This window comes from Butyrivibrio sp. XB500-5 (genome assembly GCF_003625505.1).
GTDB lineage: Bacteria > Bacillota > Clostridia > Lachnospirales > Lachnospiraceae > Butyrivibrio.
Genome location: NZ_RAIS01000006.1, coordinates 173,015 through 266,759, shown reverse-complemented (window position 1 = coordinate 266,759; position 93,745 = coordinate 173,015). Strand labels below are relative to the sequence as shown.

The 93,745-nt window shown below is 42.2% G+C and carries 85 protein-coding genes and 1 pseudogene (1 of these 86 only partly in view); 74 read left to right on the top strand and 12 right to left on the bottom strand.

What is annotated here, in order from left to right; translation table 11 throughout:
- Positions 1–350 precede the first annotated feature (350 nt).
- From D6856_RS12185 to D6856_RS12150, 8 genes are all read left to right on the top strand, one after another.
- Entirely contained in the window at positions 351–1,256 is a 906-nt protein-coding gene (locus D6856_RS12185; RefSeq protein WP_092248847.1) for a chemotaxis protein, read from the top strand.
- Positions 1,257–1,365: 109 nt separating this feature from the next.
- Positions 1,366–2,178, top strand: coding sequence for a hypothetical protein (locus D6856_RS12180; RefSeq protein ID WP_120687103.1), 813 nt, complete (start codon positions 1,366–1,368; stop codon positions 2,176–2,178).
- Positions 2,175–4,334, top strand: coding sequence for a hypothetical protein (locus D6856_RS12175; protein ID WP_147367840.1), 2,160 nt, complete (start codon positions 2,175–2,177; stop codon positions 4,332–4,334). Before D6856_RS12180 ends, D6856_RS12175 begins: the two co-directional genes overlap by 4 nt.
- Positions 4,335–4,387: 53 nt before the next feature.
- Positions 4,388–5,005 (top strand): imidazole glycerol phosphate synthase subunit HisH, encoded by a 618-nt coding sequence (gene hisH, locus D6856_RS12170; RefSeq protein ID WP_120687101.1) that lies wholly within the window; start codon positions 4,388–4,390, stop codon positions 5,003–5,005.
- Positions 5,006–5,023: 18 nt separating this feature from the next.
- On the top strand, positions 5,024–5,788 hold the full coding sequence (gene hisF, locus D6856_RS12165; protein WP_092248835.1) for an imidazole glycerol phosphate synthase subunit HisF: 765 nt from the start codon (positions 5,024–5,026) through the stop codon (positions 5,786–5,788).
- A 19-nt stretch (positions 5,789–5,807) separates the two neighbouring features.
- The gene (locus tag D6856_RS12160; RefSeq protein WP_092248832.1) at positions 5,808–6,485 is read left to right on the top strand and encodes a uracil-DNA glycosylase; all 678 of its coding nucleotides are present in this window, start codon (positions 5,808–5,810) and stop codon (positions 6,483–6,485) included.
- Between the two features lie 12 nt (positions 6,486–6,497).
- On the top strand, positions 6,498–7,784 hold the full coding sequence (locus D6856_RS12155) for a diaminopimelate decarboxylase (protein WP_120687100.1): 1,287 nt from the start codon (positions 6,498–6,500) through the stop codon (positions 7,782–7,784).
- A 5-nt stretch (positions 7,785–7,789) separates the two neighbouring features.
- Positions 7,790–8,686 carry a tyrosine-type recombinase/integrase gene (locus D6856_RS12150; protein WP_120687099.1) on the top strand — a complete coding sequence of 299 codons (897 nt, stop codon included), beginning with the start codon at positions 7,790–7,792 and terminating at the stop codon, positions 8,684–8,686.
- Positions 8,687–8,722: 36 nt separating this feature from the next.
- On the opposite strand, the gene D6856_RS12145 is transcribed toward D6856_RS12150, so the two are convergent.
- Both D6856_RS12145 and D6856_RS12140 read right to left on the bottom strand, forming a co-directional pair.
- A complete protein-coding gene (locus D6856_RS12145) occupies positions 8,723–9,751 on the bottom strand; it encodes a 3-deoxy-7-phosphoheptulonate synthase (protein ID WP_120687098.1) in 1,029 nt (342 codons plus the stop codon).
- A gap of 83 nt (positions 9,752–9,834) precedes the next feature.
- A complete protein-coding gene (locus D6856_RS12140; protein ID WP_120687097.1) occupies positions 9,835–11,910 on the bottom strand; it encodes a TaqI-like C-terminal specificity domain-containing protein in 2,076 nt (691 codons plus the stop codon).
- A 107-nt stretch (positions 11,911–12,017) separates the two neighbouring features.
- On the opposite strand from D6856_RS12140, the gene D6856_RS12135 reads away from it, so the two are divergent.
- Together D6856_RS12135 and D6856_RS12130 are read left to right on the top strand one after the other, a co-directional pair.
- A complete protein-coding gene (locus D6856_RS12135) occupies positions 12,018–13,046 on the top strand; it encodes a hypothetical protein (RefSeq protein ID WP_120687096.1) in 1,029 nt (342 codons plus the stop codon).
- Between the two features lie 15 nt (positions 13,047–13,061).
- Entirely contained in the window at positions 13,062–14,168 is a 1,107-nt protein-coding gene (locus D6856_RS12130) for a cation diffusion facilitator family transporter (RefSeq protein ID WP_120687095.1), read from the top strand.
- Between the two features lie 85 nt (positions 14,169–14,253).
- Here the strand turns inward: D6856_RS12130 and D6856_RS12125 are convergent, their stop codons facing one another.
- Entirely contained in the window at positions 14,254–15,591 is a 1,338-nt protein-coding gene (locus tag D6856_RS12125; protein ID WP_158588931.1) for a putative bifunctional diguanylate cyclase/phosphodiesterase, read from the bottom strand.
- Positions 15,592–15,767: 176 nt separating this feature from the next.
- On the opposite strand from D6856_RS12125, the gene D6856_RS12120 reads away from it, so the two are divergent.
- The 14 genes from D6856_RS12120 to D6856_RS12055 all read left to right on the top strand — a co-directional run bounded on the left by D6856_RS12120 (position 15,768) and on the right by D6856_RS12055 (position 33,014).
- A complete protein-coding gene (locus D6856_RS12120; protein WP_120687093.1) occupies positions 15,768–16,400 on the top strand; it encodes a C39 family peptidase in 633 nt (210 codons plus the stop codon).
- Positions 16,401–16,429: 29 nt separating this feature from the next.
- Positions 16,430–18,328, top strand: a complete 1,899-nt coding sequence (locus D6856_RS12115; protein ID WP_120687092.1) for a C1 family peptidase — start codon at positions 16,430–16,432, stop codon at positions 18,326–18,328.
- A gap of 37 nt (positions 18,329–18,365) precedes the next feature.
- On the top strand, positions 18,366–18,644 hold the full coding sequence (locus tag D6856_RS12110) for a hypothetical protein (protein WP_120687091.1): 279 nt from the start codon (positions 18,366–18,368) through the stop codon (positions 18,642–18,644).
- 300 nt (positions 18,645–18,944) lie between these two features.
- Positions 18,945–20,150, top strand: a complete 1,206-nt coding sequence (gene cbiD / locus D6856_RS12105; RefSeq protein ID WP_120687090.1) for a cobalt-precorrin-5B (C(1))-methyltransferase CbiD — start codon at positions 18,945–18,947, stop codon at positions 20,148–20,150.
- A gap of 51 nt (positions 20,151–20,201) precedes the next feature.
- A complete protein-coding gene (trpS, locus tag D6856_RS12100) occupies positions 20,202–21,296 on the top strand; it encodes a tryptophan--tRNA ligase (protein WP_092248797.1) in 1,095 nt (364 codons plus the stop codon).
- Positions 21,296–22,741 carry a glycogen synthase GlgA gene (gene glgA / locus D6856_RS12095; protein WP_120656969.1) on the top strand — a complete coding sequence of 482 codons (1,446 nt, stop codon included), beginning with the start codon at positions 21,296–21,298 and terminating at the stop codon, positions 22,739–22,741. The genes trpS and glgA overlap by 1 nt, the downstream gene beginning before the upstream one ends.
- Positions 22,742–22,862: 121 nt before the next feature.
- The gene (locus D6856_RS12090; protein ID WP_120687089.1) at positions 22,863–24,590 is read left to right on the top strand and encodes a sensor histidine kinase; all 1,728 of its coding nucleotides are present in this window, start codon (positions 22,863–22,865) and stop codon (positions 24,588–24,590) included.
- A gap of 9 nt (positions 24,591–24,599) precedes the next feature.
- On the top strand, positions 24,600–26,195 hold the full coding sequence (locus tag D6856_RS12085; protein WP_120687088.1) for a response regulator: 1,596 nt from the start codon (positions 24,600–24,602) through the stop codon (positions 26,193–26,195).
- A gap of 109 nt (positions 26,196–26,304) precedes the next feature.
- Positions 26,305–27,843, top strand: coding sequence for an ABC transporter substrate-binding protein (locus tag D6856_RS12080; protein WP_120687087.1), 1,539 nt, complete (start codon positions 26,305–26,307; stop codon positions 27,841–27,843).
- A 35-nt stretch (positions 27,844–27,878) separates the two neighbouring features.
- Complete coding sequence (locus D6856_RS12075; protein WP_092248853.1) at positions 27,879–28,793, top strand: ABC transporter permease; 915 nt, start codon at positions 27,879–27,881, stop codon at positions 28,791–28,793.
- Between the two features lie 10 nt (positions 28,794–28,803).
- A complete protein-coding gene (locus D6856_RS12070; RefSeq protein WP_243114086.1) occupies positions 28,804–29,688 on the top strand; it encodes a carbohydrate ABC transporter permease in 885 nt (294 codons plus the stop codon).
- Between the two features lie 118 nt (positions 29,689–29,806).
- On the top strand, positions 29,807–31,186 hold the full coding sequence (locus tag D6856_RS12065) for an ABC transporter substrate-binding protein (RefSeq protein WP_120687086.1): 1,380 nt from the start codon (positions 29,807–29,809) through the stop codon (positions 31,184–31,186).
- 113 nt (positions 31,187–31,299) lie between these two features.
- Positions 31,300–32,187: a carbohydrate ABC transporter permease gene (locus D6856_RS12060; protein WP_120687115.1), complete on the top strand. Its 888-nt coding sequence runs from the start codon at positions 31,300–31,302 to the stop codon at positions 32,185–32,187.
- On the top strand, positions 32,184–33,014 hold the full coding sequence (locus tag D6856_RS12055; RefSeq protein WP_120687085.1) for a carbohydrate ABC transporter permease: 831 nt from the start codon (positions 32,184–32,186) through the stop codon (positions 33,012–33,014). The genes D6856_RS12060 and D6856_RS12055 overlap by 4 nt, the downstream gene beginning before the upstream one ends.
- 31 nt (positions 33,015–33,045) lie before the next feature.
- Here the strand turns inward: D6856_RS12055 and D6856_RS12050 are convergent, their stop codons facing one another.
- Entirely contained in the window at positions 33,046–33,879 is an 834-nt protein-coding gene (locus D6856_RS12050; protein WP_158588930.1) for a helix-turn-helix domain-containing protein, read from the bottom strand.
- A 104-nt stretch (positions 33,880–33,983) separates the two neighbouring features.
- Between D6856_RS12050 and D6856_RS12045 the strand changes: the two genes are divergently transcribed.
- The 9 genes from D6856_RS12045 (at position 33,984) to D6856_RS12005 (ending at position 43,087) form a co-directional block, all read left to right on the top strand.
- Positions 33,984–34,817, top strand: coding sequence for a Nif3-like dinuclear metal center hexameric protein (locus D6856_RS12045; protein ID WP_120687083.1), 834 nt, complete (start codon positions 33,984–33,986; stop codon positions 34,815–34,817).
- A gap of 23 nt (positions 34,818–34,840) precedes the next feature.
- Positions 34,841–35,242 (top strand): DUF3237 family protein, encoded by a 402-nt coding sequence (locus D6856_RS12040; RefSeq protein WP_120687082.1) that lies wholly within the window; start codon positions 34,841–34,843, stop codon positions 35,240–35,242.
- A gap of 16 nt (positions 35,243–35,258) precedes the next feature.
- Complete coding sequence (locus tag D6856_RS12035; protein ID WP_120687081.1) at positions 35,259–36,059, top strand: alpha/beta hydrolase; 801 nt, start codon at positions 35,259–35,261, stop codon at positions 36,057–36,059.
- Positions 36,060–36,863: an adenylyl-sulfate kinase gene (locus D6856_RS12030; RefSeq protein ID WP_120687080.1), complete on the top strand. Its 804-nt coding sequence runs from the start codon at positions 36,060–36,062 to the stop codon at positions 36,861–36,863. It begins immediately after the preceding gene.
- A 2-nt stretch (positions 36,864–36,865) separates the two neighbouring features.
- Positions 36,866–38,395: a sucrose phosphorylase gene (gtfA, locus tag D6856_RS12025; RefSeq protein WP_120687079.1), complete on the top strand. Its 1,530-nt coding sequence runs from the start codon at positions 36,866–36,868 to the stop codon at positions 38,393–38,395.
- Positions 38,392–39,498, top strand: coding sequence for an alpha/beta hydrolase-fold protein (locus D6856_RS12020; protein WP_120687078.1), 1,107 nt, complete (start codon positions 38,392–38,394; stop codon positions 39,496–39,498). The genes gtfA and D6856_RS12020 overlap by 4 nt, the downstream gene beginning before the upstream one ends.
- A gap of 150 nt (positions 39,499–39,648) precedes the next feature.
- Entirely contained in the window at positions 39,649–40,569 is a 921-nt protein-coding gene (locus D6856_RS12015; protein WP_147367839.1) for a hypothetical protein, read from the top strand.
- 118 nt (positions 40,570–40,687) lie between these two features.
- Entirely contained in the window at positions 40,688–42,376 is a 1,689-nt protein-coding gene (locus tag D6856_RS12010; RefSeq protein WP_120687076.1) for a putative polysaccharide biosynthesis protein, read from the top strand.
- A gap of 36 nt (positions 42,377–42,412) precedes the next feature.
- Positions 42,413–43,087 (top strand): hypothetical protein, encoded by a 675-nt coding sequence (locus tag D6856_RS12005; protein WP_120687075.1) that lies wholly within the window; start codon positions 42,413–42,415, stop codon positions 43,085–43,087.
- Positions 43,088–43,130: 43 nt separating this feature from the next.
- On the opposite strand, the gene D6856_RS12000 is transcribed toward D6856_RS12005, so the two are convergent.
- On the bottom strand, positions 43,131–44,909 hold the full coding sequence (locus D6856_RS12000; protein ID WP_120687074.1) for an Rqc2 family fibronectin-binding protein: 1,779 nt from the start codon (positions 44,907–44,909) through the stop codon (positions 43,131–43,133).
- Positions 44,910–45,086: 177 nt separating this feature from the next.
- Here D6856_RS12000 and D6856_RS11995 point away from each other — a divergent pair, with 177 nt between their 5' ends.
- Positions 45,087–45,716 (top strand): flavodoxin family protein, encoded by a 630-nt coding sequence (locus D6856_RS11995; RefSeq protein WP_120687073.1) that lies wholly within the window; start codon positions 45,087–45,089, stop codon positions 45,714–45,716.
- Positions 45,717–45,727: 11 nt separating this feature from the next.
- Here the strand turns inward: D6856_RS11995 and D6856_RS11990 are convergent, their stop codons facing one another.
- Positions 45,728–46,324 carry a TetR/AcrR family transcriptional regulator gene (locus D6856_RS11990; RefSeq protein WP_158588929.1) on the bottom strand — a complete coding sequence of 199 codons (597 nt, stop codon included), beginning with the start codon at positions 46,322–46,324 and terminating at the stop codon, positions 45,728–45,730.
- A 2-nt stretch (positions 46,325–46,326) separates the two neighbouring features.
- Complete coding sequence (locus tag D6856_RS15100) at positions 46,327–47,406, bottom strand: hypothetical protein (protein ID WP_147367838.1); 1,080 nt, start codon at positions 47,404–47,406, stop codon at positions 46,327–46,329.
- Positions 47,407–47,587: 181 nt separating this feature from the next.
- Between D6856_RS15100 and D6856_RS11985 the strand changes: the two genes are divergently transcribed.
- The 19 genes from D6856_RS11985 (at position 47,588) to D6856_RS11895 (ending at position 64,064) form a co-directional block, all read left to right on the top strand.
- Positions 47,588–47,761 (top strand): chorismate--pyruvate lyase, encoded by a 174-nt coding sequence (locus tag D6856_RS11985; protein WP_092243232.1) that lies wholly within the window; start codon positions 47,588–47,590, stop codon positions 47,759–47,761.
- Positions 47,762–47,832: 71 nt separating this feature from the next.
- On the top strand, positions 47,833–48,699 hold the full coding sequence (locus tag D6856_RS11980; RefSeq protein ID WP_120687071.1) for an AraC family transcriptional regulator: 867 nt from the start codon (positions 47,833–47,835) through the stop codon (positions 48,697–48,699).
- A 42-nt stretch (positions 48,700–48,741) separates the two neighbouring features.
- Entirely contained in the window at positions 48,742–49,419 is a 678-nt protein-coding gene (locus D6856_RS11975) for a YczE/YyaS/YitT family protein (RefSeq protein ID WP_120687114.1), read from the top strand.
- A 32-nt stretch (positions 49,420–49,451) separates the two neighbouring features.
- Positions 49,452–51,209: a 1-deoxy-D-xylulose-5-phosphate synthase gene (locus tag D6856_RS11970; RefSeq protein ID WP_120687070.1), complete on the top strand. Its 1,758-nt coding sequence runs from the start codon at positions 49,452–49,454 to the stop codon at positions 51,207–51,209.
- Between the two features lie 95 nt (positions 51,210–51,304).
- The gene (locus D6856_RS11965) at positions 51,305–51,994 is read left to right on the top strand and encodes an aspartate/glutamate racemase family protein (protein WP_120687069.1); all 690 of its coding nucleotides are present in this window, start codon (positions 51,305–51,307) and stop codon (positions 51,992–51,994) included.
- Between the two features lie 110 nt (positions 51,995–52,104).
- The gene (locus D6856_RS11960; RefSeq protein WP_120687068.1) at positions 52,105–52,686 is read left to right on the top strand and encodes a DJ-1/PfpI family protein; all 582 of its coding nucleotides are present in this window, start codon (positions 52,105–52,107) and stop codon (positions 52,684–52,686) included.
- Between the two features lie 22 nt (positions 52,687–52,708).
- On the top strand, positions 52,709–53,113 hold the full coding sequence (locus D6856_RS11955) for a GNAT family N-acetyltransferase (protein ID WP_120687067.1): 405 nt from the start codon (positions 52,709–52,711) through the stop codon (positions 53,111–53,113).
- Positions 53,114–53,153: 40 nt separating this feature from the next.
- On the top strand, positions 53,154–53,888 hold the full coding sequence (locus tag D6856_RS11950; protein WP_120687066.1) for an AlkZ-related protein: 735 nt from the start codon (positions 53,154–53,156) through the stop codon (positions 53,886–53,888).
- 17 nt (positions 53,889–53,905) lie between these two features.
- Positions 53,906–55,804 carry a zinc ribbon domain-containing protein gene (locus tag D6856_RS11945; protein ID WP_120687065.1) on the top strand — a complete coding sequence of 633 codons (1,899 nt, stop codon included), beginning with the start codon at positions 53,906–53,908 and terminating at the stop codon, positions 55,802–55,804.
- A 69-nt stretch (positions 55,805–55,873) separates the two neighbouring features.
- Complete coding sequence (locus D6856_RS11940) at positions 55,874–56,356, top strand: PH domain-containing protein (RefSeq protein ID WP_120687064.1); 483 nt, start codon at positions 55,874–55,876, stop codon at positions 56,354–56,356.
- Positions 56,357–56,451: 95 nt separating this feature from the next.
- Positions 56,452–57,120 (top strand): flavodoxin family protein, encoded by a 669-nt coding sequence (locus D6856_RS11935; protein ID WP_120687063.1) that lies wholly within the window; start codon positions 56,452–56,454, stop codon positions 57,118–57,120.
- An 18-nt stretch (positions 57,121–57,138) separates the two neighbouring features.
- Positions 57,139–57,963, top strand: coding sequence for an ornithine carbamoyltransferase (locus D6856_RS11930; protein ID WP_120687062.1), 825 nt, complete (start codon positions 57,139–57,141; stop codon positions 57,961–57,963).
- Positions 57,964–58,043: 80 nt separating this feature from the next.
- A complete protein-coding gene (locus D6856_RS11925) occupies positions 58,044–59,225 on the top strand; it encodes a MerR family transcriptional regulator (protein WP_120687061.1) in 1,182 nt (393 codons plus the stop codon).
- A 55-nt stretch (positions 59,226–59,280) separates the two neighbouring features.
- A complete protein-coding gene (locus tag D6856_RS11920) occupies positions 59,281–59,514 on the top strand; it encodes a purine biosynthesis protein PurH (protein ID WP_120687060.1) in 234 nt (77 codons plus the stop codon).
- A gap of 51 nt (positions 59,515–59,565) precedes the next feature.
- A complete protein-coding gene (locus D6856_RS11915; protein WP_120687059.1) occupies positions 59,566–59,748 on the top strand; it encodes a hypothetical protein in 183 nt (60 codons plus the stop codon).
- A gap of 92 nt (positions 59,749–59,840) precedes the next feature.
- Complete coding sequence (locus D6856_RS11910; RefSeq protein WP_120687058.1) at positions 59,841–60,482, top strand: helix-turn-helix domain-containing protein; 642 nt, start codon at positions 59,841–59,843, stop codon at positions 60,480–60,482.
- A 264-nt stretch (positions 60,483–60,746) separates the two neighbouring features.
- Positions 60,747–62,312 carry a hypothetical protein gene (locus D6856_RS11905; protein WP_120687057.1) on the top strand — a complete coding sequence of 522 codons (1,566 nt, stop codon included), beginning with the start codon at positions 60,747–60,749 and terminating at the stop codon, positions 62,310–62,312.
- Between the two features lie 325 nt (positions 62,313–62,637).
- Positions 62,638–62,991, top strand: coding sequence for a hypothetical protein (locus tag D6856_RS11900; RefSeq protein WP_120687056.1), 354 nt, complete (start codon positions 62,638–62,640; stop codon positions 62,989–62,991).
- Positions 62,992–63,041: 50 nt separating this feature from the next.
- The gene (locus D6856_RS11895; protein ID WP_120687055.1) at positions 63,042–64,064 is read left to right on the top strand and encodes a lysozyme inhibitor LprI family protein; all 1,023 of its coding nucleotides are present in this window, start codon (positions 63,042–63,044) and stop codon (positions 64,062–64,064) included.
- A 72-nt stretch (positions 64,065–64,136) separates the two neighbouring features.
- On the opposite strand, the gene D6856_RS11890 is transcribed toward D6856_RS11895, so the two are convergent.
- Positions 64,137–64,553, bottom strand: a complete 417-nt coding sequence (locus tag D6856_RS11890; protein WP_120687054.1) for a hypothetical protein — start codon at positions 64,551–64,553, stop codon at positions 64,137–64,139.
- A gap of 164 nt (positions 64,554–64,717) precedes the next feature.
- Between D6856_RS11890 and cdiI the strand changes: the two genes are divergently transcribed.
- From cdiI to carB, 5 genes and pseudogenes are all read left to right on the top strand, one after another.
- Positions 64,718–65,089, top strand: coding sequence for a ribonuclease toxin immunity protein CdiI (cdiI, locus tag D6856_RS11885; RefSeq protein ID WP_120687053.1), 372 nt, complete (start codon positions 64,718–64,720; stop codon positions 65,087–65,089).
- Positions 65,090–65,436: 347 nt separating this feature from the next.
- Positions 65,437–67,338: a zinc-ribbon domain-containing protein gene (locus D6856_RS11880; RefSeq protein ID WP_158588928.1), complete on the top strand. Its 1,902-nt coding sequence runs from the start codon at positions 65,437–65,439 to the stop codon at positions 67,336–67,338.
- Between the two features lie 403 nt (positions 67,339–67,741).
- Positions 67,742–67,849: pseudogene (locus tag D6856_RS15510) on the top strand (site-specific integrase); the annotation flags it as partial.
- 159 nt (positions 67,850–68,008) lie between these two features.
- Entirely contained in the window at positions 68,009–68,500 is a 492-nt protein-coding gene (locus D6856_RS11865; RefSeq protein ID WP_120687050.1) for a low molecular weight protein-tyrosine-phosphatase, read from the top strand.
- An 83-nt stretch (positions 68,501–68,583) separates the two neighbouring features.
- Positions 68,584–71,832, top strand: coding sequence for a carbamoyl-phosphate synthase large subunit (gene carB, locus D6856_RS11860; protein ID WP_120687049.1), 3,249 nt, complete (start codon positions 68,584–68,586; stop codon positions 71,830–71,832).
- Between the two features lie 11 nt (positions 71,833–71,843).
- Here the strand turns inward: carB and D6856_RS11855 are convergent, their stop codons facing one another.
- On the bottom strand, positions 71,844–72,179 hold the full coding sequence (locus tag D6856_RS11855; RefSeq protein WP_243114085.1) for a YolD-like family protein: 336 nt from the start codon (positions 72,177–72,179) through the stop codon (positions 71,844–71,846).
- An 11-nt stretch (positions 72,180–72,190) separates the two neighbouring features.
- Positions 72,191–73,459, bottom strand: a complete 1,269-nt coding sequence (locus D6856_RS11850) for a Y-family DNA polymerase (protein WP_120687112.1) — start codon at positions 73,457–73,459, stop codon at positions 72,191–72,193.
- A 192-nt stretch (positions 73,460–73,651) separates the two neighbouring features.
- Here D6856_RS11850 and D6856_RS11845 point away from each other — a divergent pair, with 192 nt between their 5' ends.
- The 14 genes from D6856_RS11845 to D6856_RS11780 all read left to right on the top strand — a co-directional run bounded on the left by D6856_RS11845 (position 73,652) and on the right by D6856_RS11780 (position 91,325).
- Complete coding sequence (locus D6856_RS11845; RefSeq protein WP_120687048.1) at positions 73,652–75,229, top strand: helicase HerA-like domain-containing protein; 1,578 nt, start codon at positions 73,652–73,654, stop codon at positions 75,227–75,229.
- Between the two features lie 260 nt (positions 75,230–75,489).
- The gene (locus D6856_RS11840; RefSeq protein WP_120687047.1) at positions 75,490–76,515 is read left to right on the top strand and encodes a hypothetical protein; all 1,026 of its coding nucleotides are present in this window, start codon (positions 75,490–75,492) and stop codon (positions 76,513–76,515) included.
- A gap of 425 nt (positions 76,516–76,940) precedes the next feature.
- Positions 76,941–77,711 (top strand): flagellin, encoded by a 771-nt coding sequence (locus D6856_RS11835; protein ID WP_120687046.1) that lies wholly within the window; start codon positions 76,941–76,943, stop codon positions 77,709–77,711.
- A 338-nt stretch (positions 77,712–78,049) separates the two neighbouring features.
- Positions 78,050–78,979 (top strand): ABC transporter permease, encoded by a 930-nt coding sequence (locus tag D6856_RS11830; RefSeq protein ID WP_092243146.1) that lies wholly within the window; start codon positions 78,050–78,052, stop codon positions 78,977–78,979.
- Between the two features lie 17 nt (positions 78,980–78,996).
- A complete protein-coding gene (locus D6856_RS11825) occupies positions 78,997–80,055 on the top strand; it encodes an ABC transporter permease (RefSeq protein ID WP_092243140.1) in 1,059 nt (352 codons plus the stop codon).
- A 39-nt stretch (positions 80,056–80,094) separates the two neighbouring features.
- Positions 80,095–81,084: an ABC transporter ATP-binding protein gene (locus D6856_RS11820; protein ID WP_092243137.1), complete on the top strand. Its 990-nt coding sequence runs from the start codon at positions 80,095–80,097 to the stop codon at positions 81,082–81,084.
- The gene (locus D6856_RS11815) at positions 81,081–82,070 is read left to right on the top strand and encodes an ABC transporter ATP-binding protein (protein ID WP_120687045.1); all 990 of its coding nucleotides are present in this window, start codon (positions 81,081–81,083) and stop codon (positions 82,068–82,070) included. Before D6856_RS11820 ends, D6856_RS11815 begins: the two co-directional genes overlap by 4 nt.
- A 42-nt stretch (positions 82,071–82,112) precedes the next feature.
- Positions 82,113–83,903: a peptide ABC transporter substrate-binding protein gene (locus tag D6856_RS11810; protein ID WP_120687044.1), complete on the top strand. Its 1,791-nt coding sequence runs from the start codon at positions 82,113–82,115 to the stop codon at positions 83,901–83,903.
- A gap of 89 nt (positions 83,904–83,992) precedes the next feature.
- Complete coding sequence (locus tag D6856_RS11805; protein WP_120687043.1) at positions 83,993–85,639, top strand: SulP family inorganic anion transporter; 1,647 nt, start codon at positions 83,993–83,995, stop codon at positions 85,637–85,639.
- 150 nt (positions 85,640–85,789) lie between these two features.
- Complete coding sequence (locus D6856_RS11800; RefSeq protein ID WP_120687042.1) at positions 85,790–87,181, top strand: PhoH family protein; 1,392 nt, start codon at positions 85,790–85,792, stop codon at positions 87,179–87,181.
- Positions 87,182–87,434: 253 nt separating this feature from the next.
- Positions 87,435–87,644: a FeoA family protein gene (locus D6856_RS11795; RefSeq protein WP_120656907.1), complete on the top strand. Its 210-nt coding sequence runs from the start codon at positions 87,435–87,437 to the stop codon at positions 87,642–87,644.
- Positions 87,645–87,672: 28 nt separating this feature from the next.
- Positions 87,673–87,894, top strand: coding sequence for a FeoA family protein (locus D6856_RS11790; protein ID WP_092243121.1), 222 nt, complete (start codon positions 87,673–87,675; stop codon positions 87,892–87,894).
- 13 nt (positions 87,895–87,907) lie between these two features.
- A complete protein-coding gene (gene feoB / locus D6856_RS11785; protein ID WP_120687041.1) occupies positions 87,908–90,196 on the top strand; it encodes a ferrous iron transport protein B in 2,289 nt (762 codons plus the stop codon).
- A 211-nt stretch (positions 90,197–90,407) separates the two neighbouring features.
- Positions 90,408–91,325, top strand: a complete 918-nt coding sequence (locus D6856_RS11780) for an RluA family pseudouridine synthase (protein ID WP_158588927.1) — start codon at positions 90,408–90,410, stop codon at positions 91,323–91,325.
- Here the strand turns inward: D6856_RS11780 and D6856_RS11775 are convergent.
- A complete protein-coding gene (locus tag D6856_RS11775) occupies positions 91,318–92,592 on the bottom strand; it encodes a DNA polymerase Y family protein (RefSeq protein ID WP_120687039.1) in 1,275 nt (424 codons plus the stop codon). The genes D6856_RS11780 and D6856_RS11775 overlap by 8 nt on opposite strands.
- 200 nt (positions 92,593–92,792) lie before the next feature.
- On the opposite strand from D6856_RS11775, the gene D6856_RS11770 reads away from it, so the two are divergent.
- Together D6856_RS11770 and D6856_RS15210 are read left to right on the top strand one after the other, a co-directional pair.
- Positions 92,793–93,350, top strand: coding sequence for a CAP domain-containing protein (locus D6856_RS11770; protein ID WP_243114084.1), 558 nt, complete (start codon positions 92,793–92,795; stop codon positions 93,348–93,350).
- A gap of 102 nt (positions 93,351–93,452) precedes the next feature.
- The gene (locus D6856_RS15210; RefSeq protein ID WP_158588926.1) at positions 93,453–93,623 is read left to right on the top strand and encodes a hypothetical protein; all 171 of its coding nucleotides are present in this window, start codon (positions 93,453–93,455) and stop codon (positions 93,621–93,623) included.
- A gap of 77 nt (positions 93,624–93,700) precedes the next feature.
- Here D6856_RS15210 and D6856_RS11765 read toward each other — a convergent pair whose 3' ends face one another.
- Positions 93,701–93,745: the 3' end of an aspartate carbamoyltransferase regulatory subunit gene (locus D6856_RS11765; protein ID WP_092243112.1), read on the bottom strand. 399 nt of this gene lie beyond the right edge of the window; the window shows 45 of its 444 coding nt (coding positions 400–444); its start codon lies beyond the right edge, outside the window; the stop codon is at positions 93,701–93,703.

Below are 93,745 nucleotides of genomic sequence, written 5' to 3'. Positions count from 1 at the left end.
GTTAGATAGGCACAAGGTGTAAGCATGGTAACATGTTCAGCTGATGTGTACTAATAGGTCGAGGGCTTATCCATAAAAGTGTATAGAGATCTGGAAATATTCAGTGTTCGGTTTTGAAAGTACAAGTTTTTTCTTTGCTTTTTGAACAAATAAAGAAAAATATAAAAAACTTATAAATGAATTCTTAAAAGACGGTCAAATGCCCGTCTTTTTCGTTTTTTTATATTTATTTTCAGAAAATTATGCTATACTAAACTAAGATATTCAATATAATATAAGTCGTAATAAAGTATTTTTCTTAATGAATTAATAATCACAATTCAATACAATATTACACGTGAGGTGAGAGAATGGAATCAAAAATCCTGCTTGAAAACGGAACCAACGAGTTAGAAGTCCTTGAGTTTAAGATTGATGACCATTGTTATGGTATCAATGTAGCTAAGATCAAGGAAATAATTGTATACCAGGAGGTGACGCCAGTTCCTAACGCTCATCCTAGTATTGAAGGCATATTTATGCCGCGTGATACTATGATCACTGCAATTGATCTTAGAAACTGCCTTCAGAGGGGCGCATCAAAGCCCGGCGGACTTTTCATTGTTACCAACTTCAACAAACTTGATATTGCTTTCCATGTTGATTCGGTTGTAGGTATTCACAGAGTATCATGGGCCGACATCATCAAGCCCAATGCTACAATTTCAAAGGCTGAGGAGAGTATTTCAACAGGTATTATCAAGTTCGAGAATCAGCTTATCATTATTCTCGACTTTGAGAAAATTGTTTCCGACATTAATCCCAATACGGGTCTTAATATGGATGCTCTTTCAGACATCGGATCACGTCCCAGAAACGAAGTGCCTATTGTTCTTGCAGAGGATTCACAGCTTCTTAATAAGCTTATTGTTGATTCGCTCAATAAAGCAGGTTACAACAACGTAAGACATTTCGAGAACGGTAAGCTTGCATATGATTACATTAAACAGTGTAAGGACAGAGGTGAGCTTGATCAGATCAAATGTATCATCACCGATATTGAGATGCCCATCATGGATGGCCACAGACTCACCAAGCTTGTAAAGGACGATGACGCAACCAAGAAGATTCCTCTTATTATTTTCTCATCACTTGTTAATGAGGAAATGAGAAGAAAAGGAGAATCACTTGGAGCCGACAGACAGCTTTCCAAGCCCGAGATCGGCAACCTTGTATCTGTAATCGACGAACTTGTTAATGCATCTGAAGCTGGTTAATAATATCTGACTTTATCTCCCTTTGGCTCAGTTATGAAAACACGTTTTCAGGACTGCCCCAAAGGGAGTTCTTTATGTATAAATAAAATAAATCCTTGGAGTTTTAATAATGACCGGAAATTTAAAAGAGCTCATTGCAGATGCTGACAGACTGATAATAGGCATAGGCAGCGAGTGGAACTGGGTTAAGAATGCGATAAAAAAAGACGATAGATATAATGAAATATTGGATTATTGCAGTATAGAAGAAAACAGCTGGCTAAAGCCCATCGTTGAATACGAATATGCATATTACAACAACGATGAAAAGATAGAAGAGGCTTACAAGGGACTGCTAAAGCTTATAGGTGATAAAAAGTTCTTTTTGGTAAGTGATATTTGTCTTTGGGATGCTCCGATGTTCGGCTTTGATGTTAAAAACTGCGTTTACCCTTGCGGAAATTACATGTATCTTCAAACAGACAGCGCTGACGGAGAACTTTTTGCAGCCGATAAAAATCCAGATTTTATGGAGACCGTAAACGCGATACATAAGATAATTACTGAAGATAACGGTTCTTTTGATAAGAATATTTCTTTTAAAAAAGCTTTTTTTGAAGGAAATGAGTTATATATTAACCAAAAACGTCCTGAATATAGTAAAATTAATTATAACGAAATAGCGTATAAAGATAGATGGAGTGATTATCTTACATTTCTTTCGCGTACACTTAATTTCAAATTGGTAATGCTAGAACTTGGTGTAGGACTTGAATACCCGACCGTAGTAAGGCTCCCGTTTGAAAATGTAGTATCGCTTAATAAGAAGGCTCATCTTATCAGAGTACATGAGAAGCTCTACCAGGCAACACCTGAAATAAAAGATAAAACGGATTCCGTGAAAATGAATTCCGTTGATTATATTTTGCAGGAGAGTAGATGACTATGAAGTCTAATGATGAGGAATATCTCGACAGCTTACTGAACTCAGCACAATCAAATAATAATAATCCTCAATCAGCCCTTAGCAGAATGGCTTCCAAAACCAAACAGAGTACCTCTGATCCTACGTCGAATGACGGATCAGGGGATATTGGTGCGCTTATAGATAATGCAAACGGCAATGCTGATATAAAGGAAATCGGTAATCTTCTCAATAAACTGGATGCGGACGAAATTATCGATGATAATATGGCGAACCTTTTGGATGATATTGCCAAGCCTTCGGATGATTCTCTTCCTTCATTTAAGGTTGGAGACGATCCTTCGGATGAGGATGTGCGAGATCCCGAGGAGATTGCGCTGGATGAAGCAATAGCCGATGCAGAGCGCATGGATGAGAGCATAAAAAACGGGACCTACGAAAATTTTGACATAGATTTTACTCAGGAAAAAGAAACTCCGCAGGAAGCGGCCCCAACTCCGATTATAGATGAGTCTGAGGAAACCGATTCTTTGCTTGAGATGGCTCCGGAGATCACTCTTCCGGATGACAGTGGAGTTGCTGTTGAAAAAGAATCCGATGCCGATCAGACACCTGAAGAAATCCTTACCGATCTTCTTGATGATATGCCGGGAAACAGCCTTACAGAGGCTACAGAAGCCGGAGCAGAGAGTCTTAGTGATATTCTCGATAAAGAGCAGGAACAGGAATTTGGAGAAGCTTCAGGCGCAAGCGATCCTATAGATAATACAGATGAGATTTCAGACCTTGGAGCGCTTATGGAGGCATTTACCGAGGAGCCTGCTCCCGAAGAGGGAGGGAATCAGGAAGGCGGTGTCACACCGGGTATTGCGATCACTGAGGACGCCGAAGTCGTAACGCTTGATAATTCTCTTTTATCAGGTCTTGAAGCGATATCTGAGGATGATATCAATCTTGAAGATCTTGAAGCAAGTCTTGATGAACTGATCGAAACAGATACGGGAAGCGGATCTTCTTTAGATGGAGAGATTGCTGAGCTTGTAAGCGGAGATGCTCCGGAACCTACACAGAGTGTTGCACCTGAGTCCCCTTCAAGTGAATCAGGGTCTGAGGACAATATATCCATTCCGGATCTTGATGCGCTTATGAACAGCCTCGCCAACGATGAGGTTGAAGATATAGAAAATACCGCTCATCTTGATGAGGAACTGGGAGTAGCGGAAGACCCCGATACTGCCAAGAATGATATTTTGGGTGCTCTTACGGACGAAGGTTTTGACGATCTCGGAGCAGATCCCGGTCTTTCCGCATTGGCTGGCCTTTCCGAAGACGTAGGAGGTGCGACAGCCGATATAGGAATTGATACCCCTCACAGATTAAGCCGAGAAAAGAAGGAGGGCCTTCTTACCAAGCTATTAAAGACTCTTACGGAAGAAGATGAGGAAGTTTCCGCAGGAGGAGAGCTTGCGAGCCTTACCGATGAGAATCAGCAGGTTCTTAATGAACTTGGCGAGGAAGAGGGTAATCCCAAGAAAAAGAAAAAAGAAAAAAAGCCTAAGAAGGAAAAGCCTAAAAAGGAGAAAAAGCCTAAGAAGGAAAAACCTCCGAAGCCCAAGAAGGAGAAAAAGCCCAAGCCTCCTAAGGAACCAGGCGTTCCCGAAAAGGCTATGGCTCCCAAGAAAATTATTTTATCCGCGATATTTGCCGCAAGCCTCGGAATACTTGTATGTCTTCCTGCATTCTTACTTCCGGAGAGAATATCCTCACAGAGAGCACAGGGAGCGTATACGCACGGAGACTATGCCACAACATATAAACTTTGGTATGGAAAGAAGCAGACTGCCGAGCAGAGTACAATGTATGAACAGGCCAGAGTTATTGCGTGGGCTGAGAGATACCTCGACGGATATGAGAACTACATCGCTATGGACAAGAAAACCGAAGCTCTGGACATGCTTCTTATGGCGAAACGCAGTAAGGACGAATTATTGACGGAAGCACAGAAGTTTAATGTTGAAATTCAAGTTCAGAGCGTGTACGATAGTATAGAATCGTTGCTTTCAGAGAACTATGGTCTTTCCGAAGATGAGATTGCGGAGATCAATTCTATCAAAAAGGATAGAGATTATACTATCAAGCTTATGGAAATAGTCGGCTTTGACACGGAGTCATAAGCCACATGTGATTGCAGAAGGCATCGAAAGAATAATAAGGAGTTTGATGCCGAATGGTTGCAATAATAGACTATGATGCAGGTAATATAAAGAGCGTAGAGAAGGCTTTTCAGTATCTTGGTGCAGAGACTGTTGTTACAAGAGACCCCAAGGAAATATACAGAGCCGATCGCGTGGTACTTCCCGGCGTCGGTGCTTTTGCCGATGCCATGAAGAGAATAGATCAATACGGGATCAGAGAATCAATCCGTGAAGTGGTCGATAAAGAGATCCCGTTCTTAGGAATATGCCTGGGACTTCAGCTTTTGTTCGATTCCAGTGAGGAACTCGGAGGAGCTGACGGCCTGGGCATTTTGCGTGGAAAAATACAGCTTATTCCCGGAACCGACAAAGAGGGTAATGCCTACAAGGTTCCTCAGATTGGCTGGAACAGTCTTAAGTTTCCGAGAGAAGGCAAGCTTTTTAAGAACCTTCCGGAAGATCCTTATGTTTATTTTGTTCATTCCTATTATCTTAATGCGGCAGACAAGGGCATCGTTACGGCCACAACGGATTATTCCGTTACGATAGATGCTTCCGTTGAGAGCGGCAATGTATTTGCGTGTCAGTTCCATCCCGAGAAGAGTGCGGATGTCGGAATGCAGATACTTAAGAATTTTCTTGCTGTATAAATCTATTAAGGAGAAGATATGCTTACTAAGAGAATTATACCCTGCCTTGATGTTAATAACGGCAGAGTTGTAAAAGGAATAAATTTCGTTAATCTCAAGGACGCAGGTGATCCCGTATCAGTCGGAGAGGCGTATTCCAAAGCGGGCGCCGATGAGCTTGTTTTTCTTGATATCACGGCTTCCAATGAAAGACGTGCGACAGTTGCCGACATGGTAAGAGAAGTTGCCAAAAAAGTCTTCATTCCTTTCACGGTAGGAGGCGGTATCAGGACTGTCGACGATGTAAGAGCAATCTTAAGAGAAGGTGCCGATAAGGTTTCAATGAACTCGGCAGCTATCGACAGACCCGAGCTTATCGCTGAGGCAGCCGATAAATTCGGAAGTCAGTGCGTGGTTGTTGCTATTGATGCCAAGAAAAGAGCTGACGGAAGCGGATGGAATATCTATAAGCACGGCGGCAGGATTGATGTGGGAATCGACGCTATAGAGTGGGCCAAGAAAGCGGTCGACCTTGGCGCGGGAGAGATTCTTTTAACCAGTATGGACTGTGACGGAACCAAGGCAGGTTATGATATAGAGCTTACAAGAAGAATAGCGGAGACAGTTGACGTACCCGTTATCGCTTCGGGCGGAGCGGGCACTTTGGAACATTTCTACGATGCGCTTACGGAAGGTAAGGCAGATGCGGCGCTGGCAGCTTCTTTGTTCCATTACAAGGAGCTTGAGATTTCAGAAGTTAAAAACTATCTTAAAGGAAAGGGAGTTCCTGTCAGACCTTGCTGACGGGAAGTAGACAAAACGAATGTCGATGATCACTGGAATGTGGCTTGATGCTCTTTCCGATGAGTTTAAGAAGCCATATTACAAGCAGCTTTATAGCTTTATAAAAGACGAATACAGTAAGAGCGTGATATATCCGCCTTCAGAGGATATTTTTAATGCGCTTCATCTTACTCCGCTTGATAAGGTCAAGGTTCTTGTTTTGGGACAGGACCCTTATCACGAGCCCGGTCAGGCTCACGGATTATCTTTTTCCGTACTGCCCGGTAAGGCTGACACACCGCCGTCACTTGTAAATATCTACAAGGAGCTTTCCGATGACCTTGGATGCTATGTTCCCAATAACGGATATCTCAAGAAATGGGCGGATCAGGGAGTACTTCTTTTGAATACGGTTCTTACCGTCAGAGCGCATCAGGCCAATTCTCATAAGGGAAGAGGTTGGGAGCAGTTCACCGACGCCATTATAAAGGCCGTAAACGAGCAGGACAGACCTATAGTTTATATGCTGTGGGGTAAGCCCGCTCAGATGAAAAAATCGATGCTAAACAATCCCAAACACCTTATTTTGGAGGCGCCTCATCCCAGCCCGTTATCGGCTTACAGAGGGTTCTTTGGATGCAAGCATTTCAGTAAGTGCAATGAATTTTTGGCAAATAACGGTTTATCGCCGATTGATTGGCAAATAGAGAATATTTAATACAGGGAGGATATTATGAAAAAACCATTTGTAACAAAGGAAAAAGTAGAAGAGATCGCAAAGAAGATCCCTACACCCTTTCATCTTTATGATGAGAAAGGCATTGTAGAGAATGCCAAGGCGGTTTATGAAGCTTTTTCATGGAATAAAGGATTTAAGGAGTATTTTGCGGTTAAGGCTAATCCCAACCCCGTATTACTTGATCTTTTAAGACAGGAAGGATGTGGCTTTGACTGCTCATCCAAGACTGAGCTTTTGCTTAGCGGCGCAGTAGGAGCGCAGGGGCATGAGATCATGTTCTCATCAAACGATACACCCGCAGAGGAATTTGTTCTTGCAGATAAGCTTGGCGCCATCATCAATCTTGATGATTTCACACACATTGATTTCCTTGAGAAGTCAATCGGTAAGATTCCCGAGACTATCTCATGCAGATATAATCCCGGCGGAGTTTTCCAGATGAGTAACGGTATCATGGATAACCCGGGAGATGCTAAGTACGGACTTACAACAGAGCAGATCTATGAGGCATTTAAGATCCTCAAGGAGAAAGGTGCCAAGAGATTCGGTATTCACGCTTTCCTTGCAAGTAACACTGTAACCAACGAGTATTATCCCAAGCTTGCGGGACAGCTCTTTGAGCTCGCTGTAGATCTTCAGAAGAAGACAGGAGCCAAGATTGCATTCATCAACCTTTCAGGTGGCGTAGGAATCCCTTATCAGCCTGATCAGGAAGGCAATGATATCTATGCAATCGGACAGGGTGTAAAAGAGCAGTATGATAAGATTCTTGTTCCCGCAGGAATGGACGATGTTGCGATCTATACAGAAATGGGAAGATTCATGATGGGACCTTACGGTGCACTTGTGACCAAGGCTATTCATGAGAAGCACACATACAAGGAGTATATCGGTGTTGACGCATGTGCGGTTAACCTTATGAGACCTGCCATGTACGGCGCTTACCATCATATCACGGTTCTCGGAAAAGAGAATGAGCCCTGCGATCAGGTTTATGATGTAACAGGTTCACTTTGTGAGAACAATGATAAGTTCGCTATAGACAGAAAGCTTCCCAAGATTGAAAAAGGAGATTATCTCTTTATTCACGATACCGGAGCTCACGGTTATTCAATGGGCTATAATTATAACGGTAAGCTTAAGAGTGCAGAAGTTCTTCTTCAGAAGGACGGAAGCTTCAAGCTTATTAGAAGAGCAGAGAAACCTATGGACTATTTTGCAACTTTCGATTGCCTCAATGTTTATCCTAAGATCTGCAAGATTGTTGAAGAGAACTGAAATATATGAATGAACAGATTGAAGAATTTGTAGATTACCTTACAGGTGTAAAAAAGACTTCAACCAATACGATTATTTCATATAGGCGTGATCTGGAGAGGATGGCCGGATATATGAAGAAACGCGGGATTACCTCCGTTTCCGATATCACCGGCGATCGTCTCATGGATTATGCTGCAAGCCTTCGGGAAGAGAATTTTGCGCCGTCATCGATCATAAGGCACAACACTTCTATGAAGGCTTTTTTTAGGTACATGGTAGAGAACGGCAATATTTCCGATGACCCTGCCATAGTCTTAAAAAGCCCCAAAGCCGTGGCATCCAAGCCAAGGATTCTTTCAGAGACCGAGGTTCAGGCTCTTTTGTCTCAGAAATTCCCGGAAAATGCCAAGGGCGTAAGAGATAAGGCAATCCTTGAGCTTTTATATGCAACAGGGCTTAAGGCCGGAGAACTGGTTTCACTTGAGCTTTCAAACATCGATCTGAGCATAGGATGTCTTAGACTTAATAAGGGAAAAGAGAATAAGTCCGAGAGGATCATTCCCTTCGGAAAGATGGCAAAAGATGCGATGATGCATTATCTTCTGGATGCAAGAACGCAGCTTTGTGAAGGCGAAGATATAGAAAAGGAAAAGACGGTATTTCTTAACTGCGACGGTAATCCAATGAGCCGTCAAGGGCTCTGGAAGCTTATCAAAACTTACGTCAAAAAAGCCGGCGTAAGCTCTGATATAACTCCGTACACCTTACGTCATTCTTTCGCCGCTCATCTGGTCGATAACGGCGCAGATATTTCATCTATTCAGGATATGCTGGGATTTAATGACAGTAATACGCTAAGCAGATATATAGAAAAAGAGGATAGAAGTAAAGATCCTTATGAATGGGCAAGATTAAGATAAAAAAGGGCGGTGAATAATTCACCGCCTTTACTTATATCATACAGTCTCTGCCATCTCGAGAAGAAGTTTTTCTGTGTCGGCCCAGCCAAGGCAAGGATCCGTAATGGACTTACCGTATACGCCTTCGCCGATCTTCTGGCAACCTTCCTCAATGTAGCTCTCGATCATAACACCCTTAACAAGCTTCTTGATCTCTGGATTGTGATTTCTTGAGTGAAGAACCTCTTTCACAATACGGATCTGCTCCTTGAACTGCTTGTTGGAGTTGTTGTGGTTTGCATCAATGATGGCTGCGGGATTTACAATGTTGCGCTCCTCATAAAGAGAAAGAAGCAAACTGAGATCCTCGTAGTGATAGTTCGGAATTGACTGACCATGCTTGTTGCTGGATCCTCTAAGTACGCAGTGCGCAAGAGGATTACCGTTGGTCCTAACCTCATAGCCTCTGTATACGAAAGAGTGAGACTGCTGAGCAGCGTATACTGAGTTAAGCATAACGCTGAAGGTTCCGCTAGTAGGATTCTTCATTCCTGCGGGAACGTCAAAACCACTGGCTGTCATACGATGTTCCTGATCCTCAACTGAACGTGCACCTATAGCAACGTAGGAGAGAATATCAGCCATGTAGCCCCAGTTCTCGGGATAGAGCATCTCATCCGCAGCGGTAAGACCTGATTCTTCGATAGCTCTTATCTGCATGTGTCTCATGGCAATGAGACCTGCGCGGAAATCTGTCTTTCCTTCGGGATCCGGCTGAGAAGTGATTCCCTTGTAGCCGTCACCTGTTGTACGAGGCTTGTTGGTATATATTCTGGGAATAAGGATAAGTCTGTCCTTAACCTTGTCGTTTATTTTGCCGAGTCTTGAAACATAATCGCAAACGGCATCCTCATTGTCTGCAGAGCAAGGGCCTACAACAACAAGAAATTTATCGCTTTTTCCCGTAAACACGTCTGAGATCATTGCATCTCTTTCTTTTTTAAGAACTGCAAGCTGATCGGGTAAAGGAATCTCATCCCTTATCTCATCGGGTGTGGGAAGCTTTTGTATATATTCAAAAGACATTAATAAATTACCTCCGTATAAAACATTCGATTTACACTATAACACTTTAAACTGTAAAAGTAAACTAATTTTTATAAACTTTGTTATTCCTCGCATTTTTCACAGATATAGTGATATTCTTTATCGTTTAGTCCGTATAAATATGCAATCTTATGATCTATGTTGTCAGCAATAGAAGTGCTTACGGAGGACTTATTGCTATCCGATCGTGCATCTTTTATTGAACTTATAAGCTCTTTGGCAAGCTCTGTGATCTCTTCAATAGTTTTTGCATCGCATACGGGGATCGGAAGAGCCTCGATAGCAGAGCGAAGTACTTTCATATTCTTAAAAGAGTTTTTGTAATAATAGCTTATTACGGGCGAATTAAGTACGCAGAGTATGTATAGCGCAGTGTATTTTGGCACCTTCGGTATCATGATATTTGCACTGTTTAAAGAAAGTAATCCGGTGTCGTCGTAAGCAAATACGGGTCTGCTGCTGATGAAACGGTACAGAAGTTTTTCTTTTGCCCTGTAATAACACTCGTCCGCGCATTGCTGGAATTCATCCGGGTTATATACAATGTACGATGCCGGGGCGGAAACCACGTAAGAGCTTATATTACTTCCTTTTGCTATTGGTTCGAACCCCTTTGAGCAAACATCCGACAACAGCTTTTTATTGTTTCCCGTTACGATCCCGAGTGCAAAATCTGCCTTATCTTTTAACGTAAAGTGTTTTGAACTCTCTATTTTCTTTATCAGCTCGTAGTCTTTACTTCCGCATAAAATATGAAAAGAGCTTTCTGATAATCTGTCTGATGTAGCTTTGAAATCATCGATCTTGGATAGTCCTGCTTTTCTTTTGTAAAAAGAAATATTTATATCTTCATGATTAGCGACTGCGGAGGCTTTACCGGCGGCACCTTTTTTGACAGTCAAAATAATGCACGGACACTGAACCTTGTCGAAAATATCTCCAAGGTAAGAAATGCCTGTGACACAGCCTTTTGACAGGATCTCTTTTCTTATAGAAAGATACATATCAGATCCGAGAAGTGTCTCGGGAAGAAGATATGTAAGCGTACCGTTATCTTTTAATACAGACAGGCCCTTTTCTATAAAAAGAGAAAATGATTCGGGCCTTGCGTTTGCCGAAAGAAAAGGAAAAAATCTTTTTAATCTCTTTATGTCGGACGAGCTAAAAGAGTAGCCCCACGGCGGATTACCGAGGATTACGTCAAAACCGCTTTTGGGAGAAAACGGCTTGTCGCCGGCTCTTTTGCCTGCAGTTTCAGATGTAAGGAAGTCCATTTCCTTAATGTTATTCATAAGAATATTCGCGCTTTCCTTGGACTTAAGGCCGTATTTGAGCGCGAGATTTATCCTTGCTATGCATACGGAAATCTTATCGATGTCGCAGCCATAGATATTTTCTATAGGTATGTTTTTGGGAAGCCTTATAAGAAAATTTCCGCTTCCGCAGGCGGGATCAAGAATCTTGGCGTTATTGGGAGATATCTCTTTTAACTTTGAAAGACAGGTGTCGACCGCGTAAAAAGGAGTATAATATGCCCCTTTTGATTTTTTGTCACGGAGTCTTCGAAGCGAGATGTAGAGCATTCCCAGAGTATCTTCGCCTTCAATATATGTAAGCGGATAGTCGTTCAACACAAAACCAAGGTTCATGATCTTTTTTAGGTGATCAGTTACAGCACTTTCAAAGTCCGTGTCTGTAGCGTGGTCATCTCTTTTGATTGGGAGAAGATCATAGATCAGCTGTTTGTAATAATCCGACCTTACGCCGTTACGATTAAGCATAGTAAGGGCATAGAAGGTAATAAGGTCGGCTATGTCTATGCCTCGTTCGCTATGCATAATATAAGAGATAAGCTTCTTGATATGTTTGTAATTATGGGATTTCTTGTCTATATAGGACTTTGGGATAAAGTTCTTTTCGGATAAGCTCTTGTTTCTCCTACTTTGTAAAAGAGAAGATGATTCAAGGGCTTTCTTGGCTTTTTGGACATCAGACAAAGAGAGAATATATCTTTCTCCCTCTTTTTTACCGGACAGTTTTCCTAGTTTGATCCAATTGGCAATCGTTGCCCTGGATATTCCCAGCATTTCTGCGGCTTCTTTTGAAGTTATGTTTATGTCTTCGCCTTTTTTGCCCATAGAATAATTATCATGGTTTTGAATTCTTTTTTCAAGAAGAAAGGTTTATTATGGTATAATGCCATTGTTTATTGATAATATGATTATAAAAGGAAAAGGTTAGAGATATGATGAAAAAGAATTTATTAAATAAAGTAAGTGCCACTGTTTTGGCCGGCCTGATGTTGTGCTCGATTGCAGGATGCGGGGAAGAGGTCGATGCGGGAACCGCAGAGACGAGCCAAGAGGAATTAACTTTGCAGGATGTTACTGAGGATGCCACAGGCGCAGCAACATCGGATGATGCCGGTACTATGGCAACGTCAGCAGATCAGGAGAGCTTAGAAGATCTTTATATCAGTAAGGTTTTGTCTGCGGCCGGAAATGTACCTATGGATGTGCAGGAGACGCTTGTTGATGACTTTGATGGAGACGGAGATAAAGAGGCTTTTGTTTTTCTTGGCGGAGAAGTTGAAGATGTTCTCGGAAGTAACGGAAGTTTATGGTTTGTAAGCGATGATTCATGCGAGGAGATTTTAGCACAAAAGAATATAGCCGTGAATAAAAAAGGGTCTGTATTTGAGCCATTAACGGTTGAAAATGTGAAAATTGTTATGCTGACGGAAGCTTATGTATCGGAAGCATATTCGCAAATATTTTTCGTAAAAGACGGAAAATGCGAAGAATCACGTATATCCGGAACCGGTTACGTATATACCGACGAAAAGATTGATGGTTTTTCGGTTTCTCACCCTGCCTATGATATGTGTGTTGAATATGAGATCGGGGCAGATGAGAGTGAGAAGATGGTTACGGGACATACATGGAAGAATTACTACGCTTACTTTGATAAAGATAAGCAGGATTTTTGCTACTATGATGCCCATACCATTACCGAGGAAGAGCTTGCTTCAATATGCGGCATGGATCTTGCCACAGAGATACGAAATGAAGGTTTCCAAGTAGACGAAATCTACAGAGTTGATAACGGAGTAGTGATCGTAAACTACAGTAAAAAAACACAAGACGGTAATACTGTTTCAATAGAATATCATAATGCCTCATTTTATGAGAAGAACAAACAGTTTCTTGACTTTGGCACAGATGGTGACAAGCCGTGGCAGAAGTCGGATCAGGGAGGAATCTATTCTTTTTAATATAAGGAGCTAGGTATGGACAGAACGAAAACGATAGTAAGAACCGGAATAATAGGAATTGTAGCAAATCTCATATTATCGGCATTTAAGGCATTTGTGGGAATTTTTTCCAATTCCGTTGCGATCACGATGGATGCGGTAAATAACTTAAGCGATGCGATGTCATCGATCATTACGATAATAGGAGCGAAGCTCTCGGCAAAAGAGCCCGATAAGAAGCATCCTTTCGGATACGGCAGAATAGAGTACATGTCAGCTGTTGTTATCGGTGTTATCATTCTCTACGCCGGAATTACATCGCTTATCGAGTCCGTTAAAAAGATAATTCATCCCGAAGTACCCGATTACGGCGTGCCCGCTCTTATCATCGTTGCCGCTGCGATAGTGGTTAAGATCGCACTCGGCTTATTTACCAAGAAGACCGGTGAGAAAGTTGATTCGGATTCACTCGTTGCATCGGGTAAGGATGCACTTAATGATTCGATCATATCAACCGCAACACTTGCCGCAGCCATTATCTTTATCACGACAAGGCTAAGCATTGAGGCATACATTGGTGTGATCATTGCTTTCATCATTATTAAGACAGGCTACGAGACACTTAAGGATACGATCAGTGAACTGCTTGGTGAGAGAATAACTCATGAGATGTCAAAAGAGATCAAGCATGTGATCAGAAGTGTTGACGGTGTAAAAGGAGTGTATGATCTTGTTGTACATAACTACGGTTCCGAAAGCCTTATGGGCTCGGCGCATATCGAAGTTGATGATACCATGAACGCGGTTCAGATCGACCGTATAGAGCGCGAGATCGCTAAGAAAGTCTTCATTGAAAAAGGTATCAGCATGACGGGAATATCTATTTATTCATCAAATACCAATGATGAAGCGGCAAAGGAAGCTCACTTAAAGATACGTGAGCTGATCAAGGATTATCCCGATGTGCTTTCTACACACGGTTTTTATATGAACTCTGAGACAAAAGAAATCCGTTTTGATCTTGTACTTAACATCGAAGCCAAAAATAAATTTGAAACATATGCAGCTTTTCTTAAGAGAGCAAGAGAGCTGTATCCTGACTATGATGTTGATATCCAGATTGATTACAATTTCTCGGATTGATCATATATACACTCATATCTACACAAATAAAAAAACATGGCTTGGAATTATTCTAAGCCATGCTTATTATTTTAATCAAATAATCTTATGCTTCCGAAACCAGAAGATTTCTAAATTCTGTCGATGCAAGGGGCTTTGAGAAATAGAAGCCCTGGATCTCATCGCATCCAGCGTTCTTAAGAAGGAAATACTGCTTGGAGTTCTCGACACCTTCGGCGATTACCGTGAGGTTGAGAAGCTTGGCAATCTCAAGAATGCACCCGAGTAAGTTCTTACCCTTGTTGTTCTCTGTGATATCTTTGATAAATCCAATATCGAGTTTAAGTGCATCGAGCGGAAGATTGGTTAGCATGTTGATTGATGAATAGCCCTTACCGAAGTCATCCATCTCAACCATAAAGCCTTCTCTCTGAAGCTCTTTTACAACAGAAACAATCTGTTCAACATTATCTGTATAAGCGGTCTCAGTGATCTCAAGATGAAGATCGCCGGTCTCAATATCGTAATCCTTAATGAGCTGCTTGAGGTAATCTATAATGTCGGGATCGAAGATATCAACTCGTGAAACGTTGACGGATACAGGAATTGAATATCCAAGTTCGTCCTTCCATCTGCGGATCTGTGCCGCAGCCTCGCGCCATACATATCTGTCGAGCTGTCTGATAAGACCGTTCTCTTCAAATAAAGGAATGAAGAAATCAGGCTTAACAAGACCGAATTCCGGATGCTTCCAACGGATCAAAACCTCAGCGCTCGTAAGCTTGGGAAGATTACCGTGCACGTTGTACTTAGGCTGAAAAGCAAGAGAGAACTGATTCTCAGCAAAAGCAGAGCCAATGCTGTCCAGCAGCCTTGCCTCAAACATCTCTTTTTCATGCATCTTGGAATCGTAGATCTCGTAACAGGTAGCGTGCCCCTTAGTGATGGAATTGCAAGCCTGCATTGCTCTGTCAAAGCGCTGCTCAATGGTTGCATCCTTGAAGAGATCGGGGTATATACCGATCCTGACGCGAATGTCAGGGGTCTTCATCATATGTGCAAGTTTATCAGATACCTGATGTATCAAAAATTCGTAGCTCTTCTGATGCTTGATGTACATGTAGAATTTATCAGCATCATATCTGCAGGCGATGCCCCCGTGTTCCTTGGCAGTCTCGGATACGCAATCCGCTATTGCACAAAGGACTTTATCTCCAAACTTTCTTCCGTATAACTCATTGATAAGGTGGAATTTATTGTAATTAAGAACTATAGCATCAACGCCCTCGAGAGGGTGCTTCCTATCAAAGTCTTTAGCTAGTAAGAAAAATTGTTCCTTGGAACATAAACCGGTCAAAGGGTCTACAGCCGGAGCTTTAATGATATCGTGATAAGTATTCAAACCGAGGCTAACTGAATCTGAGGATCGTGGCGATACGTTCATAGAGTTATTCTCCTCGCTTCCTTCCCTATTATGTAATGCATTTAAGCTAGCTTCATTATACATTTAAATATCCCAAAAAACATAAAGTTCGCAAAAAAATCACAAAATAATCATATTTAGCCACAGAATGAGCTATAATCATTAGTAACAACTAATATTTTTACAGGAAAATAGGCATGAAAAAGAAACCATACGGTGGAATTCTCAGTATTCAGCACTATCTTATGGAGCAGTACGGTAAGATGGGTACCATGATAAAAAGAGGTCGTCCTCTTTCCATCAACACGGATTCCATGGAAACAATAAGCGGAAGACGCACCAGAAACTGCTCTGTAGTGGCGGTTACGAGAGTGATTGATTATTACAGACAAAAAAATGAGATTCAGAGTATTCCGAGTGAAATAAATATTATTTACAAAAAGGTAGAAGAGATAGCGGAAAGCTATGGCTACAGCGACAAACACGGAACAGTACCTTTTTTTATCTCGGGAATATCAAGAGAAGCTTTTAAAGAATACGGAATCAAGGCTAAGTGCAAAGGTCACTACATCTTCAGCTTTGACAGACACATCAAAAAAGAGATAGACAGCGGAAGACCGGTTATCATGAATATAGCAAGGGGCTTTTACAAGGATCACACGATCGTAGTCGCAGGCTACAGCATCTGGAAGGTTAACGGAAAAGAGTACCCCATGCTTCAAGTGGTAGACGGCTGGAAGAGCGGCTTTCACTATCTCGATTATGAAGCATTTGCAAAAGATATAACGCAGTCAATATTCGGTTCATTTAATACAACTTATTTAAAATAAGCAAAAATAGCAGCGTGAGGGATAAGGACTTGAAGAAAAAGACGGTTTTAGCGTTAGGAATATCTGCAATTCTCATCGCGGCACTCGCTTTGGGAATTTCTACACATATGCATAGAGAGCAAAAACCCGCCAATCCCGCGAGACGAGACGGAGAGGTAACGGTTGTCGATGTTCCGGAAGACGACCAGCTGGCACTTGTTTCGGGCGAAAAGGACCCAGGGCCCGGCGGTTCATTTTCGGAAGGAGAGCAGGGGAATGCGGGTAAAGGTTCAAGCTCTGAAAATCAGTCGGCAAAAGAGATCGTGGACCAATTGAATGCTGATGATATATGTGTCATAAACGAGGCTGTTACGGTTTCAGATGCCGGAAAAGAAGCCTTTTTTGCAAATGATGAATTTAAGGACGTAACTCCGATCGATTCGGAATATCTTTTATCTACACCTCTTCCAAGTAAATACGATGCGCGAAACGATGGCGGTAAGTGCTATGTGACTGAGCCGGAAGACCAGGGCTATTCATATTTGTGCTGGGCGTATGCGGCGATAGGAGCTATCGAGAGTGATATTTTAAAGAACCACGAAGATATCTCATATAAGAATCTCAATCTTTCGGAAAAGCATCTTGCGTATTACAACGTGCATAAAACAACGGGTTCTGTTGGCGGGTACCTAGATGACGATTACAGAGTGCTTGTAAATCCCGATAACGAAGAAAACGCCTGGATATTTGATTATGACACAGGTTACGTCGCTGTCGGTGGGGTTACCGATTATTGCATAAGTCTTCTTACCGCGTGGAAAGGCCCTGTTTACGAGAAAGGCAACAACGCATTTAAGAGTATTTACGGCAGCGAATATTTGTTTAAGGACAACAAGGATAAGCCTTCCGGAGCATATGACGCCGATTTTCACGTACAGGACGTAAGTCAGGTGAGAGGCTATATTTCAAACAACGAGCTTATAAAAAGAATGATCCTTAAGCACGGAGCTGTTACTGCGGGCGTCAACTCAGCTGAGAAGTTTTGGAAAAACAGTCACAGATCGCTCTATTCATTTTTTGAAGGTGAGAAGATTCCGACCGCCGATCACGAGATTTCGATAATCGGATGGGATGATGATTACAGTGCCGCCAATTTCAGCTCAAGACCTTTCGGAAACGGAGCTTGGCTTTGCAAGAACAGCTGGGGAGATACAGCGGGAGACAAGGGCTTCTTTTATCTTTCGTATTATGACGACACGTTGTCTATAGACAGTATTTCCGCATATTCCGTTGCGGCAAAGAGTGACAGTGATTTTTATGACAACAATTATCAGGTGGCGGGCTTTCTTACCAACTTGGAGAGCACTCTTGATGATTCACTAAATACCGTTTTTGCATATAAAAATACCGCTAAGCCATACGCAGTAATGTATGAAGCGCAGGCTGATGAAACCCTGAAGGCTTTCGGATTTATGAGTCTTGATTGCTACGGGCAGTATGAGGCAGAAATCTATAAGAATGCTGAAGCAACGGACGGTAAGATCGATCTTAATAAGTTAAAAGAGCTTGTGTATTCGCAGAAGATTTCGGCTGTAAGTGCAGGTTTTCATACATTTCCGATTGATGCGGGACAGGACACGGAAGACGATAAGAACTCCGGTATCAGCGGCATAGAGCTTAAAAAGGGAGATACCTTCCTTGTAGTCATAAAGCCCGTGCGTGAACAGCAGCTTGTCTTTGAAGCTGCGGCCGACAATATAAGTCCCAAGAATTATGATGAGTGGAAGAACCTAACGGGAAGCTTTGAAAACAATTATTCTGCGAGCGGAAACAGCTACTATCTGTCTGATGACGAGGCATTTCTGGAAAGTCAGAGTGACAAGGACTTTTTTATAAAAGCATATACGAATTTTGGAGAACAAACGTTTGAAAACGCCGATGAAATGTGATATATTGTGTGTAGAAAAATAGAAAGGCACAATATATATGGCAAAGAACGATAACGAATTAGATCAGATAAGTACAACAGATAAATTAAAGGCATTCAAGGCACTTAAGGATGCAGGGCTTCGCGTAGAGATGAGCGGAAGCGGCGTTCCCACGGTTATTTGCGAAAGCGCCGAGCAGATCGCAAAAGATACCAAGAACGTACGTAAGATCCTCAAAGAGATCAGATATAACGGAAGTTTTGGAGTAAGAGCCCCCAGAAAGACGGATTCCATCGTAACGGAAGAAACCGTTGAGAGCGTACAGATGACAGCTTAATCTTCGAAAATACCTCAGCAAGTGCTCTACAAAAGAAAACGCACCTATCGGTTAGGTGCGGAATTTTGGGAGGAGGGGTCGACCGGTGGGGAGCCAATCGACCCGGTATGAAAAAAGTTTTGTTGGGGGAGTCAGAAGTTTTCACTTCTGATAGTATTATATTAAGTAATAGATTTGTACAAAGTATGGACAAATTATAAATTAAGCATAAAGTAAATCGAAATAATAAATAACTTACAAACGAAATATAGTATAATTTTATCACAATAACAAACTAAAAAATGTTTGCGAGGATTAGGTATGGACAGTAATGTGGCTAGAAACGCGGGGTTGATTCTTAGCCCACTTACAACTGGAGATTGTGCTGCAGCTGCTGCAAGAGCGGCTGCGGCTTGTTTGCTTTTCAGAATTGACTACGAGTTTGTAACGATCAAACATCAGGGCGGTAATTCACGAACCATTTCCGTTTACAAGGTAGAAGATGACTGTGATGAGAAGCACGCTCATTTCTATGCCATCATGGAGGGCGGAGCAGCTCCGGATATAAGAGAGCGCGCCGAGATTCATGTTGATGTTGCCAAGATAACGGATTTTCGTAAAGTCGATGACAGTGTACATGTTGATACAAGATACGGCAATCTTTTCATTAAGGGCGGAGAAGGCATAGGTGTTGCTTTTGACGGGGTTCCGGGAATTAAAAGAGGCGAAGCGCTTATTGAAAAAGAAGCAAGGAATATGATCTTTGAGTCGGTTGCCAATGTATGTGAAACTGCGGACGGAGCTCAGCTTCTTCTTATCACCGTAAGTTGTCCCGAGGGAATGATGATAGCTGCCAAGCAGACAGTCGGACAGAGCGCTTTTGCGGGCGGAATTACCATTATGGGTGAATGTGGAACGGTATCGCAGGTTCATCAAAGAGATATCGTGGGCTCCATTGAGAATCAGATAGAGAAACAGATGGCGATGGGAGTTAACAACCTGATCATTTCTCCCGGTAATTATTGCGCCGACGACGTTTACAGAAACCTTCATGTGTCTCTTAATACATCCATATATTGCTTTAATTTCCCCGGCTTTGCGATTGACGCTGCCGTTAATGCGGGAATAGAGAGCATTCTTCTTGTAGGAAACGCGGGTAAGCTTGTTAAGCTTGCTGCGGGAATTATGAATACCAATTCCTATGCATCCGACGGAAGAAGGGAGATATTTGCGGCTCATACAGCAATCGTCGGTGGTACATCAAGTCAGGTCAGAACCGTTATGGCGTGCGTTACCGTTGATGAGATCTTATCTCTTCTTGATACATGGGGACTTCGAGAAAGAGTTATGGCAAGTATCATGAACGAGATTGACAGAGCTGTCGAAAATAGGTGCCATGGCAAGCTGAAGTTCGGTGTAGCGCTGTTTTCTGAGGCGTTTGGGCTTCTCGGTACGACCAAGAATACCAGAAATGTGATAATCAAAGTTTCTCAAGATCAATACGCATTGTCACTCAAGTTAAAATAAGGTATTCTATATATACATTTTTAAACTAGATTATTTAGGAGATTCATCAAGATGAGTAAGATTATTTTGACCGGAGATCGCCCTACAGGTAAGCTCCATGTAGGACATTACGTAGGCTCTTTAAGGAGAAGAGTGGAGCTTCAGAATTCCGGCGAGTTCGATAAGATTTTTATTATGATCGCCGATGCACAGGCTCTTACAGATAATGCAGACAACCCGGAGAAGGTTCGTCAGAATATCATTGAGGTAGCGCTGGATTATCTTGCGGCAGGCCTTGATCCCGCCAAGTCTACACTCTTTATTCAATCACAGATTCCTGAACTGACAGAGCTGTCATTCTACTACATGAATCTCGTTACTGTATCAAGACTTCAGAGAAATCCTACAGTTAAGACCGAACTTCAGATGAGAAACTTCGGAACAAGTATCCCTGTCGGATTCTTTACATATCCTATCAGCCAGGCTGCAGATATCACTGCTTTTAAGGCTACGACCGTTCCTGTCGGAGAAGACCAGGAGCCCATGCTTGAGCAGTGCAAAGAGATCGTAAGAAAATTTAATTCTGTATACGGTGAAGCACTTGTAGAACCACAGATCCTGCTTCCCGATAATGCTGCATGCTTAAGACTTCCCGGAATAGACGGCAAGGCCAAGATGAGTAAGTCACTCGGCAACTGCATCTATTTGTCGGAGGAGCCCGATTCCATCAAGAAGAAGGTTATGAGCATGTTCACAGATCCCAATCATTTGAGAGTAGAGGATCCCGGTGAAGTGGAGGGCAATCCTGTATTCATCTATCTTGACGCGTTTGCAAGGGATGAGCATTTTGCTGAATTTGCTCCCGAATATACATGTCTTCAGGAGATGAAGGATCATTACAAGAGAGGCGGACTCGGAGACGTTAAGGTCAAGAAGTTCCTCAACAGCGTACTCCAGGCTGAGCTTGAACCCATCAGAACCAGAAGAAAGGAATTCCAGAAGGATATTCCTTATGTATACGAAGTCCTCAGAAAGGGCAGCGAAGTAGCCAAGGAAGTTGCTGCGCAGACTCTTTCCGATGTTAAGAATGCAATGAAGATCAATTATTTCGACGATAAAGAACTTATAGCTATGCAATCCGCAAAGTATGAGGAGATGTCAGAATAATGAAAAAAATCCTGTTTGTGGCTTCAGAAGGAGTGCCTTTTATCAAAACGGGAGGACTTGCCGATGTTGTGGGCTCTCTTCCCAAAGAGATCGATAAAAGATACTTTGACGTTCGTGTCATTTTACCTTTGTACAAATGCATCAGCCAGCAAATGAAAGATAAGATGGAATATATATCCAACTTCTACATGGATTTCCATTGGAAGAATGAGTATGTAGGTATCTTCAAGGCTGAAGTTGACGGCATTAAGTACTATTTTATTGACAATGAGTTTTATTTTAACGGAATGAAGCCCTACGGGGATGACACAGTTTTTGAGATTGAGAAATTTGCCTTCTTTTCCAAGGCAGCACTTTCAATTCTTCCCGTCATCGATTTCAGACCCGATATCATTCACTGCCATGACTGGCAGACCGGACTTGTTCCCGTATATCTCAAAGAGAGATTTCAGGGAAATGAGTTCTTTAGAGGCATCAAGGCCATTATGACCATCCACAATCTTAAGTTCCAGGGAAAATGGGATATTAAGACTGTAAGAGATATCACGGGACTTCCCGATTTCTACTTTACATCGGATAAGCTTGGACTCTTTAAGGACGCCGATCTTTTAAAGGGCGGTATTGTTTATTCCGACGCTGTCACAACCGTTAGTGTTGCGTACGCCGAGGAGATTAAGACCGAGTTTTACGGAGAAGACCTCGACGGACTCTTAAGAGCCAGAGCGGGCGATCTTCGAGGTATCGTCAACGGTATTGATTACGATGAGTTCAATCCCGAGACCGATGAGTATATCCCGTACAAATACAACGCAATCAATTTCCGCAAGGAAAAGATCAAGAATAAGAGAGCTCTTCAGAAGGAGCTTGGACTTAAAGAAGACGATAAGTGCATGATGATCGGTATCGTTTCAAGACTTACCGACCAGAAGGGCTTTGATCTTATCAATTGTATCCTCGATGAGCTTTGTCAGGATGCAATCCAGCTTGTTGTTCTCGGTACAGGCGAAGAGCAGTATGAGAACTCCTTCAGACATTTCGACTGGAAGTACAATGACAAGGTTTCCGCCAATATCTATTATTCGGAACCTATGTCACACAAGATATATGCCGCATCCGATGTGTTCCTGATGCCTTCACTGTTTGAACCCTGCGGACTTTCACAGCTCATGGCACTCAGATACGGAACAATCCCGATTGTAAGGCAGACAGGCGGACTTATCGACACCGTTGAGCCTTATAACAAGTACGAAGGAACCGGAACCGGCTTTGGATTCCTTAATTACAACGCTCACGAGATGCTTGATACCATTCGCCAGGCCGAGCACGTATTCTATGACAAGAAGCGCGAATGGAACAAGATGATCGACAGAGCCATGGCCGTTGATTTCTCCTGGAGGGTTTCAGCCGAGAAATATCAGGAAATGTACGACTGGCTTGTCGGATAACTTTATTTGTGTTAATAATTGAATATAGACGTTTATAATTAAGACACTTTTCCGGGGGCAAGGGGAAAGTGTCTTTTGTGGCTATTATAAGATTATAAGCAGATTATGAGGGCGTTCCCATATGCGCATTAAGAGCGAATCTTCGGTCATTCGTAAGACCATAATATTCATAGTTATCCAAAGCATTCTTATTGCTGCCGTTTTTGGAGTGTACGTCAACAATTCGTACAGAAACATCAGGAGTTCGCAGGTTTCTTCGGCTGAGAATCTTGTTGAGGTGTATGGGCGCGAGCTGGACAATAAGATACAGTACGCCGACATGCTCCTTGAGCAGATGATCTACAAAAACGACAATTACAGCATGCTTAAGAGTGGCAAGGAATCCGACAGATACTACGCCTCCGTCAGGTTAAAAGAGATGATGGAAGAGGCGGTATCAGCCAATCAAAACAAAGTTACTTTTGTTATCGCGGAGAGTACCTACAATACTTGTCTTGATTTTTCCAACACTACAATAAGCTATAAAGACAGGGATTATCTGAGATCTTTTACCATGGAAAAAGCGTCTTTGGGACGCGCGAAAGCCGACTGGAAGATTGAAAAGATAGGAGATGCATCATACCTTTATAAGATTTACGTATGGCAGAATGAAGCGGCGGCCGTATATATTTCCATGAATAGTTTTTTGGGGACAGGTAATACAGGTGACCTCTCAGAGATGGCGATTGTGCTTTACGAGCCCGAAAGCAAGGTGATCTGGGGGATATTTGGTGAAAAGCCGGGTGACGTCAAGGAGGGAGATAAGCTTGTTGATATCACGGAATTTGCCCCCAGGGGAAAAGAATATGTGCTCGGCGCCGAGAACTACCGCATAAGAGCGTACGCCAAGGAGACTTTCAGCTTTAAATTCCTTCAGCTTGATGTATGGGCGATGCTGACGATTATCCTGATCCTCTTTGCTTATACAATGTTCATGATAAGACACCTTAGAAAGAGCATCATAAAGCCGGTCGGAAAGCTTCAAAGAAACATGGAAAAGATACAGCTCGGCGACTATGAGCTTAGAATATCCGATGAATTCCGAAGCAAGGAGTTCAATCTTTTAAAGAACACGTTCAATAAGCTTATGGATGAGATCATGGGACTTAAGATCAAGTCTTATGAGAAGCAGATAACGCTTCAGGAGACCGAGCTTAAAGCGGTTAAATTACAGATAAGACCTCACTTTTTCCTGAATGCGATGACAACTATATCAAGTCTTTCTCAGCAGGGCAAAAATGAGGAAATAAGGCGCTACATAGACTCTTTATCCAAGAACATAAGATATATGTTCAGATCGGGACTTCATACGGTTACGCTTGATGAAGAGATAAGGCACGTCGAGAACTATTTTGAAATGCAGGAGCTTAAATATCCGGGCTGTGTCTTTTTCTACATTGATGCAGCGGACGATGTAAGAGACTGGAATATCCCGCAGATGCTCATTCATACGGTGATCGAGAACGAGTACAAATACGCCGTCGACATTAACTCGATGCTGACGATCCTGATCAAGGCAGAACCGGTAAAAAGAGATAACGAGGAAATGCTTAGGATCGTGATTGAGGACGACGGAAGCGGATACCCCGAGAATATCCTTGATGAATTTAACAACAGCTTATCGACTACACCTAAGGACGGAAGCAGAGTGGGGCTCTTTAGCATCAAGAGAATTCTTGAGATCATGTATGAACGAAACGATCTTTTTGAGATCAGTAATATCGAGCCGCACGGCTGTAAGAATACGATGTATATTCCGAGAACGCCCAAACACGAAGTGGATGAGCATGCAAGGATAAACATAGATTAAAGGAGCATTATGAGAGTACTTATTGTTGATGATGACATTGCAACCGTTGATGTCATCAGGGATACCGTGGATTGGTCATCACTTGATGTGGACGATGTTTTCATCGCGTACAATATCAAAGAAGCCAAGAAAATCCTTTCGGATGAGCCTATCGATATTGTCATCAGTGACATTGAGATGCCTAAGGGAAGCGGTATTGAGCTTTTAAAATGGTATAGGGAACAGGAACTTGACGGAGAGTTCCTCTTTTTGACGTGCCATGAAAGCTTTGATTATGCTACAAGTGCAATGAAACTCCACGTTTTTGAGTATCTCCTTAAGCCCTTTGATGTTCATGTTATGGAGGCGACGCTCCGCAAGATGATCGGTGATCTTTTGGACAAAAGAAATATCAAAGAAACCAGCGAGCTTGGCAAGTGGGCAAAAAAGAACACAGCAAGGCTCTATAACAATTTCTGGATGGATATTCTTACTTCGAAGATCTCGCCGAGTGCTTCGGATATAGAAAAAGAAATAGCTTCAAGGCGACTTGATGTTGACCCGAAGGGCCTTTACAGACTCGTTGTATCAAGGCTTTCAGGTATTGAAAAAGACAGAGAAATGATAAGTATAAGCCTCATTCTCTTCATTCTGGAAAATATCCACATGGAAGTCCTTTTGGGCGATCCGCAGGCTAATTTTATAACCGGTTTTGAAGTCGGCGGAGAAGTGTTTATCGTTTCAATCGTGCCCGTGGAAGAAGGAAAAGAAGAGCTGTCCAAAAGAGATATCTTAGAAAAATCCAAGGTCCTTCTTACGCAGCAAAAGAAGATATTATTCTCTGAGATGACTACATGCATCGGAAGATGTGTCCAAATGCATGAGTTTTACGATGCATATCAGACAATAAAAGGCCTTATCCAAAAGAACGTATCCTATTTCGGAACAACGTTTTGCGAGGAGGATGTGGCTCAAAATCGCAGCTCATTGGGGATAAACCTTGATTCTGCGAAGCTTGAAGCGCTTCTTTCATCAAATAATAAGATGGAATTTATGAGCATTATCAAAACCAGCTTAAACGAGACTTCCAAGGGCAATGCACTTACCGATGATGCCCTGAACAGGCTTGTTAAAGAAATTCAGCAGATCGTCTATACATATCTTGGCAAAAAACAGATCGGAGCTATCGGGCTTATTGAGGATGAAAACCTTGGTAAGCTTGAAAAGAATGCGACAAAATCTGTTATCGACATGATAAAGTGGGCAAACTATCTTCTTGATGCCACATTTGAGTATGAGAAAAAAATTCTGAAGAGCTTCACTGTTTGTGATAAAATAAATGCGTATATTCGTCAACATTATAAGGAGCACATCGGTCGAAATGAGATAGCGGAGGAGTTTTTCCTTGCTCCCGAGTACCTTTCCAAGGTCTACAAGAAAGAAACCGGTATCTCGATCAATGAAGCTATAGCCGCTTGCAGGGTTGAACAAGCCAAGCTCCTGCTTGACAGGGGAGAGAGAGTCAGCGACGTCGCAGAAAAGGTGGGGTTTGACAACTTTACCTATTTTTCCACTACATTCAAAAAGCTTGAAGGAGTATCACCGACAAAATATAGGAAAAAATAACCGGAAATATGGTAAGGCGTTTTTTTGAAAATTAATATCGCTTTTTTTAAAGAATCACTTTTTTTCGAATGATAATCTTAAACCATCAAAAAAGGGAGGTTCTATTATAATGAAAAACGTAAAACGTATTCTGGCATTAGTTCTTACAGCAGCAATGGCATTCACGGCTGTTGCATGTTCAGATCCTACGGCACAGCCCGACGCGGGTTCTACAGATGCCGCAGTTTCTAAGGAAGACGGGTCTTATGACCAGGTCACCTATGCTTATTGTACTTTCAATAATATTCCCACAGAAGAAGATCTTGATGAGGTTGAAGAAGCCATCAACAAGATAACAAGAGAGAAGATCGGAGCAGAGATAACTCTTATGCCCATTCAGATCTTCGAATATTCCAGCAAGATCAATCTTGCACTCCAGGGCGGAGAGAAGATTGATATCTTTGAATCACTCGGTGATTTCGGTTCATATGTTTCAACTGACATGTGCTACGACATCACTGACATGATCGATACCTATGCTCCCGGTGCAAAAGAGATAGTCGGTGACAGCTGGCTTGAAGCTTGCAAGTCAAACGGAGTTCTCTACGGTATCCCCACTATGAAACCTATCGCGCTTACACCCATGCTCATCTATCGTCAGGACATTGCAGACGAGCTTAATATTGACATGAGCAAGGTTAATTCAATCGAGGATGTAACTTCTGTTCTTGAAACAGTTAAAGCAGGACATCCCGATATGATCCCTCTTGCGGCCGTTCAGACAGGAGAAATCGGACTTTCAACAAACTACGGCGAAGTTGATTTCCTTAACGATGACAGATATAAACCCATCGGCGTACTTATGGGTGATGATCTTACAGTTACAGATCTTTACGGAACAGACAGATTTAAGGATCTTTGCAAGCTTGTAAGAGGCTGGTACAACAACGGTCTTGTTATGCAGGATGCCGCTACAACCAACTCAGCCGCTGCAGAGACAATGAGTTCAGGTAACTACTTCGGATATCTTGCCGCATACAGCTATCCCGAAGAGGATACGGCAGTTTCACTTGAAGCTCAGGTTGCAGGTTATGACCTTGGAGCAAAGATCATCGGTGATGCTTACCTTTCAACAAGTGATATCAATGCGATCACATTCATGATCGCATCAACTACAGATGTTCCCGAAGCTGCTCTTAAGTTCCTTGACCTTACATACACAGATCCCGAGGTTATCAACCTTCTTATCTACGGTATCGAAGGAAGAGACTATGTAAAGAACGCTGACGGCTCCGTATCTTATCCCGAGGGACAGGATGCTGCTACAGTTCCTTACACAGCACAGCTTTCATGCGGAACACTCGGAAACTTCTTTAACATGTACCAGATGGGCGTAGCTAACCCTGATTCACTTCAGTGGGAGCTTGATCAGAACAAGAACGCCAAGACTTCACCCGCTATGGGATTTACCTTTGATTCAAGCAATGTAAAGACTCAGTACACAGCGGTACTTAACGTAATATCACAGTATCTTCCCGGACTTATCTGCGGAAGCCTTGATCCCGACACAGAGATAGATAAGTTTATCCAGGCTCTTAACGATGCGGGATATCAGGATATTCTTAACGAGAAGCAGGCACAGCTTGATGCCTGGAAGGCTTCCAAGTAATGACTTTGGATGGTAAAGGAGTGAAAGAGACACCTATGAAAAGCAAAAAGAAGAGGTTTAAAAATCTGCCCCTTTCTTTGATAGCACTTCCCGGAGTGATATATCTTCTTATAAACAACTACATACCGATGTTCGGAGTATTTCTGGCATTTAAGAAATACAGCTTAAAGAAGGGAATCTTCGGAAGCGATTTTTGCGGATTTGATAATTTTAAATTCCTCTTTAAGACTAAAGACGCATTCATCATGACAAGAAATACGGTGCTTTATAACATCGCATTTATCATCATAGGAACAATACTTGCGATAGCCGTTGCCATCATGATGTGTGAGCTCGGAGACAGAAAAAGAGTAAAAGGCTTTCAGGCTCTTTTGCTATTACCCAATCTTTTATCCTGGGTTGTTATAGGATTTATAGTTTACGCATTTTTAAATGCGGATTCAGGCTTTTTAAACAATACCGTACTTAGGACACTGGGGATAAACCCCGTGTCCTGGTACGCTACAACGGGTCCCTGGCCGGCAATTCTTATCATAGTTTTCCTATGGAAAAATATGGGTTACCAGTCAATCGTTTACATGGCCAGCATATCCGGAATAGATAAATCTATCTATGAAGCAGCCGCTATAGACGGAGCGGATAAGATGACACAGATCTTTAAGATCACGCTTCCATTACTTAAGCCTACGATAATCACACTTGTGCTTATGTCTATAGGAAGAATTTTCTATTCCGATTTCGGACTTTTTTATCAGGTTCCTCAAAACTCAGGTGCACTCTTTAACGTAACACAGACTATCGATACCTATGTTTACAGAGGACTTATGGAACTAAATGACGTCGGAATGTCTGCTGCGGCGGGCCTTTATCAGTCATTTGTCGGCTTTATCTTAGTTCTTTTGGCTAATTTTACTGTCCGTAAGATCGACCCGGACAATGCACTTTTCTAAGGAGATGGAGATGACAGAGAGTAAAACATTTAACAGAGTTTCCACGATCATACTGACTATTCTCGTAGTATTCGCCATGCTCCCGATAGTTTTGATAGTAATGGCTTCGTTTACGGCAGAGACCGCACTTGTAAGAGACGGATACAGATTTATCCCCAAAGAGCTCAGTCTCAATGCCTATTACTACATGATCAAGCAAGGAAGACTGATACTTAGATCATACGGAATATCATTCCTTGTTACCTTTGCCGGAACCGCGATCAGTGTGCTTCTTACAACAATGCTCGCATATCCGATGTCGAGGAAATCATACAAATACAGAAACGCACTGGCGTTTTTTGTATTCTTCACAATGCTTTTTAACGGCGGAATCGTACCTTCATACATCATGTGGACAAGATTTTTCCATATCAAGGATACGATCTGGGCTCTTATGATCCCTAACTACCTTGTTACCGCTTTTAACGTAATACTTGTAAAAAACTATTTCCAGAACAGCGTTCCCGATTCTCTTATAGAAGCGGCGCAGCTTGACGGTGCAAGTGAATTTAAGATCTTTTTCAAGGTCATGCTTCCACTTGCGATACCTGCTGTCGCTACGATAAGTCTTTTTACGGGAATAGCTTATTGGAACGACTGGACCAACGGTCTTTACTATGTAAATAACGAGAAGTTCTACAGTATTCAGCAGCTTCTCATGAAGATAATGAGTAATATCCAGGCGCTTCGTTCAAACTCGAACGCATCACTCCTCGGAACAGGCGCTGTAGAGCTTCCGAGTACTTCGGTAAGAATGGCTATGGCGGTTATCGGAATACTCCCGATTGTCATTATTTATCCTTTTGTACAAAAATATCTTGTAAAAGGCGTAATAGTCGGCGCCGTTAAGGGATAACAAAAAGATAATTTTTGACAATCCAAAGGTTAAATAAGGGAAAGAACGAAAAAGGTTTTGTTAATACAATCAAATTAATAAAAAAACCGGGGTATTTCAAAAAGGAGGATACTTATACATGAAAAAGAAATTATTATCTATGGTTATGGGAATCTCCATGATCATGACAGCCCTTGCAGGATGCGGAGTTAAGAGTGCAGACTCATTTGCTCCTTCAGAGGATGCAACTCCTGCACAGGATGCTCAGGCAGCACCTTCCGAAGCTGCAGCTCCTTCAGAGTCTTTGGAGAATGTAGAGATCTCTTTCTACACAACAGAGACAGGTAAGGATCAGATGTTCCAGGACATCATCGCTGAATTCGAGAGAATCAATCCCAATATCAAAGTTGAGTACATCGCTGCAGGTGATGATCAGCTTCAGCAGTGGATGGCTCTTTATGCTAGTAACGAAGGCCCTACAGTTTCACTTATGGATCCCATAAACATCTGGGAGAACCAGGAGAGAATGCTCGAGCTTACAAATGAGCCCGTTATTGCAAATATCGAAGAGAACGCTCTCAGCACAATGACATTTGACGGCAAGATCTACGCTGTTCCTCAGACAGCTGCAGGCGTTGGAATCCTTTACAACAAGGAAGTTTGCGACAAGGCAGTAGGCGGAGATTTCGATCCTTCAACAATCAAGACAAGATCAGACCTTGAGGATCTCTTCAAGAAGATCGAGGCAACAGGCGTTGACGCTACATGCTTTACAGGTGTTAACTGGTCACTTGGTTCACACTGGCTTTGCCAGGCATACGGCGGTGCTATCGGATCAACACAGGACAGAGTTGATTATGTAAACAGCATCATCGAAGGAAAGACAAAAGAAATCGACAACGAAGTATTCAACGGTTATATGGATACATTCGATATGATGGCTAAGTACAACCACAATGCTGCAGATCCCCTTGTAGGAGATGTTAACATTGACGCTCAGGCACTTGCAGCAGGTGAGTGCGGAACATGGTTCATGGGTGACTGGGCTTGGACTTTCCTTGGACCTATCGTTTCAGAAGGTCAGGAGTTCGGACTTCTTCCCGTTCCTCACAGTGATGACCCCGGCGACGTTCTCAACCAGAGCATTGCAACATCTTATGCTAAGGGTTACTGCATCGACAAGAGCCAGAATACAGAGGCTCAGCAGGCTGCAGGCCTTAAGTTCATCGAGTTCATCACATCAGATACATATGCACTTGAGCAGATGGTTAAGGTAACAGGACAGGCTCTTCCTTACAAGAACTGCCAGGCAGAGATCGAGAGCCCTCTTGGTCTTGCAACAGCGAACTACATCGCTCAGGGTCTTACATATGACTTCTATGGAACACCCAACCTTGCTCCTTCAGACATCTGGTATGAGTGCGGAGCATATATGTGTGAGTATCTTGCAGGTCAGTCAGACAGAGCTACACTTGCAGCAAAACTTGACGAGTACTGGTCACACCAGGAGAAGAGATAATCTGTTAAACCCACCGGTTCCCGCGGACGGAAGTAAGTTCCTTCGCGGGGCTTCGCCGGAAAAACAATAAAGCGGGGAGTCGAGTGCTTCCCGCTTCTTTAAAAGGAAAAACTATGACTAAGAATTACAGAAGAAGATTAAATGATATCTTTTGCTTTTCGGGCTTTGGACTTCCGGCTCTGATCATCTGGGCGAGTGTTGTCCTTGTTCCTTTTATCTATGGAATATGGATCACATTCACCGATTGGAACGGACTTGCCATGCAGATCAATTATGTCGGGATAAAGAATTATCTTGATGTATTTTCCGATGCGACCTTTATCACGTCTTTTGTTAAGACGGTTATCTACGCATTGTTTACGGTTATTGCAAGTAACCTTATAGGGTTTCTTCTCGCACTTGCCGTTACAAGCGGAATAAAGGGACAGAACTTTTTCAGAACAGGATTTTTCACTCCCAACATCATCGGTGGAATCATCCTCGGATATATCTGGAATTTCATCTTTTCTTATGCACTCACGGCTTTCGGTAAGAGTATAGGAGTGGAGTGGATGAAGACTTCATGGCTCACCAATCCCACAAGAGCTCTTATAGCACTTATCATCGTAAGCGCTTGGCAGCTTTCCGGATATCTTATGGTTATCTACATCGCGGGCCTTACAAGTGTTCCCAAAGAACTGATTGAGGCTGCCTATGTTGACGGAGCAACTGCTTTTGAGGTTGTTAAGAACGTTAAGCTTCCTCTTATCAAGAACTCTACAGCGATCTGTATCTTCCTCTCCATATCAAGAACATTCATGTCCTTTGATATGAACCTCTCACTTACAGCCGGAGGACCTTACAAATCAACAGAGCTCATCGCATACAAGATTTATCAGACGGCGTTTACCAGCATGGAGTTCGGTAAGGGCCAGGCACAGGCGATCGTACTTTTCGTGATCGTTGCCGTTATTTCACTTTTACAGGTTTATTTCACAAGGAAGGGGGTAGATGAACAATGATGAAAAGAAAAGATAAAAAGACTCTTTTATTTGTCGTTACTGCAGTTATTCTCATCCTTTTCATGGTTCCGTTCTTTGTGCTTATAAACAACACATTTAAACCTACACCTGAATTTATAAAGGCACCTTTTGCACTTCCCAAGAACTTTACACTTGAGAACTACAGCATTGCCATTGTGAGAATGGACTTTTGGAAGGCACTTTCCAATACAGCTACGATCACTGTTCTCACAGTTATCTTTAACATGTTCATCGGAAGTATGACGGGATATCTTTTTGCAAGAAAAAAATGGAAATTGAATAAGATCGTATTTGGAATGTTCCTTGCTTCAATGGTCGCGCCTTTCCAGGTTTACATGATCCCTCTTGTAAAGATCTATGCGGGAGTTTTCGGACTTTCCAACAACCTTCTTATGGTTGTATATATCGCGGTAGGACTTAACCTTCCGTTTGCCGTATTTCTTTATAAGGGATTCACTGAAGGAATTCCGGAAGAGCTTGACGAAGCTGCAAGGATTGATGGCTGCGGATTTGCACTTACATTCTTCAGGATAATAATGCCTCTCTTAAAACCTATTATTATCACTGTAACGGTGTTCGTTGCAATGGGTGTTTGGAACGACTATCTTATGTCGAGTCTTTTCCTTACAAAGTCTCATTCCAAGACACTTGCGATCGCCATAAAAACATTCCTTACCAATCATTCGGCTGAGTATTCACCTATGATGGCAGGACTTTTACTTGGAATTCTTCCTGTACTTGCCTTTTATCTGATAGGACAGAAGTACATCATTGAAGGCGTAGTAGCCGGAAGCGTAAAGGGATGATATAGGAAGCACATAAGGCGCTCCCTAATTGTTATGATTCAGATTTATGCTTACTTTGCATAAAAGCGCCGGGCGTGCATCCGTAGAGCTTTTTAAAGGTTGTGATAAATGATTTTACATTGGGAAAACCATTCTCGAAAGCGCAGTCCGTAAGATTGGTCTTTCCCGATGACAACTGCTCTGCGGCGTGACTTGCTCGTACAAAATTAAGGTATGAATGGAAATTCACACCAAGAGACTCCTTAAAGAGTCTTGAGAAATAAGTCGGATTGTATTTGAAATGATCGGCCATTGTTTCGTAGGAAATATCCTCGCGATAATGATTTTCGATATATTCGGTAAAGCGGACGGTCACATCGGAACTGTTCATACCGGCTTTTGAAGATTCTCCTTCGGATTTGCAGAACTTATAGAGAATACCCAAGAGTGCATAAGTATTGCTCATAAGAAGAAAAGGATAATCTTCATCATTCGGATCTAAGTTGTAGACAACCTGAGCAATCTTCTTGATCTCTTTTGTCACCTGCTTATTTCCGGGATTAAAAAAGAAAAGATTCTTTCCAAGCCATTTCTCAATGAATGGATTGGAGATGATAAAGCTGATACCTGTGAAGTGGTCGTTTAAAGACAGATAACTGCAGGAATGAAGCTCGCAGCTGTTAACTAAGATCCAATCGGATTCTTTCATGTCAAAGTGACTGCTGCCCGTATTAAAACGAATATTGCCGGTCAGTGTGACAGTAAGCTCAATGCTTCTGTGCCAGTGAAGCGGTGAATAGATAAGATTGCCGTCCAGATCGTGACGATAGACCTGCACGGGAAGCAAACTGAAAATATCGTTATTGGATTCATAAAAATCTGTCATGACAACCTCCGAATTACAACATAAATATGATAGCACAATTCTTCTTCGGGGTGTCATAAAGATAATCAGATAAGATTAGATAAGAGAATAGGATGGTATAGCACATGACCGTAAAAGAACTTATCGAAGAGATCATCGTTAAGAGCGGGAGCAAGAGATTTTCTTATGAAGAGACCTGCGACCACCTTATTATCGGTGATGAAAACATGGAAATAACCGGTATAGTCACAACTTTTATGGCTACCGTAGATGTTATAAATGAAGCTGTCAAAATTGGTGCCAACATGATCATAACTCATGAGCCCACATGGTTTACGGGAATCGACAAAGAGGACTGGCTAAGAGACGATCCCGTTTATCTTGAGAAAAAGAAGCTTCTTGAAGATAACAAGATCGCCGTATGGAGATTCCACGATCATATGCATGCGGGAACCGAGGACGGCATATACAGAGGTTTTGATGAGGAATTTGGATGGGCTGAGTACAGAGAAATACCGGATCCCGACAGTAAGATGAGCTGGTTTGGAGCAACTTATGTAATACCACAGACCACACTATCGGACCTCGCAGGATTTTTTAAGGATAAGCTTGATATGAATGTTGTTCAGCTTGTCGGAAATCCCGATATGAAGGTAAAAAGAGTCGGCGTACTGGTAGGCGGAGGAAGCCTGGGACTTGGAACCGAAAACCTTCCCATGATCTATATGAAGGAAAGAAACATCGACGTATGCGTATGCGGAGATATCACGGAGTGGACGCTCTCGGCATATGTAAGAGATGCTTCTCAGCTTGGAATGAATAAGGCGATGATCGTTATCGGACATGAGAGAAGCGAAGAGTGCGGAATGAAACATCTTCCCGCTTGGCTTAAGAGTATCACGGGCGACATCCCCGTTACTTTTATAGACGCAAAAGAGCCTTTTACATACCTTGTATAAACAAAAAGGAGATAGGTTTTGATATGGAAGAGATCCTTACTATATACATTGACTTAACTGAGATTTACGAAGTAAAAGGCAAAAGCGCCGAGGCGGTTATTATAAATTTTACCGGTAACTGTAAGGGTAAGTACTTTAACGGTAACGTACTTCCCGGAGGTGTGGATACGCAGAAAGAGTTCTATCCACAGAACAGGACTTTGTCCGCCAGATATATGCTTGACGGAATAGATGACGCCGGAAAGAATTGCCGCATCTTTATAGAGAACGAAGCGGTCCTTGACGGTGAAAAACAGCTTGATCACACAACACCAAAGATCATAACCGATTCAAAGAGCTTGTCTTGGATGGAGGAAGCTTATCTAAAAGGCACAATAGAGCCCAAAGAAGAGGGCTGTATCATACATATTTTTAAGATGGATTGAGAGGAGATTATATACAATGGCTTTTGTACAAATGAGTTATTTTTCAACTTCCATTTGGAGACAAACTATTTTTCATGTTTGCCTTCCGAATGATGTTCCCCCTGAGATGAAAGAGGGTAATAAAAACTATGACAGACCAATGAAGACTTTGATGCTCCTTCAGGGATATTCCGGAAATACATTTGATTGGCCTCTCGGTAGTCTTATTTCCGATATATCACTTAGATACAATCTTGCGGTTATTATGCCTTCGGGAGACAACAGTTTTTATACAAACGCAGCCGGTTGCTGCTACAAATATGCCGATTTTGTGGGCTTTGAGCTTCTTGATTATGTAAGGGAGACATTCGGCCTTTCCAAGGATGCAAAGGATACCTTTATCGCAGGTCTTTCAATGGGCGGCTTCGGAGCCATTCACGCAGGACTTGAGCATCCCGAAAAGTACAGTAAGATCATCGGACTTTCATCGGCACTTATCGTAAATCAGCTTGGCGACATTAAGCCGGGTGCCAAGGATGATATAGCTGATTATGATTACTACTGCCATGTTTTCGGAGATCTTAAGAAGGTAAAAGAAACTACTAACGATCCTGAGTTTATCATAAAAGAAAGACTTGCTAAGGGAGATAAGATCCAGCCTGTATTTATGGCATGCGGATCAGAGGATTTCCTTATCAAGAATAACAGAGACTTCAGAGACTTCTTATTGGAGAAAAAGGTTGACCTCACCTATAAAGAGAGCCCCGGAATCCACGATTGGAATTTCTGGAATCAATATTTGGAGCCTGCGATCAAATGGGCACTGGAGGAAGAATAAATGCTTATTGATAAGATTAAAAAACTCGATACTTGGACAGCTCCCGAGCTTCCTAAGAATATCCCACACGGAGATATGCCCGGAGACAAGGTGGAAATAAACGAAGGACATATTAAGAAAGCAAACATCATTTTCCCTAAGCTTTTACAGCTTCTTGAAGAGGAAGCAAATAAGGGAAAGGAAAAGGTTGTAATAACCGTATGCGGGGGTTCGGGTGTAGGTAAATCCGAGATTGCTTCAATCCTTTCATATTACCTTACCAAGGGAGGGATAAAGAGCTATACATTATCCGGAGATAATTACCCCAGACGTATACCCATGCACAACGATGCCGAGAGACTTCGTGTATATGAGGAGCTTGGAAGAGAAGGCCTTGAAGACTATCTTGGTTCCGACAAAGAAATCGATTTTGCCGAGATAGAAAAGATAGCTCTTGATTTTAAGGCAGGAGAAAAGAATATCAGCCTTAAGAGAATGGGAAGAAAAGAAGACGAGCTCTGGCATGAGGTTGTAGATTTTTCCGATACAGATGTGCTTATCATTGAGTGGACACACGGAAACAGCGACAACTATAAGGGCGTTGACATACCGATATTATTAAACAGCACTCCCAAGGAGACGCTTGAACACAGAAGAGCAAGAAACAGAGACGGTGCTACAGACAGCCCGTTCACCACTATGGTACTTGAGATCGAACAGGGCAAGATCAAGAGTCAGGCTCACAAGGCCAAGATCATAGTTTCAAAGCAGGGCGAGATCCTCAGCTTTGACGAATACACCAAACTTATGGAGTCAGAGAGCTAATTATGAGTAATGTAATAAGTGCCAATAACAAACCCATGCTAAATGCATATCCGGACAGTCTTGGAGGAACTCTTAAGGATATAGTTGATTTTCTTTCAAAGGATGAGCTTACAAGCACTTTTTCATCTTTTTATATTCTTCCGAGTCTTTATCATACAGACTTAGACCGTGGCTTTTCGGTTATAGATTATGGTCTTGAAAAGAACCTTGCCACCAAGGAAGATCTGGATGCGCTCAGAAAGATGGGAATCGATCTTAAGCTTGATTTTATATTAAATCATGCATCCGTTCAGTCACCTCAGTTTCAAGATCTTTTAAACAAAGGCGATGATTCCGAATATAAAGACTTTTTCATTAACTGGAACAAGTTCTGGGAAGGCAAAGGGGAGCTTACACAGGAAGGTTATATTCAGCCTGATGAAGAGTATATCAAGGATATGTTCTTCAGAAAGCCGGGACTTCCGATACTTATGGTTACCATGCCCGACGGTAAGAAAGTTCCGTACTGGAATACTTTTTATCAGGAGGTAAAAAACACTCCTCAGGGAATAAAGTATCTGGGACAGATGGATCTTAACATCAAATCGGATCTTGTATGGGAATTCTATGATGACACATTACATAAGATTTCTGACTACGGCGCAAGCATTGTAAGACTCGATGCTTTTGCTTATGCTCCCAAGGAACCCGGAGAAAAGAACTTCCTTAACGAGCCGGGAACATGGGATCTTTTATCCAAGGTAAGAGAACTTGCAGATAAGTATAAGCTGACTCTTTTACCCGAGATACATGCATCGTATTCTGAAAAGATATATGAGACTATAGCAGATAAGGGCTACATGACCTATGATTTCTTCCTTCCGGGTCTTATTATCGATGCTTTTGAAAATAAGTACGGAGATACTATAGTTAAGTGGGCCAACGAGCTAATAGATAAAAAGATAAGAACGGTCAATATGCTTGGCTGTCACGACGGAATCCCGCTTCTTGATCTCAAGGGACTTATAAGCGAAGAGCAGATACAGAGCCTTATAGATACGGTGGTGGCACGAGGCGGATACGTCAAGGATCTTCACGGTGCCAAGAATATGTACTATCAGGTAAATGCGACGTATTATTCGGCACTTGGCGAGGACGATAAGAAGATGCTTGCAGCAAGAGCTCTTCAGCTCTTTATGCCGGGTAAGCCTCAGGTTTGGTATCTGGATCTTCTTGCGGGTAAGAATGACCATGAGGCCGTTAAGGCTGCGGGAGCAGGCGGTCATAAAGAGATCAACAGGACCAATTACTCCAAAGAGATGATAGAGAATGCTTTGGAAAAAGATGTTGTAAAGAGACAGCTGGAGCTTTTGAAATTCAGAAACAGCTATAGAGCATTTTCTTTTGACAGTGATATTACAGCCTCCTGTGAAGGCAAGATCATAAATATCAAATGGAAAAATGGTGAATACGAAGCATTGCTGAAGCTTGATCTTGAAAGTTTCGATTTTGTGGTAGTGGCAAAGACCGGAGAGGACGAAATAACTGTATGAAATACAACACATCATTTCAGGCGCTTGCATTTGACAGAGTCCTTCCATACGAGGGACAGGTTGAGTGTCTTGTCAGTGAGGGAGGGAAATATTTCCTTCAGATAATGGCACCGAAGGCGGCAGAGGTTAATTTCAGATATAACGAGATAGATCATTATTGCTCAAAAGATGAGAACGGAATATGGAAGACAGAGTATACGGCAGAGGGGGCGATAAATTACGTTCAGCTCATCGTAGACGGAGTCGAGCTTATTACGCCCATGCTTCCTATTTCCTATGGCTATTCAAGACCTTACAACTATGTTGAGGTTGAGACCAATGAGGACTTTTACGGAGTTAAAGATGTTCTTCACGGCAGCGTAAGAAAAGAGTATTTCCCTTCGTCTGTTACGGGCGAGTGGGAGAGCTGCGTTGTGTATACACCTCCGGGATATGATGAGTCGGATGATGTTTATCCGGTACTTTATCTTCAGCACGGTCACGGCGAGAATGAGATGGGCTGGACGGCAGCAGGCAAGGTTAACTTTATAATGGATAACCTTATTGCATCCAAAAATGCAGTCCCATTTGTGATCGTAATGAACAACGGAATGGTTCAGACTCATGATAAAGACGGAAACAGAGTTGTAGATTTCAAGCTTTTTGAGGATTATCTGTTAAAAGATATTATTCCTTTTATCGAAGGTAAATTCAGAGTCGGAGGTTCGAAGGAAAAGCGCGGAATGGCCGGACTTTCCATGGGTTCGCTCCAGACATCGATAATCGGTTTTTCTCATCCGGAGCTCTTTAGCTGCCTTGGAATATTCAGCGGTTTTGTAACCGATATTATTCAGGGTTCGGAACTTGATATGCCAGACAGAGGACCGAGCGACAATGAGCATCTTAAGGTGCTTGATGATGCCGAAAAGTTCAATTCTCTTTTTGATGTATTCTTTAGATCAATGGGAGATAAGGATCTTTTCTGGGGGGACTTTGCTCATGATGATAAGATGCTTGAAGAAAAGGGTATCAAGCAGATAAGAAATGTATACGAAGGCATACATGATTGGAATGTGTGGCGTAAGAGTATAAGAGATTTTGCCACACTGATTTTTAAAAGTTAAAACATTGTTTCTTTTGACAGTAGAGCTGCAGTCGAGTGATTGACTGCAGCTTTTTTATTTTATACGGTTGCATTTTTTAAAAATACATGTTAGAATGTTAATGAATTGTTAATGCTTATAAAAGGGAAGAGTAAAAGAGAGGAGAAAGAAGTGAAATTAAAAGTTTTGGGAGCAACGGCATTTTCTTTAATGCTGAGTTTGTTTCTTATCAGTTGTGGGGCAACTGAAGACGACAGTATTGAACCTGATACGGTAAATGCACAGGCGCTTATCAGCACTGAATATGTTTCAGAGGTAAGCGATGTTGACAGTTCTGTATCAAATGCATCGGAAGCAAAGTCTTTTGAGGATGATCCATGGAATAAGGTTTATCAGTTGGATATGCCTTCTTTATACAGTCAGATCACTGAGGTGAATGACGCTGAAAATTTTGAAGGATCCTGGGAAGCAACAAATTGTCTTTCTGCAGTTTCCGGTTCATTGAATATCACAAACCAGACAAGTAAAGGCTTTCATGTTGAGGGTGATTTCCTTTATGGTTATCGTACAGGAACATTAAGCGGTGAAGCGTATTTTGTATCACCCAACATGGCAATATGCAGCCAGAATGACATTGAAGATTCAATAAGTGACGGCTATATGGTCCTTTATCTGGAAAATGATTCCTTGTATGTTAACTCCGATCCGGGAGTTGGAAGTATGGGAATGAGCGTCTCTCCTAACAATGAATATACAAAGGGAGAACCAGTATATAAGAACGGTGATAATCTAAATAAAACATTTACTCAGGAAGAACTAGATAATATTCTTAAGCTTGTAGGTGATGAAGTATATAAATATCCTTTCCTTGAGTGCACCAACAATTTTATTGTTGATTCTTCGGAAAAGGCTCTTGATAGCGGTGTTTCCTGTAAGTACGTACAGTGCTATTTTTCCGATATGCCGGAAAATTATACGGCAATACTTGCATCCGACGGCAGGATTTATATCGAGCTTCACAGCTATTCGGAGGATTATTTCTTCACCAATGACTCAGATTGGACAAGCAATAAAATGCCGGAAGTGAAGTAAAAAAGAGATATTTTGGAGCGTGCCTATATAGGCACGCTCCTTGCATTCAACCCTTGCATATATTAGAATTAAATACTGAAAAAGCTGAAAACTATAAAGGATAAGGCATTATTTCAATATGAGTTCTGAGTCTAAAAAAGGTTTATATAAGCAGGTCGGTTTCCTTGCAATTGCAGGAGTTATATCGAGGATTATCGGACTTTTGTACAGAAGTCCGCTTACAGCCATTATCAAAGATTTAGGTAATGGATATTACAGTGCTGCTTACGATGTATATTCCATCGTTTTGCTGATTTCTGCTTATAGCATACCGTCTGCAATGTCCAAGATTATTTCCGGAAAGCTTGCCGTAAGAGAATATAGAAATGCACATAGAATTTTTAAGTGTGCGCTTGTCTATGTTGCCATCGTTGGCGGCGTGGGAAGTTTACTGGCTTTTTTTGGAGCTAGCGTTCTACCAATTCCCAGACAGGCAGGGGTTGTTTTAAAATTCTTTGCACCGACTATTTTTTTCTTTGGATTTTTAGGAGTTTTACGAGGATATGTTCAGGCGCACAGAAATATGATCCCGACATCTGTTTCGCAGATTCTGGAACAGGTATTTAATGCCGTTGTCAGTGTCGGCGGAGCTTATGCGCTTGTCAATCTTGTCAGTGAAGAAGAGCAGTCCAGAAGAGCGATGTACGGTGCTATCGGAAGTGCACTCGGTACAGGCTCGGGCGTTGTTATAGCTCTTTTGTTTATGCTTTTTGTTTACCGTGTTAATCGAAAAGGTATACATAGAAGGATAGACAGAGATATTCATGAAGATATGGGGAACAAGGAAGCATTTAAGCTTATATTGCTTATTGTTACTCCTTTTATTCTGAGTACTGCAATTTATAATATATCTAATTTCCTTAATACCAATATTTTTAACTACATTCTTTTACATATAAAGGGAATGGATGAAGACTTGATCACTTCATTATTTGGTGTTTATAAGGGAAGGGCGATGATCATATCGAATCTTCCGATCGCACTTGCCAGTGCAGCGGCAATGGCTATGATACCTGAGGTTTCAACCGCTTTTGCCAAAGGAAATAAAGAAGAGGCGGGGAATACGGTTTCAAGAGTCATGAGAGTTATTCTTATGATCTCCATACCTGCTGCAGTCGGATTATTTGTACTTGCAAGACCGGTGACAATGGTCCTGTTCCCTCATCCAAGTGAATCTATACCAAGAGCTGCACTGTTACTTATGATACTTGCCATCACTGTTGTTTTTTACTCGGTATCGACACTTACCAATGCGGTACTCCAAGGTGTGGGCAAAGTAAATGCACCTGTTATAAATGCGGCTATTTCTCTGATTCCGCAGACAGGTGTACTTGCGTTACTTCTTTTTTATACGAATCTGAATGATATCGCGCTTTGTATTGCGACAATCATTTATTCACTTATGATGTGCATACTCAATAACATAGTTATGAAGAAGCATATTCCCATTAAATATGATTTCAAGAAGACATATCTGCTTCCTTCAATATCTGCTCTTGTCATGGGAATTGTGGCATTCTGCACACATATGATATTTGAAAAGCTTTTTATAAAATTATCTTTATGGATTACGATGAAGTTGTACGGAGAGGAGATTGCTAAATATTACTTATCCAATCTTATTGCAACTGTAATCGCGGTCGGTATTGCGATGTTTGTATACTTCGCTGTGCTTATTAAATCAGGCGGTGCATCGGAGGATGATATAAAGAGATTCCCTAAGGGAGTTAAGATAGCACAGATTCTTAAAAAACTTAGGATACTCTAATAAAAGGGAAAAAAGAAAAGGAAAGAGGAAAGAGAAATGAAGAGGAAAAACTTAATATTGTTATCGGCAACATTAGTAGCTGCGAGTATGATGCTTGCAGGCTGTGGGGAAGCAGCTTCAAGCGCAGGTGCTGAGGTTAGCGTAGAAGCTTCAACGGAGGAAGTGGATGTAGCTTCCGATGCAGAAGCAAGCGGTTCCGAAGGATTGGATAGCGCTGATACTGCAAGTAGTGATGAGAGTACAGAGGCTGTTTCCGGTGAATCTGCTTCTGCTGACGATGCAGCAACAGCTATTTCGGTTCCTGAATTTAGCAGCGCAGAGGAAGAAGAACAGTGGGTACTTGAGCAGATCGGCGGAGTTTGGGAGACAAACTATAAGCCGGCGAATCTTTATGTGTTTGATGGAAAAGAAGTGACACATTATACAGCTATTACCGAAGGTGTTGATTGGCCTGATAGTTATACTAAGGAAAAAGAGAAATCTGAGATAGTTTCTTTTGAGAAGATATCAGAAGATGACAATGAATATTATAGAATTGAATTAAGCGGATATTCTTGGGCAGTCTTTCATTGGACTCCAAGTATGCCTTATGATCTGACCGGTAGTGAACCATATAGTGCGTCAAGTAGCTTTGAGCGTCCTTATGGTTACAGTAATGAAAATAAGATCACAATTGAGGATTATAGTAAAGACTTTAATATAGTTGAATAAAACAGATTTGAGGGACCGGATTATTATTTCGGTCCCTCTTTTTTTACTCACTTATAAGCTTTAAGCTTGATATATCGGGTGCGATGGCAAGAGAGTAGTTGGTGTAGTAAACTACAAAGCCGGGCTTGGCGCCGTTAGGCTTCTTGACATCTTTTCTTTTTAGATAATCAATCTCGACTTTCTCCTGATTCTTACCTTTTGAGTAGTAAGCTGCAAGAGCTGCGGCTTCTTCGAAAGCTCTGTCCGGAACTTCTTTTCCGCCTGTAAGAAGCACAACGTGCGAGCCGGGGATCTTCTTGGCGTGGAACCACCAGTCGCCGCCGTTTGCAGTCTTAAAGGTAAGCTCATCGTTTTGCAGATTGTTTTTTCCTACATAGATATCAAAACCGTCGCTTGAAAGATAGTGGAAGGGTTTACTTACAACCTTTTCCTTCCGCGCGTTCTTGCCCTGATAATGAGCCTTTATATAGCCTGTCTGTTGAAGCTCTTGCTTGATCTGAACAAGGTCGGCTTCTTCTTTTGCAATCTCAAGAGCTGTCTCAACGGATTCAAGCTGATCGATTGCTTCTTTTGTTTCCTTCATCTGTTCTTCAAGAGCTTCCGCTGTTCTTTTAAGTTTAGTATATTTATCAAAATACTTTTTCGCGTTCTGAGCGGGAGTAAGAGTTGGGTCCAGTGTTATAGTCACATCTTTTCCCGTGTTATAGTCATTGACCGTTATCTTCTCGGCACCGGGCTCTGCGCTGTAACCGTAGATGGTAAGGAGCTCTCCGTAAACGCGGTATTTATCTTTCTTCTCGGCGTCCTTCATCTGCTTAAGCTGAAGGTCATATTTACGAACATTACGCTCAAGAGCGGTCTGGACGATCTTACGAAGGTCAACCGACTTCTGTCGGATCCTTGTGACTATGTTCTTCTCAAGATAATACTGCATGATAAGAGAAGAGATGGTCTCGGGATATACAAGCTCGGCGCCTTCTGAGTCCTCGTAGATTGACAGAGGAATGGAAGCATACTCCTTGGGAGTATCGTTTTCATATGCGATGCAGGGCGTAAAAGAGCCTTCTTTAATATTCTGAACAATTTCATCAAAAGCTTTATAAAGTGCGATCGCTTCTTTGGTTTCAAGGCTGATCGCGGATTTATCTGCGTCGACGCCCGCTCTGTGGCAGATTTCCTGTGAAATGATCGGAGAAAGGCCTGTGTAAGCCGAGTAGATAGCTTTAAAAACAGGCATTCCCTTTGAGAGAACACATGATGAGAAGACATCTGCGTTTGTTTCAAGCGGATTCTCTTTTTCCTGAGAAGGGATAAAGTATTCTCTTCCGGGAAGAACCTCGCGGACTGAGCTTACAGATGCGGGGATGTGCTTGATGCTGTCGATAATGACGTTGTTCTCGTCGACAAAGATGATGTTGCTGTATTTTCCCATAATCTCGATTAGAAGAGTCTTATGGCGAAGATCGCCCATTTCATCGAGGTGCTCGATCTCAAAGCGTATGATCCTTTCAAGTCCCGGCTGTGTGATGCTGATGATGCGGCCGTTCTGAATGTGCTTACGAAGGAGCATGCAGAAATTGGGCGCGGTCATGGGTGAAGGCTTGGCCTCGTCTGTCTCATAGATGAGCGGGAGAGAAGCGCCTGCAGACATCAGAATCTTAGCCTGCTTAATGCCGTATTTATCAATATTCTCGTAGGAGAGTTTGACCGTGATAAGAAGCTCGTCGCTCTCAGTCTGTGCAATTTTATATATACGGCCGCCTGTTAAGCGGTCGCTGAAATCTTTGGTTAGATTTGCAATTGTAATACCGTCAAATGCCATAACTATCAATATCTCCGTTTATTAAAAAGAGTCTGTTTAATTATATTCTGCGAAAGGTAAAAGGTCAAAGTGAACAGATATTATAACGTTTAACAAAAAATGATTATCATCGGGACAAGATTTGCTTTGACCGGATCCTTTTAAAATAATAACATTAAAAAGATAGGAGGTTTTATTATGGCTAAGGTTATTTTATTAAACGGCAGCCCCAAGGCTAACGGCTGCACAGCGACTGCGCTCGCTGAGGTTATAAAGGTTTTGAATGAAGAAGGAATAGATACTGAGCTTATACATGTGGGAAATAAAGCTGTAAGAGGCTGCGTATGCTGCGGTTCTTGCGGAAACACTGGAAAATGTGTGTTTGACGATGATCTTGTAAATGAAGTTGCAAGGAAGTTTGAAGAGGCAGACGGACTTATCGTGGGAAGCCCTGTTTACTACGCTTCACCAAACGGAACAATTCTTTCGTTCTTGGACAGATTATTTTTCAGCTCACATTTTTCCAAGCAGATGAAAGTCGGAGCGGCTGTTACAAGCTGCAGAAGAGGTGGCAATACTGCGACCTTTGACGTACTTAATAAGTACTTTACTATAAGCGGAATGCCTGTTGCTTCTTCAACATATTGGAATCAGGTGCACGGTCATACGGCGGAAGATGTTCTTAAGGACAAGGAAGGCCTTCAGACAATGAGAAATCTTGCCCGCAACATGGCTTTTATGATAAAAGCTATCGGCGATGCTAAGGAAAAATACGGACTGCCTGCGATGGAGAGCGGCGCATTTACAAGCTTCCCTGACGGAAAATAAGTGGCAGGTTTTTACACGACCTTATACAGGATATTGAAAACGGCGTCGAGGAATTCTTTGTTGTTCATTCCGGTTTCTTTCTGAATGAAGGCTTCCTTGTTGGCGGCAAGCTTGATAACACCGCAAAGTGAGCCCCACATCGCGAAGGTCGTGACGAAAGCTTCGTCGCCGAGTTTAAACAGTTCCTTTATATAGGCACTGATCTCTTGGCCGACAATATACGTATCGAGGTCGGTGTTGTAGAATTTGTTTTCTGAAAAATCAACGTTGATGGTGTCTTGTGCAAAGTCAAAGTACATGGGATATTTTTTATAATATTTCAAAAGACCCTTGCAGATACCGAGGAAATTTTCTTTGTCAGTCTTTTTAGGATCGGTGTTTTTGATGATCTCACTTTTTAATAATGACATGCTTTTAAGGGCGAGATAGCTGACTATCTCGTCCTTGTTTTCAAAATAGGTATATAAAGTCGCCTTGCTGTAGCCGGCTTCTTTGGCAATGTCGCTGACCGTTACCTTGACGGTGTCTTGCTCTTTAAAAAGCTTTTCGGCCGCAGCTGCGATTCTTTCTCTGTGTACTATAGGTTCTTCTTTTATTCGTCTTCCCATATTTAATGTACCTTTATGTAGTCTGATAAATCCCTTCTGACAGCGTTGTTTTCGCCGTATTTCTTGACACATCCGACGCGAAGGAGCATCTGCGGATTCTCTGAAGGAAGCTGCCTCTTGTATTCGGCTTCCTCAATCGCATAGCTCATCGGATGAACGGATATGTTGTTTTCCGTAAGATCAAGCCAGATGTCTGTTGCCTTGATACCGCACTCCACAAGCTCTTTTTTGGAATCGTCGGAAGATACGATGATAAAGCCCATGCATCCGTTTAGCTGATTTTCCGTATTGGCAATGCCCTGATCTGCGAATGTCTTTCCCTTGGCGTTTTCATGGTTGGTAAAAAGATAGTAGAAGACCTTTTTGATACCTGTGATACCAAGCTGTTCAGCGCTCAGACCGTCTTTTTTATCTTTTGTCTCTTTGTTGGAGAGCCTAAGCCAATTTGAAAGCTCTTCCGCTGTTTCCTCATCGTAAGCCTGTTTGATATAAGCATCCGACGTTGCTTTTTTTATTATAGCAAATTCTTTGGTATCAAAAGAGTAGTATTCGCAGCCGCTGCATTTGCAAAGCTTAGAAACGTATTCGTCTTTGGAAGAATTGCTTATGTCAAAAGATCTTTTGTCTGTGTGACGTTTCTTGATCCTTGCGATTGTATTTGGATCGATCTTATCTGAGATTTTTTTGTATGACAGATTCATGGTATCCGTTGATTCGTCATAGCTGTAAGTAACATTGTACCCGTAAGCCAGAAAGGCTTCTTCGAGGGTTCGTATATAGCATCCGAGTGAGAGGAATTGTTCGCGTTCTTTGGGGTCGACAACAGTGAGCTTCCGCTCAGGGTCCACGGCGATCGAAACCTTTCCTTCTTCCGGGTACAATTCAATGAGCCAACATTGTATGTTGTGAGAGCTCGGGGCAAGAGAGCCCAGGTACATAATCTCGGACAGTTCTTCGTTAAGTCCTTGTATATTCTTATCAGTATTCACGTTTGTTTTCCTCCCTGTGACAAGTATTGATGTAAACGCTGCAACCAGCACGATCGTAGTTGTTATATGCGCTATCAGTGTTTTCTTTTTCATAATAGGGTCGCTCCTGAAAGTATTTATTTAATTAAACTAACAGTTCAATTGATGCATCGTAGTAATTAAACCACTGGTTCAATTAATTGTCAAGAGGAAAATGAATCATTAACCCCGCCCCTTAAGTTATGGTAGTATATTTATACGAAATATATTTTTGCAAAAGACAAGGAGAACACTTATGGAAACCTGGTATTACATAGTAGACAGTATTGACGGAGATTATGCCAATCTTAAGAGATGTGATATAGAATCCGACGATCTTAAGCTTGTTGCGAGAGCTCTTTTGCCCGAAAGTATTGCAGTGGGAACTAAACTTAAGTATGAGTTTATGCAGTATTCAATAACTGAATGATATTTGATAAAATAAATAGGACAAAATTTGATAGTGTTAAAGTCGAAATATAAGAAGTAAAAGGGTGAATTATGGATTACAGTCAATACGAAACATACGGTTTTGATAACGCGAGCGCTTTTAATATGTCTACTGGCTTTAAAGAGCGCAGCTACCAGATGCATTGGCATTCCTACGGCGAGATCATTCTCGTTGGACCGGGTAAGACCAATGTATATAAGGTCAATCAGGACACTTACACTCTTGTAGAGGGTGATTTCGTGCTGGCTTGGCCTATGGAGATGCACTCTATAGTTGACGCGGACAGAGAAGAAGCGCTTGTTATTCAGTTTAGCAATGCTTTTGTCAATTCACTCTTTGATCTTCAAAGAATCATGCATTTTTACAGGAATCTGCATGTCATCTGCATCAATTCGCATCCGCTCCTTGCAGCCAAGCTTAAAGAGATCACATATAAGATGAAGGAGATCTTTTTTTCGGACGGACCCGATCGCGAGCTTAAGTGTTGCATGCTTTTAATGGAGTTTATGATGACACTTGATGAGCACAGAGAGGAGTTTGTTCCCGAGATTCAGCCGGGGGCTCACAACGGATATACGGATGATGTCATGAAGAGGATGATCGGAGTTACCGATTATATCAAGAATAATCTGACTTCGGACGATCTTTCTCAGACAACAATGGCTAAAAAAGTCGGTATCAGCAGAGACTATTTTTCCAGAATGTTCAAAGAAGTTACCGGAATGAATTACAATAAGTGGCTAAACATGATCCGCCTGGAGAAAGCGATAGAGCTTCTTTCAAACAAGGGGATGACACTCACGGAGGTTGCGATGTTATCGGGCTTCCAGAGTATTCCGAGCTTTAACAGGGTGTTTCATAACGAAAAGGGCATGGCTCCCGGAGAGTACAGGGATCTGTACATAAAGGAGAGGTAAGCTGCCCTTATATCAGTATTTTTTATGAGGGAAGGAAAAGAAATGTCTAATACGGATATCATTAAGTTTTTGTCTGAGAGAAAAAGGCGTATCGCCATGTCTCTTGCAGGCGTCATTATCTGCGCGATAAGTGTCGGAATCTTTAAGCTGGCCGCGCTCGGAGTCGATCCGTTTCAGTCTCTTATGAGCGGACTTGATGCGATCATTCCGATCGAATTCGGTACCTTGTATGTGATTGTAAATGCGATTCTTTTGATATTCAGCTTGGTTGCGGACAGGCATAACATCGGTATCGCAACTTTTATCAATCTGTTTTTCTTGGGATATATCACACAATTTACGTACGCAGCACTTCAAAAGGTATTTCCGAATCCGTCTATGATCTTTAGGATCATCTACCTGATCATAGGAATCGTGATCATCTGCTTTGGCTCGGCTCTTTATATGACGGCGGATCTCGGTGTTTCAACATATGACGCGGTTGCTATCGTTATGGCAAATAAGTGGAAGATCGGAAGATTCAAGTACATCAGGATCTGCACGGATCTTGTTTGTGTATCTCTCGGCTGCGCTTTGTTTATAATGGCGGGCAATCATATCGATAAGATTCCTACAATTGCGGGAATCGGAACGATCATCACGGCTTTCTTTATGGGACCGCTCATTGATTTCTTTAATGTAAAGATAGCAAGACCTATGCTTGAGAGAGGTAAGAAATAATCAGGGGCACAGCACGTTAGAAAGGATTATTTATGGATTACAAGTTACTTAAAAATATTCAGGGACCTTCGGATGTAAAAAAGCTTTCTGAAAGTGAGCTCATAGAGCTCGCTGCAGAAATAAGAGAGGCTCTTTTTAACAGAACAACAAAGATAGGCGGTCACTTCGGACCGAACTTCGGAGCGGTTGAGCTTACGATCGCCCTTCACTATGTATTTGAGTCACCCATTGATCAGTTTGTGTTTGACGTTGCGCATCAGACATATCCTCACAAGATGCTTACGGGAAGAGCTGTTGCGTACTATGACGATGCACACTTTGGAGATGTTTGCGGCTTTACTCATCCCGATGAGTCAGAGCATGACATGTTCTACATAGGCCACACATCAACTTCTGTAAGCCTTGCAACAGGACTTGCCAAGGGACGTGATGTTACGGGTAAAAAAGGTAACGTCGTTGCAATAATCGGTGACGGATCGCTTAGTGGCGGTGAAGCTCTTGAGGGTATCGATTATGCAGGAGAGATGGATACCAATCTCATTATTGTTGTTAATGATAACGAGCAGTCTATAGCAGAGAATCACGGCGGTCTTTACAAGAATCTTGAAGAGCTCAGAAAGAGCGCCGGCACTTGTGAAAATAATCTTTTCAGGGCGATGGGACTTGATTATAAGTATGTAGAAGAGGGCAATGACATTCAGACTCTTATCAAGGCTTTTTCCGAGGTAAAAGACATTGATCATCCGATAGTCGTTCATGTTCATACACAGAAGGGTAAGGGCTATCCGCCTGCCGAGAAGGATAAGGAAGAGTGGCACTATGCAATTCCTTTTAACAGAGAAACCGGAGAAAAATATGGCGGTGGCGGAGAGTCTTATTCGGATATTTTTGCGGATTATATGCTTGAAAAGATTAAAAAAGATGATTCTGTAGTATGCGTGACTGCAGCGATACCGGGAGTAGCGGGACTTACCGAAGTAGTAAGAGGACTTATGGGTAAGAACTATGTTGATGTCGGAATCGCAGAAGAACAGGCTGTTGCGATGTGCTCAGGTATTGCAAAGAACGGCGGTAAGCCTGTATTTGTAACCAATGCGACATTTGCTCAGAGAGTGTACGATCAGGTTACTCAGGACGTCGGACTTAACAGCAGCGCTGTTACGATAGTTCTTTTCTCTGCATCTATATTCGGAATGGGCGATGCGACACATATCGGTATTTCAGCGATGGACATGTTTACAAACGTTCCGGGAATCGTATATCTGTCACCCACTAACCGCGAGGAGTTCATGGCTATGCTCGATTACAGCCTTGAGCAGAATGATCATCCTACGATCATTGCAGTTCCTTGTGACGGCGTAAATGCGGCAGAGTATGAGGTTGCCAAGAGCTATGGCGAATTCAATAAGTATCAGGTTTGTGAAAAGGGTGAGAATGTTGCGGTCCTCGCACTCGGAGATTTCTTTAATATCGGCCGCAAGGCAGCTACACTTATCGATGAGAAGACAGGAACCAAGGCAACACTTGTTAATCCCAGATACGCTTCGGGCGTTGATACGGCTCTTTTGGATGAGCTAATCAAGGATCATGATACGATCGTTACTCTTGAGGACGGTATCCTTGAGGGAGGCTTCGGTCAGAAGATAGCATCATATCTTGGCGGAAAGAACGTCAGAGTCCTTAATTTCGGCTTGGAGAAGAGATTCTATGACGGCATTTCTACGGATGAAGTTCTTAAGATGAATAGACTGACACCTGAGCAGATCTGCGAAGATGCTACGACGATTTAATCAAAGTGACAAAATTGTAAGATAATTTATATTGTATTCCTCCTTGGTGAGTGATATAGTTTCAAGATATATTCACACATCAAGGAGGCTTTTTTATGAAGACTATCGGACTTATCGGTGGAATGAGCTGGGAGAGCACGATCACTTATTATGAGATCCTTAATAAGGAAACCGTGGCAAAGCTCGGTGGATTCCACAGTTCCAAGATCATGATGTACAACGTTGATTTTGCGGAGCTTGAAGACAACATGAGTAAAGGCAACTGGGACGGCAATGCGCAGATCCTTACTGACGCGGCGGTCAGACTTGAGAAGGCCGGCGCTGATTTCATCGTCATCGCGACAAACACAATGCACAAGCTTGTACCTCAGATCGAACAGAAGATAAGTGTTCCGATCCTTCATATTTCCGATGCGACGGCAAATGCCATAAAGCGCGACGGATATAAAAAGATCGCACTTCTCGGAACGAAGTTTACAATGACTCAGGACTTTATCAAGGACAGACTTGTAGATGCGGGACTTGAAGTGATGATCCCCGATGAAGCAGATATTGAGCTTGTTAACGATGTTATCTTTAACGAGCTTTGTCTTGGAAAGGTGCTTGATTCATCAAGAAAGGAATATCAGAGAATAATCTCTTACATGAAGGACAGAGGCGCTGAGGGCGTTATCCTCGGCTGTACCGAGATCGGGATGCTGATCAAGAAAAAAGACAGTGTGCTTCCTGTCTACGACACGACTATAATCCATGCAACAGAGGCCGCAAGGGAGGCACTTAAGTAATCAGCAGACTCAGTTTTTTTGAGTCGTGCTGTACTACTTAGTTCTGGCGAGCAAAGCGAGAGCAGAACTTCCTTTCGGATTTTTTGAAAATATGAGGAGATTATACGATTATGAATATCTTACTTTTTTGCTGTAAGGGTTTTGAGAACATGGAGTTTGCGCCTTTTGTTGATGTTATGGGCTGGGCCAGAAACGACCACGGCTACGATGTAAACGTCACGACATGCGGTTTTACCAAGGTTGTAAATTCAACTTTTGATATAAAGATAAATATGGATAAGACGATCGATGAGATCAGCGTGAGCGATTATGACGCGCTTGCGATCCCCGGCGGATTCGACGAGTGGAACTTCTATGATGAAGCGTATGATGAGAAGTTTCTTGAGCTCATAAGAGAGTTTGACAGACAGGGTAAGATCATCGCATCTATCTGTGTCGGAGCGCTTCCTATCGGAAAGAGCGGAGTTTTAAAGGGCAGAACCGCCACAACCTATCACTTGAGTGGCGGTTACAGGCAGAAGGAACTTGCAAAGTTTGGAGTTAACGTTATCCCCGATCAGAGAGTGGTCGTTGATAAGAATGTCATCACAAGCTTTTGTCCCGAGACCGCAGCAGATGTGGCATTCACGCTCCTTGAGATGTTAGTCGGAAAAGAAAAGGCAGAAGTGGTTTCAAAAGCGATGGGCTACTAAATACGTAAGGCAGGAGCAAAAAATGAATGTTGAATATAAGGACATTAAAGATTTCACCAAGGAGCAGCTTGAGGATTTATTTCTTTCTGTCGATTGGTCATCAGGACATTTTCCTGATAAACTTGTAGTAGCGATGAAAAATTTTAAGACAGTCATTTCTGCGTGGGATGATGATAGGCTAGTAGGAATGGTCTGTGCTATGGATGACGGGATAATGAACGCATATGTTCATTATCTTCTGGTTAATCCCGCTTATCACGGCAAGATGATCGGAAGAACGCTTGTTGATAAGATAAAAGAGTATTACAAGGACTATATGCGCATCGCGGTTATAGCGTACGATAACGAGGCTCATTTCTACGAGAGATGCGGCTTTGAAAAGAGTACCGATGCATCGCCGATGTTTATAACATCGCTTTGGACGTAAAAGAAAAATACTTGGGTTTCACTCATATGGAGGGCGACTTATGCCAAATGAAAACGGAACATGGATAATGTACGGCGTATCTTGGAACGACCCTGAGTGTTTGCACAGCTATGAAGAGGCAATTGACTACATAAATGAAGTAGGCTTTTTGCCTCTTTTTAAAAATGACATTCCGGGATTTTCGCTTGAGGAGCGAACCGTTCCGAAGTACTGGTGGTGCGGAGATCCGGAAGTCGATCCGTGGGAGTGGCGAGAGCTTATCGCAAGAAGCGGAAAGGTCGCCTACGGCAAGTTCTTTGATAAAAAAGCCGGTTTCATTTCAAAGAAATGGCTTCCGTATTTTGTAAATGTAAGAAGAGACGGATATGATTTTGATGCGCTGTGGGAGGACGGAAAAGCTTCAGCCAAGCAGCGCAAGATCATGAGTCTTTTTGCCGAAGAAAATGAAGACGTAGAGATTTATTCCAATGAACTAAAAGCCAAAGCGGGCTTCGGAAAAGGCGGAGAAAAGAACTTTGACGGAACAATAACCGGCCTTCAAATGCAGACATATCTCTGTGTCCGCGATTTCAGACAAAGAAAGAATAAGCTCGGAGAAGAGTATGGATGGCCTATTGCAATTTACTGTACGCCCGAGCATTTATGGGGATACAAGCATGTTACCAAGGCATACAAAGAAGATCCGAAAGAATCTGCAAAGAGGATCATAAAGCATATGAATGAGATTTACCCTGTGGCGACAGAGAAACAGATACAGAGGATTATAAAATTATAGAAAGTGGGGGAAAAAGATTGTATTGTAAAAATTGTGGTCAGGAAATAAATGAAAATCAGAAATATTGTCCGACTTGCGGAGTACCGATAGAGCATACGCTTGATGAGGTGCCTATTGATAATGAGCCGTTGAATTTTGGAGGACCCGTTCAAAGACCTGTGATTCAGAGCCCAATCGATCAAAGTAATACCGGCGAATCACAGTATCAGAATAACATGAATGCGCAACAGAATAATATTCCGCCTCAGAATAACATTCCGCCTCAATTCGGCGGGATGCCTCAGTATTCAAATGTGCCTCCGTATGTGGCACCGCGCAAAAAAGAGAACAAGCTTGTCGTTGCGCTTTTGCTGGGACTCGTAGCTCTTTTTGTCTTCGGAGGTATTGTTTCATTTGCTGTTAGAGTTTATAAAGGTATGAACAGCGGATCATATAACAGTGCCTTTGACAATGACAATACGGAAGAAGAGGACAGCGACACTTATACAACAGTCGAGGAAACGGACCAGGATTCGGAAGATAAGAGCGGAAACGCCGAATATGCTGCAGAAGATTACGCGGGACCCTATGATTATTTCAATGATGAATGGGTTGTTCCCGTCCAGGGAGCGTTTGTAAGTTCAAGCGGTTTTGTTAATTCCGAATACCTTGGAGATTCCATGTCTTTGGCTCAGACGAGTGACCTCAAAAAGAGCATGGCTCTCGTAAACGGATTACAATTCATTTTCTTTGACCAAGACGCTTCGGATATTGAGTTTGCCCCTGATGCACACTGCGCGGATATCGCACCTAAGGGCGGAAACATGTTCTATGTTATTCCTGCCGGAATTCAGGGTGACATTGAGCTTGGAAAGCTATATATCATTGATACCGATAACGGCAAGACCGAGCTTATCGCAGAGGATGTTGTCAGCAGCTCTCCGGTAATCTCACCTAGCGGAAAATATGTTGCATACTCAAGATATTCCGAAACAGACGGAGACTTTATTCTGTGTGTCGGCGGAAAAGATCTGGAAGAAGAACTTGTAACTATAAGTGTGCTTGCTCCCATATGTGTTTCAGATGATAAACAGATTGTTTTCATAAATCAAAACGCATCAAGTATTGATGCATTTGACGGGGCCGTATGCTATCCGATATTTGAAAACTGTGAGATCACGGATACTTTTATCAATACGGATTGCAATGAGATATTGGGAACCGGAAAAGACGGAACTTATTATTATAAATTCAATAATTCAGAGGGTGAAAAAAAGATATTTGATTCAAAGCTTTCCGGTATTTTTACCGATTGCTTAAATCAGCCCTACGGACAGATCGCCAATACCAAATACTGCGATGTACCTTCGCTTACAGACATTCTTTTTATATCAAAAGACGGAACCGTATTTGCGATCAACAATGATGGGCATGGAGTTACCAAGCTTCCGCATGCTTTCTCGGAATTGTCGAACGTGATAATGAATAGTGAGGGAAACGCGAGAAAAGTGCTTTATTCCTGTGACGGAAAGCTTTATCGTTTTGATTTTGATGACAGTAAATCGGTAGAATCGGTGGTTTATGAGGATATTACCGTCGATAATTTTGTTAGCAGTTATGACCTTAAGAAGATATGGCTGATTTCAGGCTCTGAGATCTATTATCTGGAAAAAGATAAAGCTACACTTGTCGCATCAGGCCTTGCACCACACTCCGATCCGCTTGAGGATGGTATCATGTGGAATATTGAAGATAACTGGCTTTATTATTTAAAGAGCGGCAAGCTGTACAGAGTTAATACAAAGGAAGACAGTAATCAAGTCGTTTCCGATGATGCAAGTATACTTACAAATGTATATGGAAAGCTCTATTATCTTAATGAAGCGAGAACAGGTGTATATCTGTTTATGGACGGCGAATTTAAGAAGGTGCTGTAAAACGGATTTGACCGAATGTGCAAAAAAGCGTAAATTTGAATATATCAATATTCACTTAGGAGAGAGACTATGAGCAAGATCGTAAATAAAGAGCAGTACCAAGAATCGATAAATGCAAAAGGGGAGATTCGATACAGGGAAAGGCAGAGACTTCTTTTCTTTGGTCTTCCTTGGACTTTTACCAAATATGAACTTAGAGACAATGATCTTACTATAATCAAAGGTTTTTTTACCGTAAAAGAAAATGATTGTTATATGTACAAGATCTCGGACGTTGAGATAACAAGATCGCTCATGCAGCGTATCTTCGGACTTTCAACTATCATATGCTTCACTTCGGACGTAACGGATAAGACTATCACGATGAAGAATATCAAGCACGGACGCGAGATCAAGGATTATCTTCTTCATGCATCCGAAAATGCGAGACTTCGCAGAAGAACAGTGAGCATGCAGAATATCGGCTATGAGGGAGATGATCTTCACGATCTTCACGACCTTCATGACATGCATGATATGAGCGATATTCATGATGCCCACGATTTTGAATAAATAAATCGGGATTTGGAAACGGAGTGCGATACTCCGTTTCTTTTTTTCAGTATTATAATTATCTTAATAATAATCGCAAAGGTGGGAGATAAAGTATGAAAGTATTGGTGATCAACGGAAGTCCCAGAAACATCGGCGTCACGTCAAAGACGCTTCATGTTATCGAGAAGGAACTAGTTGATTTTGGCGTAGATGTTGAGTTTGTTGAGCTTGGAAAGATAAATATGTCGCATTGCATCGGCTGCTGTTCTTGTTATACGACAGGGAAGTGCCACATAGATGACGACGCGGAAGAATTGTCCAAAAAGATCGCGGAGGCTGACGGGCTTGTGCTCGGTTCGCCCACATATGCGAGCAACGTGTCCGGAATCATGAAGGATTTCATAGACCGCGGGCATTTTGTTATAGAGCAGCTGCTTCACGGGAAGTACTGCGTTACGGTCGCAACAGGTGAGAATTACGGAAATAAAGACACGCTGAAGGTTTTGAATAATCTTGTGCTGTATTCGGGAGGAAGGCTCAGCGACAGTGTTCTTATAAAGGCTCCGTTTAATGATGCTTCGGGCGTTGAAGAAATGGTGAACGCCAAGGGTAAGAAGGCTGCGAGAAAGCTTTTTTACGGAATTGGGAAAAAGAGTGTGCATCCGCTGCAGAGTCTTTTTCATTTCATTATCTTTAATTTCGGAATCAGGTCTTTTGTCCAAAAGAAAGGTAAGAAGTACAGCGGAGTTGTGAAGAAGTGGGAAGCTATGGGGATTTGCTAGTGGGATCGCGGAGGAAAAATGAAATCATTTTTACGACTTACAGATTTTAAAACCGAAGAACTTACGGAAATATTCAAGATCGCCGATTCGATTGACGAATATGCGGACTTTTTGAAAGGCAAAACAATAGTGATGTTTTTCCCTGCATCGAGTATCAGGACCAGAGTGTCTTTTGAAAAGGGAATCTATCTCCTCGGCGGACAATCTATTCTTTTTGACCCGTCGACTTTGGAGAAGAAAGAGGATATAAAAGATGTCTGCGGCTATTTGCAGAACTGGGCGGATGCGGTTGTTGTCAGGTATAAGGACATCTCGCTTCTTAATAAAATGGCAGATTCCATGGACGTTCCCGTGATAAACGCGCTTACTGACGATAATCATCCATGCGAAATGATGGCTGATCTTTATTCTCTTTCCAAGAGAAGAGCGGATTATCTTAATGATAAATACTTATTTGTCGGAGCTGACGGTAATATCGGAAGAGCATGGAAAGAGGCTTCGAAAGCGTTTGGTTTTTCATTTACACAGAGTTGTCCCGAAAAGTATCGCATTCCTGATGTGCCTTATGTAAGTGATATCAGAGATGCTATCGCAGGAAAAGATATTATATGTACAGATTCAATTCCAAGTAAGGCGCTCGATGATTTCAGAGATTATCTTATTACAAAAGAGCTTATGGAAACGGCAAATGAAAATGCCGTTCTGAACCCATGCCCACCTTTTTACAGAGGAGAAGAGGTTTCAGGCGATGTGATCGACTCAAATTTCTTTGTCGGATATGACTTTAAGAAAGATCTTTTGAAGGTTCAGCAGGCGATAATTATTTATTGTATGGGGAAATGATTTTTACCCCAAAATGCCATTGACTCTTCCCTTAGGGAACCCCTTAAGGTGGATTTATAAACGAAAAGGAGGTTCCGAAAATGGAAAAGAAAATGACATCAGGAGAAATGGCAAAGAAGGCGGGAGTATCACAGAAAGCGATACGTCTTTACGATGAAAAGGGGCTGCTTAAGCCGACCGATTATTCCGAAGGCAACTATCGCTTGTATGATGAAGCTGCGCTGCAGATCCTGGAAAAAATCGTTGCACTTAAGCAGATAGGTTTTTCGCTTGAGGAGATAAGAGACAATCTAAAAAGCGGCGAAGCCGGCGACATCAAAGATGCGTTGGAGATCCAACTTCAAAAGATGGAGGAAAAGAAGTACCGTCTAGAGAAAACTACCGATGCGATAAAGAGAACATTGGCTAGGGGAGATGAACTTGATTGGGATGATGTCGCAGGTATCGTACAGTACGTTAGTGCCGATCAGAGCGCCGATGAGCGCCACTGGGATGCGCTTAAACACACAAGCGGAGAGCTTGACTGGTATGTGAGGATTTTTCAATCACTTGATATTAAAGAGGCAAGCAGAGTGCTCGACCTTGGCTGCGGATATGCAAAGCTTTGGAGAAACAACTGGACGGATATTCCGAAGGGTACTGAGATTTCCGGCTATGACATTCACGGAAGCTGGGCCGATGATTTTGAAAAATACATTGCCGACAACAAAGATACACTTCCGGAAGGCGTAAGCATTGAACTTGAATTTGCCGATCTTGAGGATGAGAAGACTTGGCAGAAAATCGATTCTGCGGGAGAATATGACCTTGTTGTGGCTCACTACCTTGACAGTGAGATTAAGAACATTGAAGCTATTGTTGCTCATGCAAGCCGCGTTGTAGCTGAAGATGGCGTATTCTCTTTTAACGGAGCAAACGTTGCAAACTGGAATAATATCTTTAAAGAGGTGATCAAAGCTATCGGTGAAGATGCATCTTTCATAGATGAGACGGTAGACAAGCAGACCCTTAAGAGAAATGAGTATATAGCTATGATGCAGAAATACTTTGCAATGGTGGAGTCAGTTCTTTTGCCCAATTATTGGCATTATACCGAGGCAAAAGAAATTGTGGATAAGATGAAGGACTACTACAAGGATTACGAAAAAACCATCGCCCGCTACGAAGATAAACTCCTTGATTATTTCAAAGAAAAGATAGAAAATGACGGTGAGTATGTTCTTGAAGCCAGAAGTCAGTTCTGGCATTGCTATAAGAAGTGATATTTTTAGCCTCTTTCTCTACATGGGATGGAGGCTATGTATAAAGAGGTGACAAATGAATTCTATTTTGATCAAAGATACTACAAGAGAAGAAAGAGAACGTATAGTTGCGGAATCAATCGGCAATATAGATGGAAACTGCGATGGTTGCAGCGCCGGGCTGATTGAAATGTATCAGCCATACATCGATGGCGTTAAAGAAATCCGTGACATCAATATGGAATTCAGAGCACATTATGAATCCGGAGTTGATGGACCGGCGAAAGCTGATTGCGGATATAAGATGTGAAAATTGTTGATGGTGATAAGATTATTCTGAAGGGATGTTTTTTTAATAGAAATGTGGAAGATAAAGCAGATTTTTGATGGGGATTATGGCTGTGAAGAATTGCAGCCGGGTCAGAAACCAAAGGTATCGGTAACTCTTGTGGATGATGCCGGAAATGAAAAGATTGTATCAGCAGAAGATGATTGGCTTTTGGAGAATGGATTGGATGTAGGCTCAGAGTGGCCAATTCAATAAACCGGACATTTTTGTCAGGTGCTTAAATTCGCTGTTTGTGTCGTGTTCTTGAACCGGCAGTTTTTATAATCTCGTAAAGGAAAGGGGAAAAAATGGACCAGAAGAAAACAGGAAACTTGTTGAGGGAATTGCGTAAGACTTTTGGATTTACGCAGGAACAAGTTGCAGAGAAACTTGGTGTATCCGGTCGTACTATATCGAGATGGGAGACAGGCGCATATATGCCCGATATTTCCATGCTTGTCGATATCGCAGAGATGTATGACGTGGATGTCCGCGAGATTATTGATGGAGAAAGAAAGGACGAGAACATGAACAGTGAAGTAAAAGAAGTGGCTGAAAAGATGGCCGATTACTCGACAATGGAAAAGAACAACATGCTTAAGTGGTTTAAGATGATGGGCGTTGGGACAATGATCATATCGTTTTGTCTTATATTGATAAATATAATAAGATTATTTGTCTTACACGATAAGTTGCCAACTTTTGAATGGCCGTTATTCTTAGTCGGTTTTATATCTCCCGATGCATTGTTATTGTATGTAATGTTTGCGTTTTCCTTTGTTGTTGTGCTTTTCGCCGGCGGAAGATTTAAGTCAATCGGACAGAATTCAAAAACTGTTAAGGTGACGAAGTTTATAATCGTTGCTGCAATAATCCTTGCAATTGTAGCAGTTATTGAGGCTGTGATTGTAATAGTGAGAATATTAGTGATTACACAGTACATGCGGTAAAGGGATTATACCGAGGATACAAAAATATGTGGCAGGTGCAATATTTGCACCTGCCATGATATCCCCATTTATTCGTAGTCATTACACAATCTGTGTTATAATCACTCTGATTAAGAGCAGCAAGGAACTATTCATAATATGACTTCAAAAAATGTACCACAAATCTCGTCCCCTAAGGTTATTAGGACTATAATTCCATTATGTATAGCAGCTATTCTGTGTGGTTGCTCAGGCAATTCAGAAAGTGTTTCCGAGAAAAGCGACGTGCAAGCTTCTAGCGTTGCTTCTTCTGATCATGAAATTACAGTGGATGATCAGCTTATGACCTTTTACAATACAAGGGAGCAGTGGGAAATAGTTGACGGTCAATATGATAATGGCGCTGAGGGTATAGAATTTACAGGTGGTTATTCATATGCGGTAACGGATATAGACGAGGATGGTAATTTGGAGATACTTATGTCCGGAGTTGCCGGAACCGGTCATTATTCTACAAATGTTTTTTATGAATTCAGTGGTATAGATAAAATTGAAAAGATGGACACCTCGGGATTTGGTATTGATGAATCCGAGCCGGACATTAGTGAGGATTATCTGGCGGGATTTGTGGATTATCAGGGCGAGACAAGATATCTTTTTAAAGATTTTCAGGGATATGGAGCAGGTTGCGGAAGGATCAACTATTATTCAGTTTCGGTAAAAGAGAATTCTTTTTCAACAAATCTGATTGGCTTTGTTGTATATTATGATGACTCGACCTCTTATTATGATAAAGAGGGAAAGCTCATTTCTTTGAATAGTTTTAACATAGAACTTAATGGGGCTTTCAGAGAAGAAAAGTTTAAAAGTATTTTCCGATTTTCCAATATCACACCGGATAATCTGAGAGCTTCTTATGATGGAATTTCTGAGTATAAAGATCATACGCTTGATGATTTCAAAATAAAATCGACATCAGATCTGAATGAAGAATTATCTGATGGGGGTTCTATCACTGTTGATGACTCTGTATTGGATTATTCGGATATTGATCCTCAAACGAAAAATATGTATAAGGCATTTCTGGGAAATGAGACAGATGCAATTGTCATGAGTTCTTGCATTGATACTACTAATGATAAATGGTTTAGTACTGCATTTTCTGAAGGAAAAAAATGTAGCATTAAAGAGATCAAAAGTAAGTGCGCTGAAAGTGTAAGCCTTCCATATGGAGATAAAACAATCGGACGTTACATGGATTGCGGAATGGATGGCAAATATGAGTTCTTGGTTGAGATGAATGTCCCGAATAACTGCAAGACTTATATTGTTTTGAAAGCAATTAATGACAAAATATATATTTGTTATGTTGGGGACGAAATGGAGCGTAAAGCAATATATTTTAAAGAAAATGGTGTTCTTGGCTACATGGTAAATGCAAATGGAACATTGCATTATGGTAATGACTATTTCATAGACGCTGACGGCGTGTGTCATTTCTTTGAGTATACCGGTATTGATGCGATTCATGACGACACACTTTGCAGCGATTACCCCGATTCAGTACTTGTTTCCAACAATGTGGATTCGCTGTCCTTTAGTTTTACAAGTTTTTCAGAGGATGAATCTTCGCCTACTTATCTCCATGACATGGTGATAAGCACAGACGATGGCTATATTGATCGAAATGATGAAAATGAAGAGCTGTTTGCAGAAGCTGAAAGGATATTTGCGGACAAGGGCTACATAGTTTTAAGCGATGAAGAGGCAGAAGAAAAATTTAAAGAAGGCAGAGAAAAGGTCGGACTTAAGCAAGAAATTTATGACGCTGAAGTGGCGTACTATTACTAATTTGAAATGGAGCAATTAAAATATGAATTTGAAAAAAGGACCACAAACCCCGTCCTCCGGGACCACCCGCATATTTTTCGTTTGCCACAGTTTTACATGATCAAGGATGGCCGTCTTTTGACAGTATCAGTTTTTTCTGCTGATAAAGATAGTGCTTATAAGATCTTTGATAATCTTAGAAAGTTGAATTGATCATTTACAAGAAACATAGATAAAGAAAATATGCAGCCTTTTGGTCTGGGCGGGAATTAAGCTCATTCCGGAAGGCTGTTTTGTGTTATCATTTTAATGTCGTGTAAATAATGCTTGCAAAGGAGAATAAATAATGGGCTTATTTGATATATTCAAGAAAAAGAACAATATTTCTTTTGCAGATATTGATTCTATGGATAAAGCAAAAGAAGAAGTCAGAAAAGGCAATTTAGAGATAATGTATCTTATGTCACCTATGTTTGGCGGCGCAGAAGATGAATCAAATATTTTATATGTTCCTGTCGGAGTAAACAAGGTAAAAGAAAGCTATGACAATGTACTGGCGGATCTTGTTGAACAAGGCAAAGCGAAATCATTTAATTGCACGCCTGAGTATAGAGGAAATAGTGTTGTTCCATGCAAGATCACACTTACTTCCGGTAAGGATGGAAAAGATGTATTAAATCAGACAATAAATGTTTGGTAGGATGAGATAAAAGGGGATAAATTAAGCTTATACAGAAAGGAAAGAGGAAGATGATAAGAAGATTTTTACCGGTATTGTTATGCGCATTTTTGGCAATGTCAGGTTGCGGAAATGCCGCTAGCGATGTTTCGACTGAGGCTCCTGCGGTTGATTCGGGGGCTACGGAAGCTACTTCTTTAGAAGTAAGCTCTGCGGAAGCAGATTCTGTTGTTTCGGAGGAGACAGGTCTTTTCCCAATTGATGAGTGGGAAGAAAAGTGGGAATCCAAATATGGAAAAGACGATTTTTCAAAAGAGAAGTTCGATCGATCCCAGTATGAGGAAGACGTTGTTAAATCAAAGGTTGATGCGGCGGTTAGTAATAGTTCGTCTTTAGTAGAGGAAATAAAAGAAATAGAGAACGTGGCGTATTCTTTTACGAGCTATCACAATGAGGATTTGGGACAGCAGGATATGAATGCCTTAAGCTTCGCCGAGCTATATACATGGGAGTACGAGATGAATGGGCTTCTTGACCGGATTTCAGAAGAAGCGGATCCGGACAAAAAAGATAGTATAGAAATTGAACAGAATAAATGGATAGATGATTTTGATAGATGCTTTGAAGCTTTTCAGTGGGAGGACGGATCATGGGAGCCTATGATCAACTCTCAGATCCAGGCAAGATTCAAGAAGAACCGCTGTATTGTGCTGGCAAAAAAACTTGCCGAGATCAGAGGCGAAAGCTTTGAACTTCCGGAAAGATTTTTCAGGGATAATTCATATGTAAGTGAAGATGCAGCACTGGATATTTCTTCAGGCATGGAAAATGGCTCGATCAGCATAACTTATGCGCCTAGAGATAAGAATAAAATTAAGTTGCTTGCATATGATCCGCTGATCAATGAGAACACGATATCATTTGAGACCGATTGTGTTTTTGAATTTGGAACTGATGGAGAAAAGAATGAAGGAGGCACGACTGTTGCGGGCAAGATCACTTATGGTTGGGATGGAGCTGTTTTATCGATAACAGAATCCGATAATAAGGATCTTCCGGCCGGAACCGAGATAAGCTTCCCGAAGGCGATGTGAGCTGGCGAGTCCGGTGGCCCCACGAAACGGGCTACCGGTCCATTGCACCGACTTTAAAAGTCGAGCCAGCGGCTATCTTTTTTTGAATCCCAAGATCCTGTTCTGGAAGCTATCCATAATACTATCGTAATCGGTGTAGTCTATGTTGCATTTGAAACGAGAGTTCCAAGCATTCTTAAGTGCGTCGCAGATCACAGGAGCTCTTTCGCCCTCGTTCTTAATGATGGCAGGAAAGACGAAGATGATGAGGAACATGTTTAGGTTCGTAAAATTGCCCATGTGAGCCTTTCCAAACTTATAAAACGCAACATGGACATCGTTGCAAAAGATCCTCGAAGCAGTAGCAACATCCGCTGCAGCTACCAATTCTTTGAGATAACCGTATCTCTCAGACAAGAACATGTTCATCTTGTCTTCATACACTTTTTTCTCAGATATCTTGCTAAGAGGTTCAACCCCTTCAAAAATCTTCATAATATCAAATGCCATAGCTTTTCTCCGTTAGTTGTTCTGGTTGATGTTAATTATATTCCAATAGTGGCGGGCGTTTCAACAGTGAAGGAGCGGATGGGCCTAGGGGACGGGATTATGGATGTTATTAAGATGGGGAAGTAACTTCAATATTTCCTGATGAATGATTGGAGACTGAAAAAATGAATGATTTTAAATTGAATGAGAATGATTTGATAGAAAGAGAGCATTTACCGATTATGCTAATCATGAATATGGTTAGCGAGGAAAGGTTTTTGTCGGTGCTTGAAGCTTTAAGTGATGGACATGGTTTTGGTGAGGAATGCGGAGCATGTACACTACCTGATGATTTAGATGATTTTGATAGGGCAAATGGAGAAAGCTTGGATGGTGCTGAATTTGGTCTATATAGCGGAGAAGCGGTTGTTATAGATTATAAAACACTGTACTTTTATCTGAAAATAATTTGCGATAGATATCTGAAGGAAAACGTAATACAGAGTGATATCGTTATTGCTTATTTGGAGAAGTTTAGAAGTAGATTTTTAATTTAGTGATGGTATGGTGGTGCGCATTTCAGCGAATAACTCGGAATTTCAAGGAGTAGGAATATATGATTAAAATACTGTTTGTCTGCCATGGAAATATTTTTATGGCATAAAGAGAATCATGTAATAAAGCATACCAAAAAGGGATTTGCTAATAGTTTATACCTCATTTATACCGAGTGATAATTCGTTTAGAAGACTATCTTGGTTTCAGGAAGGCAAGGTCGGTACTTACGACCGAAATATGAGAACACGTTCAAATTGAGAGATGATTATACCAATAATCATCTCTCTTTGATATTATATTGTTGTAAATCTGTTATGTAGAATTTAGCCTTATGGAGACATTAAGTATGAAAACGGATTTAAAAACTTGGTGTATAGAAAACGATCGTCAAGATATCTTAAAAGAATGGGATTTTTCTTTGAATGGGGATGTTACTCCTGAGAGCATTGCTTGCAAAAGTGGGTATAAAGCTTGGTGGATATGTAGTAATGGACATAGTTATAAGGCTATGGTTAGCAATAGGGTTCGATTAAATAATTCTTGTCCATATTGTTCAGGAAGATTAGCTATTATCGGAGAAAATGATTTAAAAACTTGGTGTATACAGAATGATAGACAAGATATTCTGGCTGAATGGGATGTCGAAAAGAATAAGGACATTGAAGAGTATAAAGCAGGAAGTAGTGTAAAAGTAAGTTGGATATGTAAGAGTGGGCATGAATATGAAGCGAAGATATATAATCGCACAACAAAAAACACGGGGTGCCCGTATTGTTGTATTCCGCCCAAAAAGGTGTTGGCAGGGTTCAATGATTTAGAAACTTGGTGTATAGAGAATGAAAGAAATGACATTTTAGAGGAATGGGACTATTCAAAGAATCAAGGATTATTACCTAAGATGGTATTTCATAGTGGCACAAAGCAGGTGTGGTGGAGATGTACTAATGGACATGAATACAAAACAAAGATATATAGTCGCACTAATGCGGGGACCGGTTGCCCCTACTGTGCGGGGCAGAAAGTATCTGAAGAAAACAGTTTAATGTTCCAATATCCAGATATTGCAAAAGAATGGAATTATGAGAAGAACGGAAACTTAACGCCATACGATGTTGGTAAAGGATGTATAAAAAAAGTCTGGTGGAAATGTCAGTATGGTCATGAATGGCAAGCCACGGTTAATGGAAGGGTTTGTGGGACAAACTGTCCGCAATGTTCAGCATCAGGAACGTCTATAACAGAACAAGGTATAGCATATTACTTAAAAAAATCATTCAAAGTTAAACAGAGGGAAAAGATTAATTCGTTTGAAGTTGATGTATATTTGCCCAATGAAAAAATAGGTATAGAATATGATGGCTCTTTTTACCACAGTAGCGAATACTCGAAAAAAAGAGAAAAAGATAAAGACCTAACTATGTCAAAAATGGGAATTCGTCTACTTAGGATAAAAGAGGTTAGAGATTCAAATGTTACTGTAAAACAGGAAGGAGATATATTTTACTTCAATTCAGATAACTATCTTGGAAAGAACTATGAACAAGTGCTCATTTGCTTGCTCAAGTATATTGAGGACATTACTGGAAAAACGGTTTATAAAGATGTAAATATCAAAAGAGACGTTATTAGTATTAGAGAACACGGTTCAAAAATACTTCTGAATAACAGTATTGAAGCTACGTTCCCTAAATTGGTTCAAGAATGGAATTATGACAAGAATGGAGAGTTGCTTCCTTCGATGTTTTCAAGAGGAAGTACGCAAAAAGTATGGTGGAAATGCATTAATGGACATGAATGGATTGCACCTATCTCACGGAGAGTGCAAGGCTCGGGGTGTCCATATTGTGTTGGGAGGATAGCGCAATATGGAGAGAATGATTTAGAGACAAAGTTTCCGCAGTTATATGAGGAGTGGGACTTTAAGAAAAATGAAACAGTTGATGTAAGTTCTATTCCCGTTGGAAGCCATAGTAGAGTATGGTGGAAATGCTCAAAGTGTGGTTATGAGTGGCAATGTTCTTTATATTCCAGAACACAACTTAAAACAGGATGCCCTAAATGTGCCAGAGGAAGAATTGAGAGTGCACACTTCAGAAGAGTTAAAAATCTTGATACAGGAGAAATATTCAATAGCGTAAAGGAAGCTGCAAAAAAGTACAATATAACAGCGGCAAATATATCTGCATGTTGTAGTGGTAGGCGAAATGTTGCAGGTGGTTATCATTGGGGGCGAGAGGAAGAATTATAAAACGAAAAAGAAACGGATCTGAAATTAAATCAGTTCCGTTTCTTTTTGGCTTGTGATGCCTGTATCTTTTCTAATCGAAGAATGAATTTTGAAGATGCATTTATCAGTTGTCTTCTATATTCGGGATTGTCTATTTTACGATTGCTAACAAGAGGCGCACAATATGACAAATCTTCAAATATTAAGTTCTTAACTCTGAGTCCAAGAGATGAAGCATCAGGTTTATATTTATCCATAAGTTTCAAGAATATATTTTCTACAAGATAGTTCTTTATTTTATTGTTGAGCATATGAAAAGAATCAGTTTCCTTTGCAAACTCAATAAAGTCTGCGAAGAAATCATCTTTGCACCTTTTATAAAAGAATTCAAAAGCATCATCTCTTGCGGAATCTATATTTTCAATTACAATATCTTATGGGACATGCAGATATCAGCGTAACATTAAATGTTTGCACTCACGTAAATTTTGATGATGCAAAGGCTGAAATAGCTAGATTAAAAGTTATGTAAAAGTCCATTTTTCCAAGTAAAAAGCAAGGTATAAAATGATTTTTTTATACCTTCTTTTATACCTTTTGATAAAAATAATATGCCATTTTATGCATATGTTATGCCAAAACAAAAGGTATAGAAAACTTAAAGAATACTGAAAATATGAGGTTTTAAGCAATGATAAGAATACTTTTCGTCTGCCACGGCAATATCTGCCGCTCGACAATGGCGGAGTTTGTTATGAAGGACATAGTGAATAAGGCGGGAGAAGCGGATGAGTTTCATATTGAGTCCGCGGCAACGCACACAGATGAGATCTGGAACGGGATGGGAAGTCCTGTGTATCCGCCGGCGAGAGCTAAGCTTCGCGAGCACGGGATCGGAACAGACGACAACGAGCTTGGTGTATCCGAGAAGAGAGCCAGATTAACAGTCAAAAGAGATTACGAAAACTTTGACTATATCATAGGAATGGACTCAGCAAATATCCGTGATATGAACCGCATTTACGGCGGTGACCCCGAGAACAAGATCTACAAGATGCTCGATTTCACGGACAGAGACGGTGATGTCGCAGATCCCTGGTACACCGGAAATTTCGATGCGACTTGGAGAGATGTATCTGAAGGTTGCCACGGTCTTTTTTCGCAAATAAAAAATTTCTTTTGACCTAAAAAAATCCCTTGTGAAAATCCTCTTCTGATAATAGAATGATAAGGATGATTATTAAAAAGACACAAGGGAGGAGTTCCATGGGACAGAGAACAGACATACACAAAGTGCTGATAATCGGTTCAGGACCTATTGTTATCGGGCAAGCGTGTGAATTTGACTATTCAGGAACACAGGCGTGTAAGGCGCTTCGTAGTCTTGGATATGAGATCGTACTCGTTAATTCAAATCCGGCGACTATTATGACAGACCCGGAAATGGCAGATAAGACGTATATCGAGCCACTTAATGTGGATCGTGTTGCAGCAGTTATTGAAAAGGAAAGACCGGACGCTCTTCTACCTAATCTTGGTGGACAATCTGGTCTTAATCTTTGTTCTGAGCTATATCAGGCAGGTATTCTCGATAAATACAATGTAAAAGTTATAGGTGTTCAGGTTGACGCTATTGAGCGTGGTGAGGACAGAACCGAGTTTAAGAAGACAATGGATATGCTCGGTATTGAGATGGCACGTTCTAAGGCATGCTACAGCATAGAAGAGGCTCTTGCGGAAGCTGACGAGCTCGGCTATCCCGTAGTTCTTCGTCCCGCTTATACAATGGGCGGCGCCGGCGGCGGACTTGTTTACAACAAGGAAGAACTTCAGACCGTTTGCGCAAGAGGACTTCAGGCATCTATCATTCATCAGGTTCTTGTTGAGGAGTCTATCCTCGGATGGGAAGAGCTTGAGCTTGAAGTAGTTCGTGATAAAGACAACAACATGATCACTGTTTGCTTTATCGAGAACGTTGACCCTGTCGGCGTTCACACAGGTGATTCATTCTGTACAGCGCCTATGCTCACTATTGATGAGGACCTTCAGAAAGAGCTCCAGCGTCAGGCTTACAAGATCGTTGAGCACATCGGCGTTATCGGTGGAACCAACGTGCAGTTCGCACATGATCCGGTATCCGGACGTATCATCGTTATTGAGATCAATCCCAGAACATCCCGTTCTTCAGCCCTTGCCAGCAAGGCTACAGGCTTCCCGATCGCACTTGTTTCGGCTAAGCTTGCTACAGGCCTTACACTTGCAGAGCTCCCCGATTCCAAATTCGGAACCCTTGATAAATATGTACCTAACGGAGACTACGTCGTAGTTAAGTTCGCTCGTTGGGCATTTGAAAAGTTCCACGGAGTGGAAGATAAGCTCGGTACTCAGATGCGCGCGGTAGGTGAAGTTATGAGTATCGGTAAGAACTTCAAAGAGGCATTCCAGAAGGCTATCAGATCCCTTGAGAAAGATCGCTACGGCCTTGGCGCTATCGAGAAGTTTGAGAAGATGGACAAGAAAGAACTCCTTCGCCTGTTAAAAGATGCTTCTTCAGAGCGCTACTTCCTTATGTATGAAGCAATGAAAAAGGGCGTAACTGTAGATGAGCTCTTTGATATCACAAAGGTTAAGCACTATTTCCTCAATCAGATAAAAGAACTTGTGGATGAGGAAGTTGAGCTTGTTAATAAGTACAAAGGAACTGTTCCTGCAGCTTCAGATCTTATCGCAGCCAAGGAAGACGGTTTTGCTGATAAGTATCTTGCAAAGGTTCTCGGCGTAACTGAGGACGATATCAGACAGGGACGCGAGAAGGCAGGCCTTACAGAGAGCTGGGACGGCGTTCACGTATACGGAACAAACGGAAGCGCATATTATTACTCAACATATCAGAATGAGGATAATGCAGGCGCCAATGAAACTCCCGATTCAGCAGGAAATAACAAGATCATGATCCTCGGCGGCGGTCCCAACAGGATCGGACAGGGTATCGAGTTCGACTACTGCTGCGTACATGCAGCCATGGCTCTTAAGAAGCTTGGCTTTGAGACGATCATTGTCAACTGTAACCCTGAGACTGTTTCAACAGACTATGATACTTCAGATAAGCTCTACTTTGAGCCTCTTACTCTTGAAGATGTACTTCAGATCTATAGAAAAGAAAAGCCTCTTGGCGTAATTGCTCAGTTCGGAGGTCAGACTCCTCTTAACCTTGCAGCTAAGCTTAAGGAAGAGGGCGTTAACATCCTCGGCACAACACCTGAGGTTATCGACCTTGCAGAGGACAGAGATCAGTTCAGAATGATGATGGATAAGCTCGGGATCCCGATGGCTGAATCAGGCATGGCTTCTGATGTTGAAGGGGCAAAAGAGATCGCGGCCAAGATCGGTTATCCCGTAATGGTGCGTCCTTCATTCGTTCTTGGTGGACGCGGAATGGAGATCGTTCGCGACGAGGAGAGCATGGAAGGCTACATGAAGGCCGCTGTTGGTGTAACTCCCGACAGACCTATCCTTATCGACAGATTCCTGCATAACGCTCTTGAGTGTGAAGCAGATGCTATAAGTGACGGAAAGGAAGCTTTTGTTCCTGCGGTTATGGAGCACATTGAACTTGCCGGTATTCACTCCGGTGACTCAGCTTGTATCATTCCTTCCAAGCACATATCCAAGAAGCACCTCAAGACTATCGAGGAATATACCAAGAAGATCGCTGTAGAGATGAACGTTGTGGGACTTATGAACATGCAGTATGCGATAGAAGATGATACTGTATATGTTCTTGAAGCCAACCCTCGTGCATCAAGAACAGTTCCGCTTGTATCAAAGGTTTGCGGTATCAAGATGGTTCCTGTTGCTACAGATATCATCACTGCCAGTCTTACAGGAAGAAAATCACCTGTTGAAGATCTTATTGCAGCTAAGAAAGACACAGAGCCTGTATACTACGGCGTAAAAGAAGCTGTGTTCCCGTTCAATATGTTCCCTGAGGTTGACCCTGTTCTCGGACCTGAGATGCGTTCAACAGGAGAGGTTCTTGGACTTGCCAAGACTCCCGGTGAGGCATTCTTTAAGGCTCAGGAAGCAGCAAATGCTGCACTTCCTACAGAGGGTGCGGTTCTTATCTCTCTCAACGAAGAGGATAAGCCCAATGCATCAGCGCTTGCTAAGAGCTTTGCAGAAGACGGATTTAAGATCTTCGCTACAGGAAAGACTTACGATATTATTACCGAAGCGGGAATTGAAGCCGGAAAAGTCATGAAGAATTATGAAGGCGGAAGACCCAACATCGAGGATCTTATCAAGAATGATGAGGTTCAGCTTATCATCAACACTCCTATAGGTAAGGACGCTGATCATGATGACGGATATGTTCGCCGCGCGGCTATTAAGGCAAGAATTCCTTATATAACAACAGTAGCAGCGGCAAAGGCTGCAGCAGAAGGAATCCATGAGGTAAAGACTAAGGGATGCGGCAACATCAATTCTCTTCAGGCTTACCACGGTGAGCTGTAATAAACAGAATGTTATTGCAGATCCTCATCAAATGAGACATCCAATATATCTTCAAAAGGGATCTTGGTATTTACTATCTGAAGGATGCGGGCGATCTCATCGAACCTCGCAACCATGCCTGTTACCTTGAGATATTCATCTTTGTGGAAATAGACACAGGTTATGATCCGGCCCTTTTTGATATTATGCATTTTCTTATCGAGCTCTTCGTACATTTCTTCGGAGAGCTCGATTTTTGGTACAACTATTTTTTCTTTTGCAAGAAGAGCTTCGTCAAGTCCCTTTACCGCTTGAAACGGAAGGAACTGAGCGGCTCTTTTTTCTATTGGCATTTTCTGTCTTGGCATATGTTACCTCGCTAAGCTTTATGTCCGCCGATCTGATTGTTGCGGTCTCTGGTCGTTGCGCCGTCTTCGAAGTTAAGTCCCTTAAGGATCGCATTCTTTCCGAATTTGTTCTTGATCTCAAGGACAGCCTTCTGCATCTTGCGGTCCTTCTCAAGATCCTGCGCGGGCATAAAGAACGAGTACTGCGTATATTCCTCGGGAATTACGTTGTTGGCTACAACGTACATGCGGCGAACCTTGTACTGCGGATTGACGATCTTGCTGTAAAGGTCGGCAATTCCCGGAATAAGCAAAAACGAAGCATTTGTTTCTGTGTCAAAAGAGAACGTGCCCTTGGCGGCAGGTAAAGGGCAGTCCTTGGCGTATCCGACCATCAGGGAAAAAGACTTGCTGACAAGCCCTTTGTCGACCATATCAAGGCAGAGGATATCCATCATCTCTTTTGCAATAACGAGTCCCATATCGAAGGTGTAATCGCTCATAAGGACCTGTCCCTGAGAAAGAGAGTGCGCCGCTGACGAATACGCCTTGATATCCTTGATCGTAGTGGGTTCGCGTCCCCAGGCGTGGTCTATAAGTAGCTCCGCGTTTACGCCGAGAAGTTTATAAAGAAGATTCTCATCGCCGTTTGCGATGTCTCTCATTGTCAGCATGCCGTAAGTCTCGAGTTTACGCGCAATTCCGGGGCCGATGCGCCAAAAGTCTGTAAGCGGTCTGTGGTCCCATAAAGTCTCTCGATAGCTCTTTTCATCAAGTTCTCCGATAAAATCCTTGGCGTGCTTGGCCGTGATATCAAGAGCAACCTTGGTTAAAAAGAGATTGCTTCCGATGCCGCAGGTCGCGCGAAGACCTAGCGAATCGTATATGTCGCCTATTATGGTCTGTCCGAGCTCTCTGGCTGTCATATGATAGAGATTGAGGTACTCCGTGACGTCCATAAAAGCTTCGTCGACTGAGTAAACATGGATATCGTCCTTGGAAATGTACTTAAGATATAAGGAATAAACCTGAGCGGAATAATCGAGGTATTTCTGCATCCTCGGAACCGCCATGATGTAGTCTATGTGCTTGGGTATCTCAAAAACGCGACATCTGTTCGGGACTCCGAGAGCTTTCATCGCAGGCGAGACCGCAAGACAAATAGTCTTGTCGCTGCGCTCGGGATCGGCTACGACAAGACGTGTGGTCATAACGTCAAGTTTCCTCTCAACGCACTCAACGGAGGCGTAGAAGGACTTAAGATCTATGCAGATATATGTTCTTTCTCTTTCAGCTGCCATAGCTATATTATACAAACGTATGTTCTGCTAGTCAAACTTAAGTTTCCGGAAAGACACCGCCTTATTTGTAACACAATTAAATATTTATTGTGCTATAATCGGTATATCTGAGAAATTCTTCTGTTCATACATGCAATTCGCGTATTATCTACATATGTATGAATATAAAATATGCTTTTAGAGGAGGAAGGTATGTTAAAAGACGGAAAAATATGGGTTGCTAACAACGAAAGCGGCAAGAATGTATTTCTTTTGCCCAAGATGGCTAACAGACACGGACTCATTGCAGGTGCAACGGGAACAGGTAAGACTATAACTCTTAAGGTCCTTGCTGAGTCTTTTAGTGATATGGGAGTTCCGGTATTTCTTGCGGACGTCAAGGGAGACCTTGCCGGAATGGTGCAGGAAGGCGTGGATTCCGAGGATATGCAGAAGCGTATTCAGAGATTCGGCCTTGAAGAAGCCGGCTTTGATTATCAGAAATATCCTTCAACTTTCTGGGATGTATTCGGAGAAAAGGGTATTCCGCTCAGAACAACGATCTCTGAGATGGGACCGGTTCTTTTGTCCAGGATCTTAGGACTTAACGATCTTCAGAGAGACATACTTTCGATCGCTTTTAAGATTGCCGATGACAACGAGCTTCTTTTGGTAGATACCAAGGATCTCAAGGCAATGCTTACATACATTTCCGATAATAATAAAGAGTTTGCCGCAGAATACGGTAATATCAGCAAGGTTTCGGTCGCAGCTATCGTGCGTGCGGTTGTTTCTCTTGAGATCGCAGGCGGAGATAAGTTCTTCTTCGAGCCCGCGCTCAACATCAAAGACTGGTTCACAACAGGCGAAGGCGGCAAGGGTATGATCAATATCCTCGACAGTACAAGCCTTATCAACAACGGAACTCTTTATTCGACATTCCTTCTTTGGATGATGTCTGAGTTATTTGAGACACTTCCCGAGGTGGGCGACCTCGACAAGCCCAAGATGGTATTCTTCTTTGATGAAGCACACCTTCTTTTTGCTGATGCGCCCAAGATCCTGATGGACAAGATTGAGCAGGTAATTAAGCTCATCAGATCTAAGGGCGTCGGAATTTACTTTGTAACACAGAACCCCAGGGATATTCCCGACGGCGTTCTTGCACAGCTCGGAAACAAGATCCAGCATGCGCTTAGAGCTTACACACCTTCAGATATGAAGGCAGTTAAGGCTGCAGCAGATTCTTTCCGTGAGAATCCCGCATTCAAGACCGCTGATGTTATTCAGGAGCTTTCCACAGGTGAGGCTATCTGCTCATTCCTTGATGAGCACGGAACACCTACAATGTGCGAGAGAGTTAAGATCTTACCTCCTCAGAGCCTTATGGGCGGAATCGATGATTCTGTCAGGGATAAAGAGATCAAGGGCAGCGTACTTTACAGCAAGTACTTCGAGCCTCACGATCCCGATTCTGCTTATGAGTTCCTGCAGAGGAAGGGCATAGAGGACGCCAAGGAAGCCGAGAGACTCAAGGCTGAAGAGCTTGCGCGCAAGGAAAAAGAAAAAGAGGAAGCTGCCGCTGCTAAGGCAAAAGAGAAAGAAGAGGCAGCCGAAAAGAGAAAACAGAAACAGAGAATCAAGACTGTCGGTAATGCAGTTGTTGGTACTGTAGGTAGAGAAGTAGGAAAAGGACTTGGTGGAAAGTTCGGAAAATTCGGAAAGACACTCGGAGGAAATCTCGGAGCAAGTCTCGGAAGAGGAATACTTTCAACAATCTTCAAGACCTGATAGCCGATGTTTATTCTTATCAAAAGATATTTATGCAATACAAAGGACCTGCTTATAATAAGCAGGTCCATATTTTTTGGGAGGAGGGGCTGTCCGGTTGGGGGACCTGACAGCCCGTGTATGAAAAAAAGTATTGTTGGGGGTTCAGAAGGTCTGTCCTTCTGATGTAATTTATATTACAATGTAACTGTTGCCAAACTGTGACAAAATTATAAAAGAATTATAACTTATTCAAAAAATAAAAATAGGAGAGAGAAAAAATGTCAAAAGATATACGTAATAACAACTACGCAGACCGCGAGTACTATTCGCGGGATGATAGGCGTGAGCGGGGATACGAGCGCTATAGAGATGAATACGACGATCGTTATGATGATCATATAGATTATTATGGAAATGAAGAAAGAAATGATGGCGACGACCGCTATGATGATCACTTTGATAATGGAGATCGCTACGATGACAGAGATTATAGATACGAGGATTCCGACGATCGCTATGATGATTATCGATATGAGGATGCCGATGGTGGTCGCTATGACGATCGCTACGAAGGCGACAGACGCTACGAAGATGAGCGCTATGACGATCGCTACGAAGACGACAGACGCTATGAAGATGATCGTTATGATGACGATTATGATCGCAGAGAGGACCGTTACGACGAGCGCAATGACCGTTACGACGACCGAGGCGAACGTTATGAAGATGATTACGAGGACGATTATTATCGCGACGATCGCTATGATGACAGATATGACGATGAGAGATATGATAGAAGAAAAGAACGTGACAGGCGCCGCGATGATGGCAGGCGTAATGAGCGTGACAGACGCAGGCGTCGCGATCGCGTAGAAGATTTTGAAGACGATTTTGATGATATTCACGGTGGTAAGGATATGAAAAACGGTGCAGTTAAGGCAATTATTGTAATTGCGGTATTATTGATAGTGGGACTTGTTTTTGTAAAAGTCGCTGTTCCGGCGATCAAGCAAAAGGCTAAGAAGGCAGTCGCTGAAAAAGCGGTAGAGACAGTGATTGAAAATGCAGAGAAGATCCCCGGTGCAGGAGAAAAGATCGGAGAGATCACTTCCAAGATGAGTGAGGAAGACAAGCAGAAAGTCACTGAGATTGTAGAAGAGCATATGGATACCGAGACGGTTACCGAAGTAATGCAATATGTAAATGATGGTGACGAGGCGGGACTTATGAAGTATGCTGCAGAGAATTTGTCGCCCGAGGAGATACAGGAGCTTACCGAGATGTACCAAAAGTACAAGGACTGAGATGTAGAGTGAAAATCTATGGCAAACGCCTTATAATTTAGAATGTAGAAAAAAAGTCCGCAGCAATTGCTGTGGACTTTTCTTGTGCTTTCGATGCATCTTTCGACATAAACTTAAAATTATCCCAATAACGCAAAAACACCCACGGGGGGACGTGAGTGCCTGCGATTTTCTTATGAGGGGGAGATAGTGATTACTCTAAAGAATAGAGCATGATTACATCACTAACTTTATAAATACTATAAACCATAAATGTGTTCAAAAAGTGAAATATTTTATTTTTTTCAAAAAAATTTTCAAATTTATTTGTGCGCAATGTAATTTCATTTCAGTTTCGATGTAATTTTATAATTTAAATATAGTTTTTTGCAAAACCACTTACTACTATAAGATTAGAGTTATGTTTTTTTGATAAGGAGGCCGATATGACAGGCATTTCTTCAGTATCCGGATATTCTTCATATTCACCGTATTCGGTTATTTCAAACGGCGGTACGTACACCAAGGCTGCTCAGGGAGCGTCCGAGCTTGCGATTCAGGAAAAGACCAAGGCTCAGACAACAGGTCTTGAGGCCGGCGGTGAGAATCTTACTTCCGCTAAGTCTGCTCTTAACGTAGAAGACGGAGCGATGCAAGAGGTTACAGAGTATCTTCAGTCGATAAAAGAGCTTTCGGTTAAGGCTTCAAACGGAACTTTATCGGACAGTGACAGACGCTCGATCCAGGATCAGATCGATCAGTATAAGAAGGGCATTGACGATATAGCAGGGGCAACTACTTATAATGAAAAGAAACTTCTTGACGGAACAACTCCTGATATGAGAGTTGCATCCGACAACAACGGCTCCGAGGAGGTTATCTCTTCCAAGAATGTTTCACTTAAGGCGCTTGGAATCGAAGATTACGACGTAACGAGCGGTGACTTCGATATGAGCAGGATTGATAAGGCAATCGAGAAGCTTTCAAGTGAAAGAAGCGATGCGGGAGCTACAACGAATAGAGTGGAGCATGCGCTTACATATAACAGCCATGCCGCTATGGAGCTCAACGGATATCAGATGAACAAGGAAGAGCAGAACGTATCTGATGCTATAAGCGCACTTAAGACCAAGCAGGCACTTGACGCTTATCAGGTCAATCTTCAGAAGAAACAGCAAGAGGATAAAGAGAGACAGTCAACGATGATTTTTGCTTAAAAAAGTCTTTCGCTCGCGTACAGGTGTTTTTTTGTCAAGGATTCTTGATTTATTTTAATCACTTTGAGCGATTTTAATGTATCGCTTGACATGGGTTAATCGTTTGATTATCATAGTCTGTGCTTGCACGTATTTAAGATAAGATTTATACGTGTGCTTAATATGGATGTTTCGGTACAATGACGTACGGGCAAGTATGTCATTGTACTTTTTTTGCTCGATTTAATGTGATAAAGTGGTAACGCTTTGCTCGAAAAATGAAAGCTCTAACATTCCATTATTTCGGTGTATAATATACTTATACCCGATAACATAAATTTTTACAGGTTGGAGAGACTATGAATACTAAGACACTAATGTACATTGTAAAGAGAGTATTGCTTGCAATCGTTACAATATGGGTAGTTATCACAGTTACCTTTTTCGTTATGCACGCAGTACCGGGAGGCCCATTCACAGGGGAAAAGGCTGTAACCAAACAGGTTATGGCAGCTATGGAAGCTAAGTATGGTTTGGACAAACCTTTAGGAACACAGTATCTTACTTATCTCAAGGACGTATGTCTGCACTTTGACTTCGGTCCTTCATTAAAGCAGAGAGGACGTAATGTAAACGGTATCATCCTTGACGGAATGAAGACTTCCGCCAAGCTCGGTATCATTGCAGCGCTCATCGCTCTTATCTTCGGAGTTGTTCTCGGATCTTTTGCAGCACTTCGCAGAAACAAACTCGTTGACAGGATCATTATGGTAATGACAACAGCATTCGTATCAATGCCTTCATTTATCATGGGATCGTTCCTTCTTATAATATTTGCAATTTCTCTTAAGATTTTCCCTGCTAACGGAGCGGCAAGAAACGGACTTTTCCTTCCCGTTGTAACGCTTTCGCTTTATCCGATGGCATATATCACAAGACTTACCAGATCTTCAATGCTTGAAGTTTTGGGACAGGATTATATCAGAACAGCAAAGGCAAAAGGCGTATCCGGAACAAAGATTATTTTCGGACACGCACTTAAAAATTCACTTATCCCGGTTATCACATACTTTGGACCGATGCTTGCCGGTATTGTCACAGGTTCCCTCGTTGTTGAACAGATCTTCGCGGTTCCCGGAATCGGAAGAGCGTTCGTTAACAGCATCACGGGACGTGACTATCCGCTTGTAATGGGCACAACTATCATACTTGCAGCCCTCATCGTAATCATGAACCTTATCGGTGACATCATGTATAAGGTTGTGGATCCTCGTATCACTTTAGAATAATTGGGAGAGTAATATAAATGGACAAGAAAATTTTCAGTGCACAGGTTAATATGGACGATTTTATTCCTGCCACAGACTCTGAAAAAGAGTATATGGTGCAGATGCGTCCTTCATCTACATTTTTTAAAGACAGCGTAAAGAGACTTCTCAAGAACAAGGTTGCTACAACTTGTTTCTTTATAATAGTATTTATCACATTGGCAGCTATTTTCGTGCCGATGTTCTGGCCTTATTCATATGAGCAGATGCTTGGGATGCAGGCCGGTAAGGCTACAGACAATTCTTTTAATAATCTCAGTCCTTTTGAGTACAGCACGACAGAGCAGACTTTAAGAGCTGCCGGAGAGAAGGTTGTTCCTCATATCTTCGGAACAGATTCTCAGGGTAGAGATTATTTCATCCGTGTAGTTTACGGAACACGTATTTCACTCGCAGTTGGCTTTTTTGCCAGCATAATCGTTCTTATTATTGGTATGACGATCGGTTCCATCGCAGGTTATGCGGGAGGAAGAGTCGATCTTATCATAATGAGAATAGTCGATATCATATATTCACTTCCGGATATGCTTATGGTTATCCTTCTTTCATCCGTCCTTAAGGTCGTAATGGAGGGAGCGCTTGACGGAACGGTACTTGCCAAGATCGGTTCGAACATCATCAGTTTGTTTATAGTATTTGGTGTTCTTTACTGGGTATCAATGGCAAGACTTATCAGAGGACAGATCCTTTCACTTCGTGAACAGGAGTATGTACTTGCTTCTCAGGCAGCCGGAGCAAAAGGAAAGTGGATCATTCTTAAACATCTTATTCCCAACTGCTTTTCGGTAATCATTATTTCAACAGCGCTTCAGATTCCAAGTGCAATATTCACAGAGAGTTACCTCTCATTCCTTGGACTTGGTGTTAACGCACCGATGCCTTCGCTCGGATCTCTTGCATGTGACGCGCTCAACGGTGTTTCATCATATCCTTCAAGATTGGTGATCCCGGCACTTGTTATTTCACTCATCGTTTTGTCTCTTAACCTTTTCGGCGACGGACTTCGCGATGCGTTTGATCCTAAGCTTGATACTTGATAGACATTTTTATAAGAGAAAACAGATGGAGATTTAAATATGAGTTTATTGGAAGTCAGAGATCTGCACACCTCTTTCTTTACGGATGCGGGAGAGGTCAAGGCAGTTAACGGAATATCTTTTAATTTGGACAGAGGCAAAGTCCTTGGAATAGTAGGAGAGTCAGGCTCAGGTAAGTCGGTTACGGCTTATTCGATCATGCAGATTCTTGCGGGAGCAGGTAAGATCGTTTCGGGTTCTATAAAGCTTGACGGTCAGGAGCTTGTTAATTCAGGCGAGAAAGTCATGAAGACCGTAAGAGGAAATAAGATTTCGATTATTTTCCAGGATCCCATGACCAGTCTTAACCCTACATATACAATCGGTCATCAGCTTATGGAGGCAATTTTACTCCATACAGGAAGAAATAAAGAGCAGGCAAAAGAGCGTGCGATCGAGATGCTGAGGCTCGTTAACGTAAATGAGCCCGAAAAGCGTATGGATCAGTATCCACACGAGTTTTCAGGCGGTATGAGACAGAGAGTTATGATCGCTATGGCGCTTGCATGTGAACCCGATATCCTTATCGCGGATGAGCCCACAACAGCGCTTGACGTTACAATTCAGGCACAGATCCTTGATCTTATGAAATCACTTCAGGAAGAGCTTGGAATGGCTATCATCATGATCACACACGATCTTGGCGTTGTTGCTCAGATGTGCGATGAAGTTATCGTAATGTACGCTGGTTCTATCTGTGAGCAGGGAACAGCGGATGAGATCTTCTACAATCCTTGTCACGAATATACAAAGGGCCTTCTTCGCTCGATTCCTACAGAGGGAAAAGAGGGTAAGAAGCTTGAGCCTATCAGCGGAACGCCTATCGACCTTCTCAATATGCCGAAAGGATGTCCTTTCGCACCCAGATGCGATGCTGCCATGAAGATATGTCTTCGTGAGAGAGCAGAGCGTATGCAGATTAATGACGACCACGCCGCAGGCTGTTGGATGAATGTCAAAAAGCAGATGGAAGGCGGTGATAGGTCATGAGTATAAATAATAACGAAAAAAATCTCCTTGAGATTAAACACTTAAAAGAATACTTTGATATTAACGTAGGATTTTTCAAGACCAAGCCTCTTAAGGCGGTTGACGATGTTTCTTTTGAAATCAAAAAAGGTGAGACATTAGGTCTTGTAGGAGAATCAGGCTGCGGTAAGACAACCGTCGGACGCACCATCCTTAATCTTTATAAGCCCACATCCGGTGAGATTTGGTATGACGGTAAGCTTATTAAGACCAAAGAGGATATAAAAGAGTTCCGCAAAAAAGCTACTATGGTTTTCCAGGATCCTTATTCATCACTTAATCCGAGAATGACGGTTTCCGATATTATCGGCGAGCCGCTTGACATACATAAGCTTTACAAGACTAAGGAAGAGCGCAGAGAGCGTATTCTTGAACTTATGGGATATGTAGGACTTAACTCTGAGCATGCTTCCAGATATGCACATGAATTTTCCGGCGGGCAGAGACAGCGTATCGGTATTGCAAGATCTCTTGCCGTTAATCCTGAATTTATAGTTTGTGACGAGCCCGTATCGGCTCTTGACGTTTCCATTCAGGCGCAGGTTATCAATATGTTTGATGAGCTTCAGGATAAGCTCGGACTTACATATTTGTTTATAGCACACGACCTTTTGGTTGTACGTCACATCAGTGACAGAATAGCAGTAATGTACTTGGGTAAGATGGTAGAGCTTGCGGATGCTGATGAGATTTACAATAATCCGCTTCATCCTTACAGCAAATCACTTCTTTCCGCAGTACCCGTTCCGGACCCCAAGATCGCAAGAGCCAATCAGCGTATTGTATTGTCCGGTGATATACCCAGTCCTCTTAATGCTCCTTCGGGATGTCCTTTCCGTACGAGATGCCCTTATGCAAAGGCTGATTGTGCAGAGTGCATGCCTGAGTTTAAAGAGGTTAGCAAAGGTCACTTTGTTGCGTGTCATCATATGGAAGACGCCAACTGAATGATAAAACTCAACTCATAATTCATAATAAGGAGGAAAATTATGAAAAAGAAGTTATTTTCAGTACTTCTTGCAATGACAATGGTACTGAGCCTTGTTGCCTGCGGCGCTAAAAAGGGCCCTGCAAAGGATGGAATAAGCGTATGTCTTGCATCCGAGCCGGCAACGCTTGATCCTGCACTTCAGTCAGCTGTAGATTGCGGTATCGTTATCAATCACCTTTTCGCAGGTCTTGCTACTTGGGAAGAGGGCGCAAACGGTGAGAGCGTACTTGCTCCCGATTGCATCACAGAGTTTACTGAGGGTGTAGAGAATCCTGACGGAACAGTAACTTATACTTATACACTTAGGGATGGTCTTACATGGTCTGACGGTAAGGCTGTAACAGCAGGCGATTTCGTATTTGCTTGGAACCGTGCCGCTTCACCTGCAACAGCAGCAGATTACGGTTACATGTTTGATGTAATCGACGGATATGATGCTATGTGGGCTGATGATGCCAAGGGTGATGAGGCACTTAATGTTCAGGCTCCCGATGACAAGACTCTTGTTGTAACACTTAAGAATCAGGTTCCTTACTGGAACGAGCTTATGGCATTCCCTACATACAAGCCTGTACGTGAGGATGTTGTAGCTAACGAAGCATGGGCAACAGAGCCTAAGACAATGATCTGCAACGGTGCTTACACAATCGAGAGCTGGGAGCACAACTCTTATCTTACACTTAGAAAGAGAGATGACTATGTTGATGCTGCTAAGGTGACAATGCCTGCTATCAACTTCTATCTTTCTGACGATGTAAATAATGACCTTGCTAACTTCAAGAACGGTGACTGGCAGTTTATCGATGATGTACCTACAAACGAGATTCCTGCTCTTAAGAAGGATTACCCTGATGAGTTCGTTATCACAGGTAACGTTGGTACATACTATCTTTGCTGGAATGTAAATGAAGACCTTCTTCCCAACAGTGATCTTGAGGGCACAGAGAAGGCTCTTGCAGAGGCTGAGATCAGAAAAGCCGTTAACCTTCTTGTAGACAGAAACTACATTGTTGAAGATGTATCACAGGGCGGACAGGTTCCCGCTTCTTCATTCGTCGCTATGGGTCTTACAGACGCTGACGGAACTGAATTCTATAAGAATGCAGGTAATAACGACTATACAGGATACTTTGATGTATCTAAAGAAGCATATGAAAAGACTTGGGAAGAAGCTAAAGAAGTACTCAAGAAGTACTACACATTTGATGAGGCTTCAGGAAAGTTCACAGATATGCCTTCACTTGTATACCTCTACAACACAAACGAGGGACATAAGGCAATCGCTGAGGCTATCCAGTCTAACTTCGCTCAGATGGGCATCAACATGAGCCTTGAGAATCAGGAGTGGGCTACATTCCTTGAGACAAGAAAGAACGGTGACTTCTCTGTAGCACGTAACGGATGGCTCGGAGATTACAACGATCCTATTTCTTTCCTTGATATGTGGACAACAGTTTCAGGAAACAACGATGTTCAGCTCGGTAAGGGCGACAATGAGACAGTTAAGGCTTACAGCATTGACCTTACAGACCTTGGCTATGATACAAAGGTTGAGAACGGAACATGGGCTGAGACTTATGACGTTGTTATCAGCGACATCAAGACATGCACAGATCCTAAGACAAGATATGCGCTTATGCACAAGGCTGAGGATCTCCTTATGTCAACAGGCACAATTTGCCCTATCTATTACTACACAGATCTTTACATGATCGACGACAGCGTAGACGGATTCTTCACAACTCCTCTCGGCTTTAAGTATTTCATGTATTGCACAATCAATAAATAATAGTTATACTTCTTGTGTATGACATCATGGCGTCGCCCCGGAGGTTCCGGGGCGGCGTTTTTACGGAGAATGTTATCAGGGAGAATATTATGGAAAATGAAAAACTTAAACCAATGCTGTTTACCGTTTTAAAAGGCTATAACGGTAAACAATTCGCGCAGGACCTTGTATCCGGAATCATAGTTGCGATAATCGCACTTCCGCTTTCAATCGCACTTGCGCTTGCATCAGGCGTTGGGCCTGAAGAAGGTCTGTACACTGCTATCGTAGCCGGCTTTATTATCTCCTTCCTTGGAGGAAGCAGAGTACAGATAGCCGGACCTACAGCAGCCTTTGCAACAATCGTTGCGGGCATTGTAGCCACAAAAGGAATGGAAGGCCTTGCTCTTGCAACTGTATTTGCAGGAATCCTTCTGATATTGATGGGTGTATTTAAACTCGGATCACTTATCAAGTTCATTCCATATACAATTACAACAGGATTTACAGCCGGTATCGCAGTAACTATCCTTATAGGACAGATCAAAGATTTCTTGGGGCTAACTTATCCTGCGGGAACTGCTACGGTTGAGACAATGGATAAGATCGAAGCCATCGGTAAGAATATCGGAACTTTAAATTATCAGGCACTTATCGTAGGTGTTGTTTGTCTTGTTATTCAGATTGTATGGCCCAAGATAAGCAGCAAGATCCCCGGATCTCTTATAGCTGTTATAGTCGGAATCTTTATGGTAAAGTTTCTTGGACTTCACGTTAATACGATCGGAGACCTCTATGTTATTAAGGGTCAGCTTCCCGCGTTCAGACTTCCGGCAATAAGCTATCCTTTGTTAAAAGACGTAGCGGGAGACGGATTTACAATTGCAATCCTTGCGGCTATCGAATCTCTTTTATCCTGTGTTGTTGCAGACAGTATGATCGATTCGAAGCACAGATCCAATATGGAGCTTGTAGCTCAGGGCGCAGGTAACATCGGATCGGCTCTTTTTGGCGGAATCCCCGCAACAGGAGCTATCGCTCGTACGGCAGCCAATATCAAGAACGGCGGAAGAACACCTATCGCAGGTATGATCCATTCAATCTGCCTTGTTCTTGTGCTTGTAGTGCTTATGCCTTACGCAGCGCTTATTCCCATGCCTACGATTGCGGCTATTCTTTTCATGGTCGCTTATAATATGTGTCAGTGGAGAACCTTCGTACATCTTGTAAAAACAGCGCCCAAGAGCGATATTTTGGTGCTTGTTCTTACGTTTGTACTTACGGTAGTATTTGACCTTGTTGTTGCCATTGAGATCGGAATGGTTCTTGCTTGTCTTCTTTTTATGAAGAGAATGAGCGAAGAGTCTCGTGTAAGAGGATGGAAATACTTCGATCCCGAGGATGATCCGGACGGAATGAACCTTAAGGATATTCCCAAGCACGTTCGTGTTTATGAGATCAGCGGACCTATGTTCTTTGGTGATGCCGAGCAGATCGCTGAGATCAGCATCAAGGACTTTACCAAGGCTCTTGTTATCCGCATGCGTGGTGTGCCCGCGATCGACGCGACAGCAATGCATTCATTCGAGCAGCTCTATGACAGATGTAAAAAGAACGGTGTTCAGCTTGTCTTTTCACATGTTAATGAGCAGCCTATGAATACGATGAAGAAGGACGGCTTTGTAGAGCTTGTCGGAAGTGAGAATTTCCTCCCCCACATCGACGAAGCGCTTAAGAGAGCCGCAGAAATACAGTAAATACTGATTTAATTAATCTATAATTCCTCGAATGATCGAATGATTTGTTCGAGGAATTTTTTTGTCCTTAATATAATAAGAAATATATTGCGAAACCACAAGATGTGGTATAATTAAGGTACAAGTCATACAAATAAGGGGGACGTACGCATGAAGAAGATCTACGTACTGGACACCAACGTTTTGATTCAGGCACCACACGCCTTGAAGTGCTTTGATGATAACGAGGTCGTTCTTCCGCTGGTAGTCTTAGAAGAATTGGACGCCCATAAACGCGATGAGGGCGAGAGAGGAGCCAATGTAAGAGAAGCAATCAGAATCCTCGAACAGCTTCGGGGATCAGGCGATCTGGTTGCAGGTGTTAAGCTTGATAACGGGGGAAGTCTTCGAGTTGAGAAGAACTTCAAGGATACAGTCCTTCCGGAAGATATGGCGGAACACAAATCCGACAACAGGATACTTAAGGTATGTAAGGGATTGTCGGAGAGCAGGAAAGAACAGGTAGTTCTGGTAACTAAGGATATTCTGATGCGTATCAAGGCGCAGCTTATCGATATCAGATCCGAGGATTTCACAACCGAGCAGGTTGCGGGACACCAAGAGCAGTACAGTGGCAGGATCGATGTATATGCGCCCGAAGAGATTTTTAAGGATTTCAAGAAAAAGGGTATACCCGTCAGCAAAGTTTATTGTTGCGATGAAGACGGTAACAGATATGAACCTGAGTTATACGAGAATGAATTTGTTGTTGTAAGAGCCGATCAGTCTACCAATAAGACTCAGATGGGCAGAGTAAGTAAGGGCGTCATCAAGAGGCTTGAATTTGAAAGATCGCAGCCCTACGGCGTTAAGCCGAGAAATGCAGGCCAGTACTTTTTACAGGAAGCGCTTATGCAGCCTGCTGATGTAGCGCCGCTTGTAATCGTTAAAGGTATGGCGGGTACAGCCAAGACTTTCTATTCACTTGCTGTCGGACTTGAGAAGATGATAAATCGGCCGACCGGAGAGTACAGAAGGATTCTTGTGTGCAGACCCAATTCACAGTTTGATGATGATATAGGCTTTCTTCCCGGAGATGAGCAGGAGAAGATATCACCGCTTATGAGACCCATTATCGATAACCTTGAGCAGCTCATTGATTCCAATGAGGAAGAGAGATACAAGGACGAGAAGGAGCTCCGGGATAAGACGGATGAAGTCTTTGACAGAGGTATCGTACAGTGCGAAGCGCTGAACTTCATAAGAGGAAGATCGATTCTTAAGACTTTCCTTATTATAGATGAAGCTCAGAACATGACACCTACACAGGCTAAGGGTATTATCACGAGAGCCGGCAAGGATACCAAGATTATTCTTCTGGGAGATCCGAATCAGATAGACAGACCGTTCCTTGATGAGAGAACTAACGGATTATCCTATGCTTCAGAGCATATGAAGGGTAGCCCGTTCTGCTGGCAGGTATCGTTATCTGCTTCAGAGTGTGAGCGTAGCCGTCTTGCAATGGATGCGATCGAGCGTATGAGAGATAAAAAAGACTTCTGATATTATTATGTAAGTCTTCATATTATTAGTTCGTGCTAACACCTCACTTATAAAAGTGAGGTGTTTTTTACTTACAAAGCCTCGAAAATGCTATGAAATTTTGTTAGCTATTAATAACAAAAATTTACCAAAATCTATTGACAAAGAATTTCAAAAAGACTATTCTTATCATGGTTAGCAAGGACTAACATTTTATTAGACATTGCTAACGGGTAATAAGTTATATCTTTTATGTATTTGAAAGGAGATCAATATGCCATTAAGTATGGGAAATATTGGTGAACTTGTTTCTATAAAACATGTATCGGGTAATGATGAGACACGTCAGCATCTCGCAGAACTTGGTTTTATCATTGGTGAGCCGGTTACCATTGTAAGTAAGAACGGTGGGAATCTGATCATCAATGTTAAAGATAGCCGAATTGCTCTTGATAAGACTTTGGCTAATCGCATTATGATCTAATAGATATAAAGAAGAGGAGACTTTATTCATGAAGACATTAAGAGATGTTGCGATCGGACAGACAGCTGTTATTAAGAAGCTGCATGGGGAAGGTCCTACAAGACGCAGAATTATGGACATGGGACTTACAAAAGGAACAGAGATAATTGTTCGCAAGGTAGCGCCTCTTGGTGACCCTATCGAGCTTACAGTCAGAGGCTACGAGCTTACAGTTCGTAAAGCAGACGCAGAATTTGTAGAAGTCGAATAATCAGGAGGTTAACATGGAAATCAAGATTGCTCTGGCGGGTAACCCCAACAGCGGAAAAACAACATTATTTAATGATCTTACAGGTAGCAGACAGTACGTTGGTAACTGGCCCGGTGTTACTGTAGAAAAGAAAGAGGGTAGACTTAAAGGTCAGGAATTCAAGGATGTTATCATCCAGGATCTTCCCGGTATTTATTCTCTTTCTCCATATACTCTGGAGGAAGTTGTATCTCGTACATATCTTGTAAATGAGAAGCCCGATGCGATCATCAATATCGTAGACGGAACCAATATAGAACGTAATCTATATCTCACAACTCAGCTTCTTGAGCTCAATATTCCCATTGTAGTTGCACTTAATATGATGGACCTTGTTCGTAAGAACGGTGATAAGCTTGATATCAAGGCTCTTTCAGAGGCACTTGGTTGTGAAGTTGTTGAGCTTTCTGCTCTTAAATCAGAAGGTACGGATGCACTTGTAAAAAAAGCTGTCGCAGCAGCCAAGGAAGGAAAGGCAGCCGACAGAAAAGAAGTTCTTACAGATGAAGCTAAAGAAGCTATCGAAAAGATAGAAGAAGTTTTGAAGGGCTCGGTTGATGATAAATTCCTTCACTGGACTTCAATAAAAGCTTTCGAGCGTGATTCCAAGGCATTGGAGGCACTTAATCTTTCTTCAGATAAGAAGGCTCAGATTGAGAGCATTACCAAGGCTTGTGAGGCATCTCTTGATGATGACGCAGAATCAATCATCACTAACGAGAGATATTCTTATATCACAAGCGTGACAGAAAAGGCTGTTAAAAAAGGCCGTGCAAAGGGCGAGCTTTCTATATCCGATAAGATAGACAGAATAGTGACCAATCGTATTTTGGGACTTCCTATTTTTGCACTTGTAATGTTCCTTATCTATGCGATCGCTATGGGCGGATGGAGCGTATCTATCGGTACAGCGGCAACTGATTTCACCAACGATGTTATCTTCGGTGAGTGGATTCCCGGATTCTTTGATACTTTGCTTACAGCTCTTCATGTTGAAGAGGGAACTGTTCTTTACGGACTTATTCAGGACGGTATCGTTGCAGGTGTAGGAGCTGTTATCGGTTTCGTACCCCAGATGCTTGTTCTTTTCTTCCTTCTTTCAATTATGGAAGATATCGGATATATGGCACGTGTGGCATTCGTTATGGACCGTATTTTCAGACAGTTCGGTCTTTCCGGTAAGTCATTTATTCCTTGCCTTGTTGCTACAGGCTGCGGTGTTCCCGGTGTTATGGCAAGCCGTACTATCGAGAACGAGCGTGACAGACGTATGACCATCATGACAACAACATTTATGCCTTGCGGAGCTAAGCTTCCGATTATCGGACTTATTGCAGGCGCCGTATTCGGAGGATCACCTCTTATCGCAGCATCGGCTTACTTTATCGGAATCGGTTCAATCGTACTTTCGGGTATCATTCTTAAGAAGTTCAAGGCGTTTGCAGGAATTCCCGCTCCTTTCGTTATGGAGCTTCCCGCATACCATATCCCTTCATGGGCAGGTGTGCTTCGTGCAACATGGGAGAGAGGCTGGTCATTCATTAAGCGTGCCGGCAGCGTTATCGTAGTTTCTTCTATCATTATCTGGTTCCTTTCCGCATTCGGTAATGTAAACGGAAACTTTGGACTTGTAGACAACCTCTTTGAGGATGAATCAATAGTTACGGAAGACTATGTTCAAATGCTTGCCGATAAGATGGATGTTCCCGCTGAGGATGTAAATGCTATGGATGCATCACTTCTTGCAGGATTCGGTAATGCATGCTCACCTGTATTTAAGCCTCTTGGATTCGGTAACTGGAAGGCTACTGTTTCAACTATCACAGGCCTTGTAGCTAAAGAAGAAGTAGTAGGAACTTTCGGTGTTCTTTATAACTATGACGATGCGGATGAAGAGCTCGGAGAAGAAGGCGAACAGATATGGGATAGAGTAGCTGCAGATTACACACCGCTTGCAGCTTACGGATTCATGGTATTTAATCTTCTTTGTGCACCTTGCTTCGCTGCAATTGGAGCTATCAAGCGTGAGATGAACAACGCTAAGTGGACATGGGCTGCTATCGGATATATGACTTTGTGGGCTTATGTGCTTGCACTTATCGTTTACAACCTCGGAAGCCTTATCACAGGTGCTGCATCATTCGGAATCGGTAGTGTTGTAGCGATAGTTCTTTTGGCAGGACTTATCTACCTTCTTTTCAGAAAGGGCTATGTTGCCACAGGAAATGAAGGTCTTGAGTCGGCAGTAAAAGCTAATTCATAAAATGTCGTTTTTCAATGGAGGTATGAGTTATGACGCCTTTACTTGGACATGTAATTGTAATTGCAGTATTATGTATTATAGTTTTAATATGCGGTAGGAACTTTATCAGAAACATCAAGCATGAATTATCGGGCGGAGGCTGTGCTTCCTGTCCCGGTGGTTGTTCCTGCGGTAAATGCGATCACAAAGGACAATAAACTGTAATCATAATATGAATGATAATTTCAGACAGATTGAATATACGGTAACGGAAGCTGATGGGAATATTACTGCCGGTGATATCATGCGGCAGAAGCTTTCTCTTTCAAGCAGAGAGGTCTCAAGGTGTAAGAGCTTTGAGGACGGCGTTATGTTGGACGGAAAAGGGATCAGGATCATCACTGAGCTTAGCCCCGGACAGACGCTTGTCGTAAGGATCTATGAAGATATGGAGAACAGCTCCGAGATAGTTCCTTCAGAGATTCCGGTTGATATCGTATATGAAGATGAGGATCTGATACTTTTAAATAAGCCCGGAGATATGGTCGTCCATCCTTCTTATGCGCACTACACGGACTCGCTGAGCAATGCTCTTGCAGGTTTTTACCAAAGGCGAGGAGACATGCATGTGATGCGTGTTATCGGAAGGCTCGACAGAGAGACATCCGGGCTTATTATTTTTGCCAAAAACAGGCACAGCGCGGCGCTTTTATCCAAGCAGGGACAGAATATGTCCAAGAGAAAAGAGTATCTGGCTCTTTGCAGCGGTATCTTTGATAATTCTGAAGGAACCGTGGATGCTCCCATTGAGAGAATTCCCGGTCAGAGAATGATAAGGGAAGTAAGAGAAGACGGTAAAAAAGCGATAACCCATTATAAGGTTATTAAAGCATTCAAGAATTGCAGCCTTGTAAGGCTCCGCCTCGACACGGGAAGGACTCATCAGATAAGAGTTCATATGGCGTATCTGGGTCATCCGCTTCTTGGAGATAACTTCTATGGAAAAGAAATTTCGGAGAATTACGGACTGACGAGAGCGGCGCTCCATGCAGCTCATTTGGAATTCGATCAGCCGATAACGGGAGAAAAGCTTGCATTTGAAGCTCCGCTTCCTAAGGATATGGAAGAAGCAATGAAAATGATTATTTAAGCAGACTGCCTTTAATAACAGTATTTTTACCGAATTTATCTGCAAGCTCGTCGGCCATCTTGCCAAGCTTCTTGGTCTTATCATCGGTGGAGAAAGCTTCATCGAAAAGGCTCATCTGTCTGTAAGAGCCGTCGTCGAGTTTACTTACTCCGACGCCGACAAGGCGAACGACTTCGCCGTATATAAACAGTCCTTCTTCTCCCAGAAGGAGCTTATCTGCTAGATATTTGGAATATTTATATATTTCAGCGGCATCGGATGTAGAATTATCAAGCTGCATCTGAGATGAATGCCTTTTGAAATTACCTGTTTTGACAGACAGGGTTATTGTTCTTCCGAAAACTTCATCTTTTCGAAGTCTTGATGAAACCTTCTCTGACAGATATTTAAGGACGGGAACTATATCTTTATCATAATTATCTGCGTTAAGATCCGTTGATAACGTGGTCTCGTTGGAATAACTCTTGGCTTCTTCATAGGAATCGGAAACATGTGAACTTCCAATACCGTTGGCACTTGCGTATATGTAGCTTCCCGCGTTCTCTCCAAGTATGCCGGTAAGCATCTCATAGTCTGAATTGGCGGCATCACCTATTGTGCGAATCCCAAGGCTAATCAGTCTGCTTGCCGTAGAACCTCCGCATCCGTACAGGTCACCGATTGGAAGCGGCCACATTTTCTCTTCAATTTCATCCGGGAAAAGAGTATGTATCTTATCGGGCTTGGTAAAATCACTTGCCATTTTGGCAAGTAGCTTATTGTCTGAAATTCCCACATTAACCGTAAACCCTAAAGTATCACGTATCTCATCTTTGATCTTCCGGGCAACACAGATGGGAAAAGGGCAGTCAGGAGTTTCAAGATCCTTGTACATCGATCTTGTTCCTGTCATATCCATATAAGCTTCATCTATAGATACTTGCGCAACTACAGGGGCATATTTATGAAGTATCTCAATAAAAGCATGAGAGCATTCTCTGTAGAAATTAAAGTCAGAGCTGACCATAACAAGGTTGGGACACTTCTGGAGTGCCTTGACAACAGGTTCACCCGTAACTATTCCGTATTTTTTGGCAGGGATTGACTTGGCTGTGATGATACCATGTCTTGTCTTAACATCTCCGCCGACAGCGGAAGGGATGGTTCTAAGGTCAATGCTCCCGGGTTCTTCGCGCAGCTTTTTAACCGCGGACCATGAGAGGAATGCGGAGTTGACATCAACGTGAAATATGAAGTTGTCATAGTCATAAGCCCTTGATTTCTCCATATTTGTATTATATATCGCACAAGTGTTCGAATCAAGCTTTGGAAAAAAATTTCAAAGATTAATATTAGCTTTGAAATAAAGAGCTTAAAAATGCGAAAAAATTTAAATATCCTAATTGATTCAATTTCGCTAATGGATTAGCATTATTTTAGGAATATGGATATCTATTTCCATGAATGATCACAGGGAGAAGTGAGACGATGAACAGATTTGGCAAGATAGTAGCAATACTGATGGCCGGTGTTCTTACGTTCACATTTACAGCTTGTGGCTCAGCTAAGATCGGAGCCGTTGATGATGAAGCTGTAAAGAGAACCGAGGAACTGGCAGCCGGAGAGTACATAATCGATGAGAACAATTTAGCTCTTGCAGGAAGTGCAGCTTCCAGCCAGGCTTGTATCGATGCGTGCTCTGCAGTTTACAACTTAATAAATCAGCAGAGAACAGCTCAAGGTTTACCGGCTCTTGCTTGGAGCGATCAGCTTACCAACGCGGCTCAGGTTCGTGCCAATGAGATCATCACAATATTCTCACACACAAGACCTGACGGATCGGAATTCTGGACAGTAGACAGCAGTGTTCAGTACGGTGAGAATCTTGCTAAGCTTTATCAGTCAGCTGACAGCGTATTCGTAGCTTGGATGAATTCACCTACACATGCAGCCAACATGATGGACGGTGGTTTCAAGACAGTAGGAATCGCAATCGCACAGGATTCTAGCGGCAACTGGTTCTGGGCTCAGGAATTTGGATATTGATAATATGATGATATAACATCCGCATAGATGAACGAATAATTGCTTTCCTTCATTTATGCGGATTTCTTTTCCTGAATACTTATTTTTAAGGAGGTATCTGATATGTTTGGAAACTCTTCGAAAGATATTTACCTTAACAGTGAGACAAGACCGATCTCCGTATCGGGAGCCAATGACAATCCGTATATGCAGGAGCTTTTAAGAAGCGAAGAGAGACGCCGTGAGAAACACACGGACGATATCTACAATCGCCAAAACGGATACATTAAGTAAATAACCGCGAATGATCGCATTTAATAAACGAGCCGACCACTCATGTGATCGGCTCGTATTATTATTGCTTTATCATATCATTTCTTTACTGCGTCGCCGTCGGAATACTTCTCGTCGCAGTA

Bases quoted from the DNA above. Each gene is read 5' to 3' on its own strand.
- D6856_RS12050 (WP_158588930.1), bottom strand. From the start codon at position 33,879: ATGACAGATTTTTATGAATCCAATAACGATATTTTCAGTTTGCTTCCC.
- D6856_RS11810 (WP_120687044.1), top strand. From the start codon at position 82,113: ATGAAAAAGAAGTTATTTTCAGTACTTCTTGCAATGACAATGGTACTG.
- D6856_RS11780 (WP_158588927.1), top strand. From the start codon at position 90,408: ATGAATGATAATTTCAGACAGATTGAATATACGGTAACGGAAGCTGAT.
- D6856_RS11850 (WP_120687112.1), bottom strand. From the start codon at position 73,459: ATGGCAGCTGAAAGAGAAAGAACATATATCTGCATAGATCTTAAGTCC.
- D6856_RS12075 (WP_092248853.1), top strand. From the start codon at position 27,879: ATGAAAAGCAAAAAGAAGAGGTTTAAAAATCTGCCCCTTTCTTTGATA.
- D6856_RS11805 (WP_120687043.1), top strand. From the start codon at position 83,993: ATGGAAAATGAAAAACTTAAACCAATGCTGTTTACCGTTTTAAAAGGC.
- D6856_RS12030 (WP_120687080.1), top strand. From the start codon at position 36,060: ATGCTTATTGATAAGATTAAAAAACTCGATACTTGGACAGCTCCCGAG.
- D6856_RS12180 (WP_120687103.1), top strand. From the start codon at position 1,366: ATGACCGGAAATTTAAAAGAGCTCATTGCAGATGCTGACAGACTGATA.
- D6856_RS11790 (WP_092243121.1), top strand. From the start codon at position 87,673: ATGAAGACATTAAGAGATGTTGCGATCGGACAGACAGCTGTTATTAAG.
- feoB (WP_120687041.1), top strand. From the start codon at position 87,908: ATGGAAATCAAGATTGCTCTGGCGGGTAACCCCAACAGCGGAAAAACA.
- D6856_RS11820 (WP_092243137.1), top strand. From the start codon at position 80,095: ATGAGTTTATTGGAAGTCAGAGATCTGCACACCTCTTTCTTTACGGAT.
- D6856_RS11970 (WP_120687070.1), top strand. From the start codon at position 49,452: ATGGATTACAAGTTACTTAAAAATATTCAGGGACCTTCGGATGTAAAA.
- D6856_RS11930 (WP_120687062.1), top strand. From the start codon at position 57,139: ATGAAATCATTTTTACGACTTACAGATTTTAAAACCGAAGAACTTACG.
- D6856_RS11830 (WP_092243146.1), top strand. From the start codon at position 78,050: ATGAATACTAAGACACTAATGTACATTGTAAAGAGAGTATTGCTTGCA.
- D6856_RS11990 (WP_158588929.1), bottom strand. From the start codon at position 46,324: ATGGGAAGACGAATAAAAGAAGAACCTATAGTACACAGAGAAAGAATC.
- D6856_RS12110 (WP_120687091.1), top strand. From the start codon at position 18,366: ATGGCAAAGAACGATAACGAATTAGATCAGATAAGTACAACAGATAAA.
- D6856_RS12035 (WP_120687081.1), top strand. From the start codon at position 35,259: ATGGCTTTTGTACAAATGAGTTATTTTTCAACTTCCATTTGGAGACAA.
- D6856_RS12185 (WP_092248847.1), top strand. From the start codon at position 351: ATGGAATCAAAAATCCTGCTTGAAAACGGAACCAACGAGTTAGAAGTC.
- D6856_RS11775 (WP_120687039.1), bottom strand. From the start codon at position 92,592: ATGGAGAAATCAAGGGCTTATGACTATGACAACTTCATATTTCACGTT.
- D6856_RS11965 (WP_120687069.1), top strand. From the start codon at position 51,305: ATGAAGACTATCGGACTTATCGGTGGAATGAGCTGGGAGAGCACGATC.
- D6856_RS12005 (WP_120687075.1), top strand. From the start codon at position 42,413: ATGAAGAGGAAAAACTTAATATTGTTATCGGCAACATTAGTAGCTGCG.
- D6856_RS15100 (WP_147367838.1), bottom strand. From the start codon at position 47,406: ATGAAAAAGAAAACACTGATAGCGCATATAACAACTACGATCGTGCTG.
- D6856_RS12080 (WP_120687087.1), top strand. From the start codon at position 26,305: ATGAAAAACGTAAAACGTATTCTGGCATTAGTTCTTACAGCAGCAATG.
- D6856_RS11895 (WP_120687055.1), top strand. From the start codon at position 63,042: ATGATAAGAAGATTTTTACCGGTATTGTTATGCGCATTTTTGGCAATG.
- D6856_RS11855 (WP_243114085.1), bottom strand. From the start codon at position 72,179: ATGCCAAGACAGAAAATGCCAATAGAAAAAAGAGCCGCTCAGTTCCTT.
- D6856_RS12020 (WP_120687078.1), top strand. From the start codon at position 38,392: ATGAAATACAACACATCATTTCAGGCGCTTGCATTTGACAGAGTCCTT.
- D6856_RS11925 (WP_120687061.1), top strand. From the start codon at position 58,044: ATGGAAAAGAAAATGACATCAGGAGAAATGGCAAAGAAGGCGGGAGTA.
- D6856_RS12040 (WP_120687082.1), top strand. From the start codon at position 34,841: ATGGAAGAGATCCTTACTATATACATTGACTTAACTGAGATTTACGAA.
- D6856_RS11835 (WP_120687046.1), top strand. From the start codon at position 76,941: ATGACAGGCATTTCTTCAGTATCCGGATATTCTTCATATTCACCGTAT.
- D6856_RS11980 (WP_120687071.1), top strand. From the start codon at position 47,833: ATGGATTACAGTCAATACGAAACATACGGTTTTGATAACGCGAGCGCT.
- D6856_RS12120 (WP_120687093.1), top strand. From the start codon at position 15,768: ATGAAAAAGAAACCATACGGTGGAATTCTCAGTATTCAGCACTATCTT.
- D6856_RS11940 (WP_120687064.1), top strand. From the start codon at position 55,874: ATGAGCAAGATCGTAAATAAAGAGCAGTACCAAGAATCGATAAATGCA.
- D6856_RS12065 (WP_120687086.1), top strand. From the start codon at position 29,807: ATGAAAAAGAAATTATTATCTATGGTTATGGGAATCTCCATGATCATG.
- D6856_RS11845 (WP_120687048.1), top strand. From the start codon at position 73,652: ATGTTAAAAGACGGAAAAATATGGGTTGCTAACAACGAAAGCGGCAAG.
- D6856_RS11840 (WP_120687047.1), top strand. From the start codon at position 75,490: ATGTCAAAAGATATACGTAATAACAACTACGCAGACCGCGAGTACTAT.
- D6856_RS12135 (WP_120687096.1), top strand. From the start codon at position 12,018: ATGATGAAAAAGAATTTATTAAATAAAGTAAGTGCCACTGTTTTGGCC.
- glgA (WP_120656969.1), top strand. From the start codon at position 21,296: ATGAAAAAAATCCTGTTTGTGGCTTCAGAAGGAGTGCCTTTTATCAAA.
- D6856_RS12010 (WP_120687076.1), top strand. From the start codon at position 40,688: ATGAGTTCTGAGTCTAAAAAAGGTTTATATAAGCAGGTCGGTTTCCTT.
- D6856_RS11955 (WP_120687067.1), top strand. From the start codon at position 52,709: ATGAATGTTGAATATAAGGACATTAAAGATTTCACCAAGGAGCAGCTT.
- D6856_RS12045 (WP_120687083.1), top strand. From the start codon at position 33,984: ATGACCGTAAAAGAACTTATCGAAGAGATCATCGTTAAGAGCGGGAGC.
- D6856_RS11935 (WP_120687063.1), top strand. From the start codon at position 56,452: ATGAAAGTATTGGTGATCAACGGAAGTCCCAGAAACATCGGCGTCACG.
- D6856_RS12145 (WP_120687098.1), bottom strand. From the start codon at position 9,751: ATGTCTTTTGAATATATACAAAAGCTTCCCACACCCGATGAGATAAGG.
- carB (WP_120687049.1), top strand. From the start codon at position 68,584: ATGGGACAGAGAACAGACATACACAAAGTGCTGATAATCGGTTCAGGA.
- D6856_RS11915 (WP_120687059.1), top strand. From the start codon at position 59,566: ATGTGGAAGATAAAGCAGATTTTTGATGGGGATTATGGCTGTGAAGAA.
- D6856_RS12000 (WP_120687074.1), bottom strand. From the start codon at position 44,909: ATGGCATTTGACGGTATTACAATTGCAAATCTAACCAAAGATTTCAGC.
- hisF (WP_092248835.1), top strand. From the start codon at position 5,024: ATGCTTACTAAGAGAATTATACCCTGCCTTGATGTTAATAACGGCAGA.
- D6856_RS12140 (WP_120687097.1), bottom strand. From the start codon at position 11,910: ATGGGCAAAAAAGGCGAAGACATAAACATAACTTCAAAAGAAGCCGCA.
- D6856_RS12090 (WP_120687089.1), top strand. From the start codon at position 22,863: ATGCGCATTAAGAGCGAATCTTCGGTCATTCGTAAGACCATAATATTC.
- D6856_RS11975 (WP_120687114.1), top strand. From the start codon at position 48,742: ATGTCTAATACGGATATCATTAAGTTTTTGTCTGAGAGAAAAAGGCGT.
- D6856_RS12130 (WP_120687095.1), top strand. From the start codon at position 13,062: ATGGACAGAACGAAAACGATAGTAAGAACCGGAATAATAGGAATTGTA.
- D6856_RS12085 (WP_120687088.1), top strand. From the start codon at position 24,600: ATGAGAGTACTTATTGTTGATGATGACATTGCAACCGTTGATGTCATC.
- D6856_RS11920 (WP_120687060.1), top strand. From the start codon at position 59,281: ATGAATTCTATTTTGATCAAAGATACTACAAGAGAAGAAAGAGAACGT.
- D6856_RS12150 (WP_120687099.1), top strand. From the start codon at position 7,790: ATGAATGAACAGATTGAAGAATTTGTAGATTACCTTACAGGTGTAAAA.
- D6856_RS15210 (WP_158588926.1), top strand. From the start codon at position 93,453: ATGTTTGGAAACTCTTCGAAAGATATTTACCTTAACAGTGAGACAAGA.
- D6856_RS11800 (WP_120687042.1), top strand. From the start codon at position 85,790: ATGAAGAAGATCTACGTACTGGACACCAACGTTTTGATTCAGGCACCA.
- D6856_RS12060 (WP_120687115.1), top strand. From the start codon at position 31,300: ATGACTAAGAATTACAGAAGAAGATTAAATGATATCTTTTGCTTTTCG.
- D6856_RS11995 (WP_120687073.1), top strand. From the start codon at position 45,087: ATGGCTAAGGTTATTTTATTAAACGGCAGCCCCAAGGCTAACGGCTGC.
- D6856_RS11960 (WP_120687068.1), top strand. From the start codon at position 52,105: ATGAATATCTTACTTTTTTGCTGTAAGGGTTTTGAGAACATGGAGTTT.
- D6856_RS12070 (WP_243114086.1), top strand. From the start codon at position 28,804: ATGACAGAGAGTAAAACATTTAACAGAGTTTCCACGATCATACTGACT.
- cbiD (WP_120687090.1), top strand. From the start codon at position 18,945: ATGGACAGTAATGTGGCTAGAAACGCGGGGTTGATTCTTAGCCCACTT.
- D6856_RS11900 (WP_120687056.1), top strand. From the start codon at position 62,638: ATGGGCTTATTTGATATATTCAAGAAAAAGAACAATATTTCTTTTGCA.
- D6856_RS12055 (WP_120687085.1), top strand. From the start codon at position 32,184: ATGATGAAAAGAAAAGATAAAAAGACTCTTTTATTTGTCGTTACTGCA.
- D6856_RS11890 (WP_120687054.1), bottom strand. From the start codon at position 64,553: ATGGCATTTGATATTATGAAGATTTTTGAAGGGGTTGAACCTCTTAGC.
- cdiI (WP_120687053.1), top strand. From the start codon at position 64,718: ATGAATGATTTTAAATTGAATGAGAATGATTTGATAGAAAGAGAGCAT.
- D6856_RS11985 (WP_092243232.1), top strand. From the start codon at position 47,588: ATGGAAACCTGGTATTACATAGTAGACAGTATTGACGGAGATTATGCC.
- trpS (WP_092248797.1), top strand. From the start codon at position 20,202: ATGAGTAAGATTATTTTGACCGGAGATCGCCCTACAGGTAAGCTCCAT.
- D6856_RS12125 (WP_158588931.1), bottom strand. From the start codon at position 15,591: ATGAACGTATCGCCACGATCCTCAGATTCAGTTAGCCTCGGTTTGAAT.
- D6856_RS11880 (WP_158588928.1), top strand. From the start codon at position 65,437: ATGAAAACGGATTTAAAAACTTGGTGTATAGAAAACGATCGTCAAGAT.
- D6856_RS11825 (WP_092243140.1), top strand. From the start codon at position 78,997: ATGGACAAGAAAATTTTCAGTGCACAGGTTAATATGGACGATTTTATT.
- hisH (WP_120687101.1), top strand. From the start codon at position 4,388: ATGGTTGCAATAATAGACTATGATGCAGGTAATATAAAGAGCGTAGAG.
- D6856_RS12160 (WP_092248832.1), top strand. From the start codon at position 5,808: ATGTCGATGATCACTGGAATGTGGCTTGATGCTCTTTCCGATGAGTTT.
- D6856_RS11950 (WP_120687066.1), top strand. From the start codon at position 53,154: ATGCCAAATGAAAACGGAACATGGATAATGTACGGCGTATCTTGGAAC.
- D6856_RS11795 (WP_120656907.1), top strand. From the start codon at position 87,435: ATGCCATTAAGTATGGGAAATATTGGTGAACTTGTTTCTATAAAACAT.
- D6856_RS11910 (WP_120687058.1), top strand. From the start codon at position 59,841: ATGGACCAGAAGAAAACAGGAAACTTGTTGAGGGAATTGCGTAAGACT.
- D6856_RS11865 (WP_120687050.1), top strand. From the start codon at position 68,009: ATGATAAGAATACTTTTCGTCTGCCACGGCAATATCTGCCGCTCGACA.
- D6856_RS12175 (WP_147367840.1), top strand. From the start codon at position 2,175: ATGACTATGAAGTCTAATGATGAGGAATATCTCGACAGCTTACTGAAC.
- D6856_RS11815 (WP_120687045.1), top strand. From the start codon at position 81,081: ATGAGTATAAATAATAACGAAAAAAATCTCCTTGAGATTAAACACTTA.
- gtfA (WP_120687079.1), top strand. From the start codon at position 36,866: ATGAGTAATGTAATAAGTGCCAATAACAAACCCATGCTAAATGCATAT.
- D6856_RS11770 (WP_243114084.1), top strand. From the start codon at position 92,793: ATGAACAGATTTGGCAAGATAGTAGCAATACTGATGGCCGGTGTTCTT.